Annotated in this window: 110 protein-coding genes and 1 tRNA gene (1 of these 111 only partly in view); 74 read left to right on the forward strand and 37 right to left on the reverse strand. The window is 73.2% G+C overall.

What is annotated here, in order from left to right:
* Window positions 1-169 precede the first annotated feature (169 nt).
* Complete coding sequence (locus L2C96_RS07500; protein ID WP_017987927.1) at window positions 170-595, reverse strand: SsgA family sporulation/cell division regulator; 426 nt, start codon at window positions 593-595, stop codon at window positions 170-172.
* 385 nt (window positions 596-980) lie between these two features.
* Between L2C96_RS07500 and L2C96_RS07505 the strand changes: the two genes are divergently transcribed.
* The 15 genes from L2C96_RS07505 to L2C96_RS07575 all read left to right on the forward strand — a co-directional run bounded on the left by L2C96_RS07505 (window position 981) and on the right by L2C96_RS07575 (window position 16,816).
* Window positions 981-1,055: transfer RNA gene (locus L2C96_RS07505), tRNA-Val, on the forward strand.
* A gap of 215 nt (window positions 1,056-1,270) precedes the next feature.
* Complete coding sequence (locus L2C96_RS07510; RefSeq protein ID WP_020420739.1) at window positions 1,271-2,077, forward strand: IclR family transcriptional regulator; 807 nt, start codon at window positions 1,271-1,273, stop codon at window positions 2,075-2,077.
* A gap of 568 nt (window positions 2,078-2,645) precedes the next feature.
* Complete coding sequence (locus L2C96_RS07515) at window positions 2,646-4,169, forward strand: sugar transferase (RefSeq protein WP_237335651.1); 1,524 nt, start codon at window positions 2,646-2,648, stop codon at window positions 4,167-4,169.
* Window positions 4,170-4,186: 17 nt separating this feature from the next.
* Complete coding sequence (locus tag L2C96_RS07520) at window positions 4,187-4,852, forward strand: PIG-L deacetylase family protein (RefSeq protein WP_237335652.1); 666 nt, start codon at window positions 4,187-4,189, stop codon at window positions 4,850-4,852.
* Window positions 4,849-5,922, forward strand: coding sequence for a class I SAM-dependent methyltransferase (locus L2C96_RS45010; protein WP_237335653.1), 1,074 nt, complete (start codon window positions 4,849-4,851; stop codon window positions 5,920-5,922). The genes L2C96_RS07520 and L2C96_RS45010 overlap by 4 nt, the downstream gene beginning before the upstream one ends.
* Window positions 5,923-6,138: 216 nt before the next feature.
* A complete protein-coding gene (locus tag L2C96_RS07530; RefSeq protein ID WP_237335654.1) occupies window positions 6,139-7,413 on the forward strand; it encodes a class I SAM-dependent methyltransferase in 1,275 nt (424 codons plus the stop codon).
* Window positions 7,414-8,217, forward strand: a complete 804-nt coding sequence (locus L2C96_RS07535) for a glycosyltransferase family protein (RefSeq protein ID WP_020420734.1) — start codon at window positions 7,414-7,416, stop codon at window positions 8,215-8,217. It abuts the gene before it with no gap.
* Window positions 8,217-9,242, forward strand: coding sequence for an NAD-dependent epimerase/dehydratase family protein (locus tag L2C96_RS07540; protein ID WP_237335655.1), 1,026 nt, complete (start codon window positions 8,217-8,219; stop codon window positions 9,240-9,242). The genes L2C96_RS07535 and L2C96_RS07540 overlap by 1 nt, the downstream gene beginning before the upstream one ends.
* A gap of 72 nt (window positions 9,243-9,314) precedes the next feature.
* Window positions 9,315-10,241, forward strand: a complete 927-nt coding sequence (locus L2C96_RS07545; RefSeq protein WP_020420732.1) for a glycosyltransferase family 2 protein — start codon at window positions 9,315-9,317, stop codon at window positions 10,239-10,241.
* A complete protein-coding gene (locus tag L2C96_RS07550) occupies window positions 10,238-12,394 on the forward strand; it encodes a glycosyltransferase family 2 protein (protein WP_237335656.1) in 2,157 nt (718 codons plus the stop codon). Before L2C96_RS07545 ends, L2C96_RS07550 begins: the two co-directional genes overlap by 4 nt.
* Window positions 12,395-12,425: 31 nt before the next feature.
* A complete protein-coding gene (locus tag L2C96_RS07555) occupies window positions 12,426-12,785 on the forward strand; it encodes a hypothetical protein (RefSeq protein ID WP_237335657.1) in 360 nt (119 codons plus the stop codon).
* A complete protein-coding gene (locus L2C96_RS07560; RefSeq protein ID WP_237335658.1) occupies window positions 12,782-14,023 on the forward strand; it encodes a lipopolysaccharide biosynthesis protein in 1,242 nt (413 codons plus the stop codon). The genes L2C96_RS07555 and L2C96_RS07560 overlap by 4 nt, the downstream gene beginning before the upstream one ends.
* Window positions 14,020-16,029 (forward strand): hypothetical protein, encoded by a 2,010-nt coding sequence (locus L2C96_RS07565; RefSeq protein ID WP_237335659.1) that lies wholly within the window; start codon window positions 14,020-14,022, stop codon window positions 16,027-16,029. The genes L2C96_RS07560 and L2C96_RS07565 overlap by 4 nt, the downstream gene beginning before the upstream one ends.
* Entirely contained in the window at window positions 16,026-16,589 is a 564-nt protein-coding gene (locus L2C96_RS07570) for an acyltransferase (protein ID WP_017987940.1), read from the forward strand. Before L2C96_RS07565 ends, L2C96_RS07570 begins: the two co-directional genes overlap by 4 nt.
* Entirely contained in the window at window positions 16,586-16,816 is a 231-nt protein-coding gene (locus tag L2C96_RS07575; protein WP_020420727.1) for a hypothetical protein, read from the forward strand. Before L2C96_RS07570 ends, L2C96_RS07575 begins: the two co-directional genes overlap by 4 nt.
* Window positions 16,817-16,821: 5 nt before the next feature.
* Here the strand turns inward: L2C96_RS07575 and L2C96_RS07580 are convergent, their stop codons facing one another.
* Entirely contained in the window at window positions 16,822-18,159 is a 1,338-nt protein-coding gene (locus L2C96_RS07580; RefSeq protein ID WP_237335660.1) for a glycoside hydrolase family protein, read from the reverse strand.
* Window positions 18,160-18,227: 68 nt separating this feature from the next.
* Here L2C96_RS07580 and L2C96_RS07585 point away from each other — a divergent pair, with 68 nt between their 5' ends.
* From L2C96_RS07585 to L2C96_RS07605, 5 genes are all read left to right on the forward strand, one after another.
* Entirely contained in the window at window positions 18,228-19,064 is an 837-nt protein-coding gene (locus L2C96_RS07585; RefSeq protein WP_020420725.1) for a glycosyltransferase family 2 protein, read from the forward strand.
* A 36-nt stretch (window positions 19,065-19,100) separates the two neighbouring features.
* Window positions 19,101-19,907, forward strand: a complete 807-nt coding sequence (locus L2C96_RS07590; RefSeq protein WP_237335661.1) for a glycoside hydrolase family 16 protein — start codon at window positions 19,101-19,103, stop codon at window positions 19,905-19,907.
* A gap of 82 nt (window positions 19,908-19,989) precedes the next feature.
* Window positions 19,990-20,604, forward strand: a complete 615-nt coding sequence (locus L2C96_RS07595) for a malonic semialdehyde reductase (RefSeq protein ID WP_020420723.1) — start codon at window positions 19,990-19,992, stop codon at window positions 20,602-20,604.
* A 74-nt stretch (window positions 20,605-20,678) separates the two neighbouring features.
* Window positions 20,679-22,706, forward strand: a complete 2,028-nt coding sequence (gene thrS / locus L2C96_RS07600) for a threonine--tRNA ligase (RefSeq protein ID WP_237335662.1) — start codon at window positions 20,679-20,681, stop codon at window positions 22,704-22,706.
* The gene (locus L2C96_RS07605) at window positions 22,703-23,251 is read left to right on the forward strand and encodes an HIT family protein (RefSeq protein WP_237335663.1); all 549 of its coding nucleotides are present in this window, start codon (window positions 22,703-22,705) and stop codon (window positions 23,249-23,251) included. The genes thrS and L2C96_RS07605 overlap by 4 nt, the downstream gene beginning before the upstream one ends.
* Window positions 23,252-23,790: 539 nt before the next feature.
* On the opposite strand, the gene L2C96_RS07610 is transcribed toward L2C96_RS07605, so the two are convergent.
* Window positions 23,791-24,339, reverse strand: a complete 549-nt coding sequence (locus L2C96_RS07610) for a YceI family protein (protein WP_237335664.1) — start codon at window positions 24,337-24,339, stop codon at window positions 23,791-23,793.
* Between the two features lie 94 nt (window positions 24,340-24,433).
* On the opposite strand from L2C96_RS07610, the gene L2C96_RS07615 reads away from it, so the two are divergent.
* From L2C96_RS07615 to L2C96_RS07640, 6 genes are all read left to right on the forward strand, one after another.
* A complete protein-coding gene (locus tag L2C96_RS07615; protein ID WP_027930482.1) occupies window positions 24,434-24,940 on the forward strand; it encodes a MarR family winged helix-turn-helix transcriptional regulator in 507 nt (168 codons plus the stop codon).
* Between the two features lie 144 nt (window positions 24,941-25,084).
* Window positions 25,085-25,693: a phosphatidylinositol phosphate synthase gene (gene pgsA / locus L2C96_RS07620; protein WP_017987950.1), complete on the forward strand. Its 609-nt coding sequence runs from the start codon at window positions 25,085-25,087 to the stop codon at window positions 25,691-25,693.
* Window positions 25,693-26,607, forward strand: a complete 915-nt coding sequence (locus L2C96_RS07625) for a phosphatidylinositol mannoside acyltransferase (RefSeq protein ID WP_020420718.1) — start codon at window positions 25,693-25,695, stop codon at window positions 26,605-26,607. Before pgsA ends, L2C96_RS07625 begins: the two co-directional genes overlap by 1 nt.
* Window positions 26,604-27,743: a glycosyltransferase family 4 protein gene (locus L2C96_RS07630; protein WP_020420717.1), complete on the forward strand. Its 1,140-nt coding sequence runs from the start codon at window positions 26,604-26,606 to the stop codon at window positions 27,741-27,743. Before L2C96_RS07625 ends, L2C96_RS07630 begins: the two co-directional genes overlap by 4 nt.
* The gene (locus L2C96_RS07635) at window positions 27,740-28,234 is read left to right on the forward strand and encodes a LemA family protein (RefSeq protein WP_020420716.1); all 495 of its coding nucleotides are present in this window, start codon (window positions 27,740-27,742) and stop codon (window positions 28,232-28,234) included. Before L2C96_RS07630 ends, L2C96_RS07635 begins: the two co-directional genes overlap by 4 nt.
* A 9-nt stretch (window positions 28,235-28,243) precedes the next feature.
* Window positions 28,244-28,744 carry an XdhC family protein gene (locus L2C96_RS07640; protein ID WP_020420715.1) on the forward strand — a complete coding sequence of 167 codons (501 nt, stop codon included), beginning with the start codon at window positions 28,244-28,246 and terminating at the stop codon, window positions 28,742-28,744.
* A 552-nt stretch (window positions 28,745-29,296) separates the two neighbouring features.
* Here L2C96_RS07640 and L2C96_RS07645 read toward each other — a convergent pair.
* Window positions 29,297-29,596 (reverse strand): hypothetical protein, encoded by a 300-nt coding sequence (locus L2C96_RS07645; RefSeq protein WP_237335665.1) that lies wholly within the window; start codon window positions 29,594-29,596, stop codon window positions 29,297-29,299.
* Between the two features lie 43 nt (window positions 29,597-29,639).
* Complete coding sequence (locus L2C96_RS07650) at window positions 29,640-31,763, reverse strand: elongation factor G-like protein EF-G2 (protein WP_237335666.1); 2,124 nt, start codon at window positions 31,761-31,763, stop codon at window positions 29,640-29,642.
* Window positions 31,764-31,972: 209 nt separating this feature from the next.
* Between L2C96_RS07650 and pdxS the strand changes: the two genes are divergently transcribed.
* The 13 genes from pdxS to L2C96_RS07715 all read left to right on the forward strand — a co-directional run bounded on the left by pdxS (window position 31,973) and on the right by L2C96_RS07715 (window position 44,908).
* Window positions 31,973-32,887: a pyridoxal 5'-phosphate synthase lyase subunit PdxS gene (pdxS, locus tag L2C96_RS07655; RefSeq protein ID WP_027936254.1), complete on the forward strand. Its 915-nt coding sequence runs from the start codon at window positions 31,973-31,975 to the stop codon at window positions 32,885-32,887.
* Window positions 32,888-32,972: 85 nt separating this feature from the next.
* Window positions 32,973-33,608 (forward strand): pyridoxal 5'-phosphate synthase glutaminase subunit PdxT, encoded by a 636-nt coding sequence (gene pdxT / locus L2C96_RS07660; RefSeq protein WP_020420711.1) that lies wholly within the window; start codon window positions 32,973-32,975, stop codon window positions 33,606-33,608.
* Complete coding sequence (locus L2C96_RS07665) at window positions 33,605-34,357, forward strand: YebC/PmpR family DNA-binding transcriptional regulator (protein WP_020420710.1); 753 nt, start codon at window positions 33,605-33,607, stop codon at window positions 34,355-34,357. The genes pdxT and L2C96_RS07665 overlap by 4 nt, the downstream gene beginning before the upstream one ends.
* A 110-nt stretch (window positions 34,358-34,467) precedes the next feature.
* Window positions 34,468-34,986 (forward strand): DUF4262 domain-containing protein, encoded by a 519-nt coding sequence (locus L2C96_RS07670; protein WP_237335667.1) that lies wholly within the window; start codon window positions 34,468-34,470, stop codon window positions 34,984-34,986.
* A 97-nt stretch (window positions 34,987-35,083) separates the two neighbouring features.
* Window positions 35,084-35,713: a crossover junction endodeoxyribonuclease RuvC gene (gene ruvC / locus L2C96_RS07675; RefSeq protein WP_237335668.1), complete on the forward strand. Its 630-nt coding sequence runs from the start codon at window positions 35,084-35,086 to the stop codon at window positions 35,711-35,713.
* Complete coding sequence (gene ruvA / locus L2C96_RS07680; RefSeq protein WP_020420707.1) at window positions 35,710-36,303, forward strand: Holliday junction branch migration protein RuvA; 594 nt, start codon at window positions 35,710-35,712, stop codon at window positions 36,301-36,303. Before ruvC ends, ruvA begins: the two co-directional genes overlap by 4 nt.
* A gap of 12 nt (window positions 36,304-36,315) precedes the next feature.
* Window positions 36,316-37,374 carry a Holliday junction branch migration DNA helicase RuvB gene (ruvB, locus tag L2C96_RS07685; RefSeq protein ID WP_369794346.1) on the forward strand — a complete coding sequence of 353 codons (1,059 nt, stop codon included), beginning with the start codon at window positions 36,316-36,318 and terminating at the stop codon, window positions 37,372-37,374.
* A gap of 97 nt (window positions 37,375-37,471) precedes the next feature.
* Window positions 37,472-37,855 (forward strand): preprotein translocase subunit YajC, encoded by a 384-nt coding sequence (yajC, locus tag L2C96_RS07690; protein ID WP_020420705.1) that lies wholly within the window; start codon window positions 37,472-37,474, stop codon window positions 37,853-37,855.
* 140 nt (window positions 37,856-37,995) lie between these two features.
* Entirely contained in the window at window positions 37,996-39,570 is a 1,575-nt protein-coding gene (gene secD / locus L2C96_RS07695) for a protein translocase subunit SecD (protein WP_237335669.1), read from the forward strand.
* Window position 39,571: 1 nt separating this feature from the next.
* Window positions 39,572-40,801 (forward strand): protein translocase subunit SecF, encoded by a 1,230-nt coding sequence (gene secF, locus L2C96_RS07700; RefSeq protein ID WP_237335670.1) that lies wholly within the window; start codon window positions 39,572-39,574, stop codon window positions 40,799-40,801.
* Between the two features lies 1 nt (window position 40,802).
* A complete protein-coding gene (locus L2C96_RS07705; protein WP_020420702.1) occupies window positions 40,803-41,321 on the forward strand; it encodes an adenine phosphoribosyltransferase in 519 nt (172 codons plus the stop codon).
* Window positions 41,322-41,427: 106 nt separating this feature from the next.
* The gene (locus tag L2C96_RS07710) at window positions 41,428-43,758 is read left to right on the forward strand and encodes a RelA/SpoT family protein (protein ID WP_020420701.1); all 2,331 of its coding nucleotides are present in this window, start codon (window positions 41,428-41,430) and stop codon (window positions 43,756-43,758) included.
* A 376-nt stretch (window positions 43,759-44,134) separates the two neighbouring features.
* On the forward strand, window positions 44,135-44,908 hold the full coding sequence (locus tag L2C96_RS07715; protein ID WP_237335671.1) for an enoyl-CoA hydratase-related protein: 774 nt from the start codon (window positions 44,135-44,137) through the stop codon (window positions 44,906-44,908).
* Window positions 44,909-44,960: 52 nt separating this feature from the next.
* Here the strand turns inward: L2C96_RS07715 and L2C96_RS07720 are convergent, their stop codons facing one another.
* On the reverse strand, window positions 44,961-45,809 hold the full coding sequence (locus L2C96_RS07720) for a peptidylprolyl isomerase (protein WP_237335672.1): 849 nt from the start codon (window positions 45,807-45,809) through the stop codon (window positions 44,961-44,963).
* A gap of 145 nt (window positions 45,810-45,954) precedes the next feature.
* Here L2C96_RS07720 and L2C96_RS07725 point away from each other — a divergent pair, with 145 nt between their 5' ends.
* Window positions 45,955-46,578, forward strand: coding sequence for an MBL fold metallo-hydrolase (locus L2C96_RS07725; RefSeq protein WP_237335673.1), 624 nt, complete (start codon window positions 45,955-45,957; stop codon window positions 46,576-46,578).
* Window positions 46,575-47,228, forward strand: coding sequence for a hypothetical protein (locus tag L2C96_RS07730; RefSeq protein ID WP_237335674.1), 654 nt, complete (start codon window positions 46,575-46,577; stop codon window positions 47,226-47,228). The genes L2C96_RS07725 and L2C96_RS07730 overlap by 4 nt, the downstream gene beginning before the upstream one ends.
* Here the strand turns inward: L2C96_RS07730 and L2C96_RS07735 are convergent.
* Window positions 47,185-47,457: a hypothetical protein gene (locus tag L2C96_RS07735; RefSeq protein ID WP_020420695.1), complete on the reverse strand. Its 273-nt coding sequence runs from the start codon at window positions 47,455-47,457 to the stop codon at window positions 47,185-47,187. The genes L2C96_RS07730 and L2C96_RS07735 overlap by 44 nt on opposite strands.
* A gap of 85 nt (window positions 47,458-47,542) precedes the next feature.
* Window positions 47,543-49,321, reverse strand: coding sequence for a YibE/F family protein (locus tag L2C96_RS07740; protein ID WP_308191142.1), 1,779 nt, complete (start codon window positions 49,319-49,321; stop codon window positions 47,543-47,545).
* Between the two features lie 130 nt (window positions 49,322-49,451).
* Between L2C96_RS07740 and L2C96_RS07745 the strand changes: the two genes are divergently transcribed.
* Window positions 49,452-49,856: an SsgA family sporulation/cell division regulator gene (locus L2C96_RS07745; RefSeq protein ID WP_020420693.1), complete on the forward strand. Its 405-nt coding sequence runs from the start codon at window positions 49,452-49,454 to the stop codon at window positions 49,854-49,856.
* A gap of 55 nt (window positions 49,857-49,911) precedes the next feature.
* Complete coding sequence (locus tag L2C96_RS07750) at window positions 49,912-51,093, forward strand: phosphodiester glycosidase family protein (RefSeq protein WP_237335675.1); 1,182 nt, start codon at window positions 49,912-49,914, stop codon at window positions 51,091-51,093.
* Here L2C96_RS07750 and L2C96_RS07755 read toward each other — a convergent pair.
* The 4 genes from L2C96_RS07755 to L2C96_RS07770 are packed head-to-tail and all read right to left on the reverse strand — an operon-like array spanning window position 51,090 to window position 55,927.
* Complete coding sequence (locus tag L2C96_RS07755; protein ID WP_237335676.1) at window positions 51,090-51,752, reverse strand: YoaK family protein; 663 nt, start codon at window positions 51,750-51,752, stop codon at window positions 51,090-51,092. The genes L2C96_RS07750 and L2C96_RS07755 overlap by 4 nt on opposite strands.
* 13 nt (window positions 51,753-51,765) lie before the next feature.
* On the reverse strand, window positions 51,766-53,025 hold the full coding sequence (locus L2C96_RS07760; protein ID WP_237335677.1) for an ABC transporter substrate-binding protein: 1,260 nt from the start codon (window positions 53,023-53,025) through the stop codon (window positions 51,766-51,768).
* The gene (locus L2C96_RS07765) at window positions 53,022-54,107 is read right to left on the reverse strand and encodes a GlnX family signal transduction membrane protein (protein WP_027936252.1); all 1,086 of its coding nucleotides are present in this window, start codon (window positions 54,105-54,107) and stop codon (window positions 53,022-53,024) included. Before L2C96_RS07765 ends, L2C96_RS07760 begins: the two co-directional genes overlap by 4 nt.
* Window positions 54,104-55,927 (reverse strand): serine/threonine protein kinase, encoded by a 1,824-nt coding sequence (locus L2C96_RS07770; protein WP_237335678.1) that lies wholly within the window; start codon window positions 55,925-55,927, stop codon window positions 54,104-54,106. Before L2C96_RS07770 ends, L2C96_RS07765 begins: the two co-directional genes overlap by 4 nt.
* 75 nt (window positions 55,928-56,002) lie before the next feature.
* Between L2C96_RS07770 and L2C96_RS44390 the strand changes: the two genes are divergently transcribed.
* Entirely contained in the window at window positions 56,003-56,134 is a 132-nt protein-coding gene (locus tag L2C96_RS44390; RefSeq protein ID WP_272882178.1) for a hypothetical protein, read from the forward strand.
* Window positions 56,135-56,184: 50 nt separating this feature from the next.
* Here the strand turns inward: L2C96_RS44390 and L2C96_RS07775 are convergent, their stop codons facing one another.
* From L2C96_RS07775 to L2C96_RS07790, 4 genes are all read right to left on the reverse strand, one after another.
* Window positions 56,185-58,290, reverse strand: coding sequence for a transglycosylase domain-containing protein (locus L2C96_RS07775; RefSeq protein ID WP_237335679.1), 2,106 nt, complete (start codon window positions 58,288-58,290; stop codon window positions 56,185-56,187).
* A gap of 78 nt (window positions 58,291-58,368) precedes the next feature.
* The gene (locus L2C96_RS07780; protein WP_084506165.1) at window positions 58,369-59,085 is read right to left on the reverse strand and encodes a WbqC family protein; all 717 of its coding nucleotides are present in this window, start codon (window positions 59,083-59,085) and stop codon (window positions 58,369-58,371) included.
* Window positions 59,086-59,098: 13 nt separating this feature from the next.
* Window positions 59,099-59,752, reverse strand: a complete 654-nt coding sequence (locus L2C96_RS07785; RefSeq protein ID WP_237335680.1) for a YdcF family protein — start codon at window positions 59,750-59,752, stop codon at window positions 59,099-59,101.
* 7 nt (window positions 59,753-59,759) lie between these two features.
* Complete coding sequence (locus tag L2C96_RS07790; RefSeq protein WP_020420683.1) at window positions 59,760-60,851, reverse strand: helix-turn-helix domain-containing protein; 1,092 nt, start codon at window positions 60,849-60,851, stop codon at window positions 59,760-59,762.
* Between the two features lie 304 nt (window positions 60,852-61,155).
* Here L2C96_RS07790 and L2C96_RS07795 point away from each other — a divergent pair, with 304 nt between their 5' ends.
* Both L2C96_RS07795 and mmuM read left to right on the forward strand, forming a co-directional pair.
* Window positions 61,156-61,779 carry a TetR/AcrR family transcriptional regulator gene (locus tag L2C96_RS07795; RefSeq protein WP_020420682.1) on the forward strand — a complete coding sequence of 208 codons (624 nt, stop codon included), beginning with the start codon at window positions 61,156-61,158 and terminating at the stop codon, window positions 61,777-61,779.
* Window positions 61,776-62,654, forward strand: a complete 879-nt coding sequence (gene mmuM / locus L2C96_RS07800; protein ID WP_237335681.1) for a homocysteine S-methyltransferase — start codon at window positions 61,776-61,778, stop codon at window positions 62,652-62,654. The genes L2C96_RS07795 and mmuM overlap by 4 nt, the downstream gene beginning before the upstream one ends.
* On the opposite strand, the gene L2C96_RS07805 is transcribed toward mmuM, so the two are convergent.
* The 3 genes from L2C96_RS07805 to L2C96_RS07815 are packed head-to-tail and all read right to left on the reverse strand — an operon-like array spanning window position 62,623 to window position 66,266.
* Window positions 62,623-63,510, reverse strand: a complete 888-nt coding sequence (locus L2C96_RS07805) for a UbiA family prenyltransferase (protein ID WP_237335682.1) — start codon at window positions 63,508-63,510, stop codon at window positions 62,623-62,625. The two genes, mmuM and L2C96_RS07805, sit on opposite strands and share 32 nt — an antisense overlap.
* The gene (locus tag L2C96_RS07810; RefSeq protein WP_237335683.1) at window positions 63,498-64,736 is read right to left on the reverse strand and encodes a cytochrome P450; all 1,239 of its coding nucleotides are present in this window, start codon (window positions 64,734-64,736) and stop codon (window positions 63,498-63,500) included. Before L2C96_RS07810 ends, L2C96_RS07805 begins: the two co-directional genes overlap by 13 nt.
* On the reverse strand, window positions 64,737-66,266 hold the full coding sequence (locus L2C96_RS07815; RefSeq protein WP_237335684.1) for a prenyltransferase/squalene oxidase repeat-containing protein: 1,530 nt from the start codon (window positions 66,264-66,266) through the stop codon (window positions 64,737-64,739).
* Between the two features lie 213 nt (window positions 66,267-66,479).
* On the opposite strand from L2C96_RS07815, the gene L2C96_RS07820 reads away from it, so the two are divergent.
* Window positions 66,480-67,388 (forward strand): proteasome assembly chaperone family protein, encoded by a 909-nt coding sequence (locus tag L2C96_RS07820; RefSeq protein WP_020420677.1) that lies wholly within the window; start codon window positions 66,480-66,482, stop codon window positions 67,386-67,388.
* Window positions 67,389-67,464: 76 nt separating this feature from the next.
* Here L2C96_RS07820 and L2C96_RS07825 read toward each other — a convergent pair whose 3' ends face one another.
* A complete protein-coding gene (locus L2C96_RS07825; RefSeq protein ID WP_237335685.1) occupies window positions 67,465-68,796 on the reverse strand; it encodes a carboxylesterase/lipase family protein in 1,332 nt (443 codons plus the stop codon).
* 833 nt (window positions 68,797-69,629) lie between these two features.
* On the opposite strand from L2C96_RS07825, the gene L2C96_RS07830 reads away from it, so the two are divergent.
* The 3 genes from L2C96_RS07830 to L2C96_RS07840 all read left to right on the forward strand — a co-directional run bounded on the left by L2C96_RS07830 (window position 69,630) and on the right by L2C96_RS07840 (window position 72,338).
* Window positions 69,630-70,922 carry a phosphoribosyltransferase family protein gene (locus L2C96_RS07830; protein ID WP_237335686.1) on the forward strand — a complete coding sequence of 431 codons (1,293 nt, stop codon included), beginning with the start codon at window positions 69,630-69,632 and terminating at the stop codon, window positions 70,920-70,922.
* A gap of 78 nt (window positions 70,923-71,000) precedes the next feature.
* Complete coding sequence (locus L2C96_RS07835; RefSeq protein ID WP_237335687.1) at window positions 71,001-72,014, forward strand: acyl-CoA dehydrogenase family protein; 1,014 nt, start codon at window positions 71,001-71,003, stop codon at window positions 72,012-72,014.
* A 147-nt stretch (window positions 72,015-72,161) separates the two neighbouring features.
* Window positions 72,162-72,338, forward strand: coding sequence for a hypothetical protein (locus L2C96_RS07840; protein WP_020420673.1), 177 nt, complete (start codon window positions 72,162-72,164; stop codon window positions 72,336-72,338).
* Window positions 72,339-72,380: 42 nt separating this feature from the next.
* On the opposite strand, the gene L2C96_RS07845 is transcribed toward L2C96_RS07840, so the two are convergent.
* Window positions 72,381-73,349, reverse strand: coding sequence for a TIGR03557 family F420-dependent LLM class oxidoreductase (locus tag L2C96_RS07845; protein ID WP_237335688.1), 969 nt, complete (start codon window positions 73,347-73,349; stop codon window positions 72,381-72,383).
* A 57-nt stretch (window positions 73,350-73,406) separates the two neighbouring features.
* Window positions 73,407-73,982 carry an NUDIX hydrolase gene (locus tag L2C96_RS07850; protein ID WP_039791774.1) on the reverse strand — a complete coding sequence of 192 codons (576 nt, stop codon included), beginning with the start codon at window positions 73,980-73,982 and terminating at the stop codon, window positions 73,407-73,409.
* Between the two features lie 80 nt (window positions 73,983-74,062).
* On the opposite strand from L2C96_RS07850, the gene L2C96_RS07855 reads away from it, so the two are divergent.
* Both L2C96_RS07855 and L2C96_RS07860 read left to right on the forward strand, forming a co-directional pair.
* Window positions 74,063-76,084 (forward strand): acyltransferase family protein, encoded by a 2,022-nt coding sequence (locus L2C96_RS07855; protein ID WP_237335689.1) that lies wholly within the window; start codon window positions 74,063-74,065, stop codon window positions 76,082-76,084.
* 166 nt (window positions 76,085-76,250) lie between these two features.
* Window positions 76,251-76,625, forward strand: coding sequence for a hypothetical protein (locus L2C96_RS07860; RefSeq protein WP_235716228.1), 375 nt, complete (start codon window positions 76,251-76,253; stop codon window positions 76,623-76,625).
* On the opposite strand, the gene L2C96_RS07865 is transcribed toward L2C96_RS07860, so the two are convergent.
* A complete protein-coding gene (locus L2C96_RS07865) occupies window positions 76,612-77,025 on the reverse strand; it encodes an anti-sigma factor antagonist (RefSeq protein WP_020420668.1) in 414 nt (137 codons plus the stop codon). The two genes, L2C96_RS07860 and L2C96_RS07865, sit on opposite strands and share 14 nt — an antisense overlap.
* A 76-nt stretch (window positions 77,026-77,101) precedes the next feature.
* A complete protein-coding gene (locus L2C96_RS07870) occupies window positions 77,102-78,304 on the reverse strand; it encodes an MFS transporter (RefSeq protein WP_237335690.1) in 1,203 nt (400 codons plus the stop codon).
* 149 nt (window positions 78,305-78,453) lie between these two features.
* On the opposite strand from L2C96_RS07870, the gene L2C96_RS07875 reads away from it, so the two are divergent.
* From L2C96_RS07875 to L2C96_RS07905, 7 genes are read left to right on the forward strand one after another with little or no spacing between them, the layout of a single operon-like run.
* Window positions 78,454-79,521 (forward strand): FecCD family ABC transporter permease, encoded by a 1,068-nt coding sequence (locus L2C96_RS07875; protein ID WP_020420666.1) that lies wholly within the window; start codon window positions 78,454-78,456, stop codon window positions 79,519-79,521.
* Entirely contained in the window at window positions 79,521-80,303 is a 783-nt protein-coding gene (locus tag L2C96_RS07880) for an ABC transporter ATP-binding protein (protein ID WP_237335691.1), read from the forward strand. The genes L2C96_RS07875 and L2C96_RS07880 overlap by 1 nt, the downstream gene beginning before the upstream one ends.
* Window positions 80,300-81,286, forward strand: coding sequence for an ABC transporter substrate-binding protein (locus L2C96_RS07885; protein ID WP_486303670.1), 987 nt, complete (start codon window positions 80,300-80,302; stop codon window positions 81,284-81,286). The genes L2C96_RS07880 and L2C96_RS07885 overlap by 4 nt, the downstream gene beginning before the upstream one ends.
* Window positions 81,287-81,310: 24 nt before the next feature.
* Window positions 81,311-82,033, forward strand: a complete 723-nt coding sequence (locus tag L2C96_RS07890) for a class I SAM-dependent methyltransferase (protein ID WP_237335692.1) — start codon at window positions 81,311-81,313, stop codon at window positions 82,031-82,033.
* Entirely contained in the window at window positions 82,030-82,833 is an 804-nt protein-coding gene (locus L2C96_RS07895) for a Rossmann-like domain-containing protein (RefSeq protein WP_237335693.1), read from the forward strand. The genes L2C96_RS07890 and L2C96_RS07895 overlap by 4 nt, the downstream gene beginning before the upstream one ends.
* The gene (locus L2C96_RS07900) at window positions 82,830-83,765 is read left to right on the forward strand and encodes a GHMP family kinase ATP-binding protein (RefSeq protein ID WP_237335694.1); all 936 of its coding nucleotides are present in this window, start codon (window positions 82,830-82,832) and stop codon (window positions 83,763-83,765) included. Before L2C96_RS07895 ends, L2C96_RS07900 begins: the two co-directional genes overlap by 4 nt.
* On the forward strand, window positions 83,686-84,669 hold the full coding sequence (locus L2C96_RS07905; protein ID WP_237335695.1) for a pyridoxal-phosphate dependent enzyme: 984 nt from the start codon (window positions 83,686-83,688) through the stop codon (window positions 84,667-84,669). Before L2C96_RS07900 ends, L2C96_RS07905 begins: the two co-directional genes overlap by 80 nt.
* Window positions 84,670-84,671: 2 nt before the next feature.
* Here the strand turns inward: L2C96_RS07905 and L2C96_RS07910 are convergent, their stop codons facing one another.
* Both L2C96_RS07910 and L2C96_RS07915 read right to left on the reverse strand, forming a co-directional pair.
* Window positions 84,672-85,349, reverse strand: a complete 678-nt coding sequence (locus L2C96_RS07910; RefSeq protein WP_237335696.1) for a GNAT family N-acetyltransferase — start codon at window positions 85,347-85,349, stop codon at window positions 84,672-84,674.
* Between the two features lie 16 nt (window positions 85,350-85,365).
* Entirely contained in the window at window positions 85,366-86,367 is a 1,002-nt protein-coding gene (locus L2C96_RS07915; protein ID WP_237335697.1) for a Gfo/Idh/MocA family protein, read from the reverse strand.
* 60 nt (window positions 86,368-86,427) lie between these two features.
* On the opposite strand from L2C96_RS07915, the gene corA reads away from it, so the two are divergent.
* A complete protein-coding gene (gene corA / locus L2C96_RS07920) occupies window positions 86,428-87,399 on the forward strand; it encodes a magnesium/cobalt transporter CorA (protein WP_237335698.1) in 972 nt (323 codons plus the stop codon).
* 4 nt (window positions 87,400-87,403) lie between these two features.
* Here corA and L2C96_RS07925 read toward each other — a convergent pair whose 3' ends face one another.
* Together L2C96_RS07925 and L2C96_RS07930 are read right to left on the reverse strand one after the other, a co-directional pair.
* Window positions 87,404-87,772, reverse strand: a complete 369-nt coding sequence (locus tag L2C96_RS07925) for an STAS domain-containing protein (protein WP_237335699.1) — start codon at window positions 87,770-87,772, stop codon at window positions 87,404-87,406.
* 46 nt (window positions 87,773-87,818) lie between these two features.
* Entirely contained in the window at window positions 87,819-88,367 is a 549-nt protein-coding gene (locus L2C96_RS07930) for a L,D-transpeptidase (RefSeq protein ID WP_237335700.1), read from the reverse strand.
* 113 nt (window positions 88,368-88,480) lie between these two features.
* Here L2C96_RS07930 and L2C96_RS07935 point away from each other — a divergent pair, with 113 nt between their 5' ends.
* A complete protein-coding gene (locus L2C96_RS07935; RefSeq protein ID WP_237335701.1) occupies window positions 88,481-89,248 on the forward strand; it encodes an AAC(3) family N-acetyltransferase in 768 nt (255 codons plus the stop codon).
* A 24-nt stretch (window positions 89,249-89,272) separates the two neighbouring features.
* Entirely contained in the window at window positions 89,273-89,731 is a 459-nt protein-coding gene (locus L2C96_RS07940) for a carboxymuconolactone decarboxylase family protein (protein ID WP_237335702.1), read from the forward strand.
* Window positions 89,732-90,017: 286 nt separating this feature from the next.
* On the opposite strand, the gene L2C96_RS07945 is transcribed toward L2C96_RS07940, so the two are convergent.
* Together L2C96_RS07945 and L2C96_RS07950 are read right to left on the reverse strand one after the other, a co-directional pair.
* Entirely contained in the window at window positions 90,018-90,647 is a 630-nt protein-coding gene (locus tag L2C96_RS07945) for an SRPBCC family protein (protein ID WP_237335703.1), read from the reverse strand.
* Window positions 90,607-90,990 (reverse strand): ArsR/SmtB family transcription factor, encoded by a 384-nt coding sequence (locus tag L2C96_RS07950; protein WP_237335704.1) that lies wholly within the window; start codon window positions 90,988-90,990, stop codon window positions 90,607-90,609. The genes L2C96_RS07945 and L2C96_RS07950 overlap by 41 nt, the downstream gene beginning before the upstream one ends.
* Window positions 90,991-91,103: 113 nt before the next feature.
* Here L2C96_RS07950 and L2C96_RS07955 point away from each other — a divergent pair, with 113 nt between their 5' ends.
* Together L2C96_RS07955 and L2C96_RS44400 are read left to right on the forward strand one after the other, a co-directional pair.
* Window positions 91,104-92,021: an NHL repeat-containing protein gene (locus tag L2C96_RS07955; RefSeq protein ID WP_237335705.1), complete on the forward strand. Its 918-nt coding sequence runs from the start codon at window positions 91,104-91,106 to the stop codon at window positions 92,019-92,021.
* Between the two features lie 94 nt (window positions 92,022-92,115).
* Complete coding sequence (locus L2C96_RS44400; protein WP_272882179.1) at window positions 92,116-93,861, forward strand: serine/threonine-protein kinase; 1,746 nt, start codon at window positions 92,116-92,118, stop codon at window positions 93,859-93,861.
* Here L2C96_RS44400 and L2C96_RS07965 read toward each other — a convergent pair whose 3' ends face one another.
* From L2C96_RS07965 to L2C96_RS07980, 4 genes are read right to left on the reverse strand one after another with little or no spacing between them, the layout of a single operon-like run.
* Window positions 93,862-94,743: a carbohydrate ABC transporter permease gene (locus L2C96_RS07965; protein ID WP_020418585.1), complete on the reverse strand. Its 882-nt coding sequence runs from the start codon at window positions 94,741-94,743 to the stop codon at window positions 93,862-93,864.
* Complete coding sequence (locus L2C96_RS07970; protein ID WP_237335706.1) at window positions 94,740-95,678, reverse strand: carbohydrate ABC transporter permease; 939 nt, start codon at window positions 95,676-95,678, stop codon at window positions 94,740-94,742. The genes L2C96_RS07965 and L2C96_RS07970 overlap by 4 nt, the downstream gene beginning before the upstream one ends.
* A gap of 1 nt (window position 95,679) precedes the next feature.
* A complete protein-coding gene (locus L2C96_RS07975) occupies window positions 95,680-96,717 on the reverse strand; it encodes an ABC transporter ATP-binding protein (protein ID WP_020418583.1) in 1,038 nt (345 codons plus the stop codon).
* Window positions 96,718-96,722: 5 nt separating this feature from the next.
* Window positions 96,723-98,138: an ABC transporter substrate-binding protein gene (locus L2C96_RS07980; RefSeq protein ID WP_237335707.1), complete on the reverse strand. Its 1,416-nt coding sequence runs from the start codon at window positions 98,136-98,138 to the stop codon at window positions 96,723-96,725.
* 104 nt (window positions 98,139-98,242) lie between these two features.
* Here L2C96_RS07980 and L2C96_RS07985 point away from each other — a divergent pair, with 104 nt between their 5' ends.
* Complete coding sequence (locus L2C96_RS07985) at window positions 98,243-99,409, forward strand: metallophosphoesterase (RefSeq protein WP_237335708.1); 1,167 nt, start codon at window positions 98,243-98,245, stop codon at window positions 99,407-99,409.
* On the opposite strand, the gene L2C96_RS07990 is transcribed toward L2C96_RS07985, so the two are convergent.
* Window positions 99,406-100,932, reverse strand: coding sequence for an Nramp family divalent metal transporter (locus tag L2C96_RS07990; RefSeq protein ID WP_020418580.1), 1,527 nt, complete (start codon window positions 100,930-100,932; stop codon window positions 99,406-99,408). The genes L2C96_RS07985 and L2C96_RS07990 overlap by 4 nt on opposite strands.
* Window positions 100,933-101,087: 155 nt before the next feature.
* Between L2C96_RS07990 and L2C96_RS07995 the strand changes: the two genes are divergently transcribed.
* Window positions 101,088-102,638, forward strand: coding sequence for a T6SS phospholipase effector Tle1-like catalytic domain-containing protein (locus tag L2C96_RS07995; RefSeq protein ID WP_237335709.1), 1,551 nt, complete (start codon window positions 101,088-101,090; stop codon window positions 102,636-102,638).
* A 121-nt stretch (window positions 102,639-102,759) separates the two neighbouring features.
* Here the strand turns inward: L2C96_RS07995 and L2C96_RS08000 are convergent, their stop codons facing one another.
* The gene (locus L2C96_RS08000; RefSeq protein WP_237335710.1) at window positions 102,760-104,016 is read right to left on the reverse strand and encodes a cytochrome P450; all 1,257 of its coding nucleotides are present in this window, start codon (window positions 104,014-104,016) and stop codon (window positions 102,760-102,762) included.
* 253 nt (window positions 104,017-104,269) lie between these two features.
* Here L2C96_RS08000 and L2C96_RS08005 point away from each other — a divergent pair, with 253 nt between their 5' ends.
* The 8 genes from L2C96_RS08005 to L2C96_RS08040 all read left to right on the forward strand — a co-directional run bounded on the left by L2C96_RS08005 (window position 104,270) and on the right by L2C96_RS08040 (window position 112,663).
* Entirely contained in the window at window positions 104,270-106,090 is a 1,821-nt protein-coding gene (locus tag L2C96_RS08005; RefSeq protein WP_237335711.1) for a peroxidase family protein, read from the forward strand.
* Window positions 106,087-107,781, forward strand: coding sequence for a hypothetical protein (locus L2C96_RS08010; RefSeq protein WP_237335712.1), 1,695 nt, complete (start codon window positions 106,087-106,089; stop codon window positions 107,779-107,781). Before L2C96_RS08005 ends, L2C96_RS08010 begins: the two co-directional genes overlap by 4 nt.
* 10 nt (window positions 107,782-107,791) lie before the next feature.
* Complete coding sequence (locus L2C96_RS08015; protein WP_237335713.1) at window positions 107,792-109,135, forward strand: Dyp-type peroxidase; 1,344 nt, start codon at window positions 107,792-107,794, stop codon at window positions 109,133-109,135.
* The gene (locus L2C96_RS08020; protein ID WP_237335714.1) at window positions 109,135-110,319 is read left to right on the forward strand and encodes a catalase family protein; all 1,185 of its coding nucleotides are present in this window, start codon (window positions 109,135-109,137) and stop codon (window positions 110,317-110,319) included. Before L2C96_RS08015 ends, L2C96_RS08020 begins: the two co-directional genes overlap by 1 nt.
* A complete protein-coding gene (locus tag L2C96_RS08025) occupies window positions 110,312-111,199 on the forward strand; it encodes an alpha/beta fold hydrolase (RefSeq protein WP_237335715.1) in 888 nt (295 codons plus the stop codon). The genes L2C96_RS08020 and L2C96_RS08025 overlap by 8 nt, the downstream gene beginning before the upstream one ends.
* Before the next feature lie 32 nt (window positions 111,200-111,231).
* Complete coding sequence (locus L2C96_RS08030) at window positions 111,232-111,930, forward strand: arsenate reductase/protein-tyrosine-phosphatase family protein (protein WP_237335716.1); 699 nt, start codon at window positions 111,232-111,234, stop codon at window positions 111,928-111,930.
* The gene (locus L2C96_RS08035; RefSeq protein WP_237335717.1) at window positions 111,927-112,298 is read left to right on the forward strand and encodes a VOC family protein; all 372 of its coding nucleotides are present in this window, start codon (window positions 111,927-111,929) and stop codon (window positions 112,296-112,298) included. Before L2C96_RS08030 ends, L2C96_RS08035 begins: the two co-directional genes overlap by 4 nt.
* A 71-nt stretch (window positions 112,299-112,369) precedes the next feature.
* Complete coding sequence (locus tag L2C96_RS08040; protein WP_237335718.1) at window positions 112,370-112,663, forward strand: hypothetical protein; 294 nt, start codon at window positions 112,370-112,372, stop codon at window positions 112,661-112,663.
* 393 nt (window positions 112,664-113,056) lie between these two features.
* Here the strand turns inward: L2C96_RS08040 and L2C96_RS08045 are convergent, their stop codons facing one another.
* On the reverse strand, window positions 113,057-113,736 hold the 3' portion of the coding sequence (locus L2C96_RS08045; RefSeq protein ID WP_237335719.1) for an MFS transporter. The gene runs 511 nt beyond the window's last position; 680 of the gene's 1,191 nt are visible here — the last part of the coding sequence; its start codon lies beyond the right edge, outside the window; its stop codon occupies window positions 113,057-113,059.

The raw sequence follows: 113,736 nt of genomic DNA on the forward strand, positions 1-113,736 counted from the left end.
AACCCGCGACCCTCACCTTGGCAAGGTGATGCGCTACCAGCTGCGCTACGTCCGCCTACCGTGACTCCGGGTTCCGAAGGTCCCCGTCGTCGTGGTGTGAGAGAACAATATCCGACCCGGCAACCCGCGAAAACAGGGGGGTGGGTGTTCCGCGCCCCCCGCGCGGGTGCTATCCAAGATCGTTTGGAATCAGGTGCGTGAGGGCGTCGTCCATGTCGATCCACAGGTGCTCGTTGCCCGGCAGCACCACGTCGTAGGTGCGGTCGAGGAAGTCGGCGAGCTCCTGGGCGGACGCCTCGAACACGGCGTGCCCGGACGGCGAGTTCAGCTCGATCATCACCGACTCGGGGTCCTCGACCGACGGGCGGATGCGGACGTCGCCGTCCCCGGCCTCGGCCAGCAGGCCGTCGGCGAGCAGGTCGCGGGCGTACACCCATTCGACCCAGCCGGCGCGGCCGGTGCGGAACGCCGCGACGACCGCGTACGGGTCGCGGGTGTCGTACCGCAGCTCCACCTTCACCGGCACGGCCGGGGCACGCGGCGCGAGGAGGTCGAACACCGCTGTGGAGCGGAGCGTCACGTGGTCGTTGCGCATCGTCTTACCTTTCGTCTCCCTTCACGGCCCGCTCGGCCGAGCTTCGAGTGTGAGACGCACGTACCCGCCGTCTCGCTTCGCGAAATCCCCGGGCTTCACCCGGACGGGTTCGCGGCACCTCTCGCACTCGCGCTCGCGCGGTACCGGCCTGCGGGACCGGCCTCGCTGATCGTCTACCCACACATACTGCTCGGTTTAACGCGGGCAGGACAGCGTGGCTTCGCCGCCCGGCACGTGACCTGGATCGCTCCACGGCCGGGGCTGACCTCGATCACCTCGGGCTTCTCCGCAGCGTGTCGGGTCATATCCGCAGCGTGTGGTCCAAAGACCACCCGTTTGCAGTGCCCGGCAGGCTATCCGCTAGAGTTCCTTCTCGTACGGACGGGGGCGATTAGCTCAGCGGGAGAGCGCTTCGTTCACACCGAAGAGGTCACTGGTTCGATCCCAGTATCGCCCACCACCGAAACCGGCCCCAGGTGAAGCCACTCTGACGTCCAGTCCCAAGGCTTCCAACCTGGGGCTGTTTTGTTTCATTCCGGCACTGGTTCCACGTCACTCTGGCGCGGGAGACCGCCGTCACCTCCCTCTCGTTCGCCAGGCCGATCCGGTGTGACGGCTGCGTGAAGCGGTGTGGTCGCGGTAACATGAAACGCTCGCTCCTGCTGCTGAAACGAGGTGAGTTCGCTGTCGCCGCACCGGAACTCCGACGAACCTCCCCCCGCCGAAGATCGCGACTACTCCCTGCGCGCCGTCGACCGGGTGTGCGCCATCCTCAACCTGCTGCAGGAGTCGGTGGACGGCATCACCCTCAACGAGGTGGTCGAGGCCACCGGGATGCCGAAGTCCTCGGCCTACCGCTACCTCTGGACGCTGGAGGCCCACCGCTACGTCGAGCGGGACGAGGCGACCGGCTTGTGCCGGCTGGGCCTGGGCTTCCTCGGCATGCAGTCCCGGCACCTCGAACTGCTGCGCGAGCGGGTGCGGCCGTGGCTGGAGGGTGTGCGGGACGAGTTCGGCGAGACCGCGAACCTCGGGCTGCTGGACAGCGACCACATCATCTACATCGACATCATCGAAAGCCGCCGCGGCGTGCGGCTGGCCGCCTCCCGCGGCGACCGCGACCCGCTGCACTCCACAGCACTGGGCAAGGCGATCACCGCCCACCTGCCCGAGGCGCGGGTGCGCGAGCTGCTGGAGCGCTCCGGGATGCCGGCGCGCACCGAACGCACCATCGTCACGGTCGAGGACTACCTCGCCGAGCTGGACAAGGTCCGGGCCCAGGGGTACGCGGTGGACGACGGGGAGAACGAGGCCGACGGGCGGTGCGTCGCCGTGCCGCTGCTGGGGACCAACCTGCCCGCGGCGATCTCGCTGAGCGCCCCGGCGGCGCGGTTCCCGCAGCGGGACGTGGCCGGGGCGGCGAAGGCGTTGCGGCGCATCGCGGAGCAGATTTCCACCCGGCCCTCCGGCGAGGTGGCGTAGGCGTCCACCGGGCGCGTTCCGTGATTCCGGCCCGCGGTCGCCGCGGGCCGTGGAGATTCTTTGGTGAGAAGGGAACCCCGGTGCACCGGGGAGGGCGGAAAGACGCAAGTGCGCCGAGGTTCCCTCGCCAACCAGCCGCGGCCGGGGTGTCAATGGCTGTGGCACTACAGCTGGCCGCCGCCCCGGTGAGGAACAACCGTGCGGCGGGAGCAATCCTCGCCGCCGGGCGACCCTCCGGCAATGCCCCGAACGGGGCAATTTCAGCTTCTACGTTTTACTAGATGAAACACATGCGGAAGTGGTCAATTAACCGGCTACCAGGAGTAGTTGTTTGCGGCTGAGCAACGACCGCGGTCCGTCATCTCGCCGTGATCGAACCGTGGCCGGAGAGTCGCCGGACCACCGGGAAATTCCTTGGAGTGGCTTGTAACACCACTCTGAACGTCACCGATTCCAGGGCAGATGCCACCCCAGCCGGGGTCGGCGGAGCAAAGAGCACGATTACTTTGCGTAATCGTCGGCGTGATCGGGGCGCGCCGGCACCCAGCCGGACGTCGCGGGAGGTCGGATGGAAGAGCCGGTGCGGAAGCCCATGCCGCTCGGGGAGGCGGTCCTGGGTTCCGAGACGCGAGGCCTCGCGGGCCACGCCCGGCTGCACGCCGTCGGCCCGGGCGAGAAGGCCACCCCCCGCGCGGCCGCCCAGCCGTGGGAGACCCGGTATCGCGCCTACGTGATCGCCGCGGACGTGGTCGCCACGCTGCTGGTCATCGTGACCGGCGCGCTGCTGATCCTCAACATCACCGGGCGGCCCTACTTCCTGCACGCGTCGGGCACCGCGTTCGCGATCCTGTGCTCGCTGCCGGTCAACCACGCGTGGAGCCAGCACGTGCTCGGCGAAGGCACCGAGGAGTTCCGCCGCCTCGGCCGCAGCCTCGTGATCGCCGCGGTAGTCGTCGCGCTCGCCGGGCTGCTCTTCGGCGCCCTCGACGTGCAGCCGTGGGTCTTCTACGCGGTCCCGGCCGTCGCGCTGATCGCGTTCCCGCTGCGGTACGGACTGCGGCAGGTGCTGCACCGCAAGCGCCGCGCCGGCGAGTGCATGCACTCGGTCATCGCGGCCGGGTCGCCGGACACCCTGCGCGACCTGATCGACCGCACCCGCACCGAATCGCACGTCGGGTGGCAGGTGTCGGCCGTGTGCACCGCGACCGGGCAGGGCGAGCGCGGCACCGGCGAGATCGGCGGCATCGCGGTGGCAGGCCGCCTCGACGAGCTCGCCGACCAGGTCCGCCGCGGCGGCTACCGGGTCGTGGCGGTCACCTCCGATCCGCATTGGACACCGGAGCGGCTGCAGCGGCTGGCGTGGGACCTGGAGGGCACGGGCGCGGAACTGGTCGTCGCCCCGGTGCTGATGGAGATCGCCGGGCCGCGTCTCAACGTGTCCGGAGTGCTCGGCATGCCGCTGCTGCGGGTCTCGGCGCCCACGTTCACCGGCGGCCGCCGGGTCGTGAAGGACGTCGTCGACCGCATGGGCGCCGCCGCGCTGCTCGTGCTGGCCGCGCCGCTCCTGCTCGGCATCGCGGCGCTGATCAAGCTCAACGACCGCGGCCCGGTGTTCTACCGCCAGCTGCGCGTCGGCCGGGACGGCCGCACCTTCACGATGGTCAAGTTCCGCACCATGGTCATCGACGCCGACCGCCTGCGGCACGGCCTGCTCGGCGACAACGAGGGCTCCGGCCCGCTGTTCAAGCTCCGCCGCGACCCGCGCATCACCCGCGTCGGCGCGGTGCTGCGCCGGTACTCCCTGGACGAGCTGCCGCAGCTGTTCAACGTCCTGGGCGGCACCATGTCGCTGGTCGGCCCGCGGCCGCCGCTGCCCGCCGAGACCGAGAACTACGAGCGCGCCGCGCGCCGCAAGCTGCTCGTCAAGCCGGGCATGACCGGGCTGTGGCAGGTCAGCGGCCGCAGCGACCTGTCCTGGGAGGAGAGCGTCCGCCTCGACCTGCGGTACGTCGAGGACTGGTCGCTGGCGCTGGACATGGCGATCCTGTGGAAGACCTTCCGCGCGGTCACCGGAGGCCGGGGCGCGTACTGACGCCGTCTCTGGCACCCTTGCCCGACGTGCAGGCTCTCACCTTCCCCCGTCTCCGCTCGGTCGCGCTGCTCGGCGCCCACTGCGACGACCTCGCCATCGGCGCCGGCGGCGCGCTGCTCACGCTGTGCGCGCGCCGGCCGGACCTCGAGGTGCACGCGCTCGTCCTGTCCGGCGGCGGCACCGAGCGCGCCGCCGAGGAGGAGGCTGCGCTGGCCGAGTTCTGCGCGCCGGCGCGCGTCGAGCTGACCGTGCTAGACCTGCCCGACGGGCGGATGCCCGCGCACTGGAACGCGGTCAAGGACGCGGTCACCGCGCTGCGCGGCCGGGTCACCCCGGACCTGGTGTTCGCGCCGCAGCCGGGCGACCGCCACCAGGACCACCGGTTGCTCGCCGAGATCGTGCCCACCGTGTTCCGCGACCAGCCCGTGCTCGGCTACGAGATCCTCAAGTGGGACGGCGACCTCGGCCAGCCGACCGTGTACCAGCCGCTCACCGAGGAGGTCGCCGAGGCGAAGGCCGACCTGCTGGCCAAGCACTACCCGTCGCAGCACGGCCGCGACTGGTACACCCGCGACGCGTTCCTCGGCCTCGCCCGGCTGCGCGGGGTGCAGCAGCACACCCGCTACGCCGAGGCCTTCTACGTGGACAAGCTCGCGCTGGCGCTCGGGGAGGGGTCGCGGTGATCACCTGCCGGGCGTGCGGCGCCACCGACGGCGAGGTCGTGCTGGACCTGGGGGAGCAGCCGCCGTGCGACCTGTTCCCGCCCGCGGCCGATCCCGGCCCGGATCCGGTGTGGCCGCTGCGGATGTGGATGTGCGCGCGGTGCGCGCTGGCCCAGCTGGCCGAGGATCCGGGCACGGCCGAGGAACCCGCCGGGGTGGAGCCGAAGGCGCTGACCGACCAGGCCGCCGCCGCGGTCGCCCGGCTCACGGGTGCTGGGCTGGTGCGGCCGGGCGCGACGGTGGCGGAGTTCGGCAGCCCGCACGGCGGTTCGTGGCTGCCGCTGCTGCGCGCCGCGGGCATGCGGGAGGCGGCCGCGGACGAGCCAGCGGACGTCGTCGTCGACTGCTTCGGGCTGATGCACGAACCGGACCAGCGCGCGGCCATGGCCCGGCGCGCGGCGCGGCTCGCGCCCCGTGGCGCCCTGCTGATGCAGTTCCACTCGCTGGCCTCGATCGTCCGGCAGGGGCAGTGGAACGCCTTGCGGCACGGGCACTTCGCCTACTACTCGGCTCCGGCGGCGATCACCCTGGCCGCGTCCGCGGGCCTGCGGCCCGGCCGCAGCTGGACCTTCGACCTCTACGGCGGCACCGTGCTCCTCGAACTCGCCCGGGACGCGAGCCCGGCGGCGGAGACCGACGGCCTGGTGGCCGGGGAACGCGCCGCCGGCGCCGACCGGATCCCGGTCGTCGCCGGGCTCGGCCGGGCCGTCGAAGCGGGCTGCGACCGCATCCGCGCGCGCTTGCGGGAGCACGCGGGGCAGCGCGTGGTCGGCTACGGCGCCGCGTCCCGGGCGGTGGTGTTGCTGCGCCGCGCCGGAATCGATATCGATCTGTTGCCGGAGATCGCGGACGTCTCGCCCGCGAAGCACGGTCGGCGGATGCCCGGTACCCGGATTCCGGTGGTATCAACGGAAGTCCTCACCCACCCGATCCCGCGAGCCGTCCTGCTGTTCGTCCCCGATCTCGAGCCCGAGGTGCGCGCCGCCTTCCCGCAGCTCGACGGCGACCACTGCGAGTGGATCGTGGCGTGAATCGTGGCCGGTCAAACCGGTCAAAACGCGAAGATGATCTCGTCGTGGTGACTTCTCGTGAGTTCGGGCACTACGGCGAGTGGTAGTGATCACCCGATCGGGGTGAACTGATCACCCGGTTGCTCGTAACGCTGGCCACTGCCATCCCTATAGTCACGTTGACATAGGCCCCTTTTCCGGGGCGGGAGGATCGATCACCGGGGAGCAAGCCGCACCATGTCAGCCCAGACGCTGTCCTGCCGCCTGTGCGGTTCGCCGGGTCTGCGCAGCGTGGTCGACCTCGGCGCGAGCCCGCCCTGCGAGTCGTTCCTCGCCGCGGCGGATCTCGACGCGCCGGAGCCGGCGTACCCGCTGCACCTGCGGATCTGCCCGGAGTGCCTGCTGGCCCAGTTGCCGCCCCTGATCGATCCCGTCGAGACGTTCACCGAATACGCTTACTTCTCGTCGTTTTCCCACTCCTGGCTGGCGCACGCCGGGAAGTTCGTCGACACCGCCGTGAGCCGCCTCGGGCTCGGCCCGGACTCCTTCGTCGTCGAGGTCGCCAGCAACGACGGCTACCTGCTGCGCAACGTCGTCGGCCGCGGCCTGCGCTGCCTGGGCATCGAGCCGTCGGTCAACGTCGGCGCGGCCGCCCGCGAGGCCGGGGTGCCGACCCTGACGGCGTTCCTGACCCCGGAGACCGGCGCCGCGGTCCGCGCCGAGCACGGGCCCGCGGACCTGGTGGTGGCCAACAACGTCTACGCGCACATCCCGGACGTCCTCGGCTTCACGAAGGGCCTGCGGGCGCTCGTCGCCGACGACGGCTGGGTCTCGATCGAGGTGCAGCACCTGCTCAGCCTCGTCGAGCTGACCCAGTACGACACGATCTACCACGAGCACTTCCAGTACTACACGCTCGCTTCCGCGCAGCGGGCGCTGGCGACCGGCGGCCTGGCCGTGACCGACGTCGAACTGCTGGACACGCACGGCGGCTCGATCCGCGTGTGGGCGCGGCCGGCCGAGGCCGCCGGCGAGCCGTCCCCGCGGGTCGCCGAGGTGCTCGACCGGGAGCGCGCCGCCGGGCTGCACGAGCTGTCCGGCTACGCCGGTTTCGCGCGCCGGGTCGAGGAGATCCGGCTGTCGCTGCTGGAGTTCCTGATCGGCGCGAAGCGCCGGGGCGAGCGGGTCGTCGGCTACGGCGCGCCGGGCAAGGGCAACACCCTGCTCAACCACTGCGGGATCCGGCCCGACCTGCTCGAGTACACAGTGGACCGCAACCCGTACAAGCACGGCCGGTTCACCCCCGGCACGCGCATCCCGATCCACGAGCCCGAGCGGATCGCGGCGGACCGGCCCGACTACGTGCTCGTGCTGCCCTGGAACCTGCGCGCCGAGCTGACCGAACAACTGGCCTATGTCGCGGACTGGGGCGGCCGCCTGGTGTTCGCGATCCCGGAGCTGGAGATCGTCTCCCCGAGAAATCCCGTGCTGCACGCTGTCGAGGTGAACTGAATGAAGGTGGTGCTCTTCTGCGGCGGCTACGGCATGCGCATGCGCAACGGCCCCGCGGACGACGTGCCCAAGCCGATGCAGATGGTCGGCCCGCGGCCGCTGCTGTGGCACGTGATGCGGTACTACGCGCACTTCGGGCACACCGACTTCATCCTGTGCCTCGGCTACGGCGCGCGGCACATCACGGACTTCTTCCTGAGCTACACCGAGACCGCGTCCAACGACTTCGTGCTGCGCGGCGGTGAGGTCGAGCTGCTCTCCACCGACATCAGCGACTGGTCGATCACGTTCGTGCACACCGGCGTCGAGTCGCCGATCGGGGAGCGGCTGCGCCGGGTCCGCAAGCACGTCGAGGGCGAGGAGATGTTCCTCGCCAACTACGCCGACGTGCTCACCGACGCCCCGCTCGACGTCATGGTCGACAACCTCGCCGCCTCCGACGCGGGCGCCTCGATGATGGTGGTGCCGCCGCAGTCGTCGTTCCACTGCGTGGAGTTCCGGGACGGCACCAACCGCGTGTCCGGGATCAGCTCGGCCAGCCGCCTGCCGCTGTGGGAGAACGCCGGCTACTTCGTGCTGCGGCAGGAGATCTTCGACCACCTCCCGGAGAACGGCGACCTGGTCGAGGACGGCTGCGCCGCGCTGGCCGAGAAGGACCGGCTGATCGCCTACCCCTACCGCGGTTTCTGGCAGCCCGCCGACACGTTCAAGGAACGCGCGGCGCTGGACGCGGCCTACGAGAGCGGCGCGCGCCCGTGGATGCTGTGGGAGCGCCCGTCCCCGATCCCGGCGGAGGTGCGCTGATGCGGGTCCTGCTGACCGGCCACCAGGGCTACCTGGGATCGGTGATGGCGCCGGTGCTGCGCGAGGCGGGGCACGAGGTGCTCGGCCTGGACTCCGGCCTGTTCGCCGCGTGCGTGCTCGGGCCCGCCCCGGACGACCCGCCGGGCGGCCCGGTGGACCTGCGCGACGTCACGGCCGACCGGCTGTCCGGTGTGGACGCCGTGATCCACCTGGCCGCGCTGTCCAACGACCCGCTGGGCGCGCTCGCGCCGGAGCTGACCTACGAGATCAACCACACCGCCTCGGTGCAGCTGGCCAAGCTCGCCAAGGACGCCGGCGTGCGCCGCTTCCTGTACGCCTCGACCTGCTCCGTGTACGGCGCGGCGGGCGACGACCTGGTCACCGAGGACGCGCCGCTGCGCCCGGTCACCCCGTACGCGGAGTCCAAGGTGCGCGTCGAGGACGACCTGCACGACCTCGCCGACTCCGGCTTCAGCCCGGTGTACCTGCGCAACGCGACCGCCTTCGGGTTCTCCCCGCGGCTGCGCGCGGACATCGTGCTGAACAACCTGGTGGGCCACGCCGTGCTCACCGGCCAGGTGCGGGTGCTCTCCGACGGCACGCCGTGGCGGCCGCTGGTGCACGCGCACGACATCGCCACGGCGTTCGCGGCAGCGCTCACCGCGCCCGCCGAAGCCGTGCACGACCGGGCGTTCAACGTGGGCACCGAGGCCAACAACCTCACGGTGCGCCAGATCGCCGAGTCCGTGGTCACCGCCGTGCCGGGCTCGCAGCTGCTCATCACCGGCGAGGCGGGCCCCGATCCCCGCTCCTACCGGGTGGACTTCTCCCGCATCCGGGAAGCGCTTCCCGGGTACGCGGCCGTCTGGTCCGTCGAGGACGGCGCCCGCGAGCTGGCCGGGCACTACACCCGCCACGGCCTGACCATGGACGCGTTCACGCAGCGCTACACCCGCCTCGCGTGGCTGAAGTCCGAGCAGGCAGGCGGCCGTCTCGCGGAAGATCTGCGAAGACACCGAACCTGACCGCAGGGCCGCGCGTCACACGATCGAGCACCAGCCCCGCACTTCCCCGACCCGCGCACCAGCCGACCCGGTGTGCCCGCCAGCAAGGACAGCACGGCGTTGACGATCATGGATTCCCCCAGTCCCGTCACCGACTACGAGAACCTGGGCGACGCGTTCGCCTTCGCCGCCGCGCACCCGCCCCGCCGCGGGCCCGACCCGCGCGTCACCGTCGTGGTGCCGGCGAAGAACGAGGCGGCGAACCTGCGTGAGATCCTGCCCGAGCTGCCGCCCGTGCACGAGGTGCTGGTCGTCGACGCCGACACCGGCGACGGCACACCGGAGATCGCGCGTGCCGCGCGGCCGGGCGTGCGGGTCATCAAGCAGACCCGGCGCGGCAAGGGCAACGCGCTGGCCTGCGGCTTCCTCGCCGCGTCCGGCGACGTGATCGTGATGTTCGACGCCGACGGCTCGGCCGATCCGGCGGAGATCCCTCGGTTCGTGGAAGCGCTCACCGACGGCGCCGACTTCGCCAAGGGCACCCGGTTCGCCCCCGGTGGCGGCAGCCACGACATCACCCACCTCCGCGCCGCGGGGAACTCCGGGCTCAACCGCCTGTCCAACACGCTCTTCAGCGCCGGGTTCACCGATCTCTGTTACGGCTACAACGCGTTCTGGCGGGATCTGGTTGCCTTGCTGAACCTGCCGCCGGTGTTCGCGCCAGCGGGCGAGGAGATGCTGTGGGGCGACGGCTTCGAGATCGAGACCGTCATCAACTGCCGGATGGCCGCGCTGGGCCTGTGGATCACCGAGGTCCCCAGCGTCGAGCGGGCGCGCCTGCACGGCGAGACCAACCTGCGCACCTTCTCCGACGGCGGCCGGGTGTTGCGCACGCTGGTCGCGGAGTGGCAGCGGGTCGGCCGCCAGCGCCGCAGCCGCCGGTTCGGCCTGTTCACCCCGGACCCGGTCGTGGAAACCCCGGCGGCGCTCGCGCTGGACACGGGAGCGCCCGAAGCATGACCTCGTTCGACACCACCGTGGTGATCTGCGCCTACACCGAGGAGCGCTGGGACGACCTGACCGCGGCGGTCGCCTCCGCCCGCGACCAGTCCGCGCCGCCGCGCGAGATCATCGTGGTCATCGACCACAACCCGGAGCTGGAGCGGCGGGCCGCCGCGGAGTTCGTCGGCGTGACGGTGGTGCCCAACGCCGGGCGGCGCGGCCTGTCCGGCGCCCGCAACACCGCGGTCGGGCTCGCCAAGGGCGACGTGATCGCGTTCCTCGACGACGACGCCGAAGCCGCGCCGGACTGGCTGGAGCAGCTGCTGGCCGGCTACCGCGACCGGGACGTGCTGGCCGTCGGCGGCTCGGCCCGCCCGCGCTGGCCGGGCGGGCGGCGGCCGGCCAAGCTCCCCGCCGGTCGCGGGTCGGTGCACGGCGAGCTGGACTGGGTCGTCGGCTGCACCTACACCGGGCAGCCCACGGCGGAGGCGCCGGTGCGCAACCTGATGGGTTGCAACATGTCCTTCCGCCGCGAGGCGTTCACGCTCGCCGGGCTGTTCTCCGAGGACCTCGGCCGCATCGGGCGCACGCCGCTCGGCTGCGAGGAGACCGAGCTGTGCATCCGGCTGCGCCAGGCCTCGCCCGGCGCGCGGATCGTGTTCCGGCCGCAGGCGGTGGTGCGCCACCGCGTCACCCCGGAGCGCACCACGTGGGCGTACCTGCGCCGCCGCGGCTGGGGCGAGGGGCTGTCCAAGGCCTACGTCTCGCGCCTGGTCGGCAGCGAGGCGGCGCTGTCCACCGAGCGCGACTACCTGAGCCGGACCATCCCGGCCGCCGCGGTGCGCGAGTTCGGGCGGCTCGCGTTGTTCCGCACCTCCGGCGCGGCCGGCGTGCTCGGGCTGGTGACCGTGGTGTCCTCGACCGCCGCCGGGTACCTGCGCGGCAAGGCGCAGATCCGCCCGGCGCGGCCACGCCCGTCGTCGTCGCTGGTGCACGGGCCGATCCACATCGCCACCGTGGACGCCCGCACCGCCCCCGAGGAGCTGCCGGTGCCGCACCGGCGGGTCGGCCACTACCGCGCGGCGCAGGTGCTCGTCCGCGACGGCGACCGCACCCTCGACGTCCTGCTGCTCCCGGTGGAACGCGGCGTCGTGCGGCTGCCGAAGCTGGCCACCGCGCCCGCCCCGCGGCGGCGGCTGGAGTTCACCCGGCCGCCGGTCAGCGTCGTGATCCCGACCGCCTACCGCAAGCGGCAGGCCGTGGCCAGCGCCCGCGCCGCGCTGGCGGCCGGCTACCCGGACCTCGAGGTGATCGTGGTCGACAACCTGCCGCGGCTGCCCGAGGGCGACGACTGGCTGCGCGGCGAGGTGGAGGCGCTGGGCGCGCGGTACGTGGTGGAGCCGCGCAAGGGCGTCAGCGTCGCCCGCAACACCGGCGCCCGCGTCGCGAGCCACGGCCTGATCGCGTTCGTCGACGAGAACATCACCGTCGAACCCGGCTGGTTCGACGCGGTCACCGAGGAGTTCGCCGCCGACCCCGCGGTGGGGTGCGTGACCTCGCTCGTGCTGCCCGCCAGCCTGGAGACCGACGCCGAGGTCCTGTTCGAACGGCTCAAGGGCTACAGCAACTCGGTGCGGTGGCAGCGGATCGACCGGGACACCGCGCGCGAGGACCCGCTCTACCCGCTGTCCATGGCGCGTTACGGCCCGGGCAGCTGCGCGACCTGGCGGCGGGAGGTCTTCGAGGAGCTCGGCGGCTTCGACCCGCTGCTCGGCGCGGGCACGCCGACGATGGCGGGGGAGGACCTGGACCTGTTCGTGCGGCTGGCCTACGCCGGCGGCGCGGTGGTCCACACCCCGCACGCCGTGGCCCGGCACATCCACCGCGCCGACTGGCTGGAACTGCGGGAGCGGATGCGCGGCTACGGCGTCGGCCTGGCCGCGATGCTCGTGCTGTCCGTGCGCCGCCGCCCGGTTTCGGCGTTCTCGATCCTGCGCCGGGTGCCCCGCGGGGCGGCCCGGCTCGCGTCCCGCACCCCGGAACTCCCGCTGTCCGACCGCGCCGCCCGGTCGCGGCTGCGGCAGCTGCGCCGCGACGAGCGCCTCGGCCTGCTCGGCGGCGCGGCGGCGCTGATGCGGGCCCGGGGTGAGGCCGGAACCGGCCGCCGGTGAAGATGGAGGGCGACGGGCAGGAAGGGCGCGTGTGGTCGAGCAGCAGCTGAGGATCCGGCGGTACACCGCCTACGGGCTGCTTGCTGTCTGCCTCGTCACGATCGTGCTCGTCTGGTCCGGTTTGGACTTCTTCCTGCGGCCGCTGGCGGTCCTGGTGTTCGTGCTCACCGCGCCCGGCTGGGCCCTGATCTCCTACGTCAACGTGCGGCACCTGTCGGTGACCTGGGTGAGCGCGGTCGGCATCTCGCTGGCGATCACCCTGATCGTGGCGCAGGTGCTGGTGCTGACCCGTTTCTGGCACCCGGAGGCGGCGGTCGTGGTGCTCGCGTTCGTCACCGCCGTCCCGCTGGCGCACCACGTGCTGCGCAGCCGCCCGGGTGAGGCCCGATGACGGTGGACCGGAAAACCGCCCCGGGCAAGGGCATGGTGGCCGACGGCCTCGCGTTGTCGGCCTCGGCCGCGATCACCGCGCTCGCCGGGATGATCGGCTGGGTGCTGGCCGCGCGGCTGCTGCCGCCCGCCGCGGTGGGCGACACCTCGGCGTTCGTGTCCGGGTTCCTGCTCGTCGCCGGGATCGCCGAGCTCGGCCTGGGGCCCGCGGTCCTGCGCTGGCTGCCCCGCGCCGGCGCGCAGCGGCCGCGGCTGCTGCTGCGCACCTATCTCGCGGTCCTGGCCGGCGGCGTCGTCGGCTCGGTCGTGTTCGTCCTCGTGCCCGCCGGGGCCGAGGTGGTGCACCGGGTGCCCGCCGGGGTCGCCTGGTTCCTCGTCGCCGGGATCGGCTGGACCCTGTTCCAGTTCCAGGACGAGGTGCTCACCGGGCTCGGCCTGGCCCGCTGGGTGCCGGTGGAGAACACCGCGTTCTCCGTGGCGCGGCTGGGACTGCTCGCCGGGCTGGGGCCGCTGGCAGGCGCGCTCGGGCTGGTGCTGTCCTGGGCGGTGCCCACGCTGATCGGGGTCGTGGTCGTGACCGTCCTGATCTGGCGCTCGGTGCGCCGCACCTCGCCCGCGCTCGCGCCGGGAGTCCTGCCCGGCCGCCGGGAGATCGTGCGGCTGCTCGCGCCGAGCTACCCGGCCATGGTGTGCGTGGTCGTGCTGTACAACCTGGTGCCGCTGATCGTGCTGCACCGCTTCGGCGCCGAGGCCAACGCCGTCTTCTTCGTGGTCTGGACCGCGATCAACGCGCTCGACGTCGCCGCGACGGCGTTCGTGAACCCGCTCGTGGTGCGCCTGTCCGCCGAGCCGGGCCACGCCCGGTCGCTGGTGACCGACGCGGGCAAACGGCTGGTGCTGGTGTTCGTGCCGCTGCTCGCCGTCGGCGCCGCGCTGGCCTGGGTGATGCTGGCGATCTTCGGCGCGGAGTACACCGCGGGCACCGACCTGCTGCGGGTGCTGCTCGCCGCCCAGGTGCCGCGGCTGGTCGTGGTGCTCGGCGTGGCCGTGCACCTGGCCGCGGGCCGGGGCGCCGGCGTCGCGGTGCTCCAGGCCGTGACCGCCGCCTCCGCCGTCGTGCTCGCGCTGCTGGTGCCGACCGAGTTCGGCTTCGGGGTCGGCATGCTCGTGGCGCAGGCCGTGATCGCCGCCGCGGTGCTGGCCGACCTGCGGCGCCGGGTGTTCGGGGCGCGTCCGTGACCGAACCGCCCACCCGCTTCCTGCGCCCGGTGCGCCCGAACCGCACCAGCCGCCCCTCGCCCCGGCCGCGGGAGCCGATGCGGTTCACGCAGCCGCCCCCGGCGGGCACGCCCACCCGCTACATCCCGGCCTCCGGCAGGCTCGCTCCGCAGCCGAAGCCGGAACCGCCGTCCCGCGCGGTCGAGTCCCGGCCCCGGCTGGGCACCGGCGCCGGGCGGCCCGCGTTCCTCGCCGACCCGTTCTTCGGTCCCGGCCTCGCCGGGGTCGCGGTGGTGCTGTGGATCATCGGGCTGCACCCGATCCCGCCCGAGTCGATCGGCGGGCTCGGGCTCGTCGCCGAGCTGTCGGTGCCCACGCTGCTGTCCTACCCGCTGCTGGTCGCCGCGGTGGTGCTGGAACTGCTCCGGTACCGCCCGCGCACCTGGTTGCTCTCGCTCTACACGCTCGTCGGCGTGATCGGCGTCTACGGGCTGCAGCCCGCGGTCGAGGAGGTCGCGCGGCTGCCGGTGGCCTGGCTGCACGCCGGGTTCGCCGACTACATCGCCACGCACGGCGACATCCTGCACGACTACGACGCGCGGTTCTCCTGGGCCGGGTTCTTCGCCCTGGTCGCGATGATCACCCGCGCGGCCGGGCTGCCCGACGCGATCCCGTTCCTGAACTGGGCGCCGGTGCTGCTGTCCGGGCTCGCGGTGCTCGGCGTGCGCGCGCTGGCCGTGTCCGCGCTGGGCAACCGGCGCGCGGCGTGGATCGCGCCGTGGCTCTACCTCGTCGCGAACTGGACCGAGCAGGACTACTTCTCGCCGCAGGGCACGGCGATGATCCTGATGCTCGCCGCGCTGACGCTGACCTTCCGGCACCTCGTGCGGCCCCGCCTCACCGAACCGGTCAAGGCGCGGCTGCGGGCCCGGCTCGCGCCGCGGTCCAGCCCGAAGGCGCGGCTGGTCGCGCAGGGCGCGGTGGTGCTCATCGGGCTCGCGCTCGCGCCCACCCACCAGCTGACCCCGTACGTGCTCGGGGTCCTGCTGCTGCTCCTGCTGGTGTTCGGGCGGCTGTGGCCGGCGTGGATGCCGTTCGTGGTCCTCGGCGGCGCGGTGGTGTGGTTCTCGCTGGGCGCGTCGGAGTTCTGGAGCGGCCAGCTGGTCCAGATGATCCTCAGCCCGCTCGGCGACGTCGGGTCCTCGGTGGACGAGGGCATCGTGGCCCGGTTCGCGGGCAGCCCCGGCCGGCTCGTGGTGCTCACCGTGCGCATCGGGATCACGCTGTTCGTCGCCGGCATGGCCGCCTACGGCATCTGGCTGATGCGCCGCGACTCGCTGAAGTCGTGGCTGCTGCCCGCCCTGTGCGTCGCGCCGTTCGGGCTCGCCGTGGCCCAGCCCTACGGCGGCGAGGTGTTCATGCGCTGCTTCCTCTTCTCGCTGCCGGTGATGGCCCTGCCCGCGTCGCTCGCGCTGGAGAAGTCCGTCACCGCCGCCCGCAGGCTGCGCTGGCGCAACCGCCCCGGGCACACGGTCCTCGCCGCCGGGGTGCCGTGGGTCGTGCTCACCGGGCTGCTCGCCTCGACGGTCACCGCGCGCGGCGGCAACGACGCCTACATCAGCTTCCACGCCAGCGACATCGCCGCCGCGAGCTGGGCGGTGCACGAGGCGCAGCCGGGGCAGCGGGTGGACTCGCTGGTCAACTCGGTGCCGCTGTCGTTCGCGCGGGTCGGCGAGGTGTCCCAGTTCGAGGTCGACGGCTACTGCGAAGACGTCATGGACGACGTCCCCGCGCTGGTCGCCTGCCTGCGCCTGAAGGGCCCCGATTATCTTGTGCTCACCGAGCCGCAGTGGGCCTACATGAAGATCTTCGAGCAGGTGCCCGACACCTACGGCGCCGACCTCGTGCGCGAGCTCGAGGCCACCGGGCTGTACCGCCTGGTGTTCGACGACCAGGGTTCGCTGGTGCTCGGCCGGACGACGCCCGCCGACCGGTTCGTGCAGGGCAGTGGCGGAGGGAACACGTGAACCAGACCCGGTCCCTGGGACGGCGGCTGAAGGACCAGGTGCACATCGAGCTGTGGTCGATGACCGTCGGCGCGATCGTGAACGGCCTGCTCGGCAGCGCGCTGGTGCCGCGGCCGCTGCGGCTGCTGGGCTACCGCGCGTTCGGCGCGCGCATCCACTCCGGGAACATCTTCCCGGGGCTGCGGATCCACGGCGCGCTGCGCAACGTCGAGATCGGCCGCCGCACGTTCCTCAACGCCGAGTGCTACCTGGAGTCGGTCGGGCCGATCACGATCGGCGCGGCCTGCCAGTTCGGCCCCCAGGTCATGATCATCACCTCGCACCACCCGACGCTGCCCGACGGCACGGTGTCCCGCGTCGCCGAGGCCCGCCCGGTCGTGATCGGCGACCGGGTGTGGGTCGGCGCGCGGGCCCAGATCCTGCCCGGCGTGCGCATCGCCGACGACGCGGTGATCGCCGCCGGCGCGGTGGTGGCGCGTGACTGCCCGGTGCCCGGCGTCTACGCCGGGGTGCCTGCCCGCCTGGTGCGGCAGACGTCCGTCGTGGCGGAGCCGGCGTGAGCCAGGCCGACTTCCTCACCCTGGTCACGGCGCTGTTCGGGGTGGCGCTGCTCGTCGTGCTCGTGGTGCGGACGGTGCTCAAGGAGATGGCCGTCGGCCGCCGGTCGACCGACACCGCCTCCGCGCGCACCGAGCGGATCCGCACACTGGACCTGGTGGCGGTGGGGCTGACCGTGCTCACCGCGATCGGCGCGATCTGGCGGATCGTGGTGGGACTGACGTTGTGACCGGCTCAGCCCGGCAACCGGATCGTCAGCGGGGGCACCCGCACGCTCAGACCATCCGACCGGACGAGCCCGCTCTCGGCCCGCGGGTTGACCACGACCTCGCCGCCGGGCGCGCTGAACTGGACCAGGTTCGCGGGGCGCTGCACGTCGACCAGCCCCTCGCGCAACCGCGGCGCCAGCCACGTCCACGCGGCGGTCAGGCTCGTCGGCCGCAGCACGTTCGTGCCGGGCCGCGCCGCGGACCACAACGCGGCGTAGGGCAGGTCGTCGCTGGCCTCCGGTTGCCACAGCAGCATCGCGGCCGCGCCGGCCTCGGCGGCCCGGGCCACCGCGTCCAGCGTGGCCACCGCCCGCGCCTGGTCCACCGGCACCGTGTCCTCGGCGCTCTCGGCGGTGGACCGGGTCCTGGCGGGCGGGGGAGCGGTCTCCGGGTAGAACTCCGACCACCACACCGGCAGCCCGGTGAGGCTGCGTGCCCAGCGGGTCGCGTCGGCGTAGAGCTGGCTCGCCTTGTCCGGCGTGGTGATCAGGCCCTTGTCCCGGGTGCCGGTGGAGGCGTCCAGCGCGACGAAGTCGGCGCCGTGCTTGTGCTGGTTCCAGTACTCCACGACGTCCAGCGACCGCTGGTCCACCACGCCGTACGGGCCGCGCATCTCCGACGGGTGATCCGTGGCGGCGGCCGAGGACCAGGTGTTCAGCACGACGTACGGGCCGCCGATCAGCGCGTCCGGCCGCACCGCCTTCACCGCGTCGTAGACCTGGTTGTACAGGTCGGTGTAGCCCTTCACGTCCCAGGCGCCCGCCTCGGCGTCCCAGAACCCCTTGAGCTCGTTCCACACCTGGAAGTACCTGACCTGCGGGTAGCGCTTCGCGACCGTCGCGGACAGGCGCGCGAAGTCGTCGAAGTGCGCGGGCAGCGGGGCGGCGGCCAGGTCGTCCCAGTCGGTCGTGCCGGGCGGGCCGCCCTTCATCCAGTCGGGCGCGCAGCACAGGGTGATCACCGGGGTGCCGCCGGTGCGCTCGATCAGGTCCATCCGCTCGTCCAGGCGGGACCAGTCGAAGCTGCCTGGCGCCGGCTCGGGATTGCCCACGCCGAAGCCCATGATGTGCTGGTTCTGCAGCATCGGGGTGGCGCCGAGGATCTGTTCCCCACTCGTGCGCTGCCCGGGTGTGAGCCACGAGTCGAGGCTGTACTGTGCGTGCGTCACGCCGAGTACGAGCCCATCCCCGGCGCCGGGCAGCAGCGTCACGGCCGGTGGCACCGGGGGGTCGTCCCGATCAGCCGGAGGCCAGCCGCCGAACAGCCCCACCACGAGCAGGGCAACCATCGCCAAGATCCCCACGCGTGCCAGCATGCGTGACCCATCACCGTTTTGCCTGTTCAGAGCTACACCCGGAAGGGGGAAAAGCAGTGAGCGCGGCCGCGGTCTCCGTGTGCGTCCCCGCCTACCAGTCCGGCCGGTACATCGCCGACACCGTCTCCAGCGTCCTTTCCCAGACCTTCGACGACTTCGAGCTCGTCGTACTGGACAACGCCTCGACCGACGAGACCCCGGACGTCCTGCGGGGCTTCGCCGATCCGCGGCTCAAGGTGCTCCGCAACGACCGCGTCCTGCCGCTGGCGGAGAACTGGAACCGCGTGGTGGCCGAATCTAGCGGCCGCTTCGTGAAGCTGGTGTGCGCTGACGACCTGCTGCACCCCGACTGCCTGCGCCGCCAGTACGAGGTGCTGGCGACCGACCCGGCCATCGCGCTGGTGTGCTCGCGCCGCGACATGATCAACGAGACCGGCGAGGTGCTCGCCGCGAACCGGGGGCTGCGCGGGCTGATCGGCCGCCACGAGGCGAGCACGGTGATCCGCAAGGTCGTCCGGCACGGCGGCAACCCGCTCGGCGAGCCCGGCGGCGCGCTGTTCCGCCGCGCGCAGTTCGACGCGGTCGGCGGGTGGGACGCGCGCTGGAAGTTCCCGATGGACCTGGCGCTGTGGATCGGCCTGCTGGGCCACGGCGACTTCTTCGGTCAGCGCGAGTCGCTGGCGGCGTTCCGGATCGGGCGGGACTCCCTGTCGGCGCGGGCCCAGCGCGCGGAGTACGCCGAGCAGCGCGCGTTGTCCGAGGGGCTGGCCAGCGATCCGGTGTGGGGCGTGCGGCCGGTCGACCGGCTCGTCGGCGCGGCGATGGCGCCGGGCGCGCGGCTGCGGCGGCAGGCGCTGTTCCTGGTCGCGAAGCGGCAGGGCGAGCGGGGCTAGATCAACCACCCGTACGGGGGACGATAAGTTGTCGCCGTGGTGCGTCGCGTAGTCATCCTGATCGCCTGCGTAGTACTCGTGGGTGTCGCGATCCTCGCCGTCCGGGTGACCTCCGAGCGCTTCGACGACTCGGGCGAGGAGGCCTCGCCGACCGTGATCACCGAGGCGCCGAGCACCGCCGTGATCACCCCGGAGCGCTCCGACGAGGCCGCGGTCAACTACGGCTGGCGGCTGACCGCGCAGGACGACTTCGACGGCCGCCGGGTGAACACCGCGAACTGGGAGATCTACCAGGGCCACAACCCGGTCTCGGGCGAGAACCTGAGCGCGGACCAGTGCGTGGTCCGCGGCGGCACGCTCACGCTCGTCGGCGACGGTGACGACACTGCGGCCACCTGCGGCATCGCTTGGCACGACGACCAGACCTACGGCCGTTGGGAGGTCCGCGCGCGCTTCCCGGCGCCCGCCGACCCCGACTTCAACCCGGTGCTGCTGCTGTGGCCGGAGAGCGACACCAACACCGACGGCGAGATCGACTTCGCCGAGATCTACGACCCCGCCCGCCAGTACGTGGAGAGCTGGCTGCACGGCCCGGGCAACATCGACGCCGGCCACACGCGCAAGGACCTCGACATCACCCAGTGGCACAACTACGCCGTGGAGTGGCAGCCCGACCACGTCACCTGCTACATCGACGGCCTCGCGTGGGCGACCTACGGCACGCCCGGCACCATCCCGAGCGAGCCGATGCACCTGGTCATCCAGCAGAACCACAACCGGCACAAGCCGACGGCGCCGATCCGCAGCACGGCCGAGGTCGACTGGGTGCGCGTCTACGAGTGACCATCCGCACACGGGAAATAGTCAAGCGCTCAACTAGGTTGTGAGGGAGCGAAGGCACAAGATCCGTCCCCCGGGAGTACCCATGACTTCGACCGCCAGTCTCGCCGACGCCCTCCACGTGCCGCAGGACGTGCAGGACCTGCTGTTCCGCCAGGCGCGCACCGCGAACTCGTTCTCCGACGAGCCGGTCAGCGAGGAGCAGATCCAGGCGATCTACGACCTGGTGAAGTGGGCGCCGACGTCGATGAACACCCAGCCGCTGCGCGCGCTGGTGATCCGCACCGAGGAGGGCAAGCAGCGGCTGCTGCCGCACATGTCCGAAGGCAACCGCGCCAAGACCGCGAGCGCCCCGGTGACCGTCGTGCTGGCCGCCGACACCGACTTCCACGAGAACCTGCCCAAGACCTTCCCGCACAAGCCGGACGCGAAGGACCTCTTCGCCGACGAGACCGGCCGCGAGGGCTTCGCCCGCCTGAACTCCCTGCTGCAGGTCGGCTACTTCATCATCGGCGTGCGCGCCGCCGGGCTGGCCGCCGGCCCGATGACCGGCTTCGACGCCGCCGGGGTGGACAAGGAGTTCTTCGCCGACCGCAACTGGAAGTCCCTGGTCGTGGTGAACGTCGGCAAGCCGGGTGAGAACCCGTGGTTCGACCGGCTGCCCCGCCTGGACTACGACGAGGTCGTCGAGACCGTCTGAAGTCCCTCGCGGAAGGCCGCGCGCGGGCGGCGGATAGCATCGGTGGGACATCACTTCGTTCGAAGGAGCCCATCGTGAACCAGCCGTCGTCCGCCGCAGCCGCACCCGCCGCCAGCGTGGTGGTGCCGGCCGGGACCACGGCCGGTGCCGCGATCCGCGAGGCGGGCCTGCCGACCAAGGGGGCCGACGCGATCGTCGTCGTCCGCGACGCCGACGGGCGCCTGCGCGACCTGGCGTGGGCGCCTGACGCGGACGCCTCCGTGGAGCCCGTCGCGGCGAACACCGAGGACGGCCGCAGCGTCATCCGCCACTCCGCGGCGCACGTGCTCGCCCAGGCGGTGCAGCAGCAGTTCCCGGAGGCCAAGCTCGGCATCGGCCCGCCCGTGAAGGACGGCTTCTACTACGACTTCCTCGTCGACAAGCCGTTCACCCCGGAAGACCTGCAGGCGCTGGAGAAGCGCATGAAGCAGATCATCAAGGGGGCGCAGCAGTTCTCCCGCCGCCGCTTCGACTCGGTCGACCAGGCGCGCGAGGAGCTCGCCGGCGAGCCGTTCAAGCTCGAGCTCATCGACCTCAAGTCTGATGTGGACACCTCCGAGGTGATGGAGGTCGGCGGCGGCGAGCTGACGATCTACGACAACCTCGACCCGCGCACCAAGGAGCGCGTGTGGAGCGACCTGTGCCGCGGCCCGCACGTGCCCACCACGAAGTTCATCCCGGCGTTCAAGCTGACCCGCGTGGCCGCCGCGTACTGGCGCGGCAGTGAGAAGAACCCGCAGCTGCAGCGCATCTACGGCACCGCGTGGGAGTCGGCCGAGGCGCAGGACGCCTACCTGGAGCGGCTGGCCGAGGCGGAGCGCCGCGACCACCGCCGCCTCGGCGCGGAGCTGGACCTGTTCTCCTTCCCGGAGGAGATCGGCTCCGGCCTGCCGGTGTTCCACCCCAAGGGCGGCATCATCCGCCGCGAGCTGGAGAACTACTCGCGCCGCCGTCACGAGGAGTCCGGCTACGAGTTCGTCAACACCCCGCACATCACCAAGAGCGGGCTGTTCTACACCTCGGGCCACCTGCCCTACTACGCCGACACGATGTTCCCGCCGCTGCCCCTGGAGGGCGAGGAGTACTACCTCAAGGCGATGAACTGCCCGATGCACCACCTGATCTTCAAGTCGCGCGGGCGGTCCTACCGGGAGCTGCCGCTGCGGCTGTTCGAGTTCGGCACGGTGTACCGGTACGAGAAGTCCGGTGTGGTGCACGGCCTGACCCGCGTGCGCGGGCTGACCATGGACGACTCGCACATCTACTGCACCCAGGAGCAGATGCCGGGCGAGCTGCGGTCGCTGCTGCGGTTCGTGCTCGACCTGCTGGCCGACTACGGCCTGTCCGACTTCTACCTGGAGCTGTCCACCCGCGGTGACTCGGACAAGTTCATCGGCTCCGACGAGGAGTGGGAGGAGGCCACCGAGACGCTGCGGCAGGCCGCCGTCGACTCCGGACTGGAACTGGTGCCGGACCCGGGCGGCGCGGCCTACTACGGCCCGAAGATCTCGGTGCAGGCCAAGGACGCCATCGGCCGGTCCTGGCAGATGTCGACCATTCAGCTGGACTTCAACCACCCCAAGCGGTTCGAGCTGACCTACACCGCCGCCGACGGCAGCCGCAAGCAGCCGGTGGTCATCCACCGCGCGTTGTTCGGCTCGATCGAGCGGTTCTTCGGCGTGCTCACCGAGCACTACGCCGGCGCGTTCCCGGCGTGGCTGGCGCCGGTGCAGGTGGTCGGCATCCCGATCGCCGACGAGCACGCCGAGCACCTGCGCGGCGTGGAGAAGGCGTTGCGCGCCAAGGGGATCCGCGTCGAGGTGGACACCAGCGACGACCGGATGCAGAAGAAGATCCGCACCCACACCACGCAGAAGGTGCCGTTCATGGTGCTGGCCGGCGCCAAGGACGTGGAGGCGGGCGCGGTGTCGTTCCGGTTCCGGGACGGCAGCCAGATCAACGGGGTGCCGGTGGCCGACGCGGTGGAGGCCATCACGAGCTGGGTCGAGCGGAGGGAGAACAGCTCGCCGACGGCCGAGGCGCTGAAGGCGGTCCTGCCTTGACCGAGCCGGAGCTGGTGGGCCAGGACGGCGTCGGGGTGCCGGACGCGTTGCAGCGCCTGTGGACCCCGCACCGGCTCGCCTACGTGCAGGGGCAGGACAAGCCGGAGGGCGACGAGCCCGAGGGGTGCCCGTTCTGCCGCCTGCTCGGCATGGACGACGCCGACGCGCTGATCCTGGCCCGCGGTGAGCACGTCTGGGCGGTGCTGAACCTGTACCCCTACAACCCGGGACACCTGATGGTGCTGCCGTACCGGCACGTGGCGGACTACCCGGACCTGACGCCGGAGGAGACGCGGGAGCTGGCGGAGTTCACCCAGCACGCGATGAAGGTGGTGCGGTCGGTGTCCGGGGCGCACGGGTTCAACATCGGGATGAACCAGGGCGTGATCGCGGGCGCCGGCATCGCGGCGCACCTGCACCAGCACCTGGTGCCGCGCTGGGGCGGCGACGCGAACTTCATGCCGGTGATCGGCCAGACGAAGGTGCTGCCCCAGCTGCTCGGCGAAACGCGCGAGCTGCTCTCGGACGCCTGGAAGCGAGTCTAGGGAGTGTCCGGTAACTGATCTACCTGCTGGCCTGGTTTGATCTTGGGTGGCGGGTCACTGTGGCGCGAGCACATCAGCACGCTGCTGGGGCTCGGAAGAAAAGGGGCTGCACGCCCGCCGTCGAGGCGCCCGCGGTCGACGGGGAAGGACTCGGCCTGATACCGATGCGGGTGCTGCTCACCGGCGGCCAGGCCGGCGACAACCCCCAACTGGTGCCGCTGCTGGATTGCATCCAGGTGGATCGGGCCGGGCCGTCCGCGGTGTCGGCCCGAGATGGTCATCGCGGACAAGGCCCAGTCGCATCCCTCGACCCGGCAGGCGATGCGGGACCGGCGAGTCCGATTCACCAGCCCGGAACGGGAGGACCAGATCGCTCCTCACGCGGCGAAAGGTTCCCGCGGCGGGTGTCTTCCCGCTTTCGATGCCGAGGCCTACCAGCAGCGAAACGTCGTCTGGCTCAGATGACTTACAGGACACTCCCCAGTAGCGCGAAAGGGTCCGGACGGAGTGCCCGTCCGGACCCTTTCGCCGCGAGGTTCTCAGGCCTGCAGGCCGGCCTCGATGTTCAGCTCGATCTTCACCTTGTCGCTCACCACGGCGGTCGGGATGCTGGCGCCGACGCCGAAGTCGCTGCGCTTGATCTCGGTGGTGGCGGAGATGCCGAACACCTTGGTGCCCTCGGCCATGCCGTCGGCGAAGCCGCCGACCTCGGCGGTCAGGGTGACCGGCTTGGTGACGCCGTGCAGGGTCAGCTCGCCGTCGATGAAGTACTCGCCGTCCTCGGCGCGCACGCCCGTCGACACGAAGGTCAGCGTCGGGAACTGCTCGACGTCCAGGAAGTCGGCGCCCTTCACGTGCGCGTCGCGGTCGGCGTTCTTCGTGTCGATGCTGCCGGCCTTGATGGTCGCGGTCACCTTTGAGTCCGCGAGGTCGGCGCCGGTCACGATCTCGCCCTCGACCTCGGCGAAGCGGCCGCGGACCTTGGACACGCCCAGGTGGCGGACGACGAAGTCGACGTCGGAGTGCACCGAGTCGATGGTCCAGGTGCCCGCGATGTAGCCGGGGATCTCGGTCGTCGAAGCGGTCATGTGCTTGTCTCCTCACAACGAAGCTTGGTTGAGCCCTCAACCACACCTTAGCGAAGAGATGGTTGAGGGCTCAACTAGGGCTACTATGTGAGACATGTCCGAACCGCGATGGCTCAGCGAAGACGAACAGCGTGTGTGGCGCTCGTTCTCGGTCGCCGTCACCATGCTGCGCGGCCACGTGGATTCCCAGCTCCAGCGCGACGCCCGCATGCCGCACACCTACTACGAGGTCCTCGTCGTGCTGTCCGAGGCGCCCGGCCGCACGCTGCGGATGAGCGAACTGGCCGAGAAGTGCCATTCGTCACGCAGCCGGCTCTCCCACGCGGTCGCCCGCCTGGAGGCCAACGGCTGGGTGCGCCGCGACAGCTGCGGCACCGACAAGCGCGGCTCGTTCGCGAAGCTGACCGACCGGGGCTTCGCCGCGCTCGAAGCCGCAGCTCCCGGGCACGTCGAGGCCGTACGCGAGGCCCTGTTCGACGCGCTCACCCCGGACCAGGTGCGCGCGCTGGGGGAGATCTCCGACGCGATCCGCGACAAGCTCACGCCCCGCTGCGCGGAAGCCGTCGCGGCCGAGGAAGCCCGGCTGGACCGCCTCGCCTGAGGGCGCGCGGCGCCTTGGGCGCGCCGCGTCACCGGAGCGTCGTAGCGGGTGGATAGGCTGCGGTCAGCAAACCGACCCCGCAGCCCCAGGTGGAACGCCGAGAGCGATGGACATGCCCGCCGATACCGCCACCCCGACGATCTGATGCTGAACATCTTCGCGCGAGCGTCCGTCTCGCGAGCCCTGGACCCGCTCGGCCACGCGCTGGTGCGGGCCGGGCTGACCCCGAACGCGATGACCATGATCGGCACGGCCGGCGCGATCGCCTGTGCCCTGGTGTTCTTCCCGAACGGGATGCTGCTCGCCGGCACGTTCACCGTGTGGGGCTTCGCGATGCTCGACCTGCTCGACGGCGCGATGGCCCGCGCCCGCGGCTACGGCACCCCGTTCGGCGCGACGCTGGACGCGACCTGCGACCGGCTCGCCGACGGCGCCCTGTTCGCCGGCATCGCGTGGTGGTGCTTCGCGGTCGAGCACAACCTGCGCGCCGCGGCGGCCTGCCTGATCTGCCTCGTGCTGGCGCAGGTGATCTCCTACATCAAGGCCCGCGCCGAGGCCGAGGGTCTCAAGGCCGACGGCGGGCTGGTCGAGCGCGCCGAGCGGCTGATCATCGCGCTCGTCGGCACCGGGCTGGAGGGCCTCGGTGTGCCGTTCGCCGTCGAGGGCACGCTGTGGCTGCTCGCCGCGGGCTCGATCGTCACCACGGTCCAGCGGATGCTGGCCGTCGCCGCCTCCGCCAGGGAGGCGGGCTGATGGGCCGGTTCGGCGAGCGGATGGCCGACCTCGGCTACGCGGCCGGCTGGAACGTGGTGCGCCGCCTGCCGGTGCCGCTGGCGAAGGCCGGTTTCGGGCTGGCCGCGGACTTCGCGGCGTGGCGCAAGGGTCCCGGCGTGCGGCAGTTGCGCCGCAACCTGGTCCGCGTCGTGCCGCAGGCGGACGAGACCGAACTCGACGAGCTGACCCGGCAGGCCGTGCGGTCCTACGCGCGCTACTGGCACGAGGCGTTCCGGCTGCCGACGATGGACGCGGAGGGCATCCGGGCCCGGGTGAACGCGACGATCAGCGGCGTGGAGAACCTCGACGCCGCGCTCGCCGAGGGCAACGGCGCCGTGGTCGCGTTGCCGCACAGCGGGAACTGGGACGTGCCGGGCATCTGGGCCGTCGGCCGGTACGGCCCGTTCACCACGGTCGTCGAACGGCTCAAGCCGGAGTCGCTGTTCCAGCGGTTCGTCGCCTACCGCGAGTCGCTGGGGTTCGAGATCCTGTCCGCGGACGGCGGCACCGGCTCGTTCCGGTTGCTGCTGCAGCGGTTGCGGGAGAACCGGGTGGTGTGCCTGATCGCCGACCGCGACCTGTCCGGCAGCGGGGTGCCGGTGTCGTTCTTCGGGGAGAAGACGAGCATGCCGGCCGGCCCGGCCCGGCTGGCCGCCAGCACGGGCGCCGCGCTGCTGCCGGTGGGCAGCTGGTTCACCGAGGACGGCTGGGGCATCCGGATCCACCCGCGCATCCGCGTCGCGCACCGCACCGAGGTGCCCGCGGCCACCCAGGCGCTGGCCGACGTCTTCGCAGGCGACATCGCCGCGCACCCGGCGGACTGGCACATGATGCAGAAGCTGTGGGCCGCCGATTTCGAGGAGGCGACCTTTTCGGCGGAGGAAGCGGCGTGAAGGTCGGGATCGTCTGCCCGTACTCCTTCGACGTGCCCGGCGGTGTCCAGGGGCACGTCACGGACCTGGCGCGCGCGCTGCGCGACCGCGGGCACGAGGTGTCGGTGCTGGCTCCCGCGGACGACGACGCGGACCTGCCCGACTTCGTGCACCCCGCGGGCAAGGCGCTCGGCATCCCGTACAACGGCTCGGTGGCGCGGCTGCAGTTCGGCCCGGTGTCCTACGCGCGGGTGCGGCGGTGGCTGCGCGAGGGCGGGTTCGACGTGCTGCACCTGCACGAGCCTGCCGCGCCGAGCCTGTCGCTGCTGGCGCTGAAGGTCGCCGACGGGCCGATCGTCGCGACGTTCCACACCTCCACGCCGCGGTCCCGGACGCTGTCGGCGTTCCAGCCGGTGCTGCGGCCCCTGCTGGAGAAGATCACCGCGCGCATCGCCGTGTCCGCGCTGGCGCGGCGGGTGCAGGTCGAGCACGCCGGTGGTGACGCGGTGGAGATCCCGAACGGCGTCGACGTCGAGTTCTTCTCCCGGGCCGAGCCGCTGGAGGGTTATCCGCGGGCGGGCGGCACGATCGGGTTCGTCGGCCGGTTCACCGAGCCGCGCAAGGGCATGGACGTCCTGCTGGAGGCCGCCCGACGCCTGCTGCCGGAGTTCCCGGAGCTGCGGCTGCTCGTGGTCGGGCGCGGCGAGGCCGACGCGCTGCGCCGGATGGCGGGCCCGGAGCTGGCGCCGCACCTGGAGCTGCTCGGGCAGGTCGACGACGCCACCAAGGCGCGGGCGCTGCGCAGCGTGGACGTGTACTGCGCGCCCAACACCGGCGGCGAGAGCTTCGGGATGATCCTCACCGAGGCGATGGCGGCCGGGACGGCGGTGGCGGCGAGCAACCTCGACTCGTTCCGCCGCGTGCTCGACGACGGCCGCGCCGGGGCGCTGTTCACCACCGGCGACAGCGCCGCGCTGGCCGATTGCCTGCGTGAGCTGCTCGGCGACCCGGCGCGGCGGACGTCGCTGGCCGCGGCGGCGGGGGAGCGGGTCGCGATCTACGACTGGCCGGTCGTGGTGACGCAGGTGCTGCGGGTCTACGAAACGGCGATCGCCGCCGACCCGCGGCGGGTCAGTGCGGAGGACGCGCCGCTGTGAACTGGTTCGTGCTGGTCGTCTCGATCGTCGCGGCGATCGTCGTGCTCGGCGGGTTGTTCCTGGTCGCGACCGCCAACCGGCTGGACCGGCTGCACGTCCGGCTGGACGCCGGGTGGGCGGCGCTGGACGCGGCGCTGGCGCGGCGGGCGGTGGTCGCGCGGGCCGTGGCGGCCGTCGACGGCGCGGCGCCGGGCCTGCGCGAGGCGGCGGACATCGCGGAGAAGGCCCCGCGCGCCGAGCGCGAGGTCGCGGAGAACGAGCTGACGCGGCTGCTGGAGACGGTCGACCGGGCCCGGCTGCCCGCGTCGCTGGCCGAGGAGCTGGCCGACGCCGAGCACCGGGTGGTGATCGCGCGGCGCGTGCACAACGACGCGGTGCGCGACACGCTGGCGCTGCGACGGCGGCGGAAGGTGCGGTACTTCAAGCTGGCGGGCACCGCGCGGCAGCCGGAGTACTTCGAGATCGCGGAACCGCCGGTGCCGGGCGCTTAGGATCCGCGTATGGCTACGGAAGACTCGGCGTGCGCGGTGGCGCACGGCGCGGACGATTCAGCGGTGGACACGCGGACGCTGGTCGCGGTGTTCGCCTCACCGGTCGCGGAGTTCCTGCTGCGCTACGGCGAGGACCTGGGCTACCGGACGCTGCTGTTCGAACCGGACCCCGCGCGAGCGGTCCCGGGCGCGACGGCCGAGTTGCCGGACCTGGATGGCGACACGGATGTCGTGGTGACCGACCACCACCGGCCCGAGCTGGGCACCGCGCTGCGGGACGTGCTGGCGCGGCCGGTGCGCTGGGCCGGGGTGATGGGCAACCCGCGACACGAGGGCCCGCACGTGGCGGCGCTGCGGTCGCTGGGCGTGGCGGAGGCCGACATCGCCCGGGTGCACCGCCCGATCGGCCTGGACATCGGCTCGCGCCGCCCGGCGGAGATCGCGATCGCGACCTTGGCCGGGTTGATCGCGGACCGCAACGGCCGGCCGGGTGGCTTCTTCGGCCGCTGATCCGCGGGCGCCTGACCGCCGCGCCGAGCGGCGCTGCGCGAGTCGCAACGGCCGTTCCGGCGGTTCTTCACCCGCTGATCGCGCCCGGCGAGGTGGATCGCGGCCGCGGCCGCGTTCGCGTACCGACCCACGAACGGGCCCCGTGGCGCGGGTTGTGCGCGGACCCCGTTCACGGACGCGAGTTCCGCGGCCGGTGCCGCCCGCGCGGCGCCGAGCGGCCCTGCGCAGGTCGCAACGGCCGGTCCGGCGGTTATTCGCCCGCTGAGCGCGCCCCGGCGGGGCGGACCTCGCCCACCGCGGGATTGATGCCTGCCCACGAACGCGCCCGTCGAGCGGGTCGTGCGCGAACCCCGGTCCCGGGCGCGAGTTCCGCGTCCGGGAGCGGCCGAGTGCCGCCCCCGCCGCGGCTTCGCCGCGCGAGTTCCTCATGTGCGGGCGCGAGTTCCGCTCCGCCATGCACGCCGCCCTGCGCGAGTTCCGCTCTGCCGCGCGCCGCGCTGCCCTGCGCCAGTTCCGCGCCGCGCCGGCCGCTGCGCGAGTGCCGCCTCCGGCTCACTCCCGGGCGGCTCGCACCGCGGCGCCCGCCGCGGCCACATCCAGGTCCACCACCACGAAGTCCCCCTCGGCCCGGCCCCGCTCGGACACCGCGAGCCCGATCAGCGCCAGTTCGGCCGCCCGGTCCCGCAGCACCCACTGCTCCGGGCTCTCCGGCTCCACCGGCCCGGTCTCGTCACGCTGCCAGGCGGCCAGGGCGGCCTCGGCGAGCGCCCGCGGCAGCCGGACGGTGATCCGGTGCTCCCCGATCGCCGTCCCGATCGCCGCCAGCACCTCGGCGTCCTCGTGGTAGCGCATGCGGCGAGAATAGGCACCCCACCGCGGCCCGCGCCCGTGAATTTCAGGCGTGCGCCGCCACCAGGTTCTCCGGCATCGGGTCGTAGCGCGTGTGCCTGCGGGTGAACGTCGCCGTCCCGGAGCTCAGCGACCGCAGCTCCGTGGTGTACCGCAGCAGCTCGGTCGCGGGCACCTCGGCGCGCACGATGCTCCGCCCGCCGCTCACCGACTCCGTCCCCAGCACCCGGCCGCGCCGCGCGGACAGGTCGCCGAGCACCGCGCCCAGGTACTCGTCCGGCACCCGGACGTCGACCTCGTCCAGCGGTTCGAGCAGCACCACGCGCCCGTTCGCGGCGGCCTCCTTCAGCGCCAGCGCGCCCGCGGTCTGGAACGCCGCGTCCGAGGAGTCCACGCTGTGCGCCTTGCCGTCGACGAGCGTCACCCGCACGTCGACCACCGGGAAGCCGGCCACCAGCCCGCGCTGCAGCTGCGCCCGCACCCCCTTCTCCACGCTCGGGATGAACTGGTGCGGCACGGCCCCGCCGACGATCCGGTCCACGAACTCGAACCCGGCGCCCCGCGGCAGCGGTTCGACCTCGATGTCGCACACCGCGTACTGGCCGTGCCCGCCGGACTGCTTCACGTGCCGCCCGTGCCCCTTCGCCGGCCCGGCGAACGTCTCGCGCAGGCTCGTCTTCACCGGCTCGGTGTCCACTTCGGCCCCGCCGGCCCGCAGCCGGGACAGCACGACGTCCGCGTGCGCCTCGCCCATGCACCACAGGACCAGCTGCGCCGTCTCGGCGTTGCGCTCCAGCCGCAGCGTCGGGTCGCCGGCCACCAGGCGGGACAGGTTGCGCGCCAAGGCGTCCTCGTCGCTGCGGTTGCGCGCCACGACGGCCACCGGCAGCAGCGGCTCGGGCATCGGCCACGGGCGCATCAGCAGCGGGTGGTCGGGGGAGGAGACGGTGTCGCCGGTCTCGGCCGACCCGACCTTCGTCAGCGCGCACAGGTCCCCGGCGACGCAGTAGGGCACCTCGCGCAGGTTCGCGCCCAGCGGCGAGTACAGGTGCGCCACCCGCTCGTCGGTGTCGTGGTCCTCGTGACCGCGTTCGGCCATGCCGTGCCCGGACACGTGCACCGGCCGCTCCGGCCGCAGCGTCCCGGAGAACACCCGGACGAGCGACACCCGCCCGACGTAGGAGTCGACGGCGGTGCGCACCACCTCGGCGGCCAGCGGCCCGTCCGGGTCGGTGCTCAGCTCGGGGTGCGGGGCGCCCTCGGGCGTGGTGACCGGCGGCAGCTTGTGCTCCAGCGGCGACGGGAACGCGCGGACGATGCCGTCGAGCACCTCGGCCAGCCCCACGCCGGTGGCCGCGCACACCGGGATCACCGGGTGGAAGGACCCGCGCGCCACCGCCGTCTCCAGGTCCGCGATCAGCGTGTCCTCGCTGATCTCCTCGCCCGCGAGGTAGCGGTCCATCAGGGTCTCGTCCTCGCTCTCGGCGATGATGCCCTCGATGAGCTCGTTGCGCGCCTCGGTCAGCCGCTCCAGGTCGGCCGGCGACGGTTCGCCCAGGCGCGGCGGGAAGCCGTCCGAGTAGTCGTACAGCCGCCGCGTGATCAGCCCGACCAGGCCCGGCTCCGGGCCGCTCGCCGGCAGGTACAGCGGCAGCACGCCGGCGCCGAACGCGTCCTGGCACGCGGCGATCTCGCCCTCGGGGTCGGCGCGGTGGTGGTCCAGCCGGGAGACGATCACGGCGCGCGGCATGCCCACCGCGGCGCACTCCTCCCAGATGGCCACCGTCGCCGGGTCGACGCCCTCGGCCGAGCACACCACGAACAACGCGGCGTCGGCGGCGCGCAGCCCGGCCCGCAGCTCGCCCACGAAGTCGGCGTAACCGGGGGTGTCGATCAGGTTGATCTTGTGCCCGTCGTGCATCACCGGCGCGACGGAGAGCCCGACCGAGCGCTGCTGGCGCACGGCCGCCGGGTCGTGGTCGCAGACCGTGGTGCCCTCCACAACGGAACCGGCCCTGGTCACGGTGCCGGACACCGCGAGCAGGGCCTCGGTGAGGGTGGTCTTGCCGGAGCCGGACGGCCCGACCAGGACCACGTTGCGGACCTTGACCGGGTCGTCCACAGCGACCGCGGCTCCGGCATCGACGGTGCGGGCTTGTTTGTCGGCCATGACGGGCTCCCCGGGGGACGACGCTGTCGAAAGGTGTGTCCTCGATCACACACCCGGCGAGCATGGTCCGGCAACCCCGCGCGGGCAGGTTGCGCCTGCGGAGCGAAAGTGGACTGCTGAGATCGCGGCGAACTGGCCTGGGGGAGCGGTCCACCGAAACCTAGACTGGACCCCGAACCCCCTCTGTGTTTCGTGAAAGGCGTTCTGTCGTGTCCGAAGTTCAGTCCAGCAGTTCCGCCACGCCCGAACGGGGCACCGCCCGCGTCAAGCGGGGCATGGCCGAGATGCTCAAGGGCGGCGTGATCATGGACGTCGTCACCCCCGAGCAGGCCAAGATCGCCGAGGACGCCGGCGCGGTGGCCGTCATGGCGCTCGAGCGCGTGCCCGCCGACATCCGCGCGCAGGGCGGGGTGGCGCGGATGAGCGACCCGGACCTCATCGAGGGCATCATCGACACCGTCTCCATCCCGGTGATGGCCAAGGCGCGGATCGGCCACTTCGTCGAGGCGCAGGTGCTGCAGTCGCTCGGTGTCGACTACATCGACGAGTCCGAGGTGCTCACCCCCGCCGACTACGCCAACCACATCGACAAGTGGGCCTTCACCGTGCCGTTCGTGTGCGGGGCGACGAACCTGGGCGAGGCGCTGCGCCGCATCAACGAGGGCGCGGCGATGATCCGCTCCAAGGGCGAGGCGGGTACCGGCGATGTCTCCAACGCGACCACCCACATGCGCAAGATCCGCGCCGAGATCCGGCGGCTCACGTCGCTGCCGGAGGACGAGCTGTACGTCGCCGCCAAGGAGCTGCAGGCGCCCTACGAACTGGTGCGCGAGGTGGCGGAGAAGGGCAAGCTGCCGGTCGTGCTGTTCACCGCGGGCGGCATCGCGACCCCGGCCGACGCGGCGATGATGATGCAGCTCGGCGCCGAGGGCGTGTTCGTCGGCTCCGGCATCTTCAAGTCCGGCGACCCCGCGAAGCGCGCCGAGGCGATCGTCAAGGCCACCACGTTCCACGACGACCCGGACGTGATCGCGAAGGTGTCCCGCGGCCTCGGCGAGGCGATGGTCGGCATCAACGTGGACGACGTGCCGGAGCCGCACCGGCTCGCCGAGCGCGGCTGGTAGTCCTCCGCCCGGGGGCCGGTCGCGGGCGCGGCCGGCCCCCGCCGCGTGGTCCCGCAGTGGTTTTCGACGTGTTCCAGGAGGTCAGGTGTCCGCGGTACCGGTGATCGGCGTTCTCGCGCTGCAGGGGGACGTGCGGGAGCACGCCGCCATGGTCGAGAGCGCGGGCGGGCGCGCCGTCGCCGTGCGGCGCGAGTCCGAGCTGGCCGCCGTCGACGGGCTCGTCCTGCCCGGCGGCGAGTCCACCACCATGTCGCGCCTGCTCGAGACCTTCGAGCTGCTCGGCCCGCTCCGCGAGCGGCTCGCCGCGGGGCTGCCCGCCTTCGGCTCGTGCGCGGGCATGATCCTGCTCGCGAAGCAGGCCCTGGACGGCCGCCCCGACCAGCACCAGCTCGGCGCGCTGGACGTGATCGTCCGGCGCAACGCCTTCGGCCGCCAGGTGGACTCCTTCGAGGAGGACCTGGCCTTCGCGGCGCTGCCCGGCGGTCCCCTGCACGCGGTCTTCATCCGCGCCCCGTGGGTGGAAAAAGCAGGCGACGGGGTCGAGGTGCTGGCCACGGTGCCCGGCGCCGAGGGCAGCGGCGCTAGGATCGTCGCGGTCCGGCAGGGGCCGGTGCTCGCCACGGCCTTCCACCCGGAGCTGACCGGTGACGATCGGGTCCATCGCCTGTTCGTGGAGATGGTGCGGGACGCGGCGACGACGAGCGAGACGGAGGAGAGATGAGCGGCCACTCCAAGTGGGCCACCACGAAGCACAAGAAGGCCGCCCTCGACGCCAAGCGTGGCAAGCTGTTCGCGAGACTCATCAAGAACATCGAGGTCGCCGCGCGGACCGGCGGGGGCGATCCCGAGGGCAACCCGACCCTCTACGACGCCATCCAGAAGGCGAAGAAGAACTCGGTCCCGCAGGACAACATCGAGCGCGCGCGCAAGCGCGGCGCCGGTGAGGAAGCGGGCGGCGCGGACTGGCAGACGATCAACTACGAGGGCTACGGCCCCAACGGCGTCGCCGTGCTGATCGAGTGCCTGACCGACAACCGCAACCGCGCGGCGGGCGAGGTGCGCACCGCGCTGACCCGCAACGGCGGTTCACTCGCCGACCCGGGCTCGGTGTCGTACCTGTTCAACCGCAAGGGCGTGGTGATCATGCCCAAGAACGACCTGTCCGAGGACGACGTCCTGATGGCCGTCCTCGACGCGGGCGCGGAGGAGGTCAACGACCTCGGCGACAACTTCGAGATCGTCTCCGAGGCCACCGACCTGATCAACGTCCGCAAGGCGCTGCAGGACGCCGGTTACGACTACGAGTCGGCCGACCCGACGTTCCTGCCGTCGGTCAGCGTCCCGCTGGACGCCGAGGGCGCCAAGAAGGTCTTCCGGCTGATCGACGCGCTGGAGGACTGCGACGACGTCCAGAACGTGTACGCCAACTTCGATGTGAGCGACGAGGTGCTCGAAGAGGTCGGCGCGTAACGACCCGCGTTCTCCCAAGGGCCCTCCGGCGCGCAGCCGGAGGGCCCTTGGTGTGCAACGGGAATTTTCCACCACCGGGGGCTGTGCCGCCGCCACCCGCGTACGGCAGAATGCCGCCCGTGACCGAGACCCTCGCGCCCGAAGAATCCGAGCTCCTCGAGTGGATCGTCAACCAGGCCGAGACCCGCGGCAACGCGGTGATCTCCGTGGCGGCCGACGATTCCGGCGCGGGGTACGCGTTCACGGCGTGCGTGTGGGCGCTGCACGAGGTCCCCGAGGCCGTCGTCGTCGGGCTGCCCGAGCAGATGGCGCCGGTCCTGCTCGACGCCTACGTGGACCGCGCCGCCAACGGCGAGGAGTTCGTGCCGGGCAAGGTCTACGAGGACTTCTTCGAGGGCGTGCCGGTCACCTTCGAGCGCGTCGCCAAGGGGCACTACCTCGAGTACCTCGGCAGCGCGTTCCTCGTCTACCCGGACGGCGACTTCCCCGCGCTGCAGATCATCGTCGCCACGCCGGACGGGCACTGGCCGTGGAGCGCGGACGCGCCGGAGGGGTTCGCCGACTGGCAGCCGGTGCTGACCGAGAGCGGCGCGCCGGAGAGCTGGACCCCGGGCGTCGACGGTCCATAAAGGACGATCATCGGCCCCCGGCGCGTCCTGCCGGGCCGGGGTGGCCCGGCGCGGTAGCCTCACCTCGAACGCGTGTTCGGCGGCAGGAGGGTGATCGGTGCGAGTGCTCGGCGTGGACCCCGGGCTGACCCGGTGCGGGCTCGGCGTGGTGGACGGGGGGACCGGCCGCACCGTCAGCTGCGTCGCGGTGGACGTCGTCCGCACCCCGGTCGACGACACGCTGGAACGGCGCCTGCTCGCGGTCTCCGACGCCGTCGAGCACTGGCTGGACACCTACCGCCCGGAGGCGGTCGCCGTGGAGCGCGTCTTCAGCCAGCACAACGTGCGCACCGCGATGGGCACCGCGCAGGCCGGGGGAGTGGTGGCGCTGGCCGCCGCCCGCCGCGGGCTGCCGGTCGTGTTCCACACGCCGAGCGAGGTCAAGGCCGCCGTCACCGGCAGCGGCCGCGCGGACAAGGCGCAGGTCACCGGCATGGTCACCCGGCTGCTCGGGCTCGCGCAGGCGCCGCGCCCCGCCGACGCGGCCGACGCGCTCGCGCTGGCCATCTGCCACCTGTGGCGCCAGCCGATGCGCGACCGGCTCGCCGAAGCCGAGGCGCGCGCGGCCGAACTCGCCCGCGCGCACAAGGCCCGGCTCGCCGCGGCGGCGAAGTCGGCGGGCGCCGTGCCGGCGGTGGTTCCCCGCGGGGCGAACATGCGGACACCAGGGAAGGGAGTGCGGGGATGATCTCCTCGGTCCGGGGCGAGGTGCTCTCGGTCGGGCTCGACCACGTCGTGGTGGAGGTCGGCGGGGTCGGCCTCGCGGTGCAGGCCACGCCGTCGACGCTGGCCACGCTGCGGCGGGGCGAAGAGGTCCGCCTCTACACGTCGCTCGTCGTGCGCGAGGACTCGCTGACGCTGTTCGGCTTCGCCGACGCCGAGGCCCGCGAGCTGTTCGGGCTGCTGCAGACCGTGTCCGGCATCGGGCCGCGCCTGGCGCTGGCCGCGCTGGCCGTGCTCGACCCGGACAAGCTGCGGACCGCGCTCGCCGAAGGCAACATCACCGTGCTCACCCAGGTGCCGGGCATCGGCCGCAAGGGCGCCGAGCGGCTCACCCTGGAACTGCGCGACAAGGTCACCGCGGCCGGCGGGACCGCCGAGACCACCGCTGCCCCGGCGGCGGGCGCGGTGCGCGCCGAGGTCGTCGAGGCGCTCACCGGCCTCGGCTTCCCCGCCAAGCAGGCCGAGCAGGCCGTGGAGAAGGTGCTGGCCGCGGGCGAGGCCGACACCACCCCGGCCGTGCTGCGCGCCGCGCTGAGCACCCTCGGGCGCAAGTGAGGCTGCTGACGCGTGCACGATGAAGAGGTGACCGAGCACCCGGCGGACGAGACCCTCTCCGCGCTGCCCCAGCTGGGCGAGCGCGAGATGGAGACGACGCTGCGCCCGAGCAGGCTGAGCGAGTTCATCGGCCAGCCCCGCGTGCGCGAGCAGCTGGAACTGGTGCTGGAGAGCGCCCGGCGGCGCGGCGTGCCGCCGGACCACGTCCTGCTGTCCGGCCCGCCCGGCCTCGGCAAGACGAGCCTGGCGATGATCGTCGCGGCCGAGCTGGACGCCTCGATCCGCATCACCTCCGGCCCGGCGCTGGAACGCGCCGGCGACCTCGCCGCGATGCTGTCCAACCTCGCCGAGGGCGACGTGCTGTTCATCGACGAGATCCACCGGATCGCCCGCCCCGCCGAGGAGATGCTCTACCTGGCGATGGAGGACTTCCGCGTCGACGTGGTCGTCGGCAAGGGGCCGGGCGCCACCAGCATCCCGCTGGAGATCGCGCCGTTCACCCTGGTCGGGGCCACCACCCGCTCCGGCGCGCTGACCGGCCCGCTGCGCGACCGGTTCGGCTTCACCGGCCAGATGGAGTTCTACGCCGACCACGAGCTCGACCAGGTGGTCCGCCGCTCGGCGAAGATCCTGGACATCGAGATCGACGCCGAGGGCAGCGCGGAGATCGCCCGCCGCTCACGCGGCACGCCCCGGATCGCCAACCGGCTGCTGCGCCGCGTCCGCGACTACGCCGAGGTCCGCGAGGACGGCAAGGTCACCCTCGCCGTCGCCCGCGCCGCGCTGGCGGTCTACGACGTCGACGAGCTCGGCCTGGACCGGCTGGACCGCGCCGTGCTGTCGGCGCTGGTGCACTCCTTCGGCGGCGGCCCGGTCGGGGTGTCCACGCTCGCCGTGGCGGTGGGCGAGGAACCGACGACGGTCGAGGAAGTCTGCGAGCCCTACCTGGTGCGCGCGGGTATGCTCGCGCGCACCCCGCGTGGCCGGGTGGCGACGGCGAGTGCCTGGGAGCACCTGGGTTTGCGCCCGCCGCCCCGTCCGGACCAGGCAGGGCCTACCCTGTTCGACTAACCGGGTGCTGGCCTGGTCAGTGGTGCCTGGCACACTCGAAAGAGCACATCCGGACAAATTGGTGAGCGGCCGGGCGCCGCGCACCGAATGGAGAATCATGGAACAGCTTTTCCTGCCGTTGCTGCTCATGCTCGTCGTGGCGATCCCGCTGGTGATGGGCACCCGGAAGCAGAAGCGTGCCGTGCAGGAGCAGCAGAAGCTGCAGAGCAGCCTGTCCGAGGGCGACCGGGTGATGACCACCTCCGGCCTGTACGGCACGGTGGCGGACACCAGCAGCGACACCACGATCGACATCGAGATCGCGCCCGGCGTCGTGACGACGTGGCTGCGCCAGGCGGTGCGCGAGAAGGTCGCGCCCGAGGTGGCCGACGAGGTCGAGACCGACGACGACGAAGCCGTGGTCGAGACGGTGGAGACCGCCGAGGCGCCCAAGGCCGACGAGAAGGCCGCTGCTCCCTCGCTGGAGAGCGAGAAGAAGTAGCCCGACGACGGGCCCAACCCCGGCGTCCGGTGGTGACGCCGGGGTCAACGCCGCGTTCACAACGCGGCGAGTAGTGTCTGCGTACCGCCGCGTAGGCGGCACGAACCCCGTGTAGCTGACCGTCGAGGAGAACGACCACCGTGGCACCACCGGCCGGGCGGATCCGCCCGGGACGCTATCTCGGCTTCTTCGTCCTGATCGTGGTCGTGCTCTACGCCCTGGTGTTCTTCACCGGCGGCGGGAAGCCCACGCCGAAGCTGGGCATCGACCTGCAGGGCGGCACCCGGGTGACGCTGAGCGCGCGCACCCCGGACGGCTCCGCGCCCTCGCGCGAGTCGCTCAACCAGGCGCGCCAGATCATCGAGACCCGCGTGAACGGGATCGGCGTCAGCGGCACCGAGGTGGTCCTCGACGGTGACAACATCGTGATCACCGTCCCCGGTGAGCAGGGCGACCAGGCCAAGAAGCTCGGCCAGACCGCCCAGCTCGGCTTCCGCAAGGTGATCGACGCGCAGACCGTGACCACCCCGCCGGTCGCGCCGCCGCCGGGGCAGGGCGACGACCCGGCCGCGATCCAGCAGGCCAAGGCCACCCGCCAGGCCGCCGATCTGGTCACCGGCACCGGCGACTCGCTCGCCGCCGGGCCGAACGCGTCCGCCGCGCTGACCGCGTTCACCTGCTCCACGCAGGACCCGCTGCGCGGCAACGACGACCCGAACCTGCCGCTGCTCACCTGCGACCAGACCGGCACCGAGAAGTACCTGCTCGGCCCGGTGTTCCTGAAGGGCACCGAGATCGACAACGCGGTGTCCTCGTCGCCGGCGCAGAACAAGCCGCAGTGGACCGTGGACCTCACCTTCAAGTCCGAGGGCCGCCAGGTCTGGGCCGACTTCACCACGGCCAACATCGGCCAGCGCGCCGCGTTCGTGCTCGACACGCAGGTCGTGTCCGCGCCGACCATCCAGAGCGCGATCCTCGACGGCAACACCCAGATCAGCGGCAACTTCACGCAGGCGCAGACCAAGGACCTCGCCGACGTCCTGAAGTACGGCTCGCTGCCGCTGTCGTTCACCTCGTCCGACGCCACCACCGTGTCGGCCACGCTCGGCCTGGCCTCGCTCAAGGCGGGCCTGATCGCCGGCGGCATCGGCCTGGCGCTGGTGTTCGTCTACTGCCTGGTCTACTACCGCCTGCTCGGGGTGCTCACGGTCGTCTCGCTGGCGCTGTCCGGCCTGATCGTCTACGCGGTGCTGGTCCTGCTCGGGCGGTGGATCAACTTCACGCTCGACCTGGCGGGCGTCGCCGGGTTCATCATCGCCATCGGTGTCACCGCGGACTCGTTCGTGGTGTTCTTCGAACGGCTCAAGGACGAGATCCGCGAGGGCGGGCGCAGCTTCCGCTCGGCGGTGCCGCGCGGCTGGGTGCGCGCCCGCCGCACGATCCTCGCTTCGGACGCGGTCATGTTCCTGGCCTCCGCGGTGCTCTACGCCATCGCGGTCGGTGACGTGCAGGGCTTCGCGTTCACCCTCGGCATGTCGACCGTGCTCGACCTGATCGTGGTGTTCCTCGTGACGCACCCGCTGGTCGCGATGGCGTCGAAGTCGAAGTTCCTGTCCCAGCCGAAGCTCACCGGCCTCGGCGGCGTGCAGACGCTGGCCGCGGAGCGCCGGTCCGCGCGCAAGGTGCCCGCCGGCGCGGGCGCGAAGGAGTCCTGACGTGGCAGACGAGCTGAACACCGAGAGCACGCACGCCGCGCCGGCCACGAAGAAGGCCGGGCGGGAGAGCGTCTTCCACCGCCTCTACGTCGGCACCGGCGCCTTCGACATCGTCGGCAAGCGCAAGCGCTGGTACATCTTCTTCGCGGTCCTGGTGCTGGTGTGCATCGCCTCGATCGGCATCAAGGGCTTCAACCTCGGCATCGAGTTCGAGGGCGGCACCCAGATCCAGATGCCCGCGCGCGGCGCGAACGGCCCGATCACTGCCGACGCGGCCAAGCAGGCGTTCGCCGACGCGCTCGGCGAGCAGGCCGACTCGGCGCAGACGGTCGGCGTGGGCGACGCCGCCACCGTCGAGCTGCGGTCGGACACCCTCGACGCCGACCAGGTCGCCAAGGTCAAGCAGACCCTGTTCGACCAGCTCAAGCCGATCGGCGGCAACGGCCAGCCGAGCGTGCAGGCCATCAGCGACAGCGCGGTCAGCGCGTCCTGGGGCCAGGAGATCTCCCAGCAGGCGCTGATCGCGCTCGCCGTGTTCATGGTCCTGGTGACCGTGTTCCTCGCGGTCTACTTCGAACGCTGGATGGCGGTCACCGCGCTCATCGCGCTGGTGCACGACATCCTGGTCACCGCGGGCATCTACTCGCTCGTCGGGTTCGAGGTCACGCCGGCGACGGTGATCGGCCTGCTGACCATCCTCGGATTCTCCCTCTACGACACCGTGGTGGTGTTCGACAAGGTCAAGGAGAACACCCGCGGCATCCTCGGCCTGACCCGCCGCACCTACGCCGAGACCGCGAACCTGGCGCTGAACCAGACGCTGATGCGCTCGATCAACACCTCGGTCATCGCGCTGCTGCCGGTGCTGGGCCTGCTGGTCGTCGGCTACATCCTGCTCGGGTCCGGCACGCTGCAGGACCTCGCGCTGGTGCAGCTGAGCGGCATGCTCGCCGGCGTGCTGTCGTCGCTGTTCCTGGCGACCCCGCTGCTGGTCGACTTCAAGATGCGCGACCCGAAGTACAAGCAGCAGGCCGAGCGGGTCCGCGCGCGCCGCGCCAACCAGGCCCGCAAGGCCGCCGAGCGCGAGGCCGACTTCGACGCGAGCGACGACGAGGCGCTGGACGCCGAGCTGCGCAAGGAGAAGGCGTACGCGGCGGCCGCGAGCGTCCCGGCCCGCACGCCGAAGTCGCAGCCGCGGCGTGGGCGGCCGTCGGGCAAGCGGAAGCGCTGACGTGGACCTGGAGCGTGCGCTCGGCCTGATCGCCGAGGTGCCGGACTTCCCGGAGCCCGGTGTGCTGTTCCGGGACCTGTCGCCGCTGTTCGCCGACGCGGACGGGTTCGCGGCGGTGATCGACGCGCTGGCGGCGACGGTCGATCCGGGCACCGATGTGCTGGCCGCGGTCGAAGCGCGCGGGTTCCTGCTCGCCGCGGCCGTCGGCTACGCCCGCGGCATGGGTGTGGTCCTGGTGCGCAAGCCCGGCAAGCTGCCCAGCGTGGCCGGCCGGGTGGACTACGCCCTGGAGTACGGCTCGGCGACCCTGGAACTGCCGTCCGGGGTGGTGCGGCCCGGGCAGCGGGCCGTGGTGGTCGACGACGTGCTCGCCACCGGCGGCACCGTCGCCGCGGCCTGTGAGCTGCTGGAGAAGGCGGGTGCGACGGTCACCGGCGTGTCCGTGGTGATGGAGCTGGCCGCCCTCGACGGGCGGTCGGCGCTGAGCGGCCGGAAGGTCAGCTCGCTCCTGGTCACCTGACCGTTCGGCGCGTCAGCGGGGCGGTCGGCGCGGCTGGGAACAACGAGGTGGCCCGCCGGGGTTACGCTTGGTGCTCTGAAGGCCGCGCGATCAGCAGGAGGTGGGCTTGAGCCAGGAGCTCGAAAGCCCGGCGCCCGCCCGGGAGACCGCCGACAACCGCGGCACGCAGCCGCAGGGCGTCACCAGGGCACCGTCCGCCACGCGGCGCGTCCGCGCCCGGCTCGCGCGGCGGATCACCGCCCAGCGCGCCGCCCCGGTCAAGCAGGTGCTGGAGCCGCTCGCCGCGATCCACCGCGACCTGCACCCGAACGCCGACCTGAGCCTCCTGCAGCGCGCCTACGACGTCGCCGAGGAACTGCACCGCCACCAGCGGCGCAAGTCCGGCGACCCGTACATCACGCACCCGCTCGCGGTGGCGACCATCCTCGCCGAGCTGGGCATGGACACCACCACGCTGGTCGCCGCGCTGCTGCACGACACGGTCGAGGACACCGGCTACTCGGTGGAGCAGCTGACCGCCGACTTCGGTGACAAGGTCGCCCAGCTCGTCGACGGCGTCACCAAGCTGGACAAGGTGAAGCTCGGCACGGCGGCCGAGGCCGAGACCATCCGCAAGATGGTCATCGCGATGGCCCGCGACCCGCGCGTGCTGGTGATCAAGCTCGCCGACCGGCTGCACAACATGCGCACCATGCGGTTCCTGCCGCCGGAGAAGCAGGTGCGCAAGGCCAAGGAGACCCTGGAGGTGCTGGCCCCGCTGGCGCACCGGCTGGGCATGGCCACGGTCAAGTGGGAGCTGGAGGACCTCGCGTTCGCGATCCTGCAGCCCAAGAAGTACGACGAGATCGTCCGCCTGGTCGCCGACCGGGCCCCGTCGCGGGACATCTACCTGCGCAAGGTGATCGACGAGCTGACCGGCGCGCTCGGCGGCTCCCGCATCACCGCGAAGGTCGAGGGGCGGCCCAAGCACTACTACTCGATCCACCAGAAGATGATCGTCCGCGGCCGGGACCTCGACGACATCCACGACCTGGTGGGCGTGCGCATCCTGGTCGAGGACGTGCGCGACTGCTACGCGGCCATGGGTGTCGTGCACGCGCTGTGGCAGCCGATGCCGGGCCGGTTCAAGGACTACATCGCCCAGCCTCGGTTCGGCGTGTACCAGTCGCTGCACACCACGGTGATCGGCCCCGACGGCAAGCCGCTCGAGGTGCAGATCCGCACCTACGAGATGCACCACACGGCCGAGTACGGCATCGCGGCGCACTGGCGGTACAAGGAAACCAAGGGCACCCACCACGGCACCGCCGTCGACATCGACGAGATGGCGTGGATGCGGCAGCTGCTCGACTGGCAGCGGGAAGCCGCGGACCCGGGCGAGTTCCTCGACTCGCTGCGCTACGAGCTCGCCGCCCGCGAGATCTTCGTGTTCACGCCCAAGGGCGACGTGGTGACGCTGCCCGTCGGCGGCACGCCGGTCGACTTCGCCTACGCGGTGCACACCGAGGTCGGGCACCGGTGCATCGGCGCGCGCGTCAACGGCCGTCTCGTGGCGCTGGAACGCAAGCTGGAGAACGGCGACGTCGTCGAGATCTTCACCTCGAAGGCGGAGAACTCCGGGCCGAGCCGCGACTGGCTGACGTTCGCCAAGTCGCCCAAGGCGCGCGCCAAGATCCGCCAGTGGTTCGCCAAGGAACGCCGCGACGAGGCGATCGACGCCGGTAAGGACGCGATCACCAAGGAGGTCCGCAAGGTCGGCCTCCCGTTGCAGCGCCTGGTGTCCGCGGAGGCGATGGGCGCGCTGGCCGCGGAGCTGCACCACCCGGACATCAGCTCGCTGTACGCGGCGGTCGGCGAGGGCCACGTCAGCGCGAAGCACGTCGTGCAGCGGCTGGTGGCGCTGATCGGTGGCGTCGAGGAGGCCGAGGACGAGCTTGCGGCCCGGTCGACGCCGTCCACGGTCACCCGGCGCCGCGCGGCCAACGACGTGGGTGTCGTGGTCAAGGACGCCACCGACGTGTGGACCAAGCTGGCGCGCTGCTGCACCCCGGTGCCCGGCGACGAGATCCTGGGTTTCGTCACCCGCGGTGGTGGCGTCAGTGTGCACCGCACGGACTGCACGAACGCCGAGGACCTGCGCGCCCAGCCCGAGCGGCTGGTCGAGGTGGAGTGGGCGCCGTCCGCGAACTCGGTCTTCCTGGTGTCCATCCAGGTCGAGGCCCTGGACCGGCACCGCCTGCTGTCCGACGTGACGAAGGTGCTGGCCGACGAGAAGGTGAACATCCTGTCCGCGTCGGTGCAGACGTCGCGCGACCGGGTGGCCGTCAGCCGGTTCACGTTCGAGATGGGCGACCCCAAGCACCTCGGGCACGTGCTCAAGGTGGTGCGCGGAGTGGAAGGCGTCTACGACGTGTACCGCGTGACGTCGGCGTCCTAGCCGGCCCGGGCCCTCAGCCGAGGGTGAGGACGAAACCGAGCGTCGACGCTTCCTCCTCGGTGGCCCAGGGAACGCGCAGCCGCCGCAGCTTGCGCTCGGTGGGTTGCGCCGACTCGATGAGGTGGCTGGTGGCGACTACGCGGGCTCCACTGTGGATGGCGCGGCCGCCCGCGCCGCCGTGGGTGGACGCGCACGAGACTGCGCCGTTGTGCGTGCAGGTCCTGGCTACCCCGATCCCGGATCGGGAGGCGGCTCACCTAGCGGTTGAACATTGTTGGCGACGTCCCGCGGACTGCTCCGGCCGGGTGAGACCCATCGCCGGTCGCGGTGGTGTGGCTCACGGCGCTCGCCCCGGCGTGCCCTCTAGGGTCGGCTCATGGCAGCTGGGCTGGAGTTCGCGCGCGACGGGGAAGTGGCCACCCTCACCTTCGCGCGGCCGGAGAAGAAGAACGCGATTTCCCACGACATGTGGGCGGCCATCCCGGACATCGTCGCGGACGTGGAGGGGGATCCGGGGCTCAAGGTGCTCGTCCTGACCGGCGCCGGGCCGGACTTCTCCGCTGGGGCGGACATCTCCGAGTTCGGCAGCCTGCGCTCCACCGCCGACGGCGCCGCCGCCTACGACCGGGTCGTCGAGGGCGCGGTCACCGCGCTGGCCGGGATGACCAAGCCGACCGTGGCGAAGATCCGCGGCAACTGCATCGGCGGCGGCTGCCAGATCTCCGTCGCCTGCGACTTCCGCTTCGCCGACGCCACCGCGCGCTTCGGGATCACCCCGGCGAAACTCGGCATCGTCTACGACTTCCGCTCCACCCGCCAGCTGGTGTCCCTCATCGGGCCCGCCCACGCGCGGTACTTCCTGCTCTCCGGCCAGCTCGTCGACGCCGCCCGCGCCCGGGAGATCGGCCTCCTCAACGACGTGTTCACCGACCTCGACGCCGGCGTCTCCGACTTCGCGGCCACCCTCTGCTCCCGCTCGCAGACCTCGGTCCGCGGCATGAACCGGATCATCGGCAAGATCCTCGACGGACAGTCCGAAAGCGACAGCGAGGTCGAGGACATCCGCTCGGCCGCCATCCACGGCGAGGACTACGCCGAGGGCGTGGCCGCCTTCCTCGACCGCCGCCCGCCGAAGTTCACCGCCTCCTGACAGCACAGCGGCCTCCGTCCGAACCGGACGGAGGCCGCTTCGGCGACCGAACTCAGCCGATCGTCACCGCGGTGAACTTGACCTCCATGTTCGGCTTGCCGCCACCCGGGCTCGGGTCGAAGCTGCCGTCGTGGCCCGCGCGCGCCACCTTGTCGAGCACCTCCAGGCCGGCGTCGCCGATCGAACCGAACACCGTGTAGTCCGGGCTCAGCTCCGCCGGGCCGTACACCATGAAGAACTGGCTGCCGTTGGTGTTCGGGCCCGCGTTGGCCATCGCCAGCAGGCCGCGGCCGTAGGTCAGCTCGGGGAACGTCTCGTCGGCGAACGAATAGCCGGGACCACCACTGCCGGTGCCGGTCGGGTCACCGCACTGCAACATCATCAGGCTCGCGTCGGTGCCCAGCCGCGCGCACGCGGTGTCGGTGTAGTACCCCTGCTGCGCCAGGCTCAGGAAGCTGTTCACGGTGCACGGCGCGAGCGCGCGGTCCAGCGTCAGCGGGATGTCACCGGCGGTGGTCTTCAGCGTGACGTTCACCGTCCCGGTCGACGGGATGTCCTTGGTCTGCGGCGGGTTGTTCGGCTTCGCGGCGGGCTCGCTCGGCGTGGCCGGGTACTCGCACTGCACGGGGTTCGCCAGCGGCGTCGGCCGCTGCGGCACCGCGGCGCGCTGCGTCGGGATGTTCAGCTCGGACGAGGGCGAGGTCGTCGGGGAGGCCGCCGCGTCGCCGCCGTCGCCGCCGCGGGTAGCGAAGAACACCACCAGACCGGCGACCACCACCACCGCGCCGACGGTCGCGCCGACGCCGACGATCTTCCGGCGTTTCGCCTGCTCCGCCCGGCGGGCCATCTGCCGCTCGAGCTTGCGCTTCGCGGCCTCACGGCGCTGCTGGTTGGTCGCCACCTGCCCTCCAGAATCCACTCGACGTCACCGATCGGGTGGCGGCAGTCTATGGGCACAGCCTGTGAGGACCCTGTACAGCCCCGGTTAGGGTGGGTGCCGGGCATCCCGGGCACGGGTGGACGGGTCGACGCGGAGGTGGATTTTCGTGCTCGTCGTCGGGTTTCCGGCAGGCGCGCTGCGGGCCAACTGCTACCTGCTCGCGCCCGGCCCGGACACCGCCTGTGTGGTGGTCGACCCGGGTGAGGACTCCGCGGCCCGCGTCGCCGAGGCCCTCGCCGAGCACCGCCTCACCCCGGCGGCCGTGCTCGCCACCCACGGCCACTCCGACCACGTCGGAGGCGCGGCGGCGCTCACCGCGGCCCACGACGTTCCGATGTGGATCCACCCCGCCGACCGCGGCCTGCACGACGGCGACCAGCCCGCGGACGTCCGCGACCTCACCGGCGCGCCGCTGGAGCTGGCCGGCCTGGCGATCGATGTCGACCTCGTGCCCGGCCACACCGACGGCTCGGTGGTGTTCCGCGTGACCACACCGGAGGGCGGCCGGCTCGCTCTGACCGGCGACACGCTCTTCGCCGGCTCGGTCGGCCGCGGCGACCAGCGGCGGCTGGGGGAGTCGCTGCGCGACGCGCTGCTGCCGCTGCCCGACGACACGGTGGTGCTGCCCGGGCACGGCCCGGCCACGACGATCGGCCGCGAACGGGCCGGCAATCCGTTCCTGAGCGGGGCGCGCAGCGTCGTCCCGGTGCGGCGATGGGGGGAGAAGTGACCGAGCCGAAGAAGCCGGTGGAACCGCAGCGGCTGCCGCTGCACCAGGAGGACCCGGGGCTGACGCGCCGCAGGCTGATCTCCGGCCTGGCGGGCGTGCTGATCATGGCCGCCGCGTTCGGCGGGATCGCGGGACTGATCGGCGGGCAGGTCGCCGGACTGGTCGCCGCGGCGATCGTCGGGCTGCCGCTGCTGTACGTGGTGCTGTGGAACGTGCGGCGCAAGCTGTGGCTGGAGGGCACGGCGGTACTGGTGCGCACATGGCGCACCCGCCGGGTGGACCTGGCGCAGGCGCGGCGCATCGACCTGCTGGTGACCGACGTGCGCGGCGCGCGCACGGTCAGCCTGCTGTTCAACTCCGGGCAGCGCGGCCAGGTCGTCAAGATCGACCTGGCCGTCTACGCCGGCACCGGCGGGCGCGAGCTGCCCATCCTCACGCTGCGGCGGCTGGCCGACGCGGTGGCGAACAACATCGAGGCCAACGGGCTGGTGTTTTCCGAGCTGCTGGTCGCGCAGCTGCGTGCCGAAGCGCGGGGCGCGGGCGTGCCGGACCGGCCGCTCTACCAGCTGGCGTCCGCGGCGCCATCGGGCAAGATCGCCCAGCGGTTCACGATGGAGGCCGTGAGCCGGTTCGTCGCGCAGCTGGGGTGATCTCGCCGTTGCGGCCGCCGAGCCGGTCCTCGATCCGGGACAGCTGCTCGCGGATGCCTTCCAGCTGGTAGACGATCTCCGGCAGCTCCTCCGCGGCGAAGGTGGCGAGCCGCTCCAGGTGCTTGGCCGCGTCGCGCAGTTCGGTGAGAGCGGTGGCGATCCGCGGCAGGCTCGTGACCGTGCGGGCCACGGCTTTCGTCAGGCGCCGCGGCAGTGCGTGAACGACCATGACCCCTCCCCGCCGGACGGGAACTGTGCCCGGCCTTCGTACCCCATCGCGGGGGCCGCGACCAGGGCGGGGTGCTCCCGTGTGGCTAGCGGTCGCTGGTGTGGCTGATGTGACTGGTGGGCTCGCGGCTGGCGATCAGCGCGGCGAGGACGGTGGTGACCGGCACCGCCGCGACGATGCCGACGCTGCCCGCCAGAGTCCGGACGATCTCCTGCGCGATGTCCTGCGAGCCGAGGATCGCGCCGAGCCCGACGCCGGAGATCGACGAGTACAGCATCACCGGCAGCGCGGCGCCCGCGTACGCCATCACCAGCGTGTTCACCGCGGAACCGACGTGGTCGCGGCCGATGCGCAGCCCGGCGGAGTACAGCTCGCGCCAGCTCAGTGACGGGTTGGCGCGGCGCAGCTCCCACACGGCGCTGGTCTGGGTGACGGTGACGTCGTCGAGCACGCCGAGCGCGCCGATGACGATGCCGGCCAGCAGCAGGCCGCGCGCGTCGATGCCGTGACCGAGGGCGGCGATGAGCGTCGAGGTGCTGTCGTCCAGGCCGGTCAGCGACGCGGCCGCGGAGAAGATCGCCGACAGCGCGCCGATCAGCGCGAGGCTCACCAGCGTGCCCAGCACCGCTACCGAGGTGCGGGCGGACAGGCCGTGGGTCAGGTACAGGGCGATGAACATGATCAGCCCGGCGCCCACGATCGCGACCAGCAGCGGGTTCTCCCCGGCCAGGATCGCGGGCAGCACGAACGCCACGAGCACGACGAAGCTGAGGACCAGCGCGCCGAGGGCGGCCACGCCGTGCCAGCGCCCGAGGACGACCACGGCGACCGCGAACAACGCGGCGAGCACCGCGAGCGGGAAGCCGCGCTGGAAGTCGACGAGCTGGTAGGAGGAGGGGTCGGCGGCGTCCGCGCCGTTGTAGGCCAGCACGACGTCGTCGCCGGCGGTGAAGCGCGGCGTGCTCGGCTCGATGGGCACGGTCAGCTCGACGCTGTGGCCGCTGCCAGGGCCGTCGGTGAGGGCGATCGTGGCGGTGAGGCAGGGCTTGGCGTCCGGCTGGTCGCCGACCTGCACCTGACCGGCGGCCAGGCACGGGCCGGAGGTGGCGGTGGTGATGGTGCCGTGGACCGGGGTGCCCTGGGAGATCGCCGAGGCAGGCTTGTCCTGGCCCCAGGGGTAGAGCAGCAGCAGCCCGGCGACGGTGAGGGCCGCGATGGGGGCGAGCAGCCAGATGAGGAGGAGCTTGACGCGCCGGGAGGCCGGGGGTGCGGGGGAGTGGCCGTGCCCGTGGCCGTGCCCGGTGGGTGGAGTGGCGGGCGGCGCGGCGGCGCGGCGGCGGCGGGTGGGGGCGGCGGTGCCGTCGGCCACGCCGGTGCGGGGGCGTTCGGCGTGGTCTGGTGCCGGCTCGGCGGTGGGGTGGTGCCCGTCCGCGCTCCGGGCGCGGTGCGCTGCGCGGGCGGATCGCTCTTCGGGAGGATCGGCTTGGCGGGCCGCTTCACTGGTGCGACGTGTCCCGCGGCCGGCGGCCGCCTCGGCGGCCAGGCGCCGGGACCGGCGAGTGGTGCCGTCGGGGTCCCCGCCGCTCGTCGCGGCGGGCTGCTGACGGTGCGCCGGGCGGCGTGCCCTCGGGGCGGAGGGGACGGCACCGTCCTGCGGTTCCCCGGCTTTCGCCGGGTCGGCGGCGTGCCCACGCTGCGCGTCCGCACGCCCGCCGGTGCGCGGGGAATCCCCGGCGGGCCAGGCCGAGGCGCCGGGTTCGGTGTAGCCGCGCGTCCGGCGTGCGCGGCGGGGGTCGGCAGCAGGCGGCCCGGGGACGCGGCGGATCGGACCGGTCTCCGCCGCGGGGTCGTCGTCGTGCTGCACCGGTCCATCGTCCCGCCCGCCCGTGTCACTCCAGCGGGTGGGTCGTGAAATTCCTCCGCGAAACCGCGTAACGACGGCGGCGTGGCTCCGTCCTACTGGCGTAGAGCAGCAGGAGGACAGGAGGCCCATCGTGCACGCCGAAACGGTCGAAGAACACCAGTTCGTCAGCCTGGACGGCTACGACGTCCCGGTCTTCTCCCGGTGGAGCTACACCACCGCCGATCCCTACGCCGTCACGCTGTCCTTCCGCGCCGACCGCGGCCGCTGGGTCGAGTGGTGCTTCGCGCGCGACCTGCTCGTCGAGGGCCTGAACGGGCCGGCTGGCGAGGGCGACGTGCGGATCCGGCCCGACGTGACGGCAGGCCCGGACCAGCTGATGATGGAGCTGGAGTCGCCGGACGGGTACGCGATCGTCGAGTTCAGCCGCGAAGGCGCGGCCCGCTTCATCGCCTCCACCCACACACTCGTGCCGCTCGGCGCGGAGGGCGCCCTGGTCGACGTGGACGGGTTCATCGCGGAGATCACCAAGGTCTGAGAGCCGTTCCCCGCGGCGGCCCGCGGCGTTCACCACGCCGTGATCGACTCCGCGGATGAGCCTGCTCACGCGCGCCACGGCGGCGGTGGCCGCCCTCCTGCTCCTCCTCGTCACCGCTCCCGCGGCGGTCGCCGACACCGCGCTCGCCCGCGGTGTCGCCTACCGGACCCTGACCCTGTCCACCGCGCACGGACCGGTCGTCGCGCACCTCGTCACGGCCGACCTGACCGATCCGCGCGTGGACGTCGACCTGCTGCACCCGGCGTCGGTCGCCGAGCGGGCCACCGTCTCCGCCCTGGTCACCGCGCAGCACGCGGTCGCGGGGATCAACGGCGACTTCTTCAACATCAGCGAGACCCACGCCGGGATCACCCCCACCGGGTCCTCGGTCGGGCCGGAGATCGCCGACGGCGACGACCTCAAGTACGCCGTGCCGGACGGGCAGCGGTTCGGTCCCGCGATGCCGTCCGGCGTCACCACCAGCGACGTGTTCGGCTTCGGCGCCGACCACCGGTTGCGCACCGCGCGGCTGGAGTTCGCGGGCACGCTGCGCTCCCGGGCGGGCGAGTTCGACCTGGAAGGGCTCAACCAGTACGCGCTGCCGGTGGACGGCATCGGCGTCTACACCCCGGAATGGGGCTCGATGTCCCGGGCCCGCGCGGCCTGCGGCACCGACACCAGCCGCTCGGCGCCGTGCACCTCGCAGGTCGAGGAGGTCGTGGTGCGGCACGGGGTCGTGGTCGCCGAGTCCGCGGGCGCGGGCGCCGGGCCGATCGAACCCGGCAGCGTCGTGCTGCTCGGCCGCGAGCGCGGGGCGACCGAGCTGGCCGGGCTCCGGGTGGGCGACCGGGTGCTGGTGACCGACCGGCTCGTCGCGCGGGGCGTGCCGCCGTTCGAGTTCGCGGTCGGCGGGTTCCCCATCCTGGACGAAGGGGCCGCGCTGCCCGGGCTGGACGCCTCGCTCGCGCCGCGCACGGCGGCCGGGGCGAGCGCGGACGGGCGGACGCTGTACCTGCTCGCGGTCGACGGCCGCAGCGCCGCCAGCACCGGGATGGGCGTCGGCGAGGTCGCGGCGCTGCTGGCGTCGCTGGGCGCGAGCGAGGCGGTGAACCTCGACGGTGGCGGGTCGACGACCCTGGTGACCGCCGGTCGCGGCGCCCCGGTGACGGTGCGCAACACGCCCTCGGACGGCGCGGAACGCGCGGTCGCCAACGGGATCGGCGTGTTCGTCCGTTAACCGGCGCGGCGGCGCAGCACCACGTGGGCGTGGTGCCCGGCGGCGACGAGGACCTGCGCCCCGCAGATGACGACGAGCACCCACCCGGCGCCGAGGTGGCGGACCAGGAACGCCCCGGCCACCGCACCCGCGACCAGGCCGGCCACCGACACCAGGCGCCGGGTGGTGGCGCCGCGACCGGCGGAACGGTCCGCGAGGTCGCCGACGAGAGCGGCCAGCGTGCGGGTGACCACGGTGGTCGTCATGTCCGGCACCGCCAGCCGGTTCACCGTGCCGTTGCGGACGCCCATCGCCAGTGCCAGCGCGGCGGCGGCGAGGTAGCGGGCACCGGCGAACGCCCCGGCCGCCGCGACTGCGGTCAGGGCCGCCTCCACCGCGAGGGCGCCGAGGAACGCCGGGTGCGGCGCGGCGATCGAGGACGCCAGCCACGCGGCGCCCGCGGCGCCGGCCACGAACGCGACGAGCGCGGTCACCGCCGCCGCGACGTCGAAACCGGGCTCCCCGGCCGCCGCGAAACCGAGGAACACCAGGTTGCCGGTCATGTTGGCGGTGAAGACCCTGCCCAGGGCCAGGAAGCTGACCGCGTCGATCAGGCCGCTGAGGACGGTCAGCGCCCCGAGCGCCACCGGCACCGGTTCGTGGTTCACCAGCCCGCGCACCACGCCTCCCCTCTCATCGTCCACACGGGACGGACAGCCACTCCTGCGGCGGCACGCCCAGCCGGATGCGGTCCAGCTGCTCCAGCAGCGTCTCCAGCCTGCCGGGGTCGTCGAGGTACTCCAGCGCCGCCCGGTAGAAGGCGTTGGCCATGGTCGCCGGCATCAGGTCCGACGCGTCGAAGCAGAGCGTACCGCCCGAGCGGAGCGCCTCGGCGACCTTGCGGGCCGCCGGGTTGCCGTCGTAGACGCGCAGGTCCACCGAGCGCGTCGCGGAGAACGCGCTCCCGCCGCTGACCCGCGGCCAGATCTCCTGCGCCGCCGGGGAGGCGAGGTACCGGATCAGCGCCCGCGACGCCGGCGTGTCGGTGAACATGCCGGCCAGGTCGGCCGACACCTCGTAGGTCCCCGGCGCCACGTCCGGGCCTGCCGGCGGGACGGCCACGAAGTCCAGGCCGCGCCCGGCGTCCGGGTACCGCGCGAGCATGAACGACCCGTTGTGCTCGTACGCGCAGCTCTGCGGCGACGCCAGCATTCCCTTTCCGGCGTCGGCGAAGTCGGTCAGCAGCACCCGTCCCGGGTTGTCCCCGACGGTGCCCGCCATCATCGCGCCCCACGTCTGCCACGCCCGCCGCACCGCGGGCGCCGTCCACGCCAGCTGCCCGGCCGCCCACTGCCGGTACACGTCCGGGCCGGCCTGGTGCAGCAGCACGTCCTCGACCCAGTCGGTGCCCGGCCACCCGGACACCGGCGGCGCGCTCAGCCCGAGGCACCAGGGTCGCGCGCCGGTCGCCGCGGCGAACTCGTCCCAAGTGGACGGCTGCGCCAGGCCGTGCAGGGCCGGGTTGAACCACACGATGCTCTTCAGGTCCACCTTCACCGCGATCCCGTACAGGTGCGCCTGCCCGGCCACCTGCAGCTGGAGCCACTGTGGACCGTAGATCTCCGCGGGCGGCGCACCGAGCACGTCGTCCAGCGAGTACAGGTTGTGCGAGCGCACGTAGGTGACGAGCTCGCCCGGGTTGGGCACGACCGCGATGTCCGGCGGGTTGCCGTTCTGCACGTCCGAGGCGAGGACCTGCGACACCGCGCGGGTGCCCTGGTAGCGCACCCGGATCCCGGTCTGCGCGGTGAACCCGGCCAGCACCTGCTCGAACGCGGCGCCCTCCGCGCCGGTCCACGACGCGAGCACGGTGAGTGTGCGCGTGCCCGCCCCGGCGCCGCAGCCGGTCAGGCACGCGGCGACCAGGAGCAGCACCCCGGCGAGGCCCCTCATGAGCGGAACCGGTATTCGTCGAGCCGGGCGTGCAGCCCCCACCCGGCGAGCACGGCGATCGCCAGCGTCACCGCGGGCACCACGAGCGGCAGCTGGTTGCTCGCGGCGGCCGCCTCCAGCCGGTCGTTGACGTCCCGGGTGCCCGCGGCGGTGGTCGCCTCGTCCGGGATGGCCCCCGCCACGCTCGTCGGCGCCGGGCCGGCGGCGGCCACCGTGAGGCCGCAGTCCCCGGCCCGGCAGTGCGCGGTGACCAGCCGGATCAGCTTGTCCTGGCCGTCGGCGTCGGTCAGCGCCATCCGCCGGTCCCACCCGGCCAGCACGCCGGTCAGCCGGTCCTGCGCGGTCGCCAGCCGATGCGCCGCGACGAGCGTGAACATCATGCTGGCGCACAACCCGAGCAGCAGCAACGTCGCCGCCAGCAACTGCGGGTTCAGCAGCCGCTGGAAGCGCTTCCCCAGGTACAGCTGCGTGACGCAGAGCAGCGCGAGCAGCAACGCGACCGGCACCGCCCACAGCGCGGGCGTCGCCGGGTGCAGCCAGCCGGTCGTCAGCTGCCGCGCCAGCGCCTGCTCCTGCACCGACCGCAGGTCGTCGAGCTGTTTCAGCACGCCGTCGGGGGAGCGCAGCAGCTGCGACGAGGCGTCCCACAGGTCGGCCGTGCCGACGACCTCGCCGCCGCCCTGCCGGTAGTGCGCGTCGGCCTGCGCGACCGCCGCCCGGTAGGCGGCGAGCAGCCCCTCGACCAGCCGCAGGATCTGGCTGCCCGCGTCCCCGGCCTCGTTCAGCTCGGCGGCGCGGGTGAGGCTCTGGCTCGCCAGCGCGGTCTGCGTGGCGTACTCGGTGCCCGCTCCGGCGAGGCGGACCTCGCCGGAGGAGAAGCTGCGCACGGCCGCCCGGTCCGCGCGGATCAGCGCCGACTTCGCCGCCGCGACCTCGACGACCGCCTGCGCGGTCCGGTCCCGCACGGTCTCCGCCGCCGACTGCACGCCGCGCACCGTGGCGAACCCGGTGACCAGCACCGCCGCGGTGGTCACCAGCAGCGCCAGCCGCAGCCGGACCAGGGTGCGCCGGGTCGTGCTCACCACAGGGACCTCGCCCGCACGGCGTTGGCCCGGTCGATCAGCACGCCGTGCTCGCCGGCGGTGCGGGCCTGGCGCGACAGCTCCCGGTAGGACCGTTCGAGCCGGTCCCGCAAACCCTTCTCCGACACCGGATCGCCGAGCACCGGACCCGGCGGCAGCGACCCGTCGCCGTGGTCGAGCACGAACGAGAAAGCGCTCTCCAGCACGGCGGTGGCCAGCCGCAGCCACGACTCCTCGCTGTCCAGGGTCAGGGTGTGCACCCGGTCCGCGGCCGCGGCGAGGTCACCGGCCGACGGGCGCCCGCCGCCGGGCAGGTGACCGGCGAGGATCCGGACCGCGGCGACCGCGGCGCCGTGCCGGTGCAGCGAGATCTCCGGCACCTCGTCGAGGATCGCGACCGCGGCGCCGCGCTCCCCGGCCCGCAGCCGGATGCGGGCGAGCCCGAACGCGGCACCGGCGTGCGACCGGTCGCACGCCCACACCGCCTCGTAGAGCCGGGCCGCGGTGTCCGGCCGCGACAGGTGCTCGGCGCAGAACCCGAGCGCCAGCTTCGGCGCCGGCTCACCAGGCACGGATCGGTAGACGTCGTCGAACAGCTCGGCAGCCGCGCCCACCCGGCCCTCGGCCAGGGCGAGGAGCCCGCGGTGCCAGCTCGCCCGCCAGTCGTGGTGCGCCCGCCAGCCCAGCTGCCGCTCCGCCGACCGCAGGCAGTGCCCGGCCGCGGCCAGGTCGCCCGCCTCCAGGTTCGCGCGGGCCCGGTGGAAGTCCACCTCGACCGACGCCGGGACGCTCGCGAGCTTGGTGAGCAACCGCCGTGGGTCCGGCGCCCGCACGCTGTGCAGCAGCGGGGTCCGCGGATCGGCCGGGTCGGGGAACGGCACGGGCAGGCCTGCCGCCACGTCCGCGGGGGAGGGCCGCCCGTCGGCAAGTGCGCCGCCGCCGTCGCCGGTCCACGCGGCCAGCGGCGGGGCCAGGCTGAGCCCGTCGTCCAGCAGCGCCGCGGATTCGGCGAACACCGCCGAGCGGGCGGGCCGCGGTCTGCCGTCGGCGAGGCAGCGCACCTCGCGCAGCACGCCGTGCACCTGGTTCAGCATCTCCGGCACGTCGGCGAAGCGCCGGTCGAAGTCCGCGGTCGCGCGGGCGACCAGGCGGCGGAAGGACTCCGCGCCCGGTTCGCCCGCGTCGCACTCGACGAGTTCGTCCAGCATGACGCCGACGGCGTGGATGTCGGCCCGCTCGGTCAGCCCGTGCTCGCGAATCTCGGTGTGGCCGACCAGGTACGGCGGGGTGCCCAGGACCGGGCTCTCCCGGTCGCCGGTGCGGCGGATCGCGCCGAAGTCGACCAGTTTGACCGACTCGCCGGCGCGGATCACGTTGTCCGGCTTCATGTCGCAGTACAGCAGGCCCTGCCGGTGCAGGTAGCCCAGCGCGCCCAGCACGTCGACGGCGCAGGCGAGCGCGTCGGCGATCGTCAGCCCGCCCGCGTCGCGCACGCTGCGCAGGGTCGGCCCGTCGACGTGGTCCATCACCAGGTAGCTGAGGCCGCGGTGGGTGACGACGTTGAAGATCCGCACGATGCTGGGGTGTTCGAGCGCGGTGAGGACGCGGCTCTCGTGCGCGGCGAGCTTGATCGCGGCCGTGTCGTGCGGGCGGGTCAGGCCCTTGAGCACCACCTGCTTGCCCTGCAGGTTGCGGTCGCGGGCGAGGTAGACGAAGCCGAACGCACCGCGGGCGAAGCATCTGTCGACCTCGTACTGCCCGGCGACCAGCTCACCCGGCTCGAGCCTGCCGCCGGACGGCGCCTCCTCCGCGAAGCCCACTTACGCGAGGTTACGACACGGCCCCGGTGCGTGGCTAGGTTGTGTCCAGGCCTGTCCGCCACGATGCGAAGGAGGTTGACCGGGGCCCGGCGGCCGGCGGCGGTCACCGGGCGGCTCGACACGACGCTGCTCGTCGGCGGACCGGGCACGGGGACCGCCATGGCCGACGACGGGTTGCTGAGCCAGACCCCGCGGGCTGACCAGTGATCACGCTCGGCGGGGAAGCGGGAGGCCGGACGATCGGCCTCCCGCGCCGGCTACGAGCGGGCCTGCAGGTACGCCGGATCGGCGGCCGGGATCGGGATGTCCGGGCGGCTGCCCAGGATCTGGTTCATGGCGCGGAAGTACGGCGGCGCCGCCACCGTGCCGCCGAACGCGCCGTGTCCGCACGAGCCCAGGTGCACCGGCGTGCCGGGGCAGATCTCGGCCGGGTGAGGGCCGTCGGCGAAGACCATGGACGACACGGCGTAGTCGTCGACCCCGCCGACGAACGCGACCGACTCGCTCTGCTGCGTCGTGCCCGTCTTGCCGAAGTCCGCGTGGTGCCAGCCGGCCGCCGAAGCCGCCGCCGCGGAGGTGCCCGACACGGTGTCCTGGCTCAGCCCGTTCAGCAGCGAGTCCGCCAGCCCCGGCGGCACCACCTGCTCGCAAGCCTGCTGCCGCACCGGCACATCGTGCCCGTACCGGTCGGTGACCGACAGCACGGGGTTGGGCGGGCACCACGTGCCGCCGCTCATCAGCGTCGCCGACACGTTCGCCATCTCCAGCGGGCTCACCGGGCTGTTGCCGAGCGTGAACGACAGCTTGTCCTGGAAGTACTGCGACTGCGGCTGGCTGTACTGCGGGTTCGACGACGACGGGTCGGGCTTGGCGCCCGCGTCGTTCGTCGCCAGCGTGTTTCGCAGGCCCAGCCGCCGCGCCATGTCCAGCACGGCCGGCATGCCGACCTGCTGCTCCAGGTTGACGAAGGCGACGTTGGGCGAGGTGGCCAGCCCGTCCCGCAGCGAGATCGGGTCCGGGTAGCCCACCCCGTCGTTCTGCACGCAGTACGGCTGCGTGTACCGGTTCGCGCCGGGCTGGGTGAAGCACTGGCCGGCCTGGTTGGGCAGCGGGGTGTCCAGGCCCGCCTTCCCGCTCTCCAGCGCCGCGGCCGAGGTGAAGATCTTGAACGACGAGCCGGCGCCGAACACGTTGCTCGCCCCGGCCACGATGTTGGTCGACGTCTCGCCCCGCGCCGGGTCGGTGCCGTAGTTCCGGTTGGCGACCATCGCGAGCACCTCGTGGCCGGCCTGGCCGGGCCGGACGACCGCGAACGTGTTCGCCACGCCGTCCTGCCTGGTCGGCACGTTGGCGTCCACGGCGTCCTTCGCGATCCGGCTCACCACCGGGTCCAGCGTCGTGCGGATCGTGTACCCGCCGGTCTCCAGCTGGTCGGCGGTGAACCCGGCCTGGATGAGGTAGCTCTCCGCGTACTGGCAGAAGAACCCGGCGTCCGGCGCCGCGCCGAAGCAGGTGCTGGACGGGATGTCCGGGCCGTCCGGCAGGACGCCGAGCGGCGCGGCCTTCGCGGTGGCGCCGTCGGCCGGGGTGAGGGTCTTCGTGCTGACCATCGCGTCGATCACCAGGTTGCGCCGCCGCAGGGCCTGGTCCGGGTGGGTGTAGGGGTTGTAGAGGTTGGGGTTGTTCACCATCCCGGCGAGCAGCGCGGCCTGCGGCACGGTCAGCTTGTCCGGCGTGGTGCCGAAGTAGGCGTGCGCGGCGGCCCCCACCCCGTATACGTTGCCGGTGAACTCCACCACGTCCAGGTAGCCGGTCAGGATGTCCTCCTTGGACACCGTCTGTCCGAGCTGGACGGCGATCTTGGCCTCGCGCAGCTTGCGGGCGATCGTGTCGGCCTGGTCGGCCAGCTGCGCCGCCCGGTCGTTCCGGTCGACGACGTTGATGAGGTAGTTCTTGACGTACTGCTGGGTGATCGTCGACCCGCCCTGCGTGCTGCCGCCGGAGGAGTCGTGCAGCGCGGCGCGCACCATGCCCTTCACGTCGACGCCGCCCTCGTCGTAGAAGCGGCGGTCCTCGATCGACACGATCGCGGCCTTCATCGCCGGTGCGATCCCGTCCGCGGTGACCGGGAGCCGGTACTGGTCGAACAACGTCGCGATCGGGGTGCCGTCGCGGTCGGTCACTGTGGTCACCAGCGGCTGCTCGCTGTTCGCGAGCGTCGCGGAGATCCCGTCCACCGCGTCGGCGACCTGATTGGACAGCACACCCGCGCCCAGGGCGACGGGCGCGACGACCCCGGCGACGAGAACACCCGCGACGGCGCAGAAGGCGAGGAACCGGGGGAGGGCACGAGACGGGCGCACGGGAGGCGAGGGTAACCGGGCCGCCGTGAAGGCCCGGTTGCCGGAATCGTCTTTACCTTGTGTAGAAGGGGTCTTGGGTCAGCGCGCGGGCACGCAGTCGGTCGCGAGCGCGTCCCGGACCCCGGCGGGGCCGCGCGCGGCGAACGCCCACAGCGCGCTCGCGGTGCGCATCCCGGGTGCGCGGCTCAGCGGGGGCGGCGGCGGGTAGCGCACCTGGAGCCCGCGGTCCAGGAACGGGCGCTCCGACAGGTACTTCGCGCCGCCCGGCCCGCACAGGTAGGTGCTCGCGCCGACCGCGGCGGTCAGGTCGGCCAGCCGCTCGGACCGCCCGTCGCGTGCGGGCAGCTCGCTGCTGCGCAGCACGTCGCCCCGCCAGCCGAGGCGGTGCAGCATGGCGCGCACCGACACCTCGGCCACGACCGCCAGGTGCTCGTTCAGCGCCAGCGCGGCGAGCACCTCCTCGACGATCTCGCCGGTCTCCGCCCAGTGCGCGCAGCGGCCGTAGTACTGCCGCACCAGGCGGGACATCGTGCGGTGCGTCGCGGCCGGGTCGGCGAGACGCAGCTCGCCGATCCGGCTGTCCCGGCCGCGCGGCCGGTGCACCGGCACGGTCAGCCAGCGCTGGGCCTCGGGGTCGGCGGCCGCGGCGAGGCGGGCGCGGTGCTGGTAGTCGCGGGCGTTGAACTGGACGTCGTCGAGCACGACCCACACGTCGGCGCGGGCCAGTTTGGCCAGTGTGGACAGTCGGGGGAAGAGATTCGGTTGATGGACGGCGCAGGAAAGCGTCTCGGGCACGGCCCGTATGGAATCACAGCATGCGGCTGCGGAATCCGGCGGCCACCAGTCGCCGATACGCCGAATACACGATCGGAGGAATTTTCTGCGGAATCGCGAAACCCTTTCGGGGATACTCGATCAGGCGCTGGAAATCGCCCACGATCATGTCGATGAGCTCGGTGCCGTGCTGGGTCCGCAGCGCGTACTCGGTCAGCGACACCGGGGCCGACGCGCACACCGGTTCCACCTCCGGCCACACCTTCCGCGTCGTCGCGAACGCCCGCCGCTCCATGTACGGCATCGAGACCAGCATCAACGACGACACCTCGACCCCGGCGGCGGCGAGGACCTCCCGCGACAGCGCGATGTTCTCGCCGGTGTTGGTCGCGTTCGGCTCCACCAGGATCGCGTCGTCGGGCACCCCGAGTTCCAGCGCCCGCTCCCGGTAGTGCACGCCCTCGCCGCGCGGGAACGCGCGCACGGTTTCGCGGCTGTTGCCACCGGTGAACACCACGACCGGGAACAGACCGCGGTGGTACAGTTCGGCCGCGTGCGCGGCGACGCCGAGGTCGTTGCAGCCCAGCGCCACGGCGGCCGAGCACGGCTTCGGGCGGTGGCGCAGCCGGTGGAACTCCCAGACCAGTTCGGCGTCGGCCCACACCCGGTCGAGCAGCACTTTCCGCATCGGCTTCTTACCGGGACTCGAAACCGCGGCGAATGCCGTCGATGCTGCGCAATTGGTGCATGAGCCCGTAGCGGGTGGAAATGCGCGCGGTCCGCTCCAGAATGGCGAGCCCGGAATCCGCGGTGGCGGTGTCGGAGAGCAGGATGTGCGCGTGCGCGGTGTCCAGCCGCACCTGCTGCAGCGGCGTGTCGTCGACGCGGTTGGACAGGGCCACGTCGATGGCGCGGCCGGCGGCGGTGAGATCGCCCGCGCCACGGTGGGCCAGCGCGAGCTTCTGGTGCGCGATCGACCAGTCCGCGGGCTCCTCCAGCGCTTCGAACTCGCGGATCGCGGGCACTATGTGCTCGGTCGCCGTCTCGTGCAGGCCGCCCTTGCTCAGCGCCGTGCCCACCCACAGCCGCGCGCGCGTGCGGTCGTGCGGGCTGAGCCGCTCGTCGTCGGTCAGGCTCTGGTACCGGGCCGCGGCCGACTCCAGCTGACCGGACATCTCGTCGATCACGACCAGCTGCAGTTCCAGTTGCGCCACCCGGCGCGGCGACTCCAGCTCGGTGAACACCCGCAGCGCCTGCCGGTAGACGTGCTCGGCCGACAGCGGCCCGCGCAGCGCGCCCTGGTCCTGCCGCACCTCGCCGAGCAGCCGCAGCGACCGGCCGTAGAGGTACATGCCCTGCCGGTCCGAGCTGTTCGGCTCGAAGCGGCCCAGCCACCGGTCCAGCAGCGTGCGCGCGAGCCGGAACTCCTGGCGCCCCAGGCACGCCACCGTGCGGTCCAGGTCGTCGGTCCAGGCCTCGTAGTCGTAGCGGGGGGCCGGTTCCGGCCGGCGATCGGTTTCGCGCGCCTCGGTCACCAGCACTTCGAACCGGGTGCGGGCGCCGTCGTCGGCCCTGGCCAGCGCGGTGTCCAGGATCGCCTGGGTGTCCGGCCGCGGCACCGTGGAGGTCCCGCCGCTCTCCCACTTGGCGACGGTGCGCGCCGCGACGCCGAGGTAGGCCGCGAACCCCCGCACGGACAGGCGGAGGGCGTGCCGCAGCAGCCGCGCCTCCCGCCCCGTCCACTGGTGGGCGGTCGCGGCTCCCGGAGAGTTCGTCCCGGCGGCCACACGATCAGGGTAACCACATCGTGGCCCGGCAAGTACACCGAAAGTGCAACGGTGGTTCGTTTCCGTCACGAGTTCGCTCGTTCAGTCTAGAGCGAGGCACTCGTCGCCGGGATGACTCCTTTGTCCCGGGCCGATCCCCGGCGCCGGGTGCCGCTCCAACCCTCCCCCTCGCCGGGGCGGGCGCGCTCCACGTGCCCGCGGGACGCGCGCCCGTCCCGGCCTCCGGAGGCGGATCCCGCGCAGCCGCAGGGGAAACCGCACGCGCGGAGGTGTCGTCCCCCGGCGGGCGCACTACGATGGGGTGATGACCGGCATCTCCACGCCTGCCCGGAACACGTTCCGCGAGCAGCAGTGGCGGGAAGCGCACGACCGTTACCTCGAGTGCGCCCGCGAGGTCTTCGCCCGTCTCGGCTACCACGCCGCCACGGTCGCCGACATCGTGGCGGCCGCCAACGGCAGCCGGGCCACCTTCTACGCGCACTTCCGCGACAAGGCCGACATCGCGGCGGCGTTGTTCGAGCGGATCCTGCCGGACACCGCCGCGCTGTACCGCATGCTCGCCCGGTTCCCGGAACTGACGCGCGACCGCGTGCGTGCCTGGCTGGACGAGCACGTGCTGGCGTTCTGGGCGCGCTACGCGGTGGAGATCGACGTCCTGACGCAGGCGGTCGCCGACGACCCGCGCGTCGCGGCGCGGCACTACCAGTGGGGTGTGGACGCCGCCCGCGAGCTGTCGCCGTACCTGGCACAGTGGACCGGCGAGCACGAGCAGGCCGGGCTGACCCGCGCGCTGTTGCTGGTGCTGCAACTGGAACAGGCCTGCTACCACTGGCTGATCCGCGGCGTCGGGCACGACCGCGAGCTGGCGCTGGACGTGCTCGCCGACGTGTGGTGGCGCGAGCTGACCTTCCTGCGCGCGGGCCCGTGACCGTCGTGCTCGACGGTGGCCTGGCCACCGAACTGGAGGCGCGCGGGCACGACCTGTCGGGCGAGCTGTGGTCCGCGCGGCTGCTCGCCGACGACCCGGCCGCGATCGTCGCCGCGCACCGGGCGTTCTTCCGCGCCGGGGCGACGGTCGCGACCACCGCGAGCTACCAGGCGAGCCTGGCCGGGTTCGCCGAACTGGGCCTGGACCGGGACGAGGCCGTGCGGCTGCTGCAGCTGAGCGTCGAGCTCGCCCGTGAGGCGAGGGTGACCGGCGACGAACTGGTCGCCGCCTCGATCGGGCCGTACGGCGCCACGCTCGCCGACGGGTCGGAGTACCGCGGCCACTACGGACTGAGCGTCGCGGAACTGGCCACGTTCCACCGGCCCCGCGCGGAGATCCTCGCCGCGGCCGGGCCGGACCTGCTCGCCTGCGAGACCGTGCCCGATGTGGACGAAGCCGAGGCGATGCTGCTCGCCATCGAAGGACTGGACGTCCCGGCGTGGCTGTCGTACACGGTGGAGGGCGAGAGCACGCGCGCCGGCCAGCCCCTGACCGAGGCCTTCGCCGTGGCGCGCGGCAACGACCAGATCGTGGCGGTGGGCGTGAACTGCTGCGACCCCCGCGACGTCGCGGCGGCGGCGGAGATCGCGCGCGAGGCGAGCGGGAAAGCGGTGATCGCCTACCCCAACAGCGGCGAGACCTGGGACGCGCGGGCACGCGGCTGGACCGGCGATCCGCGGTTCTCGCCCGACCTGGTCCGGGACTGGCTCGCCGCCGGCGTCGCGTACGTGGGCGGCTGCTGCCGGGTGAGCCCGGACGACATCGCCGCGCTCGCCGCGGCCGTCAGGCCAGGAACGGGATCGCCACGAGGGTGAGGTCGCCGGCCAGCACGACCGGGGTGGCGACTTTCCGCATGCGCGACAACGAACCGCCCGGGCCGGTCAACGCGATCATCCCGCTGAGGAAAGCGCCTTCCGCGAGCACCCCGGCGACGGCCCAGCCTGGTCCGTACCGCCACCACAACCCCACACCGAGCAGCGTGAGCCCGGCCACGACGACGCCGCACGAGACGGCCAGCGTCCGTCGTGGACCGTACCGCGCGCCCGGGGTGCGGACGCCCGTCCGCGCATCGGCGGCGTGGTCCGGCGCGGAGAACCAGGCCGTGCGGCCGAACGCGAGCACGCACAGCCCCGCCAGCACCGGCACCATCGACCGCTCCAGCGCCGGCCGAACCGCGAAGTACGACGCCAGCCCGGGCACCGCGAGGAAGCCGGCCCCGAACACGGCCGGGCCGGCGAACCCGCGCCGCTTCAGCCGCACCGGCTCCAGGTTGTACAGCAGGTGCGCGCACAACGCCGACGCCACCACCAGCAGCGCCGCCCAGCGGCCCAGCCACACCGCCACCGCCGCGGCCAGCGCGAGCCCCGCGGTCGCCTCGGCCGCCGCCCAGCCGAAGATCCGCCTGCTGCCCAGGCGCCGCGCCGCGCCCGCCAGATCCGCCTTGTCCCGGTCCTGCTCGTCGGTGCGCAGATCGGCCGCGGTGTTCAGCGCCAGCGCGGCCAGCAGCACCAGCAGCGTCGCCGCCACGGTGACCAGCACCGGGCCGCTGAGCAGGTGCCGCGGATCGGCGAACGCCGCGCCCCAGCACGCGTAGGCCAGATAGCTCAACGGCAGCGGGAAGCGCAGGCGGTGCACGACGACCACGTCGCGCCACCCGGTCAGTCCCGGCACGCCACCACTTCCAGGCGCAGCCGGGCCGACGGCGCCATCGCGTGCCCGCGCAGCTTCGCCACCCCGGCCCGCGGGTTGACGCACCGCAGGACCCGGCGGCGCAGCACGGCCGCGGTGATCATGCGGATCTCCAGCTGCCCCAGCTGGCTGCCGAGGCAGAACCGGGTGCCGCCGCCGAAGGGCAGGTACCCCTCGGGCACGCCGCGGCGGCCCAGGAACCGGCCGGGGTCGAAGGCGTGCGGGGACGGGAAGTACTCGGACCGGTGGTGCGCCAGGTAGATCGCGGGGGTGAGCACCGTCCCGGCGGGCAGCGTGCGGCCGTGCAGGTCCACCGCTTCCGGCAGGGCCCGGTTGCCCGCGACCTCGACCGGCGGGTGCAGCCGCAGCGCCTCGGCGATCACCGCCTGCAGCACGGGGACCTCCGCCGGATCGGAGCCGTCGCCGGTGGTGGCCTCCAGTTCGGACAGAACGGCGTCCCGCAGGTCGGGTCGCGTGGTCAGCCAGTACAGGGTCCACGCGGTGGCCGACGCGGTGGTCTCGTGGCCGGCGAACAGCAGCGACACCACCTGGTCGCGCAGCTCGTCGTCCGGCACCGGGCCGAGCGGGCCGTTCCCGGTCAGCAGGGGCGAAACCAGGCTCCGCGGCTCCCGGCCCGACTTCGCGGCGGCGACCAGCCGCGCGTCCAGCTCCGCGCCCGATACGGGCAGCCCGCCGCGCAGGAGCCGGTAGGCGAGCGTGCGGTGGCGCGACCCCAGCGTGCGGTCCAGCCACACCGTGACGTCCCGCAGCAGCACCGGATCCGCGTCGCCGAGGACGATCCGCGCGACGATGTCCAGGGCCAGCCGCCGCGTCCACGCGGCCAGTCCGAACACCGCGCCCGTGCCCAGCGAGTCGATCGCCGACGCGGTGGCCTGGGTGATGAGGCTGTGGTAGGTCTCCAGCCGCCGCCCGCGCAGTGGAGGGCCGAGCAGCTTCCGGTATGCCGCGTGGCGTGCGCCGTCGGCCCACAGCATCGACTTCGGCCCGAGCAGCGGGCCGAGCGAGCGGCTGCCCGGGTGGCGCAGGCGCGAGTCCTGCCGGAACAGCGAAGCGAGCGTTTCGTGGTGCCACACCAGGATCTTCGGCGCCGGCCCGCCCCGCACGTCCAGCATCGCCGCCGGGTCGTCCGCGTGCGCGTCGAGGAAGGGCAGCGGGGCGACGGCGAGCGCCAGTTCGACGCGGTTCATTCAGCCCGTCCGCTCGGCGGGCGCCGGCTCCAGCCGCGTCAGCAGAGCCGCGACCCGTGGCCGGGCGGCGGCCAGGTGCAGCGCGGCGATGCCCTCCGCGCGCACGATCCGGCCAGGCGTGTACAGGTCCTTGTCGTGCCACAGCGGGGGGTGCGCGGCGTCCGCCCAGGACAGCAGGAACGCGCACCCGCGCGCGGCGGCTTCGTCCGCCCACGGTTCCCCGGCACGCACCAGTACCTGCACGGCGTAGGCGGTTTCCTCGAACGTGCCCTGCCAGCGGCCCCACGAGCCGTCCGGGTTCTGCGTCCGCGCGATCCACCGCAGCGCCCGCGCGCGGGCGGCGGCCCCGTGCCCGCTGCCGGCCAGCGCCAGGAAGCACCGCGCCGTCGCGTAGTACGGGGAGGCGTGCCACTTGTCGGTCCAGCTGCCGTCCGGGTGCTGCTGGGCCGCGATCCACGCGGCCACCCGTCCGGCCACTTCGGACTGTCCGTGCGCACAGAGCGCCTGCAGCACGTGGGCGTTGGTGGTGACCGACGGGGTGCGCTCCTCCGGGTACGTGCAGAAGTGACCGTCCACGTGGTACTCCCGCAGGCAGTCCAGTGGGTGCGGGCGGCCCTGCGTGGCCAGCGCGTAGAGCACGGTGGCGGTGTCGTCGGCGTCCGGCGGCAGCCCGGCGCCGCCGGGCGCGCCGTGCGGGCCGATCTCCGCGGCCAGCTCGTCCAGCACCTCGCCCGGGACGTCGACGGCCAGGCCGGCGTCGGCGAACGTGGAGACCACCCAGGACCGTTCGAACACCGTGAGCGGCGCGGCCACCGGCACCGCTCCGCCGTGGCGCGCCTGGACGTTCTCCAGGTACCGCACGCCGGGGTGGGCGCGGGCGCCGTCCGTGCCGAACCAGGCGGCGGTGGCGGCGGGGGAGCAGCCGAGCCCGTCGTCGCCGGGACGGGCGAAGGCGACGCCGCGCGCGGCCGGGCCCAGTGCCTCCAGTGAGTGCAGGACCTTGTCCGGCAGCGCCTGGCCGTCCTCGACCAGGCGGCGCATCCCGTGCAGCAGCGCCGGGTGGGTGCCTTCGGGGTGCGGCAGGCGGCTGCGGGCCGGCACGATCTCCTCGGCCTCGAGCGCGTCCAGGTGCCCGTTGAGCGCCGACACCAGCGACGGCACCAGGATCTCCACCGCGACCGTGTCCGGCAGTGCCACCCGCAGATCCCGGCCCCACCGGGTGGTCAGCGCCTGCAGCCCGTGTTCCGCGGCGGCCGCGATGGACGGCGCGCCGGTGCGGCGGAACTCCGTCAGCAGCGCCTCCGTGGCGCTGAGCGTGGGGAGCAGGCCGTAGCCGTCCGGCCCGCCCCAGCCGCCGTCGGCCGCCTGCTGGTCCAGCAGGAACGCGATGCGGTCGGCGTGCCCGGCCAGATCGGGCAGGAGCGCCACGACGCGGGCGGTTTCGTACACCGACGGGGAGAAATCCCCGAAGCGGTCGGTGACCATGGCGCGCAGCAGGTGGTGCGCGTGCTCTGCCAGGTCGGCGGTCATGGGCGGTCCTCGTGGTCCAGCGGCGACGTTGATCACGCTCGGTGTACCGGCCGTGACGGAGAGATCCAACCTAGCATTCCTGAACATTGTTCTTAACCGGTTTCGCCCGAGTGGCGCAGTAACCCGGTGGAAGTAAGCCCTTCGACGGGATGGATCGCAGCCCTCGCTACGTTGAGTGTCGAGGAGAGAGGTGCCCGGAACAGGCTGGAGGCTGTGGTGTTCGATCCGACGGATCTCTACGAGGTGGACTCGGAGCTCCCGGAGTTGAGCGGGGCGGTGCTGTTGCACCAGCTCGACGGCTTCATGGACGCCGGCCACGCCGGCGCGCTGGTGAGCGAGCACCTCAAGGCGAACTGGGACAACCGGGTGGTTGCCCGGTTCGATGTGGACCGGCTGATCGACTACCGGGCGCGGCGGCCGGTGATGACGTTCGACACCGACCACTGGGAGAGCTACGACACACCCGAGCTGGCGGTGCGGCTGTTCCACGACGAGGTCGGCACGCCCTTCCTGTTGCTGAGCGGGCCGGAGCCGGACGGGCTGTGGGAGCGCTACGCGGCCGCGGTGCGGACGCTCGTGGAGCGCTGGGACGTGCGGATGACCGTGTCGTTCCACGGGATCCCGATGGGCGCGCCGCACACGCGCCCGCTCGGGGTGACCGCGCACGCGACGCGGCGCGAGCTGATCGGCGACTACGACCCGGTCCTCAACCGGCTGGAGGTGCCGGGCAGCGCGCTGAACCTGACGGAGTTCCGGCTCGGCGAGGCCGGGCACGACGCCGTCGGGTTCGCCGCGCACGTGCCGCACTACCTCGCGCAGTCCCGCTACCCGGCGGCGGCGCTGACCGTGCTGGGCTCGATCACCCGGCTGGCGGGGCTGTCCCTGCCGGACGAGGCGCTGCGCGCGGCTTCCCGCCGCACCGACGCGGAGATCGCCCGGCAGGTGGCCGAATCCGACGAGGTGGCCGACGTGGTGCACGCGCTGGAGCGGCAGTACGACCTGTTCGTCGAGGCGATGGACGAGAAGAAGACGCTGCTGGCCGACGAGACCGCGATGCCGACCGCGGAGGAGCTGGGCGCGGAGTTCGAACGCTTCCTGGCGGAGCAGGACCGGCGGGACTGACCCCGGCTGCGCGGGTGGCCGGCGGCGCGCCGGCCACCCACCCGCGCAGCCTGCGGCGGATTCCCGCCGGATGTCCTCAGGGGAGCCGGTGCGGCGCCCGCTTCGGCGTGTGCCGCGGCCATCCCGGGGACGGCGTGCCGGTCTTGGCGAACGACAGCCACGCCGCGCGCAGTTCGCGGCCCAGCTCGGTCAGCGCGCTCCACTCGGCGCCGGCCAGCATGGGCGCGTTCCGCCACGCCGGCTCGTCGCCCAGCAGGAACGGCAGGTCCACACAGTGCCCGGCGCCGTAGGGCGAGGACGGCGCGCCCCAGTCGAACACGTAGCTGTACACCCGCCCGCCGCGTGCGGCGAGCTGGTCGGCGAACGCCCGCGACGGCGCCGCGAACATCCACCGCGTCACACCGGCCTTCAGCGCGGCCACCCCGCGCGCGCTGACCGGGAACCGTTCCAGTTGCGCGATTCCCGGTTTGCCGGTGAGGAACGAGTTCATCTCCGCCGCCGTGGTGCCGATCAGCACGTCGACGTCCGGGGCGAACCGCGCCCGCTGCGACATCCAGTGCGCGACGCTCGGCAGCGGCGGCGCGTCGGCGACCGGGCAGAACGGCGGCACCGAGTACAGCCCGCCCGGGCCGGCGGCCTTCACGATCGTCTCGTTCTGCGCGCGCAGGACTTCCGTCACCGGGGCGGTCCGCGGATCGGCGCCCAGCGCGGCGGTGAACAACCGCGCGGTGCGCGCCGCGGTGCGGGCGCCGGCCAGCCGCAGGCCCAGCGGCGCGCTCTGCAGGATCGCCCGCCGGAACAGGCCGCGCGACTCCGGCAGCGCCATCAAGCACGCGATCGAGTGCGCGCCCGCGGACTGCCCGAACACGGTGACGTCGTCCGGGTCCCCGCCGAAGGCCGCGGCGTTCTCCCGCACCCACCGCAGCGCGGCGAGCTGGTCTTGCAGGCCGAGGTTGCCCGGCGAGACCCCGGGCAGGCGCAGGTAGCCGAGCGCGCCGAGCCGGTAGTTGGGCGCCACGAACACGACGTCGCCCTCGGTGACGAGCCGGTGTCCGCCGTAGAACCCGAACGAGTTCGCGCCGGTCACGTAGGCGCCGCCGTGCAGCCACACCATGACCGGCCGCTTGCGGTCGTCGGCGGCGGGCGTGAGAACCGTCAGGTTGAGGCAGTCCTCGTCCTGGTCCGGCACGTCCGCCGGGACGCCCATGACGCCGTCCGGCCGCACCGGCGGCTGCGGGCTGACCGGGCCGTGGCGGGTGGCGTCGCGGATGCCGGTCCACGGCTCGACGGGCTCCGGCGGGGCGAACCGGGCCGCGCGCGCGAACGGGACGCCGCGGAACTCGGCAAGGCCGTCGGCCGTGACGAATCCGCGAAGCTTGCCGCCACCGGCGGCCACCACGGTGTCCACACCACAACTGTAACCGCGGGCCGCAGTGGATGATCGCGGAGCGGATTTCGCCGCGAGCGCCTCAGGAGGGGGTGTTCAGCCCGGCCGGGGACGGTCGCCTCGGACACTCGTCCGGGCGGCGCAGGCGACCAGGTTGGCCTGGTCGCCGCTGCTGCCGCTCGGCCGCGCACCGCCGGTGTGCCCGCTCGGCTGCCGGTGCGAGAGCTCCGGCGGGCGGTGGCGGCGCGGGCCACTGGGCGGCGGATGGTCGTCTCTGGGCTGGCCGCTCGCTGGTGTCGCCCGTCTCGGGGGATCGGTGCGGCTTGGTTGCCGCTGCTGCCGCTCGGCCGCGCTCCGCCGGTGTGCCCGCTCGGCTGCCGGTGCGAGAGCTCCGGCGGGCGGTGGCGGCGCGGGCCACTGGGCGGCGGATGGTCGTCTCTGGGCTGGCCGCTCGCTGGTGTCGCCCGTCTCGGGGGATCGGTGCGGATTAGTTGCCGCTGCTGCCCCTCGCCTGTGCCGCCGTTGCGCGCGGTCGCGCGCCGCGTGGCTACGGCGCGCGGCCCTGGCGCCAGTCCACTGGGCCGGGAATGGTCGCTTCCGGAGGGGCCACCCGACGATGGCGCCCATCCGGGGCATCCGGCGGCGAGGTAGGGCAGTGCAGCTCGGCTGCCACCACGCACCGCCGTTCCGCCCGGCCGCCGGTGCGAGCCCCCCGGCGCGAGCCCACCCACTGACCACAGAACGTGCCCGGCCGCTCCGGGGCCGCCGTTCGGCCCAGTGAGGTCCTACGACTCTCGCCGCGGGGCGGGGGCGCCGCTACGGTCGCCGGAGAACTTCGCGGAGGAGGTGCTCCGATGCCGTTCACCGACCGGAGGGACGCCGGCCGTCGCCTCGGGGCGCGGCTGGTCCGGTGGCGAGGCAGCGACGCGGTGGTGCTGGGGCTGCCGCGCGGGGGCGTGCCGGTCGCGGCTGAGGTGGCGCGGGCGCTCGGCGCGCCGCTCGACGTGCTCCTGGTGCGCAAGCTCGGCCTGCCGTTCCAGCCGGAACTCGCGCTGGGCGCGATCGGCGAGGGCGGGCTGCGCCTGGTGAACCCCGTGCTGGTGCGGCGGTTCGGGATCAGCGAGGCGGAACTGGCCGCGGTGGAGGCCGCGGAACGGTCCGAACTGGACCGTCGCGCCGCGCGCTTCCGGTCCGGGCGGACGCGGACGCCGCTGGCTGGCCGGACCGCGATCGTCGTCGACGACGGGGTGGCCACCGGCTCGAGCGCGCGCGTCGCGGTGGCGGCCGCGCGGGCGGCGGGCGCGGCGTGGGTCGTGGTCGCGGTGCCGGTCGGCGCTCGCCAGGCGGTGGAGGCCCTGCGCGAGGACGCCGACGACGTGGTGTGCCTGGAGTGCCCGGCGGCGTTCACCGCGGTGGGGCAGTGGTACGAGGACTTCACGCAGACCCCGGACGAGGAGGTCGCGCGGCTGCTGGCAGGCGAAACCGGGGACCCGGATCCGGTGACGGGCGACGAGGAGGTCACCGTCTTCGCCGGGGCGGTGCCGCTCGGCGGGCGGCTGACGGTGCCGGAGCGCGCGGCGGGGATCGTCGTGTTCGCGCACGGCAGCGGCAGCGGCCGGTACAGCCCGCGGGCGCGCTCGGCCGCGGAGCCCCTGCACCGCGCCGGCATCGCCACGCTGCTGGTCGACCTGCTGACCCCGAGCGAGGAGGCCGACCGGGCACGCGTGTTCGCCGTCGAGCTGCTGGCCAGCCGGCTGGTCGAGGTGACGCGGTGGGTGCGCGCGCGGACCGGGCTGCCGGTCGGCTACTTCGGCACGGGCACCGGGGCCGCGGCGGCGCTGCTGGCGGCCACCGACTACCGGGTCGAGGTGGCGGCGGTCGTGGCGCGCGGCGGGCGGCCCGACCTCGCCGCGAAGCGCCTCGGCTGGGTCCGGACCCCGACCATGCTCATCGCGGGCGCCTTCGACACCGGTGCGCTGGAGCTGAACCGGAAGGCGCGCGCCCAGCTCCGCGGCGAGGCGCACCTCGCGGTCGTGCCCGGGGCCACGCACCTGTTCGAGGAGCCCGGCGCACTGGACGAAGCCGCGTGCCTGGCCAGGGACTGGTTCCGGAGGCACCTGACGCCGGTGACCGTCGACGGCGGCTGACCGCCCGCGCGGCGTTTCCGGCCGGGCCTGCGGGGTAGTAACGCGCTGTTCCCGATTCCGCACGCTAGGTGGTGGCCGGTGGCGCTCGACCACACCGTCCTGCTCGGCTCGGTCGTCGAGTCCACGATCGCTCCGCAGGCCGACCAGGTGGACCGCGCCGGGCGGTTCCCGCGCTCCGCGGTGACCGCGCTCGGCGAGATCGGGCTGCTGGGACTGGCCAGCGCGACTGCGGTCGGCGGCGGGGGAGCGGGTCTCGCGGAGACCGCGCGCGTGATCGAGCGGCTGGCCGGCGTGTGCGGCTCGACCGCGATGGTCCTGCTGACGCACTACGCGGCCACGGCCGTGGTGGAGGCGCACGGCCCGCCGTCGCTGCGTGGCGCCATCGCCCGCGGCGAGCACCTGGCGACGCTCGCGCTCGGCGAGCCGGGCGACCGGGGCGCCGTGACGAGGACCGGCGGCGCCGTCGTGCTGGAGGGGACCAAGACGTGGGTCACGGCGGCGGGCGAGGCGGACAGCTACGTGTGGTGCTGCGGCTCGGCGGCCGTGCTGGTCGGCGGCGACACGCCGGGCCTGCGGGCCGGCGCTCCGTTCGACGGTCTCGGTCTGCGGGGCTGCGCGGCCACGTCGATGACCGCGGACCGCGTCGAGGTCCCCGCCGACGCCGTGGTGGCCGAGGGCCTGGACCACGCGCTCCCGGTCTTCCTCGTGCTCGGCGCCGCGTTCTCGCTCGGCCTGACCGAGGCGATGCTCGCCGACACGGCCGGGCGCGTGCCGGAGAGCCGGGAGCTGGCCGCGCTGCGCGCCAGGGCCGACTTGTTGCGCGTGTTCTGCGACGACACCGTCGCGGCGGTCGCCGGAGGCCGGGGGGACGCCCGGGTGCGCGCCGCGCAGGCGAGGCTCGCCGGGGCGGAGACCGCGACCGAGATCGGCGACCGGCTGCTCCGGCTGTGCGGCTTCGCGGCCGTGCGCAAGGAGCTGGCCGTCGAGCGGCACTACCGGGACGCCCTCACCGCCAGGGTGATGACCCCCACGGGTGAGACTCTCCAGGAGTTCGGCGGGCAGGATGCCGTTGGCCAGCCACTATTCCGCTGAACCGACCGTCCACAATAGACGATCGAATTTTCCGGCCCGTTCTCCGGCGTGTCGGCTTGCGTACACTCGAACAAGTGTTCTAGTGTTCGACGCGGCCGGTCGGGGAGTGACGGGCCGCACCAGGACGACAGGGGCAGGGGAGTAGCGATGGCCTACAAGATCACGCACGTGTCACGCGCACAGGAGATCCGGTTCCCGACCCAGGCGGCGGCGGAGCACTACGCCGACCGGCTCGGCGGCGGGCTGGACAAGTGGCAGGTCCGCGAGGCCGGCGCCGAGGAGCCGGGCGCGGTGAGCATCGCGGAGCCCGCGAACCGGAACTGAGGCACATCCGGTGGGGGCCCGGCAGCCCCCACCGGACGCCGGTCAGCCCGGCGTCAGCGACCGGATCCGCTTGCCCAGCTCACGCTGGAAGAACTCCAGGAACCCGTCCGGGTCGGGCCCCGCGTTCTGCATCACCAGGTGGTCGAACCCGGCGTCGACGAACGGCTGCGCCACCTCCACGTACCGGTTGACGTCGTTGCCGCACGCGAACTTGCCCAGCACGTCCTCCTCGCGCACCGTCGCCGAGGCGGCCGCGAAGTTCACCGGGTTCGGCAGCTCGCTCATCACCTTCCACCCGGTCAGCGCCCACCGCGACGTCTCCAGCGCGGCTTGCGCGGCCGTGTGCGGGTCCTCCGCCCACGCCATCGGCACCTCCGCGTACCGCGGGCCGTCGCCGCCCGCCGCGGTGTAGTGCGAGACGACGTGCGCCTTCGGCTCGGTCGCGAACAGCCCGTCACCCAGCTCGCCCGCCAGTTCGGCCGACTCCTTGCCGCTCGCGGCGACCGCGATCGGCGGCAGCTCGTCGGGCAGGTCGAACACCCGCGCGTCGGCCAGGGTGAGGTGCTTGCCCTCGTAGGACTGGTAGCCGCCCCGCCACAGCAGCCGGATGATCTCCAGCGCCTCCCGCAGCCGCTCGTGGCGCCCGGGCACCGTCTCCGGGAAACCCGGCCCCACCACGTGCTCGTTGAGCCGCTCGCCCGCGCCGACACCGAGCGTGAACCGGCCGTCGGACACCAGCGCGAGGGTCGCCGCGGCCTGCGCGATGATCGCCGGGTGGTAGCGCACCGTCGGGCAGGTCACCCCGGTCGCCAGCCCGATCCGCTCGGTCTTCGCCGCGATCGTGCCCAGGACGGTCCACGCGAACGGCGAGTGCCCCTGGTTGTCCAGCCACGGGTGGAAGTGGTCGCTGATCTCCACGAAGTCGAAGCCCGCCTGCTCCGCGGCCGCCGCCTGCCGGACCAGCTCCTTCGGCCCGAACGCCTCGGCGGCCAGCTTGTACCCGATCCGCACGTCGATCTCCCTCCGTCCCCCGCGGCGTACCCGGGCGCGGCGCGCGGAAACGGCACGTCACCGCCAGGCGAACACGGGTTGCTCGAAGTGGGCGACACGGGTGGCGCGGCCGTACAGCGCCGCCTCCCGGAACTGGTAGAGCACCGCGGCCGTCGGCGCGTGCACGAGGTGCCCGGCCAGCGGCAGCTGGATCACCGGCCGGTCCGACTCGGGGATCGTCAGGAACCGCGGCTCGACCGCGAGGTCCGGCACGGGGATCACGTGCACGTGCGCCACCTCGTCCGGGTTCGGCCGCAGCGGCACCTCGCCGGGCAGCCGCACGACCACCGGCGTGATCACGTAACCCGAGCGGGTCGGGTAGTCGTCGAGCAGGCCGACGCAGTCCGCGCGGGTCGCGGTGACGCCGAGTTCCTCCTCCAGCTCCCGCAGCGCCGCGCCGACCGCGTCCTCGCCCGGATCGACCCGGCCGCCGGGCAGCGCGAACTGCCCGGGGTGGGCGCGCATCCCGGTCGCGCGCCGCGTCAGCCAGATCACCGGTTCGCCGCCCGACACCACGATCGCGACCGCCGCCGCGCGCCGCCCGTCCAGCGGCACGGCCACCCGCGGGAAGGTCTCGATCACGTCGGTCCGCATCCTGCCGACCCTAGCCGGAGCCGGGAACGGCCATGGGTAACCTCGGTCTCGCCCGGGACGCCGAGTGAGGAAAGGTGCCGATGACCCCGCCCCACCCGCGCACCCGGTCCATCCCCGAGAAGCGGTATCGCCCCGAGATCGAAGGCCTGCGTGCGCTCGCCTGCGTCCTGGTGGTCGTCTACCACGTGTGGCTGGGCCGGATCTCCGGCGGCGTCGACGTGTTCTTCTTCCTGACCGGCTTCCTGATCACCGGCCAGCTGTTCCGCGCCGGGCAGCGCGGCCGCATCGACGTCCGCGCGCTGTGGGGCCGCACGATCACGCGGCTGTTCCCGGCCGCGCTCACCGTGCTGCTCGTGGTGGTCGTGGCCGCCGCAATGGTGCTGCCGCAGGCCCGCTGGTTCGCCACCATCCGCGAGGTCGTCGCCGCCACGCTGTACCTGGAGAACTGGCAGCTCGCCGCGAACTCGGCGGACTACTTCGCCCGGCACAGCGACGCCAGCGTGGTGCAGCACTTCTGGTCGCTGTCCATCCAGGGCCAGTTCTACCTGGTGTGGCCGCTGCTGGTGGCCGCGCTCGCCTACGCCGCGCGCGGACGCCTGCGCGCCGCACTGACCGGCACGCTGCTGGTCCTGACCGCCGTGTCGCTGGCGTACTCGGTGTGGCTGACCGCGGCGAACCAGCCGCTGGCGTACTTCTCCGCGCTCACCAGGATCTGGGAGTTCGCGCTCGGCGGGCTGCTCGCGCTGGTCGTCGACGCGGTCACGCTGCCCCGCGCGCTGCGGATCGCGCTCGGCTGGCTGGGCGTCGCCGGGCTCGTCGCCTGCGGGCTCGTGTTGCAGGTCGGCACCGTGTTCCCGGGCTTCGCCGCGCTGTGGCCGGTCGCCTCGGCGGCGTTCGTGCTGCTCGCCGGCGCCACCGGCAGTCCCGCCGGCGCGGACCGGCTGCTGACCGCGCGGCCGCTGACCTGGCTCGGCAAGCTCAGCTTCCCGCTCTACCTGTGGCACTGGCCGGTGCTGGTGCTCTACCTGGTGCACCGCGGGCGGACCGAGGTCGGCCTGCTCGGCGGCGCGTTCGTCATCGGTCTGTCGCTCGCGCTCGCGGTGGCGACCCACCACCTGGTCGAGGCGCCGGTGCGCCGGTCCCAGCTGGCCGTGCGCGGCGCCTACCGGTTCGCCGTGCTGGCGATGATCCCCGTGCTGGCCGCCGCGGGCGCCTGGCAGATCGCCGGCCTCGCCCGGTCCGGGACGCCCGCCGCCGGTGGTCTCGACCACCCGGGCGCGCTGGCCCGCACGCCCGGTTTCGTCTACCGCGGCGCCGCCGACGTGGCGCCCGTGCCGTCGCCGGTCGAGCTGCCCGGCGACTGGGCCTGGATCGACGACTGCACCGAATCGCCGCGCGGCAGCGAACTGCTGGTGTGCGCCACGACGCCGGACGGCCCGCCGGAGAAGACCCTGGTCATCGTCGGCGACTCGCACCCCACCCAGTTCATCGCGGCGCTGGAACCGGTGGCGCAGCGGCGGAACTGGCAGCTGGTGGTGATGTCGCGGGGCGGGTGCCCGTTCTCCACCGAGTCCGAGATCGAGCCGGACGACCAGGCCTGCCGGGACTGGAACGCCGCGGCCGCCGACGAGATCCTGGACCTGCGGCCGGACGCGGTGTTCACCACCGCCACCCGGGACGTGCGGGCCGGCCTGACCGAGCGGACGCCGCCGGGGTTCGTCGCGCAGTGGCGGAAGATCGAGGCGGCCGGGATCCCGGTGCTCGCCGTGCGCGACAACCCCCGCTACGACTACGCGCCGTCGGAGTGCGTGGAGCTGCGCGGCGCGGACGCCCCCGAGTGCAACCCGCCGCGCGCCGACTTCTACGCCGACGAGCCGCCCTGGCTGTTCCTCGACGACGTTCCCCCGAACGTGTCGTTCCTGGACTTCAGCGACTACTACTGCGACGAGGCCGTCTGCCCGCCGGTGATCGGCAACGTGCTGGTCTACCTCGACGACAACCACGTCGGCGCGACCTACCTCGGCACCATGGACACGATCGTGGAACAGGCCATCGACGACGCCCTCGGGCCGCCGGACCCGGAGCCGCCCGCGCCGGCCTGATACCCACGGTTCGTAGAGCCGCGATCCGCCGTCCGGGTGGCCGAGTGCGCCCGTCCGTGTGGTGCGCGCGGCCCGGCCGCGTGATTTCATTCGGTCCAAGGTTTGATGAATCCGCGCGTGGGTAGCGACGGCGGCCGTTGACGAGACAGCGGAGGTGTCCGGGTCCTTGACCGACTCACTGGACGAGCGCACGCCGGCCACGGCCGTGCGGCTCGACGGCCCGGAAGGGCTGGCGCCGCTGCGCAGGCGGGTGCGCGCGATGCTCGCCGACTGCCCGTCGACGGTCGTGATCGACGTGGTGCTCCTCGTCGACGAGCTGGCCGCGTCGGCGTGCGCCACCGGGTTCCCGCCATTCGAAGTCCGGCTGAGCCGCACCGGGGACGTGCTGCGGGTGGAGGTCGACGGGGTGGGCGGGGCGCCGGAGCCGGGCATCGGCACCGGCGTGCTCGACGCGATCAGCACCCGGTGGGGCACCGGGCCGCGCGGGGTGCTGTGGGCCGAGCGCGAGCTGCGGGCCCGCACGCGGTTCAGCAGCCGGTGAGCGCCTCGTCGCGGGTGGTGTAGACCGGCAGCCGCTGGTCCAGACCGGTGATCGCCAGCGGCCGGGCGGTCTGCCGCGTCGGGGCGACCACCCGGATCTCGGCGTGTTCACCCGCCTGGGCGAGCGCGGCCAGGCCGGCGGAGCCGAGGAAGTCCACCCCGCCGAGGTCGACCACCACGACGCGTGGCCGGTGCGCGGTCAGTTCCTCCAGCGCGCGGTTGAGCGGAGCCGCGGTGGCCACGTCGATGTCGCCGGCGACCTTCAGCACGGCGATCCCCGGCAGGGGCCAGAACACCTGCAGCCGCAGGGCTCCGGGCGCGGCCCGTTGCGCGGGGACCCGGGCCCCGCGGCGAACGGCCGTGCTCACGGCACCGGTGGAGTTGCGCGCCGGGTGGCTCATGACTCTCCTCCCCGTCAGCCCTGTCTGGCCTGGCTTCTTCTCGTAGGGTAATCATCCCCGCACGACGAGCACCAGTTCAGAGACGGTCACGCGGCTGGGCGAAATGTCGCGTCCCGGGCGCCAGCGCGGCCGCGGCGGGCGCGAGCAGGCAGACCAGCGCGCATGCGCCGAGCACCGGCCCGGCGCCGAATTCCGCCATCGCAGGCGCGATGAGCGCGAGACCGACCGGCGCCAGACCGTAGGACAGCAGGAAGTCCAAAGCGGACACCCGGGCGAGCTTGCCGGGCTCGACCTCGCGCTGGATCGCGGTGAACCACGGGACGTTGAACAGTTCGATACCCACACCGGCGACCGCGTAGGCCGCGACGACCACCGCCGGGTGCACCGGCAGCAGCAGGCTCAGCGGGGCGACGGCGTAAGCGGCCAGTCCGGCCAGCGCCGTGCGGCCCGCCGCCCGGGGCGTCCACCGCGCGAGCAGCAGCGCGCCGCCCAGCGCGCCGAGCGTGTAGGCGGTCGTGGCGGCGGCGAGCACGGCTTCCGAGCCGTACCGGTCGCGGCTGACCAGTGGCAGTGCGACCCCGGTCGCCGAGTAGCCGGTGGCGATCACCGCGGTGAGCGCGAACAGCCCGGCGACGAACCACGGGTGGCGGCGGGCTTCGCGGATCCCGTCGGCGAACTCGGTGACGAACGAGGCGCGGGCGGTGGGGACCGCCGTGAGCGGGCGCCCGGCGGGCGGGACGAGCGCGGCGGCCAGCCACAGCAGCCCGGTGCCCCACAGCAGGGCCGGCACGGGCAGCACGGTCGCCAGCAGCGCGGTCAGGCTCGGCGCGACCAGGGTGGTCACGCGCACGGACAGCGTGATCGCGGCGTTGGCGCGCTGCCGTCCCGCCTCGGCGACCACTTCGGCGGTCAGCGCCTGGAACGCCGGGCGGCACGCGCCCTGCCCGGCCCCGGCGACCGCGGCCGCCACGACGGCCACGGCGAGGGATCCGTGCAGCCCGGCCCCGATGAGCGGGCTCGCCACGGCCGCCGCGGCCCCGGCGACGGCGACCACCCGCCGTCGCGGGAACCGGTCCGCCAGCACACCGCCGACCGGCACGGCCGCGAGGAACCCGATCGTGCGCGCGGCGAGGAGCACGCCCAGTCCGGCCGGGGTGAGCGAGGAGTCCAGGACGGCCAGGCCCAGGACGAACGGCAGCGCCCAGGTCGCCAGCCCGGAGGCCGTGGTGCCGCACCACAGGCGCAGGAACGCGGGGTCACGCAGGACGGGAGTGGTCACGGCGGGGGAGTTCCTCCTCGGTCGCGCTGGATGTCCGGCATCGGACTCTAGACGAAAATGATTATCGTTTGTAATATCGGGTCCGGTTCACGGAGAGTCAGCTGCTCGGGCCTCCGTCCTCCGCCGGTGGTAACGACAAGGGGGTACTCGTGACGGTCGCCGTGACCGGTTCGCCGCCGGCCCGTGCCGTGACGGGTGCGCTCGCGGTGCCCGTGCTGGTCGTCGTGCTCGTGGTGTCCGTCGTGGCCGGAGTCGCGTTCGGACCGACCGTGGTGCCGCTCCCGGACACCCTGCGGTACCTCGCGGCGGCGTTGACCGGCGGCGAAATCGGCGCGGACGAGGTGACCGGCTACTCGATCGTGTGGCAGGTCCGCACGCCGCGCGTGCTGCTGGCCGCCGTCGTCGGCGCCGGGCTGTCCGTGATCGGGGTGGCGGTGCAGGCGATGGTCCGCAACGCGCTCGCCGACCCGTTCGTGCTGGGCGTCTCCTCCGGCGCGTCGGTCGGCGCCAGCGCGGTGGTGTCCTTCGGGTTGTTCGGCGCGCTCGGCGTGTACGCGTTGTCGGCGGCGGCGTTCCTCGGCGCGCTCGCCGCGTCGGTGCTGGTGTACGTCGCCGCCCGTGGCCGCGCCGGGCTCACCCCGCTGCGGCTCGTGCTCACCGGTGTCGCGCTCGCCTACGGGTTCCAGGCGGTGATGAGCGTGATCGTGTTCTTCGCGCCGTTCGGCGAGGCCGCCCGCTCGGTGCTGTTCTGGCTGCTCGGCAGCCTCGGCGGGGCCACCTGGGGCGCGCTGCCGGTCGCGGTGGCCGCGGTCGCGCTGGCCGTGGTGGTGCTGCTGCGGCGCAGCCGGGCGCTGGACGTGCTGGCGCTGGGCGACGAGTCCGCCGCGAGCCTCGGTCTCGACGCCGATGCCCTGCGGCGGGAGCTGTTCCTGCTCACCGCGGTCGTGACCGGCGCGCTGGTCGCGGTCAGCGGCGCGGTCGGGTTCGTCGGTCTGGTCCTGCCGCACCTGGTGCGGATGGTGGCCGGACCGGGGCACCGGCGGGTGCTCGTGCTCGCGCCACTGGCCGGGGCGATCTTCCTGATCTGGGTCGACCTCGCCTCCCGCACCCTGTTCGCGCCGCGTGAGCTGCCGCTCGGGGTGATCACCGCGCTCATCGGGGTGCCCGTGTTCGTCGCCCTGCTGCGCGGCCGCGGCTACCTGTTCGGGGGCCGCTGATGGACCTCGCCCTCGATGCGGTCACCGTCGAGGCCGCCGGACGCAGACTGGTCGACGCGCTCAGCGTCAAGGCGGGCGACGGCGAGGTGGTCGGGCTGGTCGGCCCGAACGGCAGCGGCAAGTCCACCGCGCTGCGGTGCGTCTACCGGGCGCTGACGCCCAGCGCCGGCGCCGTCCTCGTGGGTGGCACAGACCTGAGTGGACTGTCCAACCGGGACAGCGCCCGGCTGGTCGCCGCGGTCACCCAGGAGGCGGGCACCGACCTGGACTTCACCGTCGCCGACGTGGTCGCGATGGGCCGGTTCCCGCACCACCCCGGCAACCGGGCGCTGAGCGAGCGCGAACGCGACCTCGTCCACCGCTGCCTGGAGCGGACCGGCGTCGCGCACCTGGCCGGGCGCGGCATCCTGTCGCTGTCCGGCGGCGAACGCCAGCGCGTGCTCATCGCCCGCGCCCTCGCGCAGGAACCGCGCATCCTGGTCCTCGACGAGCCGACCAACCACCTCGACGTGCGGCACCAGGTCGAACTGCTGTCGTTCCTGCGTTCCTGCGGTCTGACCGTGCTGGTCGCCCTGCACGACCTCAACCTCGCCGCGGCCACCTGCGACCGCGTGGCGGTGCTGCACGACGGGCGGCTCGCGGCCGCGGGCCCGCCCGGCGAGGTGCTCACCCCGGACCTCGTGCGCCGGGTCTTCGGCGTGACCCCGGTCCTGGTGACCCACCCGGTCACCGGGGCCCCGCAACTGCTCTGGACGTTCACCGATCGAGGAGGAAGCCCGTGAGAGGGCGTTGGACAGCCGTGCTCGTGACGGTCGCGCTGGGTCTCACCGCGTGCGGCGCCGAGGTGCGGCCCGGCGGTGACACCGGCCCGGCGCCGGTGACCGTCGAGAACTGCGGGCACGCGATCACCTACCCGCTGCCGCAGCGCGCGGTCGCCTACGACATGAGCAGCACCGAGAAGATGTTCGCGCTCGGGCTGGCCGGCCGGATGCGCGGCATCGTCATGCCGCGCACCGCCGAACCCGCGGTGGCGCGCTCGCCGTACGTCGACGACTACCGCGCGGTGGAGACGCTGAGCACCGACGTGCTCAGCTTCGAAACCGTGGTCGGCGCGCAGGCCGACTGGGTCCTGGCGGGCTGGAACTCCGGCTTCAGCGAGGCCCGCGGCATCACACCGGCCAAACTGGACGGTGTCGGCATCCGCAGCTACCAGCACACCGAGAGCTGCTTCAACTACGGCGACCGGCCGGTCAAGGTGCCGCCGCTGGAGGCGCTCTACACCGACCTGCGCCAGATCGGGCAGATCTTCCACGTCCCCGACCGGGCCGAAGCGCTCGTCGCGGACCTGCAGGCCCGCGCCGCGGCGCTGCGGGCGAACGCGCCGGCGGGGGAGCCCGCGCGGGTGTTCATCTACGACTCCGGCACCGATCAGCCGTTCACCTCCGGCAATCAGGCCGCGCCGGACACCATCGTGTCGCTGGCGGGCGGCCGCAACATCGCCGGGAACCTGGACGCCCGCTGGACCACGATCGGCTGGGAACCGGTCGTGCGGGCCCAGCCCGAGGTGATCGCCGTCGTCGACTACGGCGACCGGCCGGTCGCCGACAAGATCGCCTTCCTGAAGTCCTTCCCACCGCTCGCGGACAGCCCCGCTGTGCGGGAGAACCGCTTCCACGTGCTGGACTACGGCGAGGCCGTGAGCGGCCCGCGCAACCTCGACGCCGCCGAGAAACTGGCCGGCTACCTGCGATCGCTCGGACGCTGACGAAAGACCGGAACGGACAGCGAAATGGACACTGTGGACACCGCACTGATCGACCGGCTCCCGCCGCCCCTGCCGGCCGAGCGGATCATCGCGCTCAACCAGCCGAAGGGCGACCTGCGCACCACCCGCCCCTACACCTGGCGCGGGTGGGAGTTCACCGCGCCGCCGGGCGTGTTCCTGCCCGGCGCGACCAGCCGGATGATCCACGAACGAGTGCTGGACGGCACCATCGAGGTCCGCGGCCGCGTCTACGCCGCGATGGGCAGCGGGCTCGGCGTCGAAGCCGTCGCCGCCGGCGTGCGCGGGGCACGCGAGATCCACGCGATCGACGTGCACCCGGACAGCGTCGAAACCACGCGGCGGCACTACGAACGCATCGTGGGCACCCGGCCGGGCACCCGGTTCGTGCCGGTGGTCGCCGACCTCTTCGACGGGTTCCCGGACGGCGTGCGGCTGGACGTGATCACCTTCAACCCGCCCGCGGTGAGCCAGACGGTGAGCGACGACCCGGACGTCGTGCGCAACGTGTGCGTGGGCGCCCCGCTGCTGGAGCGGTTCTTCGCGCAGCTGGCCGGACGGCACCTGCTCGCGCCCGGCGGCGAGGTGTTCCTCATCGTGTCCAACACCGCGGACCTGCGCACGATCGTGCGGGACGCCGCCGGGCACGGCTTCGCCACCGAGGTCGCGCACCGCCACGACTGGGGGGACGGCGTGCTCACCTACCTGTTCCGGCTGGAGGCGGCGTGACCACCGTCGCCGCGCTGACCGCCGGAGTCCTCGCCGGGAAGCACGGCCCGGACCCGGCGGAGCTGACCGCCACCAGCGTCTTCTGGCTGCACCACGGCACCCGGCTGGCCGGCGGGGACGTGACCTACCGCAACTCCTACGTCCTGGTGCGGCTGGGCGCCGCGTTCGGCGCGTGCGCCTTCGAGACCGGGCAGCTGACACCGGAGGTGTGCGCCGAGTTCTCCGGGGCGCCGCTGGCGGAGTTGCTGCGCCAGGACTCCGTCCCGCTGCGGATCGCCGCGCTGGACGCCTACCTGTCGGCGGCCGCGCCGCACGAGGCGCAGCCCGTGGCGGAGCCGGTCGTCCTGCCCGCCGGCACCCCCGAGGTCCGGGCACACGCCAGGGACGCGGCGATCGCCGGGCTGCTGGACATCGCCCCCGGCGCGCGGGTCGCCCTCATCGGCGTGGTGAACCCGCTCGTCGCGGCGATCCGCGAGCGCGGCGGGACCTGCCTGCCGTGCGACCTCAACCTGCGCCGCACCCAGTGGGGTGATCCGGTGACGCCGGAAATGGGGGAGGTGCTCGGCGTGGCGGACGCGGTCGTGGCGACCGGCATGACCCTGGGCAACGGGACGTTCGACGAGATCGTCGGCCGGTGCCGGGAGCGGTCCGTGCCGCTGGTCGTCTACGCGCAGACCGGCAGCGCGGTGGCCCGCGCGTTCCTCGGTCACGGGGTCAGCGCGCTGTCCGCGGAGCCGTTCCCGTTCTCGCAGTTCAGCGCGTCGCCCACGGCGCTGTACCGGTACCGGGCGGCGGCGTGACCGCTGTGGGGCACGCGCCCGGGCACCACGGCGAGATCCTGCAGGGCGTCTTCCGCGACCGCGGCCGCCGCTGCCGCGGGCTGGTCACGCTGCCGGTGCCCGGCGCGGTGACACGCGCCGAGTTCGTTCCGGGGCCGGGCCCGCTGACGGTGACCCCGCCCGACCGTGCCAAGGCGCGGCGCGCCGCCGAACTGGCCGCCGCCGCGTGCGGCCGCCCGGCGGGCGGCTCGCTCCGGCTGGACGGCGGCCTGCCGGTCGGGCTCGGGCTCGGATCGTCCACCAGCGACATCCTGGCGACCGTCCGCGCCGTCTCCGCCGCGTTCGGGGTCGTGCTCACGCCGGAGGCCGTCGCGCGGATCGCGGTGCGGGCCGAGCGCGCCTGCGACCCCATCATGCTCGGCGGCGGCGCGGTGCTGTTCGCGCAGCGGGAAGGCCGGGTGCTGGAACGGCTCGGCCCGCGGCTCCCGCCGGTCGTCGTGGTCGGGTGCGTGACCGGCGGCGGGGCGCCGGTCGACACGCTTGCGCTGGGCGCCGTCGCCGACGTGGCCGCCTTCGAGCGGCTGCGGCAGATGCTGCGGCTGGCGATCGTGACCGGTGACGTCGCGCTGCTCGGCCGCGTGAGCACCGAAAGCGCGCGGCTGAACCAGCGCGTGCTCGTCAAGGACGAACTGCCCGAACTGGAACGGATCGCGGCCCTCACCGGCGCGGCCGGGGTGCAGGTCGCGCACAGCGGCAACGTGGCCGGCCTGCTGTTCGACCCCCGCGGCGACCCGGATCGCCTGCGCCGGTGCGTCCGCGCGCTGCGGGCCGCCGGACTGACCGCGACCCGCCTGTTCACCACGGAAGGGACGGATGCACGACCACATCGCGGAGGCGATCGCGCGGCCGGACCTGGTCCGGACCGGCGAGCAGCTGGTCTGCCTGCGGTTTGAGACGATGAAGGTGGTCTCCGCGCTGGAGGCCGTGCGGCACCTGCTGCGCACCGGCGTGATCGCCCCCGGCGACACCCTGGTGGACAGCTCCAGCGGGATCTACGCCTACGCGCTCGCGCTGGCGTGCCACCGGTTCGGCCTGCGCTGCCACATCGTCGGATCGACCACAGTGGACCACACGCTGCGCACGCAGCTGGCGGTGCTGGGCGCGACGCTCGAGCAGATGCCGCCGGAGGCCGACCTCAAGCTGGACCAGAACCGGCGGGTGCGGCGGATCGGGGAGATCCTGCGCGCACACCCGGACTGGCACTGGATGCGGCAGTACCACGACCGCGTCCACTACCTCGGGTACCGGGCGGTGGCCCGGCAGATCGCCCGCGAGCTGGACCCGTCCCGGCTGATCGTGGTGGGCGGCGTCGGATCGGGCGCCTCCACCGGGGCGCTCGCGACCTGGCTGCGGACCACCGCGCCCGGCGTGGGGCTGGTCGGGGTGCAGCCGTTCGGCAGCGTCACGTTCGGCAGCGAGCACGTCGCCGATCCGGACATCATCATCGCCGGGATCGGCAGCTCCATCCCGTTCGGCAACGTCGCGCACGAGCTGTACGACACGATCCACTGGGTCGGGTTCGGCGCGGCGCTGTCCGGGAGCGTCGACCTGTTGCGCAGGCACGCGATCTTCGCCGGGCTCTCCACCGGAGCCGCCTACCTCGCCGCGCGCTGGGAACGGGACCGGTCCGACCGCACGGTGCTGTTCATCGCCGCGGACACCGGGCACCGGTACGTGGACACGGTGTTCGCGCGCCACGCCGAAGCGGTCGCGGTGACGTCACTGGCGCCCGTCGAGCCCGCGACCCGGGCCGGTCTGGCGCTGCCGTGGTCCCGGATGCCGTGGCCGGCACCCTGAGGTCAGGCCGGCACCCGCACCCCGACGAAGTCGATCTCGCGGCGCAGCCGGAAGCCCAGTGCGGTGTAGAGGCGGATGGCGCTGGTGTTGTCCGCCGCGGCGTGCAGGAACGGCGTTTCGCCGCGCTCGCGGATCCCGTGCGCCACCGCGAGCACCAGCCGCGTGCCCAGCCCCTGCCCGCGGAACTCCGCGTCCGTGCAGACCGCGCTGATCTCGGTGAACCCGGGCGGGTGCATGCGCTCCCCGGCCATCGCGACCAGCCGCCCCTCGTGGCGGAACCCGAGGTAGGTGCCCAGTTCCACGGTGCGCGGCAGGAACGGCCCCGGCCGGGTCCGCTCGGCCAGCGCGAGCATCTCGGGCACGTCGGCCGCGGTCAGCCGCACCGCCTCCGGATCCGGCGCGGTGTCGGCCGATTCGGCGACCATCTGCACGCCCGGCACGCCGAATTCCACGGCCCAGTCCGCGGGCGGCGGCAGCGGCGGCCCCGGCAGCGCCAGCACCCCGCCCGGCCCGGCCAGCTCCGCCAGGTCCTTCCAGGCCGTTTCGTCCGCGTCGTCCGGCATGCCCGCCCATGGCGAGACCTCCGGGTCGTACCGCACGGCGGTTCCGTGCGATTCGGCGAACCGGGCGTGCGGACCGGTCAGCGACGCGAAGGCCGGGTTGTCCAGAACAGAACTCACGACCCGACGTTACCGGTCAGCCGCCCGGCACCGGTTCCACACGTGAGCGGGGACGCACCGGGAAGCCGGCGGCGCGGTAGCACTCGTCGATCAACGTCATCGTGGCGACGGCGTCGGCGAGGTCGTTGCGCAGCGGCGCGCCGTCGCGGACGTGCGCCGCGAAGGCCTCCAGCTGGTAGGAGTACGACGGACGGCGGCCCAGGTGCTCGACCCGGTCGCCGACCAGGACCCGGTCGTCGGTGTCCGGGCGCACGAAGTTCACCGCGGTCGCCTCGCCACGCGTGCCGGTCAGCCGCAGGCGGAAGCGGACCTCCGCGGCGGCCATGTCGCACCGCACGATGCCGGTCGCGCCACCGGGGAACGCCAGCCGCGCGTCCACCGCCTGGTCCACCCCGGGCCGCCGCGCCGTCCCGGTCGCCGACTCCAGCACCGGTTCGCCGCCCGCCCACGGCGCGAGACCGCGCAGCGCGTGCAAGCCGTAGCAGCCCACGTCCATCAGCGCCCCGCCCGCCAGCTCGAACGACCACCGGGGATCGCCGTCGGCGGGCGCGGGGATGAGCAGTTCGGCCTCGGCGGCGCGGAGTTCGCCCAGTTCGCCGGAGGCCAAGAGTTCGTGCAGCCGCAGCAGGACCGGGTGGTAGAGGTAGTGGAAGGCCTCCATGACCCGCACCCCGGCCGCCTCGGCCGCGGCGGCCACCTCGCCGGCCTCCTCGGCGTTGGCGGCGAACGGTTTCTCGCTCAGCACGTGCTTCCCGGCGCGCACCGCCGCGAGGTTCCACGGCCCGTGCAGCCCGTTCGGCAGCGGGTTGTACACCACGTCGATCTCGTCGTCGGCGAGCAGCTCGGCGTAGCCGGCGGCGACCCGTTCCACCCCGTGCTCGGCGGCGAACGCCTCGGCGCGGCCGCGGTCCCGCGCGGCGACGGCGACCAGCCGGTGCCCGGTCTCGCGGGCCGGCGCGGCGATGGCGGTCCCGGCGATGCGGGCCGCGCCCAGAATGCCGATGCGAAGTGGTTCCACCGGGAAAGCCCCCAGATCCGTTGCTGCGCGGACGTCCGCCGCACAGCCTAGCGTTGGGGCATGGCTCGCACCCGCGTGTACCGCCACGGAGTTCTCGAAGCCGAGAACTTCCCGGCGGCCGAACTGTCCGACCACCTCCAGGACCCGGCGGCGGTGGTGTGGCTCGACTTCGTCAAGCCCACCGAAGCCGACCTCGCCACGATCAGCGAGGAGCTCGGCCTGCACCGCCTCGCCGTCGAGGACGCCGTGCACGAGCACCAGCGGCCCAAGCTCGACCGGTACGAGACTCACGCGTTCCTCACCGCCTACGCCGTGCGGCTGGACACCGCGACCGGCGTGCTGACCGACAGCGAGCTGGCGGCGTTCCTCACCGACCGCGCGCTGGTGACGGTCCGCAAGGACGAGCACTTCGACATCGAGGCGGTCGTGCAGCGCTGGGACGCCTCCGCCGACCTCGCCAAGGGCGGGACCGGTTTCCTCGTGCACGGCCTGCTCGACTACATCGTGGACACCCACTTCGACGCGGTGCAGGCGATGGACGACCAGATCGAGTCGCTCGAGGACGGGGTGTTCGCCGAGCACGTCGACCACACCGACATGCAGCGCCGATCGCTGCGGCTGCGCAAGAGCCTGGTGTCGCTGCGCCGGGTCGTGCTGCCGATGCGCGAGGTGGTGAACTCGCTGATGCGCCGCGACCACCACCTCGTCGACGAGACGCTGATGCCCTACTTCCAGGACGTCTACGACCACGTGCTGCGCGCGTCGGAGTGGACGGAGTCGTTGCGGGACCTCGTCACCACGATCCGCGAGACGCAGCTGAGCCTGCAGGGCAACCGGCTCAACCTGATCATGAAGAAGGTGACCAGCTGGGCGGCGATCATCGCGGTGCCGACGGCGATCACCGGCTTCTACGGGCAGAACGTGCCCTACCCGGGATTCGAGCGGCCGTGGGGGTTCTGGCTCTCCACCGCGGTGATCCTGGCGCTGTCCGGCGCGCTGTACGCGATGTTCAAGCGGCGCGACTGGCTGTGACGCCTCACGCCGGGCGCAGCGCCTGCGCGAGGGTGGGGTAGAGGTCGAGCACGTCGGCGAGCCTGGTGAGGCGCAACGGTTTGACGGTGCCGCGCCCCTGCGCGACGAAGCGCACGTCGGCGTTCCCGGCGAGGTCCTGGATCTCCAGCAGCAGGTGCATCCCGGCCGAGCCGAGGAACGTCACGCCGGACAGGTCGACGACCAGCACCGCGGGCGCGCCGGTCAGCACGCCGCGCATGATCGCGCGCAGCCGCGGCACGGTGGAGGCGTCGAGCTCGCCGGAGGTCTGCACGACGAGGGCGGCCTCCCGCTCCTGAACCGTGACGGCGAAGGGAGCGCCGGGGCCGGGCTGAGGGCTGCCGGGGGACTGCATCGCCTTCATGGTGACACGGCGGCACCGGGAAATCGATCCGGTCGTTTCAGAACACGGCGATCTCGGCGCCCACCGGCAGGGCGTCGTAGAAGAGGGCCGCGTCCCTGGCCGACAGATGGACGCACCCGTGCGACGGGGCGTCGAGGCTGCCCTCGTGCAGGGCGATCCCGCCGGGGGCGAAGAACACCGAGCGGTTCATCGGGTCGCCGAACTCGGCGCTGGTGTGCTCGGCGTCCTTCCACTCGACGCGGAAGACGCCGCGCGGGGTGGCGACGGAGTCCGGGGCGTCGGCGGCGCCGGGCATGATCGGGACGGGGCCGTGCGTGATCTCGCCGTCGTGCTGGAGCCAGCTCACGCGCCGCTCCTCGTCGACGCAGGCGCGCGCGGTGTCCGGGCAGAGTTCGGTGCGCGGGGCTGGCGCGGCGGCGCTGGACAGCGGCATCGGCGGCGGAACCGGGCGGGGCGCGGGCGCGGCGGCGGTTTCGGCCGGCGCGGCTTCCAGAACGGCCCACCCGGCGACGAGGGCGAGCGCGGCGAGGGTGGTCAAGCAGGCCTGGCGCTGAAGACCGGAGGAAGTGGAGCGAAGCGGTGCCACGGCCGCACCCTAGCGGTGCTGAACCGGTCCGGTCGCCGGATTCCGGCGGGTTTCCACGACTTCGGGTGAATGATCCCCGGGGAAGGTTTGACGCGGCGAGAAGGGGTGGCGGCATGGGGCTCGATCTGGTGGCGGGCTGGCGCGAGCTCGGGCTGGCCGAGGGGACGGCGGTGATCGTGCACGCGTCGCTGTCCAGCCTGGGGCCGGTCCCCGGCGGCGCCCGTGTCGTGGTCGCGAGCCTGGTGGCGGCGGCCGGGCAGGCGGGAACGGTGGCCGCTCCGGCGTTCACGCCGCGGATCGCCGACCCGGACCCGGACCACCGCGGGGCGCCGGACACCGCGATCCGCGCCCGGCGCGACGCGGTGCCGTTGTTCGACGCCGGGACGCCCTCGGAGATGGGGGCGGTCGCGGAGGCGGTGCGGCAGTGGCCCGGCGCGGTGCGCAGCCGGCATCCGCAGGCCTCGGTGGCGGCGATCGGCGCGCACGCCCGGGAGGTCGTCGCCGCGCAACCGCTGGGTTTCGCCCTCGGCGCGGGCTCGCCGTTTTCGAAGCTGTACGACCTGGACGCGTCGATCCTGCTGATCGGCGTGGGGCACGACCGCAACAGCTTCCTGCACCACGCGGAGACCCTGGCGCGGCATCGGCGGCTGAAGGTGCGCCGGTTCCCGCGGCTGGTGGACGGCGAGCGGATCTGGTGCGAAACGCTGGACGTGGCCAACGACAACGGCACGCTGTTCCCGGTGGTGGGGCGCGAGTTCGAGCGCGTGCACGGGGTGCGGGAGGCGGAGGTGGGCCGGGCGCGGTGCCGTCTCCTCCCGGCGCGGCCGCTGGTGGATTTCGCCGTGCGGCGGCTGGACGAGCTGCTGGGGCGGTCACACTGACCGGCGCCGATCCGTCAGGGAATCATGACCACACGGATGAAGAACCCGGCGTACGTGCTGCCGGAGGCGATGAAGGGCATCGGCGGGCTGATGAAGGCCATCGAGGCGAGCGGGCTGCCCGCGGGGGTGCGGGAGTTCGCCGGGCTGCGGGTCAGCCAGATCAACGGCTGCGCGGCGTGCGTGCACGGGCACGTCGAGGAGGCGCGGAAGGCGGGGGAGAGCGAGGAGCGCATCCACAACGTCGCGGCCTGGCGGGAGGCCCCGTTCTACAGCGACGCCGAGCGGGCCGCCCTGGCGCTGGCCGAAACCGCGACGCGCCTGTCGGACCGCACCGGCGACGGCGTGCCGGACCCCGTCTGGGACGACGCCGCCGACCACTTCGACGAGCGGGAGCTGTCCGGGCTGATCCTGACGATCGCGCTGACCAACCTGTTCAACCGGATCAACGTGACGATCAGGGAGCCGGCCGGAACGCGGTGGTGAGGCGGCGGGCCCGGCATCGGTGTCGGTGCCGGGCTCACGCGCTCGGCTCTCGGCGGGCGGCGCGGCGATGGGGTGATGCCGCATCACGCCGGAGGTCAATTCGTCGGCGAGGCAGGGCCTTTGCCCGATTGGCTCCCGGCGAGCCGCGCCGCCGATGGGGGCCACACCGGAGCTGACTCCGGCGGCGGGCGGCCGTCAGGGGTGGTGCCCGCCGTCGGCCCGATCAGCTCCCGGCGAGCCGCCGCCGATGGGGGAGGCGGCCCCCGGCGCCTGGCTTCCGGTGCCGCTACTGGGCTTCGCCGGTCAGGTCGGGTGCGAACTGGGCCATCGAGATCTGCGCGGCGCCCGCGATCTCCTCCGCGGTGGCCGTGCCGGAGTCCTCCACCACCGTGCTCCACTCGGTCACCGAACCGGCGCAGAACTCCTGCGCCTCGCGGGAACTCGCGGCCGCCACGGGGTCCTCGGGCGCCTCCCCGGCGAAGTACAGCGCCAGTGCCATCAGCGCACCGTCCCAGCCGGGGCCCACGAACAACGCTCCCGCGCCGCTCTGGGCGATCTCGATCGGCACCGTGTGCTCCAGCTCGAGCTCGGTGCTCTCGCCGTCGCCGGTCAGGCGCACCTCCACCACGCTGGTCGGCCCGCCGAAGGTCACTCTCAGCAGCCGGGGCGCGTCGCAGGTCAGGATGTCGCCGCCGGCGTTGCCCTCCAGCTGGAACGAGCCGCCCTCACGCAGGTCGCCGGTCAGCGGCATGAACCAGCGGCGCACCCGCGCCGGGTCGGTCACGGCGTCCCACACGTCCTCGACGGTGGCGTCGTAGCGGCGCCGCACCAGGACGGTGACCGTCTCGCCCCCGGTCGTCGTGCCGCGGCGGACCTCACGGTGGATCGCCTTCAGGTGGTTCGCGATGTCGCGCATGGTCCTTCTCCTGCCTGAGTCGTCGTTCCCGCTTGCCGCGGGCCAGTTCGGTGGCGAGCGCGTCGAGGGGCTGGTCCCAGATGTGGCGGAACCGCTCCAGCCACTCCCCGGCCTCCCGCAGCGGCTCGGAGTTCACCGCGTACAGCCGGCGCGTCCCGGCCACGTGCACAGTCGTGAAACCGCTTTCCCGCAGCACGCGCAGGTGCTGGGAGACGCCCGGCTGGGAGATGCCGAACTCCTCCCGGATGGCCGCGGCGATCGCCCCCGACGGCTGTTCCCCGTCGGCCAGGAGCTCCAGGATCCGCCGGCGAACCGGGTCGCCCAGTACATCGAACGCGTGCACACGCCCAGTCTGTCAGTCCCGGATTATATAAGTCAATACTTAAGATTGTCGGACCCGGGGGTACCGGACAAACTGGGCCGGAGACGGCACAGCACCACGGAGGAGGTCCGCGGATGAGACGCGTCTGCACACTGGTCCTGTCCCTGCTGGCGATCGGCGCCCTGTCGGTGGCGCCGGCGACGGCCCGGCCCGGGGCGTTCCCCGCCGAACTGGCCCTGCCAGCCGGGTTCCAGCCGGAAGGCATCGCGATCGGCGCCTGGCCGACCGCCTACTTCGGCTCCCGCGTGGACGGCCGCATCCAGCAGGTCGACCTCCGCACCGGCCGGGGAAGCCTCCTGTCGCCGGGGCCGGGCACGCCCTCGCTGGGCATCAAGGTCGACTCGCGGCACGCCCGGCTGTTCGTCGCGGGCGGCACGGGCGGCGACGCCCGCGTGATCGACGCCCGCACCGGCGCGGTCCTCGCGAGCTACCGGTTCCAGACCACCGACACGTTCGTCAACGACCTGGTGATCACCAAGGACGCCGTGTGGTTCACCGACTCCCGCCGCCCGGTGCTCTACAAGCTGCCGCTCGGCCGGAACGGCGAACTCCCCGCCGAAGCGGTCCACGTGCCGCTCACCGGGGACCTCGCGGTCGTGGCGGGCGAGACCAACCTCAACGGCATCGTCACCACACCCGACCGCAAGGCCCTGATCGCCGGGCAGTCCAACACGGGCCTGCTGTTCCGCATCGACCCGGCCACCGGTGTCACCACCCAGGTCGACGTGGCCGCCCTGCCGAACAACGACGGCCTGCTGCGCGAGGGCCGCACCCTGTACGCGGTGCAGAACCGCCTGAACCTGCTGGCCAAGCTGGAGCTGTCCGCCGACGGCACCAGCGCCCGCCTCGTCGAACAGCGGAGCGACCCGCGCTTCGACGTCCCGGCCACCGTCGCCGAGTGGGGCAAGCGCTTCTACCTCGTCAACGCCCGCTTCACCACGCCACCGACGCCGGAGACCACCTACAACGCCGTGGCGGTCGAAAAGTTCTGACTCCCGGCGCGGGCGGGTGCTTCCCGGCAACGCGCCCGCCCGCGCCCCGCCGTGGCTACGATCGGCTGGTCCGCCGATCTTGCCCGGGAGCGCCATGTCCGCCGAGACGTTCGGCCCGTACTGCATCGAGGAACTGCTCGGCCGGGGCGGGATGGGCGAGGTGCACCGCGCCTACGACACGGCGCACGACCGCGTCGTCGCGCTGAAACGGCTCAGCGAACCGTTCGTCGCCGACGAGGCCTACCGCGCGCGGTTCCGCCGCGAGTCGCAGATCGTGGCGCGGCTGCGCGAGCCGCACGTCATCCCGATCCACGCGTTCGGCGAGATCGACGGCCGCCTCTACCTCGACATGCGGCTGGTGGAGGGCACCGACCTCAAGGAAATGCTGGCGGCGGGCCCGATGCCTCCCGCCCGCGCGCTGGCGCTGCTGGCCCAGGTGGCCGGCGCGCTCGACGCGGCGCACGCCGACGGGCTCGTGCACCGCGACGTCAAGCCGTCCAACATCCTGGTGACGCCGGCCGATTTCGTGTACCTGGTGGACTTCGGGATCGCCCGGAGCGCGGGGCCGGACGCCACCGCGATCACGCAGTCCGGCGCCGTGATCGGCACGCTCGACTACATGGCGCCGGAGCGGTTCGGGGACGCGCCCGTCGACGGCCGGGTCGACGTGTACGCCCTGGCGTGCGTGTTGTTCGAGTGCCTCACCGGGCGGCGGCCGTTCCCCGCGGCCGAGCCGCTCGCCCAGGTGCGCGCCCACCTGCAGGACCCGCCGCCGCGTGCGTCCACGCTCGCGAACCTGCCGCCCGCGCTGGACGACGTGCTGTTGCGCGGCATGGCGAAGGACCCGGCGGAGCGGTTCGCCACGGCCGGGCAGCTGATCGCCGCCGCCCGGCAGGCGCTCGCCGCGCCGGGCTGGGCCGCGCCCCCGACGCCGCCTGGCGGAGCGCCGCCCGCCGGGGCACCGCCTGCCGGAGCGCTGCTCGCCGGGGCACCGCCTGCCGGAGCGCTGCCCGGCGGAGCGCTGCCCGCCGGGACACCGCCCGGCGGTCGGCCGCCGCTGGGCACCCCGCCCGCCGGTACGACGCAGGCCGCGTGGAGCACGCCCGGCGCGCACCCGTCACCACGAGCGGGCGCATCCGTCCACACCGGACCCCCGCACCGCGCGGTGTGGATCACCGCGGTCGCGGCGGTCCTGGTGATCGCGGCCGTGGTCACCGTCGTGCTGCTCAACCGCGGCGGTGGCGGCCAGGCAGGCGCGGGCACCACCACGACCCAGCCCACAACCAGCCAACCCACCACCGAGCCCACCACATCGAGCAGCGAACCCACGACCGCGACCAGCACCGCCGCCGACCCGGAGACCGCCCTGCTCGCCGCGATCCCCACCGCCTACCGCGGCAACGCCAGCTGCCGCACCGGCGCCGAATACCGCCAGGAGGGCGCGCTCGCCACGGTGATGTGCACCGAGTCCAACACCTGGAACCCGCGCTGGGGCCCGCCCGCGGAGGCCTACTTCCACTCCTTCGCCGACCGCGCCGCGCAGGACGCCTTCTTCCAGCAGCTCGTCACCACGTTCCAGCTGCGCCGCGACGACGGGCACGGCGGCTGCGACCCGTTGAGCCGCTCCAACATCTACGGCCTCTACTACCGCGACACCGCCGGCCCGCTCGACGGTGAGTTCCTCACCTGCTTCACCACCCAGGGCGCCGGCCAGCTGTGGTGGGTCGACACGCGCACGCTGATCGTCGGCAACCTGTCCTCGCCGGACGCCGTCACCCCGGAGCAGCTAGAGCACCTCTACTACTGGTGGAACGAGCAGATCCTCGGCACGATGAGCTGATCACTCCTTGACCGCGCCCATGGTGAACCCGGCGACGAAGCGGTCCAGGAACCAGTTGAAGACGAACGCGATCGGCACCGCCACGAGCACCGTCGCGGCCTGCAGCGACTGCCAGAAGAACACGTCGCCCCGGATGAGCTGCGTCGGCACCCCGGTGCTGACCGGCATCTGGCCCGTCGGCGCGACGAACGCCAGCGCGTAGATGAACTCGCTCGCGGTCAGGGTGAACGCGAACACCACGACCGCGACGATCCCGGGGAACGCCAGCGGCACCACCGCGCGCAGGAACGCGCCCACCCGGCTGTACCCGTCGACCATCGCCTGTTCCTCGATGTCCTTCGGGATCGTCTTGAGGAACCCCATGAGCAACCAGGTCGACACCGGGATCGTGATGGTCGGGTAGACCAGCACCAGCGACCACGTCGAGTCCTGCAGCCCGACCGCCACCACCATCCGCGACAGCGCCAGGAACAACAGGCTCGGCGGCACCAGGTAGACGAGGAAGATCCCGATCGCCATCGGCCCGGACCACGGGCGGTCCAGCCGCGCCAGCGCGTACGCGGCTGGCAGCCCGAACGCGAGCGTGATCAGCACGACCAGCACCCCGACCAGCAGGGTGTTGACCACGAACGTGCCGAACGCGGTGTCGGTGAACAGGTAGGTGACGTGGTCGGGCGTCGGCGGCCGGTTGAACAGGAACGGGTTGTTGACCGGGTTGTACAGGTCCCGGTTCTGCTTGAACGCGGTGATCAGGCTCCACAGGAACGGCGCCGCGCAGATCAGGGCCGCCAGGATCGCCGCGACGTACAGCCCGATCCGCGCCGAGGTGTGCCGCCGCGCGTAGCGGCGCCGCTGCCGGGAAGCCTCCTCGATGGTGGTCATCGCACCTCGATCCGGCGCACCGCGCGCAGGATGAGCACGGCGGCGGCGAGCAGCAGCGGGAACAGGAACAACGCGATGACCGCGCCCTGGGCCACGTCGCCGCCGTCGATGCCGCGGTAGAACGCCCAGCTCGCGAGCACCTGCGTGGCGTCGTTCGGCCCGCCGCGGGTGAGCACCCGGACCACGGCCATGTCGGTGAACGTGAAGATCGCGCCGAACAACGCGGCGATCGCGGCCACCGGCAGCACCAGCGGCACGGTGATCTCGAACATCCGGCGCCAGTACCCGGCCCCGTCGACGCGGGCCGCCTCGTCGATGTCCTTCGGGATCGACATCAGCCCGGCCATCATGATCACCGCGGCCAGCGGCACCAGCCGCCACACGTGCACCGCGATCAGCGACCCCATCGCCAGGCCCGGCTGGCCGAGCCAGTACGCGTTCTCCGCCGGGCCGAGCGCGCCGAGCTGCCGCAGCACCCAGTCGATCGGCGAGTAGATCGAGTCCAGCAGCCACAGCCACGAGATCGACGACAGCGCGACCGGCGTGGTCCACGGCAGCAGGACGAGGAACCGCACCACCCACTTGCCGCGGAAGTCGGCGACCAGGATGTTGGCCAGCACCTTGCCCAGCAGCACGATCAGCACCATCGACACGGCCGTGAACAGGAACGTGTTGCGCAGCGACCGCCAGAACACCGGGTCGTCCAGCACGGCCTCGAAGTTGCGCAGCCCGACCCAGTCGAACGACGGGTCGCCCGCGCTCACGTCGGAGAACGCGAACGCGATGGCGAGCACGAACGGCACGCCGATCAGCGCGACGATGTAGAGGATGCTGGGCACCAGGAACGCCCACGCCAGCACGCCGTCCCGGTCGGCCATCCGGCGGCGCGCGGTGGTCACCCCGGGCCGGGTGGCGGTGTCCGCGGTGGTCGCCATGTCAGCCGTCCAGCCGCACCGGGGCCGCCCGCTGCCCCGTCGCGGAGTCGAAGAACCGCAGCCGCCGCGCGGGCACGGCGAAGGAGTGCGTCTCCCCGGGCGTGATGGGGGTGTCCACAGTGGCCGGCAGCCGGGCGACGACGCGGGTGCGCTCGCCGATGCGGGACACCGTGCCGTACACGTGCCGGTCGCCGGAGAGGTACTCCATCCGGTCCACCTCCAGCGGCACCGTGACCCGCTCGCCGCTGACCACCTCCGCGGGCAGCAGGTGCTCCGGGCGGAACCCGACGAGCCTGCCGTCGTGCGGGATGAGGTTCATCGGCGGCGAGCCGATGAACGTCGCGACGAACGTGTCGGCCGGGTCGTCGTAGACCTCCACCGGCGGGCCGGCCTGGCACACCCGGCCCGCGTTGAGCACCGCGATCCGGTCGCCGAGGCCCATCGCCTCGGCCTGGTCGTGGGTCACGTAGATCGTGGTGGTGCCCAGGTCCTGCTGGAAGCGCTTCAGCTCGTCCCGGGCGCTGGCCCGCAGCTTGGCGTCCAGGTTGGACAGCGGCTCGTCGAGCAGGAACACCTGCGGGTCGCGCACCATCGCGCGCGCCAGCGCGACCCGCTGCCGCTCGCCGCCGGACAGCTGCCGCGGCTTGCGGTCCAGCAGTTGCTCGATGCCCAGCAGGCCGGCCGCCCAGCGCGCCTTGCGTTCCCGCTCGTCGCGCTCCATGCCGGCCGCGCGCAGCGGGAAGACGATGTTGGCCAGCACCGTCTTGTGCGGGTAGAGCGCGTAGCTCTGGAACACCATCGCGATCTGCCGCGCCCGCGGCGGCAGCCCGGTCACCACGTGACCGCCGATCAGCACGTCCCCGCTGGTCGGCTGCTCCAGGCCGGCGATGGTGCGCAGCAGCGTCGTCTTGCCGCAGCCGGAGGGGCCGAGCAGCACCAGGTACTCGCCGGCCGCGGCGGCCAGGCTCACCCCGTCGATGGCGTGCACCCGCCCGCCGTCGAACTCCTTGACCAGTTCCCGGACCTCGACGACCGCCATGGCACTCAGCCGCCGACGAGCCCGGCCGCGCGCCACTTCGCGAAGATGGCGTTGACCTGGTTCTCGGCCTCGGCCACCGACTGCTGCGGCGTCATCTCGCCGCGTGCCGCCCTGGCGAACATGTTGGGCACGACGAACGTGCTGAACACCTCGCCGATCGCGGTGCTGGCGGGGCCGGGGTGCCCGATGTTGGCGCTCCACGGGATCGCGTCGGCCAGCAGCTTCAGCTTGTCCGGCGGTTTCGAGCCGAACGGGTCGGCGGCGAGCCAGCCGGGCAGCTCCGGCGTGAGGCCGGACCACGCGCAGAAGTCGTACAGCTTGGACGCGTAGGTGGCCGCCTTGAAGTTGGCGGTGTAGTGCAGCAGGAACTCCTTCGCCGCGTCGGCGCCGGTCGCGTGCTGCGGGACGATCCAGTTGTAGAGCACGTGCTGCGCGGCCAGCGCCGCCTGCGGCCCGCGCAGCGCCGGGACGAAGAAGGTGTCGTCGGCGACGTCCGGGTTGGAGGTCGCCGCGGTGCGCCACGCCGAGATCGAGTTGACGATGTAGGACAGCTTGCCCGCGACCAGGCCCTGGTTGTTGCTGGCCGCGTTCCAGGAGAACACCTCGGGCGTCATCGCCTGCTGGTAGAGCCGCGTCATGTACTCGATGGCCGCGATCGTCTCCGGCGAGTTGATCACCACGCGCTCGTTCTCGTCCTGCACCGAGGCGCCGTAGGACCACATCAGGGCCCGCAGCACCATGTTCGAGTCGATCTCCTGCGACATGCCCAGGCCGAGCGGGACGCCCTTGCTGCGCTTGATCTCCGCGGCCCCGGTGAGCAGCTCGTCCCAGGTGGACGGACCGTTCGGCATCCCGACCGGTTCCCACAGCGAGCGGCGGTAGTTGCCGGGGTCGGGCACCCAGCCGGGGGAGTAGGCGTAGAACTTCCCGGTCGCCGGGTTGCGGCTGGACTTCTCGCACAGCGGCAGCTGCTGGCCCCAGCGCCGGTTCGCCTCGGCGACCAGGTCCCTCATGTCCAGCACGCTCGGCTCGAACTGGGACAGCGTCGCGATGTACTGGATCAGGTCGTGCCCCTGGCGGGCCTGGATCTCGGCCGCGATGCGGGTCGGGATCTGGGCCTGGTCGATGTGGTCGACCGTGACGTTGACGCCGACGCGGGAGCCCCAGTCGCGCGCGAACCGGTCGAACCACTCGTCGTGGCTGGGCACGAAGTGGCTCCACAGCAGGATCCGCAGATCGCCGGAGAGCCTCGCCGTGGGTTCGGTGAAGACCTCCTGCGGCGCCTGCCCCGGCGCGGTGCCCACACCGCCGGCGTCCTCCTCCGAGGCGCAGGCGCCGAGCGCCGCCGACCCCAGCGTGAGGGCTGCCGCCGCGCGCAGCACGTCCCGCCTGGTGTGCCGTGAACCGAAGAAGTCGTTCATTTGTCGACTCCTCCCCGTGGGGGTGGCTCGGGAAGCGTAGCCAGATAGTGTAGCGGTAATGTGATCCGGAACACACTCCGTGACCGATCTGGGATGCGAGCCGCGTGGTCGTGATCATCGCCGTGGTGCTCGTCGTCGCGCTGGCGGCGGTGGCCGCGTTCCACTGGTGGGCCTGGCGCCGCCTGGTCCGCGACGCGCTGCCGCGTGGCTCGGGGTGGCGGCGGGTCGCGACCGGGACGCTCGTGGCCGGGCCGGTGCTCATGGTGGCCGCGCCGCTGAGCGAGTTCGCCGACGGGCCGTACTGGCTGGTCCAGGTGGTGTCGTGGCCCGGGTTCCTCTGGATGGCGGTGTGCGTCTACCTGCTGCTGGCCCTGCTGGCGGGCGAGGTGGTGCGCCCGCTGCTGCGCCGCCGGCTCGCCCGCCGCGACACCGGGCCGGTGCCGGAGGAGACGGCGGTGACGCGGCGGGTGTTCGTGTCACGCGTCGTGGGCGGCGCGACCGTCGCCGCGGTGGCGGGCACCGTTGGCTACGGCGTGCACAGCCTGTTCAGCGGGCCCCGCGTGCTGGACGTGACCGTGCCGCTGGCGAAACTGCCGCCGGGTGCGGACGGGTTCCGCATCGCGGTGGTCAGCGACATCCACGTCGGCCCGCTGCTGGGCCGTGGGTTCGCGCAGCACGTGGTGGACACGATCAACGTGACCGCGCCGGACCTGGTGGCGGTCGTGGGCGACCTGGTCGACGGCGACGTGGAGGACCTCGCGCCCGCGGTGGCGCCGCTGGCCGGGCTGCGCTCGCGGCACGGCACCTTCTTCGTGACCGGCAACCACGAGTACATTTCCGGCGCCGGGCAGTGGGTGGACCACGTGCGGAACCTCGGCATGCGGCTGCTGGCCAACGAGCGCGTCGAGCTGCCCGGTTTCGACCTGGCCGGCGTCAACGACGTGAGCGCCGACGAGGGCGAGGGCCCGGACTTCGCGAAGGCGCTCGGCGGCCGGGATCCCGCGCGGACCACGCTGTTGCTGGCGCACCAGCCGATCCTGATCGGCGAGGCGGTGGCGCACGGGGTGGACCTCCAGCTGTCCGGCCACACGCACGGCGGGCAGTTCTGGCCGGGGCACCTGGTGGTGTCCGGCATCCAGCACACCCTGGCCGGGCTGACCCGCCACGGCGGCACGCAGCTCTACGTCACCCGCGGCGCGGGGGCGTGGGGACCACCGGTGCGGGTCGGCGCCCCGCCCGACATCACGGTGGTCCGCCTGGCGTCGCGCTAGAACTTGACCAGGGCGCCTCCGGTGAACAGCTCGTACACGAAGTTGACGAAGAAGAACCCGAAGAACAGGAAGTTCAGCACCAGGATCACGTAGTGCCACGGCCGGGGCCGCGCCGCCTTCGGCAGCCGCGAGTTGAGGTACATCAACGCGAACGGGAAGATCAGCGCGCCCAGGTTCGACATGTTCGCCGAGGTCTGGACCAGGTCCGTGGGCAGCGCCAGGTGCATCGCGCCGGCGATCACCGCCAGCACGAGCAGCATGAACGGGAAGTAGAACCGGCGCGGGTCGCCCTCGATCAGGCGGCGGATGCGCGGGCTCGACGCGTGCGTGGCGTCGGTGAAGTTGCGCACCAGCGCTTCGAAGATGCCCAGCTGCGTGGAGAACAGGATCAGCACGCCGACGACGAGCATCAGGTAGAACATCCACGTCCCGTACTCGGCGCCGAGCTGCGTCGCGGTGAACGTCGGGACGTTCGCCGTCGTCGGCCGCTGCCCGCTGGTCGCCACGATGTGCGACATCAGCACCGTCGGCAGCAGCATGCCGATCATCGCGCCGACGAAGAACACCGCCCACTGGTCCACCAGCAGCAGCCGGTACCACCGCCGCCAGCGGCTCGTGTTCGCCGCGTCGTCGGGGAAGGTGACGCCGACGTGCCGGAGCTGGCTGCGTTCCCCGCGCAGGCCCGCGATGAACCCGACGCGGTAGCCCATGCCGTAACCCTTGTCGCGGTAGTGGTTCATCACGTACCAGTTCAGCCCGGACGCCAGCGCGGTGAACCCGGCCAGCCCGCCCAGCTGGGTCGCGGTGATGCCCTCCGGCGGCGCGGCGGGCGTGACGAGGCCGCGGATCCCGTCCCACCACACCGATCCCGGCACGATCGCCAGCGTCACGACCAGCAGGATGACGATGATCGCGCCGACCATCAGCCAGTTCGCGAGCTCCAGGCTGCGGGAGATCTTGCGCGCCAGCACCGTGATCAGGAAGACCACCAGCAGCAGCCCGATGCCGAGCAGGCGGACGTACTCCAGTTCGCCGGAGCGGTGCGGGCGGCCCGCGATGAGCGCGAACAGCCCCTGGCCCGCGCCGGCCGCCCAGCCGCCGAAGATGAACGCGAAGTACAGCACCAGCAAGGAGAACGGGATCCACAGCTTGGCCCCCGGCGGCACCCGCCCGAACCCGACGATCGGCACCTCGCCGGTGGCCACCACGTAGCGGGAGACCTCGACGTTGTAGAAGGTCTGCAGCAGCGCGGAAACCGTGATGACCCAGCCGACCCCGACGAACCCGAACGTGCCCACCGCCTGCGGCCCCAGCAGCCACTCGCCGCTGCCGACCGAAATGCCCAGCGCGATCAGGCTCGGCCCGATCACGAACTGGACGACCTGCGCCGGCCCCAGCCGGCGGACCCGGAACACCTCCTCCGGCTCCGGCAGGTCGTCCACCGCGAGCGGGGGCCTGCTGACGCCGATCTGGTGCTCACCGACCGCGGCCGGGGGTACCGGCCTTCCGGATGCGCCGACCATGACCACCTCCGAGCCCGATACGGACTTTCCGGGCAGTAAGCACCTCGGCGCGCGCCTGGTCAAGGGTCCGCGCGCAGATCGTGACCTTCGGCTCTAGGCGGCTCAGGCCGCGGTTGGCTATACCGCTGCGGAGGCCCTCGACGGGGAGGACGGTCATGTCCCGAAGGCTGATCGTGTGCTGCGACGGCACCTGGTGCGACCCCGAACTGGACGCGGTCACCAACGTGCGCCGCCTGCACAACGCGCTCGCCGCCGCCGACAGCAGCGGCCGCGAGCAGTTGTCGAGCTACCGGCGCGGGGTCGGCACGCGGGGCGGGCTGCTGAGCAGGCTCGCCGCGGGCGCGATCGGCGCCGGTCTGCCGAAGGACATCGTGTCCGCCTACCTGTGGCTGTGCACCACCTACCGCCCCGGCGACCAGATCGCGTTGTTCGGGTTCAGCCGCGGCGCCTTCACCGCCCGCAGCCTCGCCGGGCTGGTGAAGGAGTCGGGCCTGCTCGACCTGCGCGAGGTCGACTCGCGCACCAGCGGGCTGCTGGCCGCCCGCGCCTACCGGCACTACCGCACCCGCTCGCCCGGCGACACGTGGCGCGCCGGCCTGCGGTTCCACTTCGACCCGGAGCGGGCCGCGGACATCCCGATCGACTTCATCGGCGTGTGGGACACCGTGGGCGCGCTCGGCGTGCCCGGCTACTTCGCCGGGCTCAGCGAACTGACCCCGGGCTCGCGCTACCGGTTCCACGACGTCGAGCTGAACCCGCACATCCCGTACGCGCGGCACGCGCTGGCGCTGGACGAGTGGCGACGGCCCTTCACCCCGACGCGGTGGACGCCCAACGGCAGCACCGACATGGCGGAACGCTGGTTCCCCGGCAGCCACATGGACGTCGGCGGCGGGCACCGGGAGACCGGGCTGAGCGACATCTCGCTGCAGTGGATGACCGACGAGGCGGCCAAGTGCGCCGGCATCGCCTTCCACCCGCCCGCGCTGGCCCGCCTCGCGCCGGACCCCGCGGGCGTGCTGCACGACGACGACCGCGGCGTGTTCGGGGTCGCGCCGCCGCTGGTGGACCCGCTGCTGCAGCCGCTGCTGGAGGTCGGTCTGCACCACCGGCCGCGGGCGGTGCCCCCCGTCGTGCCCGGCGGCCCGGGCGGGGCGCTGGACCCGTCGGCGCTGGAACGGCAGCAGGCGCAGCCGATCACGGGCGGCCCGTACCGGCGGACGCGCATCCTGGGCAGCGGCCAGCAGGCGACGGTCGAGGTCGCGGCGGAGGAGCTGTGGACCGACACCGGGCTCTACCTGGAGCCCGGCCGGTACACCTTCGCCGCGGCGGGGCAGTGGTCGGACGGGGTGGACTGGTGCGGGCCGCGCGGGATCCCGCTGCTGCGGGGGCTGAGCCTGCGCCGGCTAGCGGGCACCGCGGTCGGCGAGGCGGTCGGGCTGTACCGGCTCGTGCGGGGCGCCCGCGGCGCGCACGCCCCGCTGGCGCCGCGCGAGGTGGACCTGCCGTGGCTGTTCCTCGTCGGCTACGTCGCCAACGACAGCGACCGCAGCGGCGCGGACCCCGAGCACGAACGGATCGCGATCGGCACGGGCACCGCCCACGAGGTCACCGAGCCCGGGTACTTCTACGCCTTCGCCAACGACGCGTGGGGCTTCTACGGCCGCAACTCCGGCGCGGTGCGCCTCACGGTGACGCGGCTGTAGCTTCTCGATCCGAGCGGCGAGCCGGTCGCGGCGGGCGGCGCTGGGGGCCGCGGCTGAACTGGTTCACCCCGGGGGCGGGCTGTCGAACCACCGCCCCGGGCCGGCTGACGGTGACGCGGCTCTACGCGAGGACGGCTTCGATGCGGAAGTGGTCGAGCGCGTACGGCATCGGCGGCTCCGGGGGTAGCCGCGGGGTGCGGATGGTCAGGGTCCGCATCAACGCCGCCCGGAGCGCTTCGCTGCCGGTGAGCACAGCCAGGTCTGCTCCGGCGCAGCGTTGGGGGCCGCGGCTGAAGTGGTTCACCCCCGCCGGCGTGCCCTCCAGCCACCGCTCCGGCACGAAGGCGTCCGCGTCGGGCACGTGCGCCGGGGCGCGGTGGAAGAACGTGTTCACCACCAGGATCCGCGTCCCGGCAGGCAGGACCGTCCCGTCGTCCCACACCACCTCGGCGCGCGTCTCCCTGGACAGCATCGGCGTGGTCGGCCACAGCCGCATCGTCTCCTGCAGGCACGCCGCCGCGTGGTCCGCCTCCGCCAGGGCTCGTTCGGCGTCCGCCGGGCGCTGGCCGAGCACCGCGAGCGCCCGCAGCGCGTTGGCTGCCAGGGTGTCGCCGAGCGCGAACAGCCAGTGCGTCACCTGCGCGCACGACTCGGTGTCCGGACCGGCTGGCGTGTCGGCGATCGCCGCGGCCAGACTGCCCGGCTCGGCCCGTTCCAGGTGGCCCTCGACGCTCGCGCGGAAGGCCGGCAGGCGCCGGGACGGCCGGCGCGGCAACCGGTTCGCCTCGGCCATCATCCGCTCCAGCGTCACCGACAGCGCGTCGTCGCCGGCGGCCTCGTCGCCCAGCACGATCCGGCGCGCGATCCGCTGGAACGCCCGGTTCCACGGCCGCCACCCGGTCCGCGCGGGCAGCCGGGCGATCTCCTCCGCCACGCACTCCGCCACCCGCGGCGCGAGGGCGGGCGCCGACGCGAGCACCGCGTCGGTGAACCGGCGCCGCTCCCGCCACGCCTCGCCCCGCGAAATCGTCACCGCGCCGGGCTGGAAGTGCGCCATGCCACGGCGTTTCGGGTCCGGATCGCCCGCGTAGACGTCGACCGGCCCCTCGAGCACCCGGTCGGCGTCGCGCGGGTCGAGCAGCAGCACGGTCCCGCCGACGCGCACCGGCCGCGTGCTCCGGCTGGCCATCGCCGACAGCTGCCGCACCGCCGCGCCGTCCACCCCGGCGGCCGCCGCCGCCCGGACCACGGCGGGCCTGCGCGCGAACAGCCCCTGCGCCAGGTTCGGCGCCAGCACCAGCGCGCCGACCGCCAGCGCGTCGGGCAGGGCCGCGCGGGGAACTGCGGCGCGGGCGGGGACGGTGGTCGTGGACATCATTTCCACCTCCGGCGACGACAATTCCGCGGAGATTCGATTCCGGCCTTTTTCAGGCTACCCGGGAAATGTGCGATCGCCCGGCCGCCGGTGTTGGTGAAATTCTCGCAGCGGCCCCGCGCACTTGGGCCATCCGGGTACTGGACAGGGCGCGTGATCCGGTGCCACGCTGGGCGTTTCGCGACGCACGCTGGCAGGCAAGGCGCCGATCTTCGCACGTCCATTCGCGCAACCGACGAATACGGGGGAACCCGCGATGGCCGATCAAGAAAACACCACCCGGACATATCGCACCAGCCTGCCCTGGCGGGCCTTCACCATGATCACCGGAATGGTCGACCGGGTGGTGGGCTGGGACCGGCTGCCGGTCCCGCTCGGCCTGCTCGACCTGATCGGCCTGCGCACCCGGCTGCGCCAGGAGAACCTGCACGACACGAGCCGCCTGCCGGCGATGGGCACGCCGCCGGTGCCGCCGCTCACGCCCGATCACCTGGTGAGCCGGTCCGTCGACGGCAGCCACAACGACCTGACCGAGCCCGCGATGGGCATGGCCGGCGCGCGGTTCGGCCGCAACATCCCGCTCGACGAGATCACCCCGGCCACCGAGGACGCCGTGCTGAAGCCGAGCCCGCGCGAGATCAGCCGGAAACTGCTGACCCGCACCACGTTCGTGCCTGCCACGTCGGTGAACTCGCTGGTGGCCGCGTGGCTGCAGTTCATGATCCGTGACTGGTTCAGCCACGGCACCAGCCCGAAGGAGAACCCGTGGGTGGTGCCGCTGGCCGACGACGACACCTGGCCGGACAAGCCCATGCGCATCATGCGCACGCCCGACGACCCGACCCGCCCGCCGGGCGCGTCGATGCCCCAGACCCGCGTCAACGTGCTCACCCACTGGTGGGACGGCTCGCAGATCTACGGCGTCACCGGCGAGGAGCAGGGCTGGCTGCGCAGCGGCGAGCAGGGCAAGCTGCGGGTGCTCGACAACGGCCTGCTGCCGATCCCCGACGACCCGTCCCGCGACCCCGCGCTGGTCCCCGGCTTCTGGCTCGGCACCGAGATGCTGCGCACGCTGTTCACGTTGGAGCACAACGCGATCTGCGACCGGCTGCACGCCGAGTACCCGTCGTGGCCGGACGAGGAGCTGTTCCAGCGCGCCCGCCTGGTCACCTCGGCGCTGCTGGCGAAGATCCACACCGTGGAGTGGACGCCCGCGGTGATCAGCCACCCGACCACGAAGGCCGCGCTGCGGGCCAACTGGTTCGGCCTGGCGGGGGAGCGAGTGCACCGGCTGTTCGGCCGCATCAGCGGCAGCGAGGTGGTCAGCGGGATCCCGGGCGGCGCGACCGACCACTACGGGGTGCCGTTCGCGCTGACCGAGGAGTTCGTCGCGGTGTACCGGATGCACCCGCTGGTGCGCGACACCTGGAGCCTGCGCTCGGCCGGGGACGACGCCACGATCCTGGACTGCGAGTTCCCCGACATCTCCGGCGCCAACGCGCTCAAGGTCCTGGGCAGCATCGGCATGACCGACCTGCTGTACTCCTTCGGCACCCTGCCGCCGGGCCTGGTCACGCTGCACAACTTCCCCAAGCACCTGCAGCAGTTCCAGCGCCCGGACGGGCACCTGCAGGACCTCGCGGCCACCGACATCCTGCGCTCGCGGGAGCTCGGCGTGCCGCGGTACAACGAGTTCCGCCGCCTCCTGCACCTGCCGCCGGCGCGGGACTTCCGCGACCTGACCGCCGACCCGGAGTGGGCCGAGGAGATCCGCCGCGCCTACGACGGCGACATCGAGCAGGTCGACCTGACGGTCGGCATGTTCGCCGAGCGCCGCCCGGAGGGCTTCGCGTTCAGCGACACGGCGTTCCGCATCTTCGTCCTGATGGCGTCGCGGCGGCTCAACAGCGACCGGTTCTTCACCGAGTACTACACGCCGCAGGTCTACTCCGACGCCGGGCTGGCGTGGATCCGGGACAACTCGATGGCCACCGTCCTCACCCGGCACTACCCGGGCCTGCGGCCGGTGCTCGCGACGGTGGACAACGCGTTCGCCGCGTGGGAGGTGCGGACATGACCGTCGTGGACGAGGCCGCGCTGCTGCGCGCGACCCACGACGAGCTGGACCGGCTGTTCCGGGCCAGCCCGCCCGGCGAAGTGCCGCACGGCCCGATGGACGGCACCGCGGTGCTCGCGCCGGGCACGCCGGTGAACCGGCTGGTCGCCTCCCTCGCCCGGTCGGTCGCCTGGCGCGGCAAGGTCTTCGACCCCGCGGGCCGGACCCTGGCGAACCGCGTCGGCCCGGTCGGCGTGACCGCGATCAAGGCGGCCGTCGCGCCCGGGCACAGCTGGGTGGACGGCCGGGAGTGCGTCGTCATCGACTACTCCAAGACCTCGCTGGTGGCCCGCGGCGTGCGGGACGAGATCCGGCTGGTGGCCAAGGACCTCTACCTCGGCGTGGTGTGGCTGTGGCGGCGCCGGGTCGGGTGGTTCCTGCTGCGCAGGCCCGGCACCGGCGCCGCGGCCCGCCCGTCGCCGCACCAGGTCCCGCTCACCATCCGGGCGCCGCTGCGGCAGGGCCACGAGGGTGACGTGCCCGGGCTGCTCGACGAGCTGCGCAAGGGCGTCGACTCCGACGGCGGCCCGTTCCGCGACATGGCCGGGGTGCACTTCGCGCGGGTGTTCGTGCTGCCGCCCGACGGCGACGGCCGCGAGTCGCTGGTCTACATGGCCGAGCTGGACACGCCCGTGCTGGCCCACCTGCACGACCTCGCCGCCGCCCGCGGCGACGCGCTGTCCGCGTTGCTCGGGCTGTGCGAGGAGTACCCGGAAACCCGCACCGCGGGCGGCCGGGTGCGGTGGCTGCGCGACCACGAGATCCCGCCCGCCGCCACCTACGTGCACCGCACCGGGCGGAGCCTGGCCCGGATCCGCGACGAGGCGAGGCTGCGGGAACGCATCGAGCAGTTCCTCGACGAGAAACCGGAGTGGACGGGCACCGGCGAGGTGGCGGTGCACCGCGCGATCCGGGACTTCGTCGCGCAGCAACCGGACCTGTCGTGGGCGCTGCGGCCCGCGGCACCCACCGCGGTGGGGCACCGCCTGCGCGAGGCCGCGCACCTGGTCGCGGTTCCCGCGGTCGCGCCGCTGCTGCTGCCGGTCGTCCCGGCGCTGGCCGTGCTGATCCGCCTCAAGGAGCTGCGCGACGAACCCGAACGCGCGACCGTGTCCCGGGCGCGGCTCGCGGAGCTGACGCAGCAGGAGGACACCCGGGTGCAGAACCCGTTCACCGCCACCGGTTACGTCAAACCGGGGCCGGTGCGGCACTTCACCCTGCGCACCGTCCTGTTCGGACTGGACTGGTTCAACCGGCACGTCTACGCCACCGACAACCTGGCCGGGGTGCGGACCATCCACTTCGCCCGGTGGGTCTACCTCGACGGCGGCCGCAGGCTCGTCTTCGCCAGCAACTACGACGGCAGCCTGGAAAGCTACATGGACGACTTCATCGACAAGTTGTCCCCCGGGCTCAACGCGGTGTTCAGCAACGGCGTCGGCTACCCGCGCACGCGGTGGCTGCTGTGGGGCGGCGCGCGGGACGAGCAGGCCTTCAAGTCCTACCTGCGCGCCCACCAGCTGCCCGCCGTCTGGTACTCCGCCTACGGCGACCTGTCGGCACGCAACATCGACGACAACTCCGCACTCCGGGACGGCCTCACCCGCGACCTCGACGCGGAGGCGGCCCGGTCCTGGCTGGCCCTGCTGTGAGGTGGCGACGATGACCCTCGACTTCATCGACACCCAGGGCCTGCTCGTCCGCGGCTACGGCGGGCTGCGGCACGCCACGTTCCTGCTGTTCGCGGTCACCGGCGAGCGGGCGGCCCGCGCGACGCTGCGGAACCTGGCCGCCCAGGTGTCCACGGCGGCGGCCAAGCCGTCCGAGGCCGCGGTCAACGTGGCCCTCACCGCCGCCGGGATGCGCGCGCTCGGCGTCCCCGCGGAGGTCGTCGACTCGTTCTCGGCGCCCTTCGCCGAGGGCATGACCACCGAGCACCGCAGCCGCCTGCTCGGCGACTCCGGCGACGCCGACCCGCGGCGGTGGGCGTGGGGCGGGCCGTCCACCGCGCCGGTGCACCTGCTGGTCCTGGTGTACGCGACGACCGCGACCGCGCTGCGGCGGCGGGTGGCCCAGATCAAGCGGGAGAGCGAGGGACTGTCCCTGACCGTCGCGCTGCCCACCGACCCGCTCACCCCGACCGAGCCGTTCGGCTTCCGCGACGGCCTGTCCCAGCCGAAGCTGTCCGGCCTGGGGGAGGAGGCCGCGCCCGGCGACGTCGAGCTCGGCGAGTTCGTCCTGGGCTACCGCAACGCCTACGGGCGGCTCACCGAGCGGCCGCTGCTGCCCACCGACGCCGACCCGCGTGGCCTGCTGCCGCGCACCGCCGCGGGCGCCGCCGACCTCGGGCGCGACGGCAGCTACCTGGTGTTCCGCCAGTTGCGCCAGGACGTCGACGGGTTCTGGGCGCACCTGCGCGAGCGGGCGGGTGGCGAGCAGCCTGCCCGGCGGCTCGCGGCGAAGATGGTGGGGCGGTGGCCCAGCGGCGCGCCGCTCGTCCTCGCCCCGGAGCGGGACGAACCCGCGCTCGCCGAAGAGGACTTCGCCTACCACGCCGAGGATCCGCACGGCCTGTCCTGCCCGCTGGGCGCGCACGTGCGCCGCGCGAACCCGCGCGACTCGCTCGACCCCGGCCCGGGCTCGCCGAAGTCGGTGGCGGTCAACAACCGGCACCGGCTGCTGCGCCGCGGCCGCAGCTACACCATCGCCGGCGCGGACGGCTCCGGCCCGGACGAACGCGGGCTGCACTTCCTGTGCCTGAGCGCCAACCTGGCCCGGCAGTACGAGTTCGTGCAGCACACCTGGATCAACAGCCCGGTCTTCAACGGCCTGCACGACGACGCCGACCCGCTGGTCGCGCCGAAGAACGGGCGGGGCGCGCGGTTCACCGAGCAGGCCACGCCGGTGCGGCGGCGGCACAGCGGGCTGCCGTCCTTCGTGCAGGTCCGCGGCGGCGCCTACTTCTTCCTGCCGGGCGTGGCGGCACTGCGGTACCTGGCGGCGTGATGAACTGGCTGAAACTGCTCAACGACGCGGTGCTCGGGCTGGTCGCGGCGGAGCGGCGGGTCGACCCGTGGGTGCGGCCGGCCTTCGACGCCGTGGTCCGGCCGCCGGTCCAGGCGCTCGTGCAGGCCGCGCTGGCCCGCGGCCGGGTGCCCGGCTCGCCGGTGCCCGCCGAGGAGACGCCGCTGCCCGGGGAGGCCGCCGCCACCGACGAGATCGTCGACCTGATGAGCCGGTTCCTGCACCGGCACTACGCGCACGGGCACGCGCTGCGGGCAGGCAACACGAAGACCTACGGCGTGGTGCACGGCTCGCTGCGGATCCACGACGGCCTGCCGTTCCCGGTGCGGCACGGGCTGTTCGCGCGCCCGGCGACCTACCCGGCCTGGGTGCGCTTCGCCGGTCCCGGGCCGTTCGCCCCGCCCGACCTGAAGGACAACGGGGTGCTCAGCATCGGTGTCAAGCTCGTCGGGGTGCTGGGGCCGAAGCTGCTCGACGACGAGCGGCACACGCTGGACCTCACCGGCATCAGCGCGCCCACGTTCACCACGCCGGACGTGGTGGCGAACGCGAAGCTGCAGCGGCAGATCGGGCGCGACTCGCCGCTGTGGTACTTCGTGAACCCGCGGGACAGCCACCTCGCCGACCTGGTGATGCAGGGTCTCTACGCCCGCACGCACAGCAGCCCGCTGGACACGCCGTACTGGAGCTGCGCGGCGTACCTGCTCGGCCGGGGACGGGCGATGCAGTACCGGTTCGTGCCGCGGGGCGCGCGCGGGCGGGCGCCGTGGAACCCGTCCGACGACTACCTGTCCGAGGCGCTGCGGGCCACGCTCGCGCGGCGCCAGGCCGGGTTCGACCTGTGCCTGCAGGTGCAGACCGAGCCGCGGCGGATGCCGGTCGAGGACGCCTCGATCGTGTGGCCGGAGCGGTTGTCGCCGCCGGTGCGGGTCGCGACGCTGGTGCTGGACCGGCAGGAACTCGACCCGGGGGAGCAGCGCGCGCGGGCGGACAGCCTGTCGATCAACCCGTGGCACACCATCGCCGAGCACCGGCCGCTGGGCAGCCAGAACCGGGCGCGGCGGGAGGTTTACCAGCAGCTCTCCCGGCTGCGGCAGGACATGAACGCGGTCAAGCACGTGGAACCGGGTGCGCAGCGGTTCTTCCCGGAGGACGGCCGTGGTTGAACACCTGCGGGTCGCCGCGAACGGGCTGGACTTCCACGTGCTGGCCGACGGCCCGCGCGACGCCCCGCCGGTCCTGCTGCTGCACGGGTTCCCGGAGGGCGCGGCCGGGTGGCGGCCGACGATGGCCGCGCTGGAGGGCCTGCGGGTGTACGCGCCGGACCTGCGCGGCTACCCGTGCAGCGACCGGCCGCGGCGGGGCTACGACGTGTTCACGCTCACCGACGACGTCCGGCTGCTCATCGAGGCGCTCGGGCTGGACCGGCCGGCGCTGGTGGCGCACGACTGGGGCGGCGCGCTGGGGTGGATCTTCGCGCACCGGTTCGGCCCGGTGATCAGCAAGCTGGTCGTGGTGAACTGCACCCATCCGCGCACGCTGGTGCGGGCCGCGCTGACGTTCCGGGAGCTGCAGCCGCTGCGGATCCCGTGGGTGCTGCCGTTCCAGGTGCCGTTCGCGCCGGAGTTCCTGCTGACGACCCGGCTGGGCCGCGCCGGGCTGCGGCTGTCGTTCACGCTGCGGGAGGGCTCGCGGGGCCGGATGGACCGGGAGCTGGTGGACGAGCTGGTCGGCCGGTTCCGGTCGGCGGCCGATCTGGGCCCGCCGATCGACTACTACCGGGCGATCTTCGCGACGCTGGTGTTCCCGTTGTCCCGGGCGCGGCTGTACGCCACCTACGACCGCCCGATCCCGGTGCCGGTGACGCTGGTGTGGGGGCTGGAGGACGAGGCGCTGCCGTCTGCCGTGGCGCGGGACAGCTTCCGCGACGCGGGCTGCGACGTGGAGTGGCGGCCGCTGGAGGGCATCGGGCACTTCGTGGATCTGGAGGCGCCGTCGTTGCTGGCGGCGGAGATCGAGCGGGCGGTACTCGTCAAACGGGCTTGATGTATCAAGGCGGTTTGATGCATCATCTGGAGATGGTTCCGGATTTCCTCCGGCTCGCCGCTCACCCGCTGCGGTGGCAGCTGCTCGGCCTGCTCGCGGACGGGGATCTGCGTGTCCGCGAACTGGTCGCGCTGACCGGTGAGCCGCAGAACCTGGTGTCCTACCACCTGCGGCTGCTGCGCGAGGGCGGTCTGGTGACCGCGGCGCGCAGCACGTTCGACGGCCGGGACAGCTACTACCACCTCGACCTGAGCCGATGCGGCGACGGGCTGGCGGCGGCGGGGGCCGCGCTGCACCCGTCGCTGGGTCCGGGCGCGGTGCCGGTGCGGCGGGGGATCGCCGTGTTGTTCGTGTGCACCGGGAACAGCGTGCGCTCGCCGATCGCCGAGGCGCTGCTGCGGCACCACACCGAGGGGCGCGTGCGGGCGGCGAGCGCCGGGGTGCGGCCGGCGGAGCGCCTGCACCCGTCGGCGGTGCGGGTGTTGCGCGAGAGGGGCGTGGCGGTGTCCGGGCGGCCCCGCGACGTCCGCACGATGACGCGGCGCCGGTTCGACCACGTGATCACGTTGTGCGACAAGGCGCGGGAGGTCTGCCCGGACCTGGGGGCGCGGCGGGTGCACTGGAGCATTCCCGAGCCCGCGGGGTACGAGGGTTTCCGCGCGACGGCCGCGGAGATCGATGTCCGTGTCCGGCACCTGGTGCCGGCCCTGACCGGAGGAGCAGCGCGATGACCGAACACGCCTCGGTCCGCTACCTGGTCGACGACGTCCAGGCCGCGGTCGACTTCTACACCGGGCACCTGGGGTTCGAGGTGAACACCAGCGCGGCCCCCGCGTTCGCCGACGTGGTGCGCGGCCCCCTGCGGCTGCTGCTGTCCGGCCCGGCGAGCTCCGGCGCCCGGGCCACGCCGTCCGGAATGGACGGTGGTGGCAACCGCATCCACCTGGTGGTCCCGGAACTGGACGCGGAGATCGAGCGCCTGCGCGCCGAGGGGGTGTCGTTCGTCGGCGAGCCGGTCGCCGGCCCGGGCGGACGGCAGATCCTGCTCACCGACCCGGCGGGCAACCTGGTCGAGCTGTTCCAGCCCGCGGCCCGATGAGCGGAGCCGGCCTCTGGCGCACGGTTCTGACCGGCGCGCGCCCGTGGGTCCTGTTCGAACACGGAACGTGCGTGGTCCTGACCGAGCCCGAGGGCGACCTCGCCCACCAGGCGACGGAGCTCCTGCGGACGTTCGGCCCGGTCCGCGCCGGTGGCGCGGCCGGGGACTTCGGGGTGATCACCCTCGACGAGGGTGGCGGCTGGCTGGTCACGTCGTACCGCCCGGACGTCCTGACGCACGTGGCGCCCGGCGAGCCGCCCGCGGAGTCCGACGTCACGATCGGACTCTACGGACGGTCCAAACGCCACCGCGACGCCACGGAACTGCACGTCGTCCACGTCGAGGACGCGCCCGGGCCGGCTTGAACGGGCGGCCGGTCCTTCACCGCGCCGAGCCGGCGTCACCGGCGGGTGGCGCTCCACCACGTCCTCCAGACACACCGTCATGCCCCATCTGCCGCCGGACCTCCTTGGCCGTCGCGATCTCCCAGCCCCGCAACCGCTTGGTGATCGCCGCCGCCGTGGCCGGCCCAGTTGCGGCATCGCCGGGTGGACCTGCGTCGTCACCACGTCGAACCGCGCGCCGGGCTCCCACATGCACAAGTCCGCCTCCACCCACCGCACCTCCGGGGACCCGGGTGCGAGCCAGTGCCTCTGCGGAGATGTCGACCGTCGTCACCTGCCACTTCTCGCCCGGCGAGTCAGGACGCGCGTTCCTCAGCCTGCCCGGCCCGGCTTGAACCGGCGGCCGGTGAATCGTCACCGGCGGACAGTGCGCACGACCACGGCAGCACGCACGCGCGCACGGCCGCGTTCGCTGAGCGCCCAGGCGCCGAGCGCGCCCAGGGCGAACGCCGCGCCCAGCAGGGCACAGCCCGTCCAGCCCGCGGCGTCGAACAGGGCGGTCGTCGCGGTGGCGCCGAGCGCGGACCCGAGTGAGTAGAAGACCATGTAGCCGCCGATGGCGCTGCTGGTCCGGTCGGGGAAGGCGCTCGTGAGGACGTGCTGGTTGCCGACGTGCACGGTCTGGACGGCGAAGTCGAGCACGACCACTCCCGCGATCAGCAGCACCAGCGACCAGCCGAGCTGCCCGATCGCGACCCACGAGCCGAGCAGGAGGGCGAGCGCGACGCCGCTGACCCGCGCGCCGTGCCCGGCGTCGGCCCAGCGTCCGGATCGCGCGGCGCCCAGGGCACCGGCCAGCCCGGCGATCCCGAACAGCCCGATCTGCGCCTCACTCAGCCGCCACGGCTCGCCGGCCAGCGGCAGCGCCAGCCCGCTCCACAGCGTGCCGAACGAGGCGAAGAGGAAGAACGCGATCAACCCGCGCCCGAGGAACACCGGTCGCGTGAACAGCCCGCCCAGCGACCGGAGCACCCGCCCGTACGGTTCCGCGCCGGTCCGGACGTCCGCGGGCAGCGCGACGAGGCTGAGCACGC

The organism is Amycolatopsis tucumanensis, assembly GCF_021654135.1.
Classification (GTDB): domain Bacteria; phylum Actinomycetota; class Actinomycetes; order Mycobacteriales; family Pseudonocardiaceae; genus Amycolatopsis_E; species Amycolatopsis_E tucumanensis.

Excerpts from the sequence above, each read along its gene's own strand:
- L2C96_RS07815 (WP_237335684.1), bottom strand. The coding sequence starts at position 66,266 with ATGACCGCCGACCTGGCAGAGCACGCGCACCACCTGCTGCGCGCCATG.
- L2C96_RS07865 (WP_020420668.1), bottom strand. The coding sequence starts at position 77,025 with ATGAGCCACCCGGCGCGCAACTCCACCGGTGCCGTGAGCACGGCCGTT.
- L2C96_RS07715 (WP_237335671.1), top strand. The coding sequence starts at position 44,135 with ATGGCAGCTGGGCTGGAGTTCGCGCGCGACGGGGAAGTGGCCACCCTC.
- L2C96_RS08035 (WP_237335717.1), top strand. The coding sequence starts at position 111,927 with ATGACCGAACACGCCTCGGTCCGCTACCTGGTCGACGACGTCCAGGCC.
- L2C96_RS07990 (WP_020418580.1), bottom strand. The coding sequence starts at position 100,932 with ATGGTCGGCGCATCCGGAAGGCCGGTACCCCCGGCCGCGGTCGGTGAG.
- L2C96_RS07925 (WP_237335699.1), bottom strand. The coding sequence starts at position 87,772 with ATGCAGTCCCCCGGCAGCCCTCAGCCCGGCCCCGGCGCTCCCTTCGCC.
- L2C96_RS07970 (WP_237335706.1), bottom strand. The coding sequence starts at position 95,678 with ATGGCGACCACCGCGGACACCGCCACCCGGCCCGGGGTGACCACCGCG.
- L2C96_RS07830 (WP_237335686.1), top strand. The coding sequence starts at position 69,630 with ATGCCGTTCACCGACCGGAGGGACGCCGGCCGTCGCCTCGGGGCGCGG.
- L2C96_RS07615 (WP_027930482.1), top strand. The coding sequence starts at position 24,434 with ATGTCCGAACCGCGATGGCTCAGCGAAGACGAACAGCGTGTGTGGCGC.
- L2C96_RS07980 (WP_237335707.1), bottom strand. The coding sequence starts at position 98,138 with ATGAACGACTTCTTCGGTTCACGGCACACCAGGCGGGACGTGCTGCGC.
- L2C96_RS07810 (WP_237335683.1), bottom strand. The coding sequence starts at position 64,736 with ATGAACCGCGTCGAACTGGCGCTCGCCGTCGCCCCGCTGCCCTTCCTC.
- L2C96_RS07750 (WP_237335675.1), top strand. The coding sequence starts at position 49,912 with ATGAGCCTGCTCACGCGCGCCACGGCGGCGGTGGCCGCCCTCCTGCTC.
- L2C96_RS07890 (WP_237335692.1), top strand. The coding sequence starts at position 81,311 with ATGGACACTGTGGACACCGCACTGATCGACCGGCTCCCGCCGCCCCTG.
- L2C96_RS08000 (WP_237335710.1), bottom strand. The coding sequence starts at position 104,016 with ATGATGTCCACGACCACCGTCCCCGCCCGCGCCGCAGTTCCCCGCGCG.
- L2C96_RS07625 (WP_020420718.1), top strand. The coding sequence starts at position 25,693 with ATGGGCCGGTTCGGCGAGCGGATGGCCGACCTCGGCTACGCGGCCGGC.
- L2C96_RS07975 (WP_020418583.1), bottom strand. The coding sequence starts at position 96,717 with ATGGCGGTCGTCGAGGTCCGGGAACTGGTCAAGGAGTTCGACGGCGGG.
- pgsA (WP_017987950.1), top strand. The coding sequence starts at position 25,085 with ATGCTGAACATCTTCGCGCGAGCGTCCGTCTCGCGAGCCCTGGACCCG.
- L2C96_RS07955 (WP_237335705.1), top strand. The coding sequence starts at position 91,104 with ATGAGACGCGTCTGCACACTGGTCCTGTCCCTGCTGGCGATCGGCGCC.
- L2C96_RS07640 (WP_020420715.1), top strand. The coding sequence starts at position 28,244 with ATGGCTACGGAAGACTCGGCGTGCGCGGTGGCGCACGGCGCGGACGAT.
- L2C96_RS07785 (WP_237335680.1), bottom strand. The coding sequence starts at position 59,752 with ATGCGGAAAGTGCTGCTCGACCGGGTGTGGGCCGACGCCGAACTGGTC.
- corA (WP_237335698.1), top strand. The coding sequence starts at position 86,428 with ATGGCTCGCACCCGCGTGTACCGCCACGGAGTTCTCGAAGCCGAGAAC.
- L2C96_RS07500 (WP_017987927.1), bottom strand. The coding sequence starts at position 595 with ATGCGCAACGACCACGTGACGCTCCGCTCCACAGCGGTGTTCGACCTC.
- ruvA (WP_020420707.1), top strand. The coding sequence starts at position 35,710 with ATGATCTCCTCGGTCCGGGGCGAGGTGCTCTCGGTCGGGCTCGACCAC.
- L2C96_RS07850 (WP_039791774.1), bottom strand. The coding sequence starts at position 73,982 with ATGCGGACCGACGTGATCGAGACCTTCCCGCGGGTGGCCGTGCCGCTG.
- L2C96_RS08005 (WP_237335711.1), top strand. The coding sequence starts at position 104,270 with ATGGCCGATCAAGAAAACACCACCCGGACATATCGCACCAGCCTGCCC.
- L2C96_RS07945 (WP_237335703.1), bottom strand. The coding sequence starts at position 90,647 with ATGCGCGACATCGCGAACCACCTGAAGGCGATCCACCGTGAGGTCCGC.
- L2C96_RS07540 (WP_237335655.1), top strand. The coding sequence starts at position 8,217 with ATGCGGGTCCTGCTGACCGGCCACCAGGGCTACCTGGGATCGGTGATG.
- L2C96_RS08030 (WP_237335716.1), top strand. The coding sequence starts at position 111,232 with ATGGTTCCGGATTTCCTCCGGCTCGCCGCTCACCCGCTGCGGTGGCAG.
- L2C96_RS07670 (WP_237335667.1), top strand. The coding sequence starts at position 34,468 with ATGCCGCCCGTGACCGAGACCCTCGCGCCCGAAGAATCCGAGCTCCTC.
- L2C96_RS08010 (WP_237335712.1), top strand. The coding sequence starts at position 106,087 with ATGACCGTCGTGGACGAGGCCGCGCTGCTGCGCGCGACCCACGACGAG.
- L2C96_RS07795 (WP_020420682.1), top strand. The coding sequence starts at position 61,156 with ATGACCGGCATCTCCACGCCTGCCCGGAACACGTTCCGCGAGCAGCAG.
- L2C96_RS07855 (WP_237335689.1), top strand. The coding sequence starts at position 74,063 with ATGACCCCGCCCCACCCGCGCACCCGGTCCATCCCCGAGAAGCGGTAT.
- L2C96_RS08020 (WP_237335714.1), top strand. The coding sequence starts at position 109,135 with ATGAACTGGCTGAAACTGCTCAACGACGCGGTGCTCGGGCTGGTCGCG.
- L2C96_RS07840 (WP_020420673.1), top strand. The coding sequence starts at position 72,162 with ATGGCCTACAAGATCACGCACGTGTCACGCGCACAGGAGATCCGGTTC.
- L2C96_RS07760 (WP_237335677.1), bottom strand. The coding sequence starts at position 53,025 with ATGAGGGGCCTCGCCGGGGTGCTGCTCCTGGTCGCCGCGTGCCTGACC.
- L2C96_RS07595 (WP_020420723.1), top strand. The coding sequence starts at position 19,990 with ATGACTTCGACCGCCAGTCTCGCCGACGCCCTCCACGTGCCGCAGGAC.
- L2C96_RS07995 (WP_237335709.1), top strand. The coding sequence starts at position 101,088 with ATGTCCCGAAGGCTGATCGTGTGCTGCGACGGCACCTGGTGCGACCCC.
- L2C96_RS07965 (WP_020418585.1), bottom strand. The coding sequence starts at position 94,743 with ATGACCACCATCGAGGAGGCTTCCCGGCAGCGGCGCCGCTACGCGCGG.
- L2C96_RS07550 (WP_237335656.1), top strand. The coding sequence starts at position 10,238 with ATGACCTCGTTCGACACCACCGTGGTGATCTGCGCCTACACCGAGGAG.
- L2C96_RS07535 (WP_020420734.1), top strand. The coding sequence starts at position 7,414 with ATGAAGGTGGTGCTCTTCTGCGGCGGCTACGGCATGCGCATGCGCAAC.
- L2C96_RS07665 (WP_020420710.1), top strand. The coding sequence starts at position 33,605 with ATGAGCGGCCACTCCAAGTGGGCCACCACGAAGCACAAGAAGGCCGCC.
- yajC (WP_020420705.1), top strand. The coding sequence starts at position 37,472 with ATGGAACAGCTTTTCCTGCCGTTGCTGCTCATGCTCGTCGTGGCGATC.
- L2C96_RS07940 (WP_237335702.1), top strand. The coding sequence starts at position 89,273 with ATGACCACACGGATGAAGAACCCGGCGTACGTGCTGCCGGAGGCGATG.
- L2C96_RS07645 (WP_237335665.1), bottom strand. The coding sequence starts at position 29,596 with ATGCGCTACCACGAGGACGCCGAGGTGCTGGCGGCGATCGGGACGGCG.
- L2C96_RS07905 (WP_237335695.1), top strand. The coding sequence starts at position 83,686 with ATGCACGACCACATCGCGGAGGCGATCGCGCGGCCGGACCTGGTCCGG.
- L2C96_RS07935 (WP_237335701.1), top strand. The coding sequence starts at position 88,481 with ATGGGGCTCGATCTGGTGGCGGGCTGGCGCGAGCTCGGGCTGGCCGAG.
- L2C96_RS08015 (WP_237335713.1), top strand. The coding sequence starts at position 107,792 with ATGACCCTCGACTTCATCGACACCCAGGGCCTGCTCGTCCGCGGCTAC.
- L2C96_RS07650 (WP_237335666.1), bottom strand. The coding sequence starts at position 31,763 with ATGGCCGACAAACAAGCCCGCACCGTCGATGCCGGAGCCGCGGTCGCT.
- L2C96_RS07515 (WP_237335651.1), top strand. The coding sequence starts at position 2,646 with ATGGAAGAGCCGGTGCGGAAGCCCATGCCGCTCGGGGAGGCGGTCCTG.
- L2C96_RS07610 (WP_237335664.1), bottom strand. The coding sequence starts at position 24,339 with ATGACCGCTTCGACGACCGAGATCCCCGGCTACATCGCGGGCACCTGG.
- L2C96_RS07735 (WP_020420695.1), bottom strand. The coding sequence starts at position 47,457 with ATGGTCGTTCACGCACTGCCGCGGCGCCTGACGAAAGCCGTGGCCCGC.
- L2C96_RS44400 (WP_272882179.1), top strand. The coding sequence starts at position 92,116 with ATGTCCGCCGAGACGTTCGGCCCGTACTGCATCGAGGAACTGCTCGGC.
- L2C96_RS07560 (WP_237335658.1), top strand. The coding sequence starts at position 12,782 with ATGACGGTGGACCGGAAAACCGCCCCGGGCAAGGGCATGGTGGCCGAC.
- L2C96_RS07880 (WP_237335691.1), top strand. The coding sequence starts at position 79,521 with ATGGACCTCGCCCTCGATGCGGTCACCGTCGAGGCCGCCGGACGCAGA.
- L2C96_RS07530 (WP_237335654.1), top strand. The coding sequence starts at position 6,139 with ATGTCAGCCCAGACGCTGTCCTGCCGCCTGTGCGGTTCGCCGGGTCTG.